The organism is Mesorhizobium sp. M1252, assembly GCF_040318265.1.
Taxonomy (GTDB): Bacteria; Pseudomonadota; Alphaproteobacteria; order Rhizobiales; family Rhizobiaceae; genus Mesorhizobium.
The window spans coordinates 1-113104 of sequence record NZ_JAMYLX010000005.1; the positions used below are offsets into that span (position 1 = coordinate 1).

Consider the following 113104-nt stretch of genomic DNA (forward strand, 5'->3'; position numbering starts at 1 on the left):
GGGCCACCGCGATCCCCCCCCCCACGTGTACCCCCCCCCGCTCCAAACCCCCCCCCCCCCCCGCGGGGGGGGCGCCCCCCCCCCCCCCCTTCGTTTTCGCAGGCTTCGAAATCAGTCCTTTTCGAAGATGCGTGCCTTGGCGACGACGCCAGCGATTGCGCCGCCGATCAGCGGCGCAACGATGAACAGCCAGAGCTGGCTGAGGGCTGCGGCACCGGTAAACAGCGCCGGGCCGATCGAACGCGCCGGATTGAGCGAGGTGCCGGTCACCGGGATCATTGCGAAGTGCAGTCCGGCCAGCGTCAGGCCGATGACCAGGCCGGCGAACGCCGTCGAGTGCTTCTCGGCGGTGACGCCGAGGATGACGGTGACGAAGGTGAAGGTGCCGATCAGCTCCAACAGGAAGGCCGAACTCGTCCCCCATTTCGCCACGTCCCAGCCATTGGCGCCGAAACCGGTGGTGTGCCCGCCGGTCTGGCCGGAGACGATGATCCACAGCGCCAGCGAGGCCAGAATGGCGCCGATGATCTGCGCGATCCAGTAAGGAATCACACCCTTGGCCGGCAGCCGGCCGGCAAGGAAGACGCCGAGCGTGACGGCCGGGTTGAGATGTGCGCCTGAGATGGGACCCACCGCGTAAGCCGCCGCAATCAGGCCGATGCCGAACGCCAGGCCGATGGCTTCCTGGCCCAGCGGCAAGTCGGCGAGAAAGCCACCCGTCGCCACCGACGCCGTGCCGATAAACACCAATAGAAATGTCCCTAGAACTTCCGCAAGATACGTTTTCATTGCCCTCTCCTCGTATCGATCCGTCGGTCCGCTTTTCCGCGCCGCGAATCATGGCGCAAAGAGTATTCCCAACGCAAAAGCTTGGAAAGCAGAGCAATTGCGCCACAGATCGTGCTTACGGCGGCCAGTTACCAACATTAGAGACCTTGCATATATTTGAGATTTGTTATCGCCGGCGGGCGGACATTTGCCGGCGGGGAAAATCGTCGGCCGCGAGCGGAAGGCCTCGTCGCCGCGAAATTCAAGCGGGGTTCAATCTCGACGCGAAACGCTCTAAGAGCAGGCCGAAAGATACTGTGCTCGATAGATGGAATGACGAATGCGACTGGGCGGACGGCTGGCGGCAGCCATTGAAGTGCTGGACGACATTGGCCGGCGCCACCGGCCGGTGGCCGATGCGCTGAAAGATTGGGGCCTGTCGCATCGCTTTGCGGGCGGCGGCGACCGCGCGGCGATCGGCAACATCGTCTACGACGCGCTGCGCCACAAACGTTCCGCCGGCTGGCTTTTAGGTGAAGACACGCCCCGCACCATCGGCTTCGGCGCGCTGCTCATCGAATGGGGCCAGACGCCGCAATCGCTCAACGATGCGCTCCAGGGTGACAAGTTCGCGCCGCCGCTGCTCAGCGCCGCCGAGTTGCAGGCGCTGGCCGAGCGCCGGCCTGAAGACGCGCCGGAGGCGGTGCGGGCGGACATACCCGACTGGTGCGCGCCGCTCTTCGAACGATCCTTTGGCGCAGACTGGGTTGCGGAAGGGGCGGCTTTGGCGACCCGCCCGCCGCTCGACATCAGGGTCAATACGCTGCAATCCGACCGCGCCAAAGTGCTGGCCGAACTCGCCGACACTGGCGCCAAACCGGCTGCTATCGCGCCGCAAGGCATTCGCATCCCGCCCATCGACGGCGACGGCAGGCACCCGAACGTACAGGCCGAGCCGGCCTTCCAGAAAGGCTGGTTCGAGGTCCAGGACGAGGGTTCGCAGATCGTTGCCGCCCTTGCCGGCGCGCAGGCCGGCATGCAGGTGCTCGACTTCTGCGCCGGCGCCGGCGGCAAGACGCTGGCGCTGTCTGCGGCGATGGCCAACAAAGGCCAGGTCTTCGCCCATGATGCCGAAAAGGCGCGACTGGCGCCGATCTTCGACCGCCTCCGCCGTTCGGAAAACCGCAACGTGCAGGTCGTCACCAAGCCGGCTGAACTCAGCCCCCTCGTGGGCCATATGGACATTGTGCTGGTCGATGCGCCCTGCACCGGCAGCGGCACCTGGCGGCGCCGTCCCGACGCCAAATGGCGGCTGACGCAAAGACAGCTCGATGCCCGCAAGGGCGAGCAGTCGGCGATCCTCGACGCGGCCAAGGCCTATGTCAAACCGGGCGGCCTGCTGGTCTACATCACCTGTTCGGTGTTCGACGAGGAGAATGGCGAGCAGATCGCTGCCTTCCGCGAGCGGCACAAGGGCTTTGTCCCGGTCGATCATCGCGCGCTCTGGGATGCCAGCTTCCCCGGCCACGCAGCGGCCGCCCGGATCGGCAAGACAAGCGATATCTCGCTGTCGCCGGCGCTCAGCGGCACCGACGGGTTCCATTTCTGTGCGCTGCGTCGGGCGAATTGACGCTGCGATTGACAGGCTGACATAGCGCCAGTTGCAGATGCGCGGCGTCGGCCGCCAGACGGGGTAGAATTCTTGCAAAGATATGTGTCGCCTCTGCTTTTCCTCATTCTGGTGCTCGGCGGCGGCCTGTTGATCGGCTATGCGACGTTGCCGGGTGAATGGTATGCCTCGCTCGCCAAGCCGCCCTTCAACCCGCCCAACTGGGTCTTCGCGCCGGCCTGGACGCTCCTTTATGTCCTGATCGCCGTAGCCGGCTGGCGGACATGGGAGCGGGAACGAGCAGGCGCCGCGATGAAGATCTGGGCCCTCCAGCTTGTTCTGAACTTCGCCTGGTCGCCGACTTTCTTCGGCGCCAAACTGGTGGGGCCGGCACTGGTCGTGATCCTGGCTCTTCTCGCCAGCATTGCGCTGTTCATAGCCACGGTGTGGAACCGCGATCGGGTTTCCGGCTGGCTGTTTGCGCCCTATTCCCTATGGGTGGCCTTCGCCACCTTGCTCAATGCGTCGCTGCTCCTGTTGAACTGAGTGCTTTGCTGCAGTGCAGCAAAAGCATTTGCGTGGCGTTCAGGCGTCTGCGATAAGCTTTGCAGATAAATCAGGGCGATGGCCATGGCAGCAAAGATCGTACCCGCACCCGATTATGAGGACCGCGTCAGGGCGTCGTTCGCCCGCCAGCAGGCGATGGCGACCATTGGCGCCGAGCTGACCCTTGTGACGCCGGGCATCATCGAGATCGAAATGCCCTATTCGGCCGCACTCACGCAGCAGCATGGTTTCCTGCATGCCGGCGTGATTTCGACCGCACTGGACTCGGCTTGCGGCTACGCCGCGTTCTCGCTGATGCCGGAAAATTCCGGCGTGCTGACCATCGAGTTCAAGGTCAATCTCCTGGCGCCCGGCCGGGGCGAACGCTTCCTGTTCCGCGGCTCGGTGACCAAGCCCGGCCGCACCATCATCGTCGCCGACGGCCAGGCCTACGCCTTTGCCGCCGATGGCGAGGCCAAGCTGATCGCGACCATGACCGGCACGATGATGACGGTGGTTGGCCGTGACGGGATAGCAGGCTGATGGCCAAAATTACGCGAATTGGTGGCAAGGACGTCCTCTTCGTCATGGCGGCGCAGGCCGAGTACGGTCCGCATCTGCAAAAACTGTTCACGCCGCTGATGACGGGCGTCGGCCCGGTAGAGGCAGGTGTGCGGCTCGGCGCCGAACTGTCATGGCTGAAATCCGAGAAGGCGTTGCCCGATCTCGTCGTCTCGCTCGGCTCCGCCGGCAGCCGCACACTGGAGCAGACGGAAATCTACCAGGCGGTCTCGGTCAGCTATCGCGACATCGACGCTTCGCCGCTAGGCTTCGAAAAAGGCGCGACGCCGTTCCTCGACCTGCCGGTGACCGTCCCGCTATCATTCAGGATACCGGGCATTAAAGAAGCCAGCCTGTCGACCGGCGGCGCCATCATCACCGGCGCCGCCTACGACGCCATCGCCGCCGATATGGTCGACATGGAAACCTTCGCCTGCCTGCGCGCCTGCCAGTTGTTCGATGTCCCGCTTATCGGCCTGCGCGGCATTTCAGACGGTGCAGCCGATCTGCGCCACGTTGGCGACTGGACCGAATATCTGCATGTCATCGACGAGAAGCTGGCGGATGCGGTCGCTCGGCTCGAACAGGCCATCGGCTCCGGCACGCTACACAAGGAGCAGCCTGGGCAAGAGTCGGCGCCGCTCTGAAAGTCGGGTTGCGCACCCCATTGCGCCGACTCGTTTCTTTCTCTAAAGGCTCGCCATGACGACAGCCAATCATCCCGATACAGTCCTGATTGTCGATTTCGGCAGCCAGTTTACGCAACTCATCGCCCGCCGCATCCGCGAGGCTGGCGTGTTTTCCGAGATCGTGCCGTTCCAATCGGCCGAAGCTGCCTTCAAGCGCATCAATCCGAAAGCCGTGATCCTGTCGGGCGGTCCCGCCTCGACATCGGACATCGGCAGCCCGCGCGCGCCGCAGATCGTCTTCGATGCCGGCGTACCTGTGCTCGGTATCTGCTACGGCCAGATGGCCATTTGCGTGCAGATGGGCGGCGTCGCCGAAAGCTCGAACCATCGCGAATTCGGCCGCGCCTTCGTCGAGATCGAAAAGGACAGCCCGCTGTTCGAGGGCCTGTGGGCGCCAGGCCAGCGCCACCAGGTGTGGATGAGCCATGGCGACCGCGTCATCTCGCTGCCCAAGGGGTTCGAAGTCTTCGGCAAGTCGGAAGGCTCGCCTTTCGCCATCTTCGGCAACGTCGCGCGCAAGATGTACGGCATCATGTTCCACCCGGAAGTTGTGCATACGCCGGATGGCGCCAGGCTGCTGAGAAACTTCGTGCACAACATCGCCGGCATCGAAGGCGACTGGACGATGCGCGCCTATCGCGAGCATGCGGTCGAGACAATTCGCAAACAGGTCGGCAAGGGCAAGGTGATCTGCGCGCTGTCGGGCGGCGTGGATTCATCGGTCGCCGCACTTTTGATCCACGAAGCGGTCGGCGACCAGCTGACCTGCATTCTTGTCGACCATGGCCTGATGCGCAAGGACGAGGCCGCCGGCGTGGTGGCGATGTTCCGCCAGCACTACAATCTGCCGCTGATCCTGGTCGACGCGTCGGAAAAATTCATCTCGGCGCTGGAAGGCGAGTCCGACCCCGAGAAGAAGCGCAAGACCATCGGCCGGCTGTTCATCGAAGTGTTCGAGGAAGAGGCCAAGAAACTCGGCGGCGCCGATTTCCTGGCGCAAGGCACGCTCTATCCCGACGTCATCGAGAGCGTCTCCTTCACCGGCGGCCCGTCGGTGACCATCAAGTCGCACCACAATGTCGGCGGCCTGCCGGCGCGCATGAACATGCAGCTGGTCGAGCCGCTGCGCGAACTGTTCAAGGACGAGGTGAGGGCACTGGGCAAGGAACTCGGCCTGCCCGAAAGTTTTATTGGCCGCCATCCGTTCCCTGGACCAGGCCTTGCCATCCGCTGCCCCGGCGGTATCACCCGCGAAAAGCTCGAAATCCTGCGCGAGGCCGACGCCATCTATCTCGACGAGATCCGCAAGGCCGGCCTCTACGACGCCATCTGGCAGGCTTTCGCCGTGCTGCTTCCGGTGCAGACCGTCGGTGTGATGGGCGACGGCCGCACCTACGAATTCGTCTGCGCCCTGCGCGCCGTGACGTCCGTCGACGGCATGACCGCCGACTTCTACCACTACGACATGGCTTTCCTCGGCGCGGCGGCCACCCGCATCATCAACGAAGTCCGCGGCATCAACCGCGTCGTCTACGACGTGACGTCAAAGCCGCCAGGCACCATCGAGTGGGAATGATTTAGACCCACTCAAACGCCGCCGAGAACACGCCAATTTGCGACGTAACGCACTGAAAACAAAGATAAATCCTTTCAGGAACAATCAGCGACAATCGGCATGCAGCGATTGCCTTTGACGGACCGCCTGACGGACCTTCCGCATATTGCCCACCCGAATTTTTCTAAGTACCGTCAGAGTCGATGAGGCTCGTGACGGTACTTTTTTGTGCCTTAAGGCATTGAAGAAAAAAGGGATTTCCTGCCACGGAGCCTCGAAATTGTACTGACGGTACTTTTCAGGAGGCAAATGGGTATGTTGACGGACGCCGCCCTTAAAGCGCTGAAACCAAAAGGAAAAATCTACAAGATTGCTGACCGTGATGGCATGTACGTCCGCGTCATGCCCAGTGGCGCGATCTCGTTTCGGCTGGATTACAGGCTGAATGGACGCCGTGAGACGGTCTATCTAGGCAGATACGGCAGAGACGGAATCTCGCTCGCGTTGGCCCGAGAAAAGTGCCTCGACGCGAAGCGCGCTATCGGCGAGGGGCGATCGCCGGCGATAGAGAAGCAGCGCGACAAGCGCCGCCTGAAAGAGGCAAAGAGTTTTGGCGAATTCGGCGAGAAATGGCTCACAGCCGCGCCCATGGCCGACAGCACGCGCGCCATGCGGCGCGCCATTTTCGAACGGGAGCTTCTTCCGGTCTGGCGCAATCGTCTCCTGCCGGAAATCACGCCGGACGATCTCAGAGCACTATGCGGCGGCATCGTTGAACGCGGTGCTCCGGCGACAGCTATTCACGTGCGAGATATCGTGAAGCAGATTTACGGCTTTGCGATCCTGCATGGAGAGAAGGTCGCCAACCCAGCTGATGAAGTCGGACCCGCATCAATCGCGACTTTCGTCCCAAAGGACCGTTCGCTCTCGCCGTCCGAAATTCGCGTGATGCTGAAGCAGCTCGAGCACATCTCCACACTTCCCACGATCCGCTTGGGAATGCGGCTGTATCTGCTCACCATGGTGCGGAAGAGCGAGCTGCAGGATGCGGTGTGGGACGAGGTCGATTTCGAAAATGCGGTCTGGACCATTCCAAAGGAACGCATGAAGCGGTCGAAAGCGCACAACGTCTATCTGTCGCGCCAAGCGCTCGACATCATGATTGCCCTGAAGACCTGTGCGGGAAATTCCAGATACCTTCTTCCATCGCGGTACGATGCGGACGCCCCGATGTCGCGCGCTACGTTTAATCGGATCACTTACGCAGTCGTCGAACGGGCGAAGGCGAACGGACTGCCTCTGGAGCCGTTTACGGTTCATGACCTGCGGCGAACGGGCTCGACCCTGTTGAACGAACTTGGTTTCAACAGCGATTGGATCGAGAAATGCTTGGCGCACGAGGACGGGCGCTCGTCGCGCGGGGTCTATAACAAGGCCGAATACGAGGTGCAGCGCCGCCACATGATGCAGGAGTGGTCGGACATCTTGGATGCCTGGGTGAGTGGCAAGAAGCACGTCCCGACGCTCATCCCGCCGTCGATGCCGATCTTGGAGCCTGATCCCGCCCTCTGACCGGCCGGGCTCGGCGTTGCTTCAGATCCGGTTTGCGGGCGCGGAGAATTGGCTTTGAGCGGCGGGCCGCGAGCCATGCTTGAACCTCGCTCAGGTCCCAGACCACGCATCTCGGGGTTAAGGCGAAGCGTCGTGGAAATTCGCCCCGCTGCTCCATCTCGTATATCGTACTGTCTGCAAGCGGCACCATTTCGCGCAACTGATGCCTGCGGATTGTACGCTTCAGTGCTTCTTCATTCGACCTTGTCATCTCGTACTCCTTAGCTATGAGCCGAAATTGAAGGCGATTGTGTTCGATGGGAAAAGAGCCTCAGCTCGGACGCCGTATAATCGGCGGTTTCGACCTGTGAAAAGGACAGGTCCACCTACGCCGATGGCTCAACCGAAATGGAAAAATGACTGCCTCGTTCGTGATGTATTGAAGGGGATCCCTTCGCCGGTCGGGGGTTGGTAGCGGTAGAGCGCTACCGCCTTTCCCCCCACTCGGAGACCATGCGATATTTTCTACAGTGTCGGGCGTAGTGGGCCCTTCTCGGTGCTGCAAAGACCGGTAGGCAAAGGGAGAGTCTGACCCGGAAGCTATCCACGATGCGAACGGCAGCTTTGCGCCCCATATCAGACATTCCTGCCGTCCCGTCCTGCACCCAAAAGCCGACATCGCTAAATCCAGGGCACAGCCAGCTTTGCGCCAATCATCGTCGGACCGATGCAAGGCGGCAGTTCGCAGAGCATTGCGAAATGAGGCGAACTGGTGCGTGCTTGATACGAAGGTTGGGGCAGGCGATTTGAATCTAAGATGGTCGAGCAGTTCCTCGGGAGTTGGCATGCGACCGAGTCTATCCCCGCATAATACGATAGACAGTTGCATCACCCTCCACACCCCGAAGAGGCGCTTCAAACGCCTCGACGCGATGGCCGGCAAGCATTTCGCTAACCCCGGGCGCGGAATAGAGCGCTTCGGAAATGCAGATCTGTCCGGCTTCTGCTAGGGACTGCACGCGCGCGGCGACATTCACGGTCTGACCGAAGTAGTCGAGGTTGTCGTTGAGCGTCACGGCGATCGATGGGCCACAATGGGCTCCGATCTTCAGAATGATCCCCGGCCCGTCATGGTCGCCGTTGAAGCGATCGATTTCTTCAAAGATGTGGAGTGCAGCCGAAATCGCATCCGACGGCTGCGAGAATACAGCCATCACCGCATCGCCAATCGTCTTGACCACCGCGCCGCAATGTTGCTGAACCGCCGCGTTGACCAGAGCGAAATGCTCGCGGACCAAAGCATAGGCGTTGAGGTCACCAAGGCGCTCATACATGGCGGTCGAACCCTTGAGGTCCGTGAACAGGAAGGTGATCTGCCGGATACCGAGCCCCTCATTCTCGTCGACGCGTTCGGACCGGAAGAGCTGGCGGAAGGTTTGCCGTGCAAGCAGCGCTCCACCGGAAACATAAGGATCGAAATCGAGGGCCGGCTTGGTCGTCAACGCGACAAGCTCGGGCGGCCAGTTGATGACAAGCAGCGAACCACGCGCTGGCCCCCTATTTGCTACCTCTATAACGATCGGACCGGGTGGCACGGCGGGCAATGCCGGCAGGAAGCGTTTGCCGTCATAATCGATCTTCAGAACTGTGGGTGCCGACACCGGATCGCCTGATATTGGCACGGCGAATGCAGCCTGCGTCCGGACGTTGACTCCCGAAAGGGCGCCTAGTCCCAAGTCAGTGCGGAGCACTGTGATGGTGCCGGGCTGCAGAAACGTCATGCCCCGAACCAAGCCACGCAGAACGTCAAGAAAGCGAACGTCTTGCCCCGGTAGCCGCCCGTCATGTCCGAAGTGGAGCTTCCAGTGAAAATCCTCGACGGAAAGCGTCTGGGGATCGTGGTGCGGCAGGCGCCGTAACTTCGACGATACCGAGAAGGTGACCTCGATGAAGTCGTCTAGGTCGGTGTCGCCCGATACATCGCACAAGCCACAGACATAGTGGGTCTTCAGCGTGCGCAAGGCGCCGAAACTATCGAGCACCATCCCAGACTGGGGGCACAGCACATCCCAGCTCATGTCGAATAAGCCACAGCGGGCGGCATGAAGGAAGAGGTCGATCGCTTCAGGTTCGGCGATTGCGCGGTCGCGGGCGAAGGCCAGCGGATTGACACGATAGAGCGCCTGATCGTCGGCGCTCCTGATCAGCGTCTCGAATTTCGAGATGACGCGTGGGCTCCAGACTCGCGCCTGCTCTACTTTGGTCATCCTGCTTTCGAGAAGACGATCGTCGACTACCGTCACATCGGACCCTCAACCTTGCCGCCTTGCCGTGCGACAGCCTACTAAAAAACCAGCGCGATGCGAATGGATTGCCATCGAAAGCGTCTGCCGGCACAGCTGAGATGCTTATGCTCCTACTCGTCTAACCGACCATCCAAGGCATATCGATCGCCCCGAGCGATACAACGATCCCGAGGACCACCAAAGCAATGCCCAAACTACCTTCGAAGCGGCGGCCACGGGGCAGCAGCTTCTCGACGAAGACGAGCAGCGTCAAAAGCAACATCCAGGCGACGCTCATGACGCCGGTCGCGACCAGCACGGCAAACAGCGCCCAGCAGCAGCCAAAGCAATAGAGACCGTGGCGCAGCCCCATCTTGAGCGCGCCAACACGCCCGTCGCGCCAGTGCTGCGCAACGAAAGCGAGCGGCGAACGGCAATGGCTGAGGCAAATGTGCTTGAGGGTCGTGAATTGATAGAGCCCGGCGACGCCAAGCGTGGCACCGAGCGCGAGCGGTGCCCATTTCGCACGCTGGGGCGGATCGAGGCTCGTTGCAACGTCGCTACCGAACTGGACCAGGACATATACGACAAGGCCCGCCCCCGCCCAGACGAGCAGATAGCCCGCGACGAAGGTCCACGTCGGGATGGCCACATGTTGTTCGCGCCTAGCCTGCGCCGCCGCGAACATAAATATCATGGGCGCCGCGGCTGGCAGCATCATAGCCGCCATCATCACGGTCCACACAGCGAGAAAAGCGGCGGCGCCGGCAAATGACCAGTCGTCGGCGGCAATTCCGGCCATCGCCATGCCAGCCATGCCTTCCATACCCTCCATACCGCCGCGCGCGGCAATGCCCATGGGCATATCCATGCTGAATGTCTGGTAGAGGGTGAGCGTCCACGCCGCTGCCGTCAGCACGACGAGCGATGCGAGAAGGCCGAGCGGGATGCCGCGCAGATTCCGGGTGAACCGCCGCGATTTCCTGGGGAACGCGTCAGCCATTGTCACGCCCTAGTTCGGGCCGGTCCAGTCGAACGGAATGTGCTTGCTCGAGCGGGCCGTGCCAGTCCAGTCGAGCCCGAAGCCCTTGGTGCTCACCTCGACAGAACGCCCCCAGGTGGCAACCTGGCCCGGGCCGACCTCCGAACCCGGCGGGTTGATCGTCTGCACTCGCTTGCCGGGCGGGGTGGTGGGACCGGAAAGCGCCTCTGCGCGTCCAACGACGAGACCAGGAATTTCGACCCGCCAGGTGGCCAGGTCGCCCGCCACCTCGAAAGTGATCGGCACGAACTCCATGCCACGCATCTCCCCGATATTGGCGGCAAAACCCGCTGGCCAGCCGCCGGCGTGGCCGCCGAAGATCACCTGCAGGGCTTCGCGCTGCTGCTCATCAGCCTTCTCGTCCAGATACATGCCCATCACGGCCTTTGCCTCGCCGGCCCACAGATTGCCTTCAAACTCGCCGAGCGCCACCAGCGTCAGGCCGTCGAGCTTCACGCCGCCATACTGACCCTCGCGCACATGCCAGGCGAGCACGCCCTGGCAGTGATTGCCGGTTGGCCGCTGGGCGAACTCGCAAGGGCAAGGGATGTCGCAGCTGCAGATGTCGAACCAGTCGCCTGCGAGCCGCCATTGAGGCACTGCATTCATGGCTCATCCTCCGGAGATTGGGCCTAGTTATACGCCGAAGATTGGTCGCGCTCCAGCAGTTCGTGCGTCGCCACTGACTTTGATGGATTGGCCCCACCCCGGTGGTCGAGCTGTGCATGCCAAAACCTGCAGTTGGGGCGCTTCAGGTCCGGATCTCGACGACGGACGTGCCGGAGACGGCATCCGTCACGCCGAGCTCGGCGCCGAGATCCTCCAGCATATCGCGCATCGTATCGATAAGGCCGATCATATGCGGCCGGGCCGCGGCGAGGCTGTTCATGTCGTCCCATTCACCGACGACGCAGAAGGTCCGGTCGCCGGTCCTGACGAGCGCGGCTTTGCGGAAGCCCTTGACGTCGAGCGTTGCCTTCTTGTGCGCGTCGATGAAGGCCTGTTCCTTGCCGGGCTTGGTGCGAAACCGAACGACATTGTAAGCGGTCATGCCTTCCTCCAATCCATAGCCAAATTAATAAATCGACCAGGCTTACGGGCGAGCCTCCAGAACCATGTTGAACGGCGTCTCGGTGGCGCGACGGAAACGGCGGAAGCCGCCGCCGGTAACCACCTTGCGCAGCCTTGCCTCGCCCGCCTGGGCGCCGAGGCCGAGCCCAACCTCCTGCGATAGCGAGGCAGGCGTGCAGATGAAGGTCGAGGCGGCGTAATAGATGCGCCCGACCGGATTGAGGTTCGCTGAAAGCTTGTCATGAGCGAAGGGTTCGACGATCATCCATGTGCCGTCCGGCTTCAGTGCCTTGTGCACATGCCTGGCCGCACCCTCCGGATCGCCCATGTCGTGCAGGCAGTCGAAGAAGGCGACAAGACCGTAGGTGCCAGGAAAATCCTTGGCCGCCGCCACTTCGAAGCGGGTGTTGCCGGCGACGCCGGCCTCTCTGGCTGCGGCGCGCGCCCGTTCGACGACGGGGCATGATAGTCGAAGCCGGTGAAGCGCGAATTCGGGAATGCCTTGGCCATGAGCACGGTCGATGCGCCGTGGCCGCAGCCGACGTCGGCGACGTCTATGCCACGCTCCAGCTTCTCGACCGCGCCATCGAGCGCCGGCAGCCAGGAGCCGATCAGATTGGCGTTTTAGCCCGGGCGGAAGAACCGTTCCGTGCCGCGAAATAGGCAGGCGCTGTGATCGTGCCAGCCCAGGCCCTTGCCCGAACGAAACGCCTGCCGCACCTTTTCTTCGTCAAGCCATAGCGTCGAGACGACCTCGAAGGCGCCGGCCATGAAGGTGGGGCTGTCCTCGTTGACGAAGACCTGTTCCTGCTCGGGGCTGAGGTAGAAGCTGTCGCTGGCCTCGTCGTATTCGACATAGCCGGCGGCCGCCTGCGCCGAAAGCCATTCACGCACAAGCCGCTCCTGCGTGCCGGTGTTTGCGGCAAGCTGCCCGGCGGTCATCTTGCCGCCCTCGCTCATCGCCGAGAACAGGCCGAGCCTGTCTCCCAGCAGCACGGCCGCCCCGGTGGTGATGGCGCCGAGATCGCCGACCATCTTTCCCAGCAGGGCCTCCAGCTTTTCCTGGTCGGGCTGTTTGTCCTTGTTGCGCTCCAGCATCGGCTTTTCCTCCGGCTCGATCCCAAACATCGGCCCAAGGCTGGACGCCTGATCCCGCCGCCGGGATGGGCTGGCCATGGACAGCGGAGAAAGTTTACCTAAGGATAGCACCTGCCGATAATGCCGAGTTCTGATTGCGGCGATGCATGCCGGGCATCAGCGGGGATGTGTCATGGAAATGCACGAAATTCGTTATTTTCTGGCCGCCTGCCAAACGCTCAACTTTCGCCAGGCGGCGGACCTTGTGAATATCACTCAGCCTGCGCTCACCCGCGCCATACAGAAGCTGGAAGCGGAACTCGGCGGACTGCTCTTCCATCGCGACAAGGGCCATGTCCAGCTCAACGATTTCGGTCGCCTGATGCGGAGTCATCTCGACGAAATCGCGCAGCGCTCGGAGCATGCCAAGCGCACCGCCAGAAGCTTTCTGTCGCTCGAGACGGCGCCGGTGACGCTCGGCGTGATGTGCACTATCGGGCCGCTGCGCTTTATCGGCTTCCTCAATGCATTTCGCGAACGGTTTCCCGGAATCGAGGTGACCGTAATCGAAGGCGCCGCTGACCACCTCACCGACCTTTTGCTGCAAGGCAAGCTGGACATCGCGCTCTTGGCGCGCCCGGAGCCATTCGATCATCGGCTGAGGGCGGAGCAGGTCTATACGGAACGCTTCGGGCTCGCTTTCTCAACCGGGCATCCGTTCGAGACGCGGAATACGCTGCAACTGACGGATGTGCGCAACGAGCCCTATCTCGAGCGTATCAACTGCGAATATGGGAATCGCATCGACGAGCTCTGCCAAAACCTCGGCTTCGAGATCAAGAGCGCCTATCGCAGCGAGCGCGAGGACTGGATCCTGGCTATGGTAGCCGCGGGAATGGGCGTCTGCTTCATCGCGGAATTCTCCGCCAGCCAGCCGGGCGTCTGCCACAGGCTGGTCGTCGACCCAGAGATCGTGCGCGAGGTGTCACTGGTCTCCGTCGCGGATCGACTGCCTTCGCCCGCCATCTCTGCATTTGCCAAGGCGGTGATGGAGTATGACTGGCACATACCGATGACGGCGGGATCGACTGGTCTCTAAGTCCACAGTCCGCCTTCCGCGTCAGCAAACATGCGCCATACGATCACATCTTCGTGTCGATGTAACTGACCGCAATGTCGGGCGAACCCACGAATGGGGCAACTGTGCCCCGCAAAAATGGGAGTATTCCGAATGCATTCGTTGAAAATCTTCGTCGCCGCCAGCATTGCCGCTCTTTGCGCCTCGCAAGCATTCGCCGAGGACACGATGGGCACGATGTCCATGATGAAGGGCGGGCAAGTGACAGCCGTCATGCCCGACGGGCATATGGGCACCATGATGCCGGACGCCAAGATGAGCGCCGAAATGATGAAAATGGCCAAGCCGATCAAGCATTGCATGATGATGATGACCGACGCCAAGGGCAAAACCTACATGGTCGATACATCGACCAAGAAGGCCCAGGCCGAGTGTGAAAAAATGGCGATGTGAGGAGCCATCGCGCCCGTCAATGCTTCCATCCCGCCGGCACGCGCGCCGGCGGGATGTCCCATCGATCCTCCGCCATCGAGACCATGTCACTGCCGTGGTTGCTGTCCTCGCCAGCCAAAGCTGTTGCTTCGCAAGGTTGATCGGCTCGGTGGGTGTGTTAGGCCGGGTCTATTACGAAGGGACCCAACATGGCACGCATATCGCGACGACATCCGATGCTGCGACGCTCGCAGGCGATGTGGGTTTCGCGTCGCGTCTGGCAGCCGCGCATTGTCTTCTGGGCAGGCGCCATTTCGATCGGACTGATCAGCGTGCTGTTCGCGGTGCTTGCCGATCAAGCGCAGGCGCTATTCCATTCCGTCATCGACACCGATAGCGGCTGGCGCTTTTACCTGCCACTCGTGCTGACGCCGCTCGGCTTCGTTCTCTGCGCCTGGCTTGCGCATTCCTTCTTTCCAGGCTCGCAGGGCAGCGGCATTCCGCAGGCGATCGCCGCGCGCCATCTGCGTGATGACGACGACCGCGGCCATATCCTGTCGTTGCGGCTGGTAGTGGGCAAGATCGCGCTCACCGTCGTCGGTCTAGGTTGCGGGGCCTCGATTGGCCGCGAGGGACCGACAGTGCAGGTCGGCGCCTCTCTGATGCTGCAGGTCGCGCGCTGGGGTGGCATGGCGCAGGCGCGCGGGCTGATCCTGGCCGGGTCGGCGGCAGGCATAGCGGCAGCCTTCAACACACCGCTTGCCGGCATTGTCTTCGCTATCGAAGAGATGGGTCGCGCCTATGAATCTCGGACCAATGGGCTGGTGTTAACGGCGGTGATCCTCGCTGGACTTGCCTCGTTGGGCCTGGTCGGAAACTACACTTACTTCGGAGTCGCCAAAGAAACAGTGGCCTTTGCCAGCGACTGGCCGCTGGTGCTTGCCTGTGGCATCATCGGCGGCGGTGTCGGCGCGCTATTTTCTCTGCTGGCGCTGAACGCGATGCGCCGCATCCGGCGCTGGAACGCGTTCCAGCCGCTCTGGCGCACAATGGTTGTGGCAGGCATTTGCGGGCTGGCGGTGGCCGCGATCGGGATCGCCTCGAATGGCCTCACCTTCGGCACCGGCTATGCGCAGGCGCGGGGAGCCATCGAAGGCACGCCGCTGCCGGCGTTCTTCTTTGCTGGGAAATTCGCAGCTGGCCTGCTCTCGATGGTTTCGGGCATTCCGGGCGGCATCTTCGCGCCATCGCTGGCCGTAGGAGCCGGCCTTGGCAGCACGCTTGGCCTACTCCTCGGCGGCGCCACCGGCACCGCTGCGCTGCTTGGCATGGCCGGCTATTTCGCCGGCGTTGTGCAGGCTCCGATGACAGCCTTCGTCATCATCCTCGAAATGACCGGCAACCACGACAATGTCATTGCGCTGATGTGCGCATCGATGCTGGGCTATGGGACAGCGCGATTGATTTCGAACGAGCCGCTCTACCACGCCCTATCTCGCCTTTTCATCGCCGAGGCGATCCGGCGGAGAAGATCCAGAAATCTCGAAACATCCGGCTCTGCCGCTTGGAGCCCAGCTTGAGTTTGTCGATTGAAAGACATGCTGGCGAACTTTCTTGTGGATCCGGTGTGCGAGAATCAACATCGTCTGAAGAGGCGAGACGACTTGCATAAATCCGTATTCGCCCCGCGGCGAGTGCCCGTTACGGCCTCACAGCAACGCGACCGTTGCCGGAGTTAGTGGCGACGGCAAGACCGAAGATCGATACGTCAACCTTTGAGGTGCACCTAGCTCAGGTGAGAGGTGTTAGCTTAGGAACGGCGGACTGCGACGCGGTGTCCAGTGGGTTGGACAAGGCTCCTTCATCCAGCTTTCAGTGCACGGGTGAAGATGCACATCAGGTCAGCCTCCTCGACTGAAATATTCAGGTTTTGGAGGCCGAAGAGATTCGATCGGCTATATAGTCGAGTGAGAAAACCCCAGCACCACGCGTAAGCACCAGCAGCAACAGCGATGCCCACAGCAGATGCTCGGCCCAGTTCTCAGGGAACACGAAGATCTGGATAACCGAAACGACGCCGAGCAGCATCAGCGCGCCGAGACGCGAGAACAGCCCCAGGAAAAGCAGCACCGCCCCGGTGATCTCTGCCGTTGTCGCCAGCGGCGCCGCGATCGACGGATCGATGAGGGGTAGATTGTATTCGCTGGCGAACAGCTGCAGCGTCACCGGCCAAGACGCCAGCTTCGATTGTGCAGACTGCCAGAAGACATGCGCAATCGCCACTCGAGCCGCGAGCTGGACCAGCGAAAATGGTATACGCTCCGGCAAGCTGATCACTCGTCGGTAAACACCAACAAGGCCGGCAGGGCGAGGCGTGGAATATTCTGGTATCGCAGTCATGATCGTCTCCTTCAGTTTGAGAGAGGGGGCACCGGGACGCGCACGTCGGTGACGAGCCTGTCGCGGAACAGACGCACAAGCGCTGAAACCAGGTCGAAGGCCGGGTCGAGCGCCAAGGCGCGGCCAGTGGCATGCTCAAGGCCGAAGCCGTGCTTCAGCGAATGCCAGAAGCCGAAGCTCGCGCGGTCGAGCAGAAAAAGCCGCACGTAGTTCCCCGATCGCCACAGCGCCACCCGTTCAGGGCGTCTTGTCCAGGTGATTTTTTCATCGACCGCAGTCTCCTTTTGATGCTCCATCCATACCGATAGGATCGACCAGTGGGAGACCATCAGTCGCAGTGAGGGCTGGAGCAGGATATCCGGCGACAGCCCAAGGTCGGTGCTGTCGTATTCTGCGAGACTGCGGGCCGGCAGCGAAGCTGTATCGAGCGCTTCGGCAATGGCCCATTCGAGCCGAGCCGTCTCGGCGACGATCGGCATGTCGGACAGGGTGTCGATGGTCTTCAGGAAGCGAGGGAAGCCCGCGCCATAACGCGCCAGGCGTGACTCCGCCGGCGGATGCCGTCGAATGAACTCGCTCGCCATGAAGCGGAAGAAACGTTCGTCCACGAGGCGGGCCGTAACGGGGAAGACGGCCATCAGCACGGCGGTCAAGGAACTGCGCGTGTTGTTCTGGTAGATGCGCAGGCGAGCCATTGGGTCGGCCTTGCCAGCGGTCAGCATTTTCGCGTCGATCAGTGGCTCCATGGCCAGCACCGAGCGCGCCACCATGGTCTGCAGATGTTCAAGCGGCAGCATGATATCCTCCCTCGATTGTCGGCAAGGCCATGTGCATGGCCGGTCTGGCTCTGGCAGCGGCAAATGCCGCAAGCACAGGCATGCTGGTTCGCGTGCTTTCGAAAGCTGGCAGGCTGGACACCGGCAGGACCGTGGTTGGGGCGGTCTGCCTCGCGGCCTGCTTGCGGCCGAACATGATCGAAGCGGAGAGCATGTCGGCCCACATAGCCTCGCCGAGCAGCACGTCGAGAACCGGAACATCGGTATCCCATTCGATCAGCGTAGGGCGCGGCCCGAGATGGCTGATGGCATGGTGATAGAGCCCCCAGACAACCGGCGGCACGCGAGAGCCGTGGTCGTCGATAAGCACGGTGTCGCCGCCGACCTGATTGGTCGCATGGCCGGCAAGGTGGATCTCACCGATGGCATCGGCAGGCAAAGCGTCGATGAAGGTCTTTGCGTCGTATTGGAGATTGTGCGCCGAAACCTGGACATTGTTGACGTCCAGAAGCAGGCCGCAGCCAGTTTGCGCCACCAGCTCGGCCAGAAATTCAGCTTCATTCATGGAGGAGTCGGCAAACGCGACATAGGCGGACAGGTTCTCGATCAGCACACGTCGCTTCAACGTATCCTGGACGGTCGCTATGTTTCGCGCCACGATCGCCAGCGCCTCTTCGTCATAGCGAAGCGGCAGCAGGTCGTTGAGATAGGCTCCGTCGGCAACGCTCCAGGCAAGATGCTCCGAAACGAGATCGGGCTGGAACCGCTCGCAGACCTTTCGCAGCCTTTCCAGATGATCGCGGTCCACGCCTTGCGCGCTGCCCAGAGACAGGCCAACACCGTGAACTGACAGCGGATATATCTGGCGCAGCCGTTCAAGCGCCTCGACGGCGGTGCCGTCGCCCATATAATTCTCGGCATGCACCTCGAGCCAGCCGGCGGAGGGCCTGCGGCTCAACATTTCGCTGATATGAGGAGAGCGAAGACCGATGCCCGCGGTTGCGGGGATGGCGACACCTTGAAATGCACGGGGCATCGGTCTGCTCCCTTCCAAAGGGGGTTGGCTTGAAGTCTGGGTCGGTCAGGCTTTCGGCTTGTCGCTGCCGCCGGTGATCTTGGCGCAGCTGCCGGCCGGCACGTAGAGCCACGAGTCCGGCTGGTTGTCGGCGGTCGAGGTGCCGGCACATGAATGCGTCGCGGTCTGGCAGTCGTTCTGGCCGGCCTTGACGACGCCATAGCACTTCTCGAACGAGAAGCTGGGCTGAGCAGCCGGGCCGCTATAGGCTGCAGATGCAGCAAGCGAGGTGGCGGCTGCGAGGGCCGATCCGATGAGGGTCTTGGTGTTGATCACGGTCGTTCTCCTGGTTGCGTTTAGAGGGAAGACTGACCTGGCGGCCTGTCTGCAAGCAGTGTTGTCCAATGCGCGATGAAGCTGAAATGCTGTCTCGGCATGGATTTGATACGCGGTCACTATGTTGAGGAGGGTAACGACCAAAGCCCTCCGGCGGGGAACCGGAGGGCTTTGGCGCCTACACTTCGTGAGCGCGGAGAGGCAGGCGCGGCCAAGCGGAGGGAGGCGCCTAGACGTATCGATTTTTGCTGTCGACGACTGAGCTTTCGCTCAAGCTTGGATGGTCAGCGAGAAGCCATTCCTCGGCCCGCTGCCGTCCACGGTCACGCATGTCGGTCAATTCGCCCCAGTCGGTCCAGGGCCTGGTAAACAGCGCAGCACTTGTTCTGTGATGACTGTCGAAGAGGACAGATGCAGAGTTCAAGGCATTTGCGGCGAGGCGGTGAGCACAAGGCGTCATGCCCTCGGAGGGTTTGCCGCTGACAATCAGCCAATGCCCAGCCTCGATTTGCTGCACTGCTGGCAAGGCCGAAAAATCGCCTTCACCCCAATATGGATCGCCATCGATTTCCACGGCGGGAAAGAGGAATGGGACTGTCGCTCCCGCCAGGATCGCGTCGATCGACAACTGGTCGCCGGAGAAAATCGTGACGGTGTCGGTGAGGGCGTTCGAAGCCAGGATGTTGAGCTTCAACGGGCAGCTTTCCTTGCGGATCTCGGCAATGTCGATGGACTGTTCCAGGATCGATCTCAGCGGCTTGGCTGTATCGGCCGCGAACATCGTTGCATGGCTGACACGCCGCCAGAAATTGGTAAGCGCCGTCCTTGCCCCACGCCTGCCGCCCAGAGCCAGTCCGTAGGCAAGAACCGCTGCCTCCATGCCTCCGAAACCGGATGCAGTGATGCTGCGGAAGGAAAGGCGAGGCTCATCCAGCAAGCGATCGAGCACGCCCCAGACAAATGCGCCGTGTGCGTCGTTTGTCAGCGTAATGTCGATCAGCTGGCTGTCTTCCGTCGCCGGTCTTGCACCGGCAACAAAGCCATGGTCGGTTGCGGCCTGGATTTGCATCTTTTGGATCTCCTCCCGAAGAACGCCAGGGAAGGCGTTTGATGGAGACACTGCCGCATGATCCTTCATTGGCGAAATGCCAAGCTGGCATGAACTCCATAGTCAGATTGCATTGGCGGCAATCTCTTCCGCGCCGCAAGATTTGCGAGGCTGGCGAGTATCCGACGATCTCGCTTTGGAGCTGGCGCCACGACCTTCGCCGGCAGGCCTTCAGCACCAAAAGGAGCGTGTCATGAGAATACGAAATGTCTGTTTGGGGGCGTTCGCCCTCGCTCTTTTAGCCGGGCCTGCATCCGCCGATGCCTTCAGCGATCTGGCGTCGCTGCCGTCATTCTATAGCGATGCCGGCATGAAAACGATGAAGCCGATGGCCGGTTTCAAAAAGGCTTGGCTGACTGCGCCCCGGGGTGATCGGGACAAGATGATGAAGATGTGCAATGACGCAGCCATGAGCAAGCCGCACGCAGCGTTCTGCGCCAATGTATTGGCGCTTGGCGGCGCCAACTGAGCTGCACCGACTGTGCCGGGCAACACAGGAATGATGTCACAATGGCGAGCGGTCTGCTCGCCACCGTCTTTTGGTGATGGCCAGCTGCTGCGCAACGCAAGTAGTCCGCAGCGCGCGCTGTCGCGGCGCCATGACGGACCGCTATCGACTTTATAGCCGCAGTGCATTGGCGCCAAAGCGAGCCTTGCGGCAGTCTCCGAAGCGCGAACAACCTCGTGCAATTGGGGATAAATCGGCATGGACGTTCACCACATCCGCTACTTCCTGGCAGTGTGCGAGACACGAAACTTCACGCGCGCGGGCGAAAAGTGCAACGTCACTCAGCCGGCTCTGTCCCGCGCGATTCAACAACTCGAGGAAGAGGTCGGAGGGCTGCTGTTTCGCCGTGAACGAAGCTTGACCCACCTGACCGACCTGGGTGTGCTGCTTCGCCCCCGTTTTCAGCAGATTCTCGACGAACTGACTGGAGTGCGGCAGGAGGCATCGAGATTCCTGTGCCTGGAAAACGCCAACCTGAAGGTCGGAGTCATGTGCACAATCGGCCCCCGTCGCTTCACCGGTCTTCTGGCCGAATTCAACCGGCGTCAGCAGGGCATCCAGCTGCAATTGGTTGAGGGTGTCCCGGCATCGCTCTCCCAGCTTCTGGAGTCCGGCGAGATCGACGTCGCCATCATGGCCTCGAGCGACAGCTTCCCGGACCGCTTTGACGTCACACCGCTTTATCGCGAGCGCTTTGTCCTCGCCTTTCCAAATGGCCATCGGCTGGCCCGCAATGACAACGTTGCCATCTCCGAACTCGATGGCGAAAATTATCTCAGGCGCCTGAATTGTGAGTATCGCGATCATCTTGCTGGTCTCTGCAATGATCGTGGCGTCAAGCTCAGGATCTCCTACGCCAGCGAGCGCGAGGACTGGATCCAGAACATGGTGTCCGGAGGGCTAGGTATCTGCTTCATCCCTGAATTCAGTGCGGTGATTCCGGGCCTGCAGGTCCGTCCCGTCATCGATCCTGAGGTCTGGCGGGAAGTATCCCTGGTCGTCGTTGCGGGACGCAGGTTCTCGCCTGCGGCGTCGGCTTTCGTGAACAGCGTCAAGGCGCATGGCTGGCCTGAGAGCCCAATAGCCCAGGCGATCCACAAAAACGCAGCCTGAAGCAAAACGACCAAATTCTGGGAGCGTGCGACAAGTCTTGTCGTGCGCTTTTTTATGCGCTCGCGTCGTTCGACGATAGTTTTCAGGTATCGAATTGAAAGCCAGTCAGCATTTCTCTTTTCTGATCGCTCCCGTCACTCTCCTCGTCATGCCCCGCCTCCCGCGTTTGGGCACCGACAAAGGAGATACAAGATGGCTACCAAGAAACTCACTCTGGCGTTTGCGGCAGGTCTGCTTTCGGCAACCGCTGCATTTTCCTCTGCCCCGGCCTTCGCCGGCGACTGCCCAGCCGGCCAGGCCGCAACGACTGATATCCAGGAACATCCCAGCAAACCGGTTGGCGTTGTCGACACGGTTCTCTCTGCGATCGATCTGAGCAGCAAGGGCGAGGCCTGGAAGGGCAATATGCTGCGCCTTCGCAAGCTCGTCGTTCAGCCCGGCGGCGTCGTGCCATGGCATGAACACAACGTCCGCCCGGCCAACATCCTCATCATCGAAGGCTCGATCACCGAATACCGCAGCACCTGTAAAGTGGGCATCGAGCACCCGGCTGGCGATGTGACTGCCGAGTTCGGCCAGCTCGCCCATTGGTGGAAGAACAACGGCAAGGTGCCCGCCGTGCTCTATTCCGCCGACGTCCTGCCGCCCGCGATGCCCGACGACCACATGATGTGATCCGCGTCTTTCGACGACGTCTTCCCGTAACCCCCCATTGAAGCGCGTCCTCGGGCAGCCGCCTGGGGACGTGTGGCCACGGAGCCCTGTCATGACGACCAGTGGATTGAGTGAACCAACGCGGCTCCGAATGGTTGCTGCGGATGGCCGGCGCTTCGGCCTGATCGCCCTGATTGCGTTCCTGACGCTTGTCGATCTCTTCGCCACTCAGGCCATACTGCCGTCGCTGGTCATCAAGTTCGGCGTCAGCCGCGCCACGATGGGTCTCGCGGTCAATGCCAGCACGTTCGGCATGGCTGTGGCCGGCATCGCGGTCGCGCTTTTCGGGCGCGGCATCGATCGCCGCAACGGCATCTGGATCAGCCTGGCCGTCCTGTCGATACCGACGACGCTGCTTTCGCAGACCGACAACATAATCGTGTTCGCCTTGCTGCGGGTCGCACAGGGCCTATGCATGTCAACCGCTTTCACGCTGACGATGGCCTATCTGGCCGAACATTTTTCATCGCGCCAAACGACCGGCGCGCTTGCGGCCTACGTGACCGGCAACGTCGCCAGCAATTTCTTCGGCAGGCTTATGTCGGCCGCCGTCGCCGATACGTTCGGCATCTCCACCAACTTCCTGACGTTCGCCGCCCTCAATCTGATTGGCGCGGCTCTTGTATGGTTTACGCTGCAAAAGACATCCGCAACTATGGGCGCCGACGCCATGGGCCAACCCGCGCGCGCGGCCTGGAAAGGCGCACTGAAGGACGCCGAGCTACGCGCCTGTTTCGCGATCGGCTTCATGATCCTCTTCGTGTTCATCGGCACTTTCACCTATGTGAACTTCCAGCTTGTCGCCACTCCGCTATCGCTGTCGCCGATGGCACTGGGTCTTGTCTATTTCGTCTTCCTGCCCTCCATGCTGACCACGCCGCTGGCAGGGCGCGTTGCTGCCGGCCTAGGCCCCAGGGTGGGGATCGGTGCAACACTTGCGCTGGCGATCCTCGGTTTGCTTCTGCTGCTTGCGACCAGTCTGCCGATCGTTCTTGCCGGGATGGCGCTTGTCGCCGTAGGCACCTTCCTGGCGCAGGCGATAGCCACCGGCCACGTCAGCCGGACCGTATCGCGTGATCGCACCGCGGCAAGCGGCATTTACCTCGCATCCTATTATGCGGGCGGGCTCGCGGGCAGTTTCGTCCTCGGCCAGATCTATGACCGGATTGGCTGGACCGCATGTGTGACCGTGCTTGTCGCTGTGCTTGCCTGTGCGGTTGCTGTCGCGGGGGTGCTGAAGACGCCAACAGTCTGACCGGCACGAACGGTGAGCCGAAGAAAGTCGCGCCGACGAGCAAGGCGCTGTGAATTCCATCGCTCAACTTAACGTCACGACAAACCCAAGGAGACTGACATGACCACTTATATGAAAACCCTGATTGCCGGCGCTGCCATACTGGTGGCGATCGTCGTCCCTGCCGCCGCCTCGGATGGCGTCGTGACGGTGAAGAGCGACTACTCCGTCGCTGAAACCGTTGCCCGCATCAAGAAGGACGTCCTCAAGAAAGGCATTATGTTCTTCGGCGTCATCGACCAAGCGAAGCTTGGCAACAAAGCAGGCAACGATGTCAAACCGTCGCGTCTTGTGATGTTCGGCAATCCGGCCCTGGGCACGACCTTCATCACGGCCAACCCCGAAGCCGGCCTCGACTGGCCGGTGCGCGTGCTGGTCTATCAGACGGCCGATGGCGGGGTCTACGCCGCCTATTCCGATTTCGACTGGATCGCCAAGCGTCATGGCATCACCGACCGGGCGCCGCAGTTCAAAATGGCCACGGAAGTCATCCAGTCGGTTACCTCGACGATCAAGAAGAACTAGCGCCCGGGATCCAGCGAGATTATTCGGCGACAGCGGCGGGCAGAGTGCTCGCCGGTTCCCCGAACCATTTCTCTTGCAGGAGCGCGCCGACCGCCGGCGGTGTCTGCGGCCGCGCCGTGACGAGATTGACCTCATGTCCTTCACGCGAACGAAAGGTGGTTCGCCGGCCGGTGAAAAAGCCAGCCGGCTGGGGTCTCAGCCCGCCGGAGGAATGAGACCGGATCTGACCGTCGGCTATCGAATCCATGTCTCAACGGCATTTCCGATGTCCGGGGCCAGGGGTCATACTTTTCATCAACAGACAGAACTCGGAAACCACCCGGCGGCAGGCGGTCATGACCAGCTCGCGCTCAGATCGAAGGAGATCACCATGCTCACAGGAAAAACCGCGCTGATAACAGGCTCTACCAGTGGCATTGGCCAGGGGATCGCCGAAGCATTTGCCGCCAAAGGCTGCAATATCGTCCTCAACGGTTTTGGCGATGCCAAGGAGATCGAGAAGCTGCGGGCGGGTATTGCCGCGGAGCACGGTGTGACCGTCCGCTATGACGGCGCGGACATGAGCAAGGGCGACGCCATCACCGCGATGATGGACAAGGCGATCGCCGAGTTCGGCGCGATCGACATCCTGGTCAACAATGCCGGCATCCAGCATGTCGCGCCGATCGATGACTTTCCGATCGAAAAATTTGAAGCAGTCGTGGCGATCGACCTGATGTCGTCGTTCTATACGATCCGGCGCGCGTTGCAGGCCATGAAAGAACGCAAATGGGGCCGCATTATCAATGTCGCCTCGGCACACGCTCTCGTCGCTTCGCCATACAAGTCAGCCTATGTCGCCGCCAAGCACGGCGTTGCCGGGTTGACCAAGACGGTCGCGCTGGAAGTCGCCGAGCAGGGCATCACCGTTAACGCTGTCTGCCCGGGCTATGTGCTGACCCCGCTGGTCGAGAAGCAGATACCGGACACGGCCAAGGCACGCGGGATCACCGAGGAGCAGGTGATCAAGGACGTCCTTCTCGCTGCCCAACCGACCAAAAAATTCGTGACAGTTGCTCAGGTTGCGGCGCTCTGCCTGTTCATGGCCTCGGACGATGCAGCTTCGATCACCGGCGCCATCATCCCGATCGAAGGCGGTTGGACGGCTCACTGAACCCGAACGAGGAATAAAGACCATGAACAAGATCACCCGCAATCCGCCCGTGTCCGAGGCCGAGCCAAAGATCGACCGTCTGGCAGACAGCGCCGCCAAGCGGCAGACGGTGTTGGTTCTTCAGGGCGGCGGCGCGCTCGGCGCCTATCAGGCCGGCGTCTACCAGGCGCTGGTCGAGGGTGGCATCGAACCGGATTGGGTTATCGGCACGTCGATCGGGGCTATCAACGCCGCGTTGATCGCCGGAAACGAACCAACGGTTCGGCTCGCGAGGCTTCAAGAGTTCTGGGAAGGCGTCAGCCGGATCAGCCCGCTCGATGAGTTTTTCGCAATGATGGTTCCGAGCAACGTCTTTGCCAATATGGGCACCGTGATGCGCGGCATACCGGGGTTCTTCGAACCGAATCCAAGTGCCATGTTCGGAGTGAACCGCGAAGTGGGTGTCGAGAACGCCTCCTACTACACGACCGATCCACTCAAGCGGACGCTGAATGACCTGATCGACTTCGACTATCTCAACCGGCGCCATACCCGGCTGACGGTCGGGGCGGTCAACGTCAACACCAGTGAACTCAAATACTTCGACACCCGCGAGATGACCCTGTCGGCGGCGCACATCATGGCGTCGGGTGCCTTGCCGCCGGCGTTTCCGGCGGTCTGTATCGACGGCGAGCCTTACTGGGATGGCGGCATCTATTCGAACACGCCGATCGAGGTCGTGCTCGACGCGCGTCCGCGCCGCGACGCGCTGATCTTTGCCGTCAACATGTGGCAGCCCCGCGCCACCGAGCCGAAATCGATCTGGCAAGTCATGGGCCGGCAAAAGGACCTTCAATTCGCAAGTCGCGGCAAGAGCCACGTGGCCCGGCAGGAGCAATTGCATCGTCTGCGCCACGTCGTGCGTGAAATGGGAAAGCTCGTCCCGGACGAGCGGCGCGAGGATCCGATGTTCAAGGAATTGGCCTCCTATGGCTGCCCGTCGGTCATGCACCTTGTGCGGTTGCTTTCACCGCGCCTCGACGGCGAGGACCACACCAAGGATATCGACTTCACCCGCGCCGGCATCCGTACCCGCTGGCAGGCCGGCTACGAGCATGGCCAGCGCGTTCTCGCGGAGAAGCCATGGGAGTGCGAAGTCGACATGCTGCAGGGCATCGTCATCCACGAATCGCAAGAGTGACATCTTCGAGCGCGGCGGGAAGAAAGACGGAGAATACCGATGCAGATCATCACTCCCGGGATGCGGCTGGTTCCAGAAGCCGTGCTCGCCAACAACGCCGCGCTTTTTCGCGCGATACCGGAGACACCATCTCATGCGGACAGGTCTCGGCATCGCGTGGTCATCGTCGGCGGCGGTGCCGGCGGGTTGGAACTGGCAACGCGCCTCGGCCGTAAATTCGGCAAGCGGCGTCTTTCCGTTACGCTTGTCGACCGCAATCGCACGCACATCTGGAAGCCGCTTCTGCACGAGGTCGCCTCGGGCGCACTGAGCGCGTCGAATGATGCGGTGGAATACATTGGCCATGCCAGTCGCCATCACTATCGATACCGGATTGGCGACGTCGTCGGCATCGACCGCGCCAAGCGGCAGATCTTTGTTGCGCCAAGCTTCGACGACGAAGGCAGGCAGATCATACCGCCGCGCGTGCTGGGCTACGACACGCTGGTGCTGGCCGTCGGCAGCGTCAGCAACGATTTCGACACGCCAGGGGCGGCCCGCCACGCAATCGCACTCGATACGGCTACCCAGGCCGTTCGATTCAACAAGCGCATGATAGACGCCTGCCTGAGGGCCAACGCTCAATACGAGCAGCTGTCGCCGAGCCAACTCCATTGCGTCATCGTTGGCGCTGGAGCCACCGGCGTCGAACTGGCGGCCGAGTTGCACAGGTCGATGCGGGAGATAGCGTCGCACAACCTCGACAACATTGATTTCAAAAGACTTATCCGCATCACCCTCGTCGAGGCCGGGCCACGAATCCTTCCGGCCTTGCCCGAGCACCTGGCGCGCGCCTCGGCGCATCTGCTTCGTGATCTCGGCGTTCAGATACGGTGCGGGATCAAGGTCACCGAAGTGACGGAGGGCGGTGTCAGTCTCGGCGAGAAGCTATTCGTGCCGGCCGAACTCGTCGTCTGGTCTGCGGGGATCAAGGCGCCGGATTTCCTTAAGAAACTCGATGGCCTCGAGACAGACCGCATCAACCGCCTGGTCGTGGATGAGACCCTGCAAGCGCTAGGGGATGAAAACGTGTTTGCGATCGGCGACTGCGCGAGTTGTGTCCTCCCCGGCAGCGAAGCTCCCTTGCCGCCGCGCGCCCAGACGGCCCATCAGCAGGCCGATCATATGGTCAAGGTGATCGCGGCGCGCCTCGAAGGGCAGGTGGCGCCGGCGTTCCGTTACCGCGACTACGGTTCCCTGGTTTCACTGGCCGATTACGGCACCTTCGGCAACCTGATCGGCGGATTGAAGGTTGAGGGTCTGCTTGCCCGGTTGATGTATCGCTCGCTCTACAAGATGCATCTCAAGGCAGTGCACGGGACCTTCAAGACCGTGCTGGACACGGTCACCGGAATCCTGTCGCACCGCACCAAACCGCGGGTCAAATTGCATTGAATCTCGATAGGCCGGGACGGTGGAGAATTTGATGTCGCGATCCTTGGTGGCGGTATGGCTGTGAAGGTCGCTAGACCTGCTGCCGGCCTGTCGGAGGCAAAAGTCGAGGCGCGCGATCTCGGCAGCAGCTGTCCCAACCAGACCGGACGTAACAACTCGAGCGGAAATAACGAACAGAAGGTGAATCCGTGCAGTTTCGATGCACGCAAGGCATCGACTCCATGCAAGAAAAGCATGGCCGTGCCCGTGGGGCTTCAATGATAGGCTGTATGCAATTGCGAAAGTGCAGAAATGGACGCCGACGACCAGGCAATGACGTTTGAACAGTCCGTGCAGGCTGCCATCGAACTCGACGCACCTCTCAACGACCGGCTGGCGGTGATTGCCGGTGCCGTGCGCCGACTAAACTCGGATTTTGCGGATGCGGTGGACCGCCTGGTGACGCGCCTAGGGCAGCAAGGGGCTGGATCCATGGCGCCGACTCCCGGCGATATCATGCCGGGATTCCTGCTGCCCGATGACGAGGGGAGACTGATTGGCCTGGGCGACATCCTCTCCCAAGGTCCGGCCGTGATCACCTTTCAGCGCGGGCACTGGTGTCCATATTGCCGGTTGAATGCGATTGGCATCGTTGAAGCTCAGGAGGAGATTACCACTTTGGGCGGCCAGATTGTGGCGATTATGCCGGAGCGGCGCAGGTTCGCGAAGGCGATGAAGGCAGCTGTGGGCGCCAAGTTTCCATTCCTCACCGACATGGATAATGGCTATGCCCTCTCGCTCAACCTTGCGATTTGGATCGGGGCCGAGATGGAGCGGTTGATGGGCGTTGCCTATGACATCCCAAACTTTCAAGGCAACTCCAGCTGGTTCCTGCCGATCCCCGCGACCTTCGTCGTCGGCACGGACGGCATCATCACCGACCGCTTCGTTGATCCGGACTACCGCCGGCGGATGGACATTGAAGACTTGATCGGGGCGCTTAGGCGGGCTCACTGACGCCAAAGGTCGACCAGTCGGTCGATCGCAACAGGTTTAGCAGCGTCGTTGCCACTGGGGAACGGTGGCGGCCGGCGACTGCATAGACGGCAACGACCCGCGAGATGTCCAAGTCGCGGAGCTTTAGCCTACGGACGTTTGGCGAGCGTGGCGCAGTCACCGAGACAAAACCAACGCCGGCGTTTGCTTCCAGTAGCGCCAAGAGATCATGATCGGTCTCGACCTCATGCGCGGACCGTGGCGTCAGTCCATTTGCCGACAGGCAGCGTGACAGCTCCTCGCTCGTTTCCCAGTCGATCCTGCTCAACACTGGCTCCGCGACAAGCTGGATCAGCGCGACATCGGCCTCGTTGCGGCGTGCAAGCGGATGATCGGAATTCACCACGAGCTCTATGCCTTCTTGGAACAGCGGCCAGGTGTCGAGCCGGTCCCATGCCGCCCCCAGCGGACCGGCAACGGCGAGTTCGACATCGCCGTTCTTCAGCGCATCAATCACAGCGTTCGGCGAGCCGCGGTTGATCTTGAGATGCACGCCGGGATAGGCCCGGAAAAGCTCCGTAAACGGCGAGACCAGAAGTGCGATGTTGACGCTGTTGGAAATGGTGACATTAAGCGGGGCCACGTCGCTGCTTTGCACCGCCTTGGCGAGCGATTTAGCGGAAGTGGCAGCATCGTAACACTGCTGCAGCAAGGGCAGCATGCGTCGGCCAAGCTCGGTCAGATGGGAATGTTGGCGCTCGCGCCGAAGCAGCTCACCGCCCAATTCGTCTTCGAGGGTCTTGATTGCGCGCGTCAGAGCCGGCTGCGTGACATTGCACTCTTCCGCTGCTCTGGTGAAATTAAGCGTGTTGGACAGGGCCAGAAAATAGCGAACCTGCTGCATCTCCATGAATTTCCGCCCCCTCAGCGAAATCCGATTCGTCAGGCGTAGCTAGCTTCTATCTATGCTAGCGCAACAGGACGCTAAGGCAAAGGCGGAGGGCTTGCGGAGGCGAAACGGTGCAATCGGGCTCTGAAGTGCCGCCGGCTTTGGCCGGCGGGTTGTCGGGCACTTGGCACATCCTCGCCTGGATTCCAGCTTTGAAGTTCCGAAGGTCGTGCTCAGCTGTGCAGAGGTCTCGTAACAACGAGACCTCCCTTCCAGGCAAGCTGAGGTCGCAAAGAGTCACTTGAGATTGCACGTCTAAGCCGTGTGGTGACAACCCAAGGAGTGGGAGCCGGAGTCGATTTCTGGACGCCCCGGGTTCGGAACTGCGCTGCGGATGGCCAACGCATGGAAAAGGAGTGCCTGTCAGTTCAGGGTTCTACCGTTCCCTGCCGCGCTGCCCAGTCGAACGGGTAAAGGCAATAGAAATAGCCGGTACGCTCGGTGGCGATGTATTTCAGGTGGGTGCCGTTTGGCAGCCAGACGATATCGCCGGGATTGCACTCATGGCGACCGTCGTCCAGTTCGATCGTCAAGGTGCCCTCGTGGATGAACAGCACCTCGTCGTAGGTCACGGTCCAGTCGATCGAGGCGTTCTCGAGATACTCGATGCCGCCGCCCATGGTCCGACTGATATCGGCATTGATGACGCGGGCAATCGAGGATGTGCCGGTCGGTGTGATGGACGGCTTCAGGGTCAATTCGCTGTGCTTGAAGATCTTGGCCTTGGACACCGTTTATCCTTTCCTTGCGCGGAGGTTGGCTTTCGAAGGGGTGACGCCGGACGGGGCCAGTCCCGCGAGCCATCTGGTCAAGAGGTCGGGTTTTCGGCCGGCATGTTCGAGATCGTCGCGCCGCCGCACCGCGCCACGAACGAAATGCGCGCCGACGAAACGGAATGGTTCGGGTGGGAAGCCTCGCGTCACCGGACGCACGAGCGCCGAATGGGTTAGTTCGGATTCGCCTGCGGTCAACAGGGTGGTCAGGATCTTGCCGCCGAGATAGGCCATCGTCGTACCGTTGCCTGAAAAGCCGTAGCCGTAAATGATGTCGCGGTTAGAGGGCAGGGCGCCGAACAGCGGCACGCCGCTGACGGTCCGGTCGATGGGTCCGTTCCACGATGTATCGAGCGGAAAGCCGGCGAGCGCCGGGTGACCGTCCCGCAACACGCGGCGCATGTCGGCAACCCGTGGCGATTGGCCATGAAATCGCTGGTCGACGATGCCGCCGAGGCCGATGACGCCGCCACTGACGCCAACAGACAGCCGGCCATCGCGGGTCGGCGACCAACCGCCAACGAAGACGCGGGAATCGATCATCAGCGGCGCGCGGCGGTAGCCGACCTTGTCGAGAAGGTCTGGAATGCGCTTCGACATGGCGTCGTCGCTGGAGATGTTGAAGATTGCCGGCGCAAGTTCGGGAATGGCGCCGGACCATGCATTCATGGCAAGCACGATCTTGCCACAGGACACAGTTCCTCTCGCCGTTTCCACCTTGAGCTTGCCGCCGCGTGAAAAACGCGTCATCGGCGATTTCTCGTAGATGCGCACGCCGCGCTTCAGTGCTGCCCGGCGCAGGCCGCGCACCAGGTAGCCGGGGTGCACGGTTGCCGACGACGCATCGAACGCGCCGCCGAAGTGGCTCGTCGTGCCGGCCATCGCTGCGATCTCCTCGCGCGAAACTCGTCGCGCCGGCACGTAGCCATGCGCCGCCAGCTTGTTCAACGCGTCGTCCCAGGCGCCAAGCTGGGCTTCGCACGTCGCACCCCAGATCCAGCCGATGCGATCAAACCAGCTGTCTATTCCCTCGGCCTTGCAGAAAGCCTCGATGCCGCCGATTGCGGCTTCGGATGCCTTGATGATCGAAAGTGCATCGTTTCCGTCGCGCAGCGCGGCGAGCGCGCTGTATTTCGTCCATGCCGAGAGCACCATGCCGGAGTTGCGGCCGCTCGGGCCACCGCCGCAAATGTCGCGCTCGACGATGACAACATCGAAGGCGGGATTGTGCTCCTTGAGGCGTATGGCGGTCCACAGGCCCAGATAGCCGCCGCCGACGATGCAGATGTCAGCCTGGGTCGCCTCTTCGAGCGGAGGCGCAAGGTCTGGGTCCTCGGGCAGGGCCTGCCGCAGCCAATGGCTTCGCCAGACGATGTCCTTTTCCGTCAGTTGCATCACGATGCGCCTCTGGCTGATAGGCGGCGCTCCACGAGCCTGACCCAAAGGCTCGCGCCAATCGGCAGGATTGCGTCGTTGAAATCGTAGTTGGTGTCGTGAGCCGCAGCCTGGTGCGCATCGTCGGCCTGGCCGAGCAGGAAATAGCAGCCGGGCCGCTGTTCCAGCATGTAGCAGAAATCTTCAGAACCCATCTCGGGAGGCGGATCGATGACGAGACTTGCCGGTCCCATCACCTCGTTCACAATTGCGATCATCGCGTCGGCTTGCGCCGCAGTGTTTATCGTCGGTGCGAAGGGCGTTTCGTAGCGGATGTCGACGTCGGCGCCAAAAGCTTCAGCTTCGTTTTTCGCGATGCGGCGGATTGCCGTCTCCAGCGTCTTTTGAACCTGATGGTCAAAGGTGCGCACGGTGCCGGTCAGAAACGCCGTATCGGGGATGGTGTTGAAGGCTTCGCCGGCGCGCAGGCTGCCAACGGTGACGATTGCGGAAGAATGCACATCGGTGACGCGGCCGGGCAGGGCTTCGATTGCCAGCAGGATGCGCGCGGCGATGGGGAGTGGATTGATCGCCAGATGCGGCATCGCCGCATGGCCGCCCCTTCCGTGGACGACGATCTCGAAGCGATCGGCCGCCGCGGCCACCGTTCCGCGGTGGACGGCGATCTCGCCGAGCGGCCGTTCGCAATTGTGCAGCGCGTAGACTTCATCGCAGGGGAAACGCTCGAAAAGGCCCTCGTTCAGCATGGCAAGCGCCCCACCTCGACCCTCCTCGGCCGGCTGGAAGATGAAATGCACCGTGCCGGCGAAGTCGGGCGAGCGAACAAGCGCCGAGGCTGCGCCGAGCAGCATAGTGGTATGGCCGTCATGGCCGCAGCCATGCATCCGCCCGGGGGTGCGGGACGCATGCGCCAGCGGCCGTGCCTCTGTCATCGGCAGGGCATCCATGTCGGCGCGGATGCCAAGGCTCCGACCAGCGCCGAGCCTGCCCCTGAGCGTCCCGACTACACCTGTGCGTCCGACGCCTTCGGTCGTCTCGATGCCCCACGCGCGCAGTTTGTCCGCCACGAAATGGGCCGTCTCGAACTCTTCGAAACCGAGTTCGGGATTGGCATGGAGATGCCGCCGCCATGCCGTCATCTCGGTCTCGAGTTGCTGCACCGACGGAACCAGTTTCATGCCGATGCCTTTGCGCGGAGAGCTTGCGAGCGGCTCTGCAGGATGGCGATGACCCCAAGCAGGATCGCCGAGAAAGCGATCAGCAGCACGGCGACGGCCGCGATGGCAGGGCTGATGGACTCGCGCAACCCGGAGAATATCATGCGGGGCAAGGTTCGCTCCGCGCCCGTCGAGAGGAAGCTTGCGACGACGACTTCGTCGAAAGAAATGATGAAGGCGATGATGGCCCCTGTAACGACGCCCGGCGCTATCAGCGGCAGCACCACCTTGAAGAAGGTGCGCATGGCGCCGGCGCCCAGCGATGCCGCCGCACGAACCAGCGTCCGGTCGAAGGTCGAAAGGCTGGCGACGACGGTGGTCAGCATCACAGGCACGGCCATCGCCGTGTGCACCAGAATGATCGATAGCTTGCTGCCAACGAGTCCCAGCGTGGCGAAGAATGAAAAGGCCGCGACGCCGACGATGACGACCGGCGTCACCAAAGGCGCGGCGATGATCGCGTAGAGGATACGTTTCCCGGCAAAATCACCCCAGGCGAGCCCGATCGCCGCAGGTATGCCGAGCAGCAAAGCCAGAACCGTGGTGGATAGCCCGATGACGACCGAGTTCCACAGCGCGTTCGGCCAGCGCTCGTCGACCCACAGCTCGGCATACCAGCGCAACGACCAGCCCGGCGTTGGAAATGCCAGCGAATTGCTCGAGGTCAGTGACATGGGGACCACGATCAGCAGGGGCAGGATGATGAAAGCCAGCAACGTCGCCGCATAGGCATACATCAGCCATTTCCGGAAGCGGTCGGCGCTCATGCGACATGCGCCTTGCTGCGGAAGAGGACGGATGCCGTCCAGAACAGGAACGCAAACAACACGAGGATCATGAGCAGTTGCAGGGAAAGCGCTGCGCCCATGCCCCAGTTCAGCGTGCTGTTGGTGTAGAAGGCTATGTAGCTGGAGATCATCTGGTCCGTCGGCCCGCCGACAAGCGTCGGGGTGATGTAATAGCCGAGCGCGAAGACAAAAACGATCGCCCCGCCGGACAGGATCCCGGGCAGGATCAACGGCAACTGCACGCGGCGCCACGCCGTGAGCCACGGGGCACCCAACGACAGCGCCGCGCGCATGTAGGTGGTCGGAACCCGCCGCATGACGGCGACGACGGAGAGGACCATCATGGGCAGCAGAACCTGAACCATCGCCAGGTACAGCGAAAAGCGGGTGTAGATGAGGTCGAGGGGTTCGCTGACGATACCCAATCCGAGCAGTGTGGAATTCACGGGACCGTTCTTCTGCAGCACGATGATCCAGATGACGGTGCGCACCAGCAGCGATGTCCAGAGCGGAAACAGGATCAGCGCGAACATCAGCTTCGACCAGGCAGGCGGCGCGCTGACGATCGCCTGCGCCAGCGGCACGGCGAGCACCGCGCAGATGACCGTCACCACGATGCTGATCCAGATCGTACGCAGCAGCGCGTCGACGAAGATGGCGCGGTCGGCCGAAACGGCTTCGATCGAATTGTCCGCGCCGCGCTTCAGGTCGAGGCTCGCAAGCAGATAATAGTCCGTTCGCGCGCTTTGCTGACGCGCTATGACCTGCCAGAGATCGATGTTTTTCCAGCCGGCCTGTTTGGCGAGCACCTCGTCGCGCACGGGGCGCATGCCGAGCTTGCCGTCGGCCGCATCCTTTGCCGTCTTGATGACGAGGAAACGGCTACCGACAACGCGCTGGTTCACGAGTTGCGCCAGGACGCCTTCCTTCCCGGCGCGCCGCGCGTCGGCCAGGTCCTCGACGAGTGCTGCAAAGACGGGTTCGCCAGGCAGGCCGCTCTCTGCTTTCCAGCCGGCCAGAGCGGCAATGGTGCGCGGCAGGTTGTTCGAGAAATCCGAGTTGTCGACGGCCAGAGCGAGGAAGCGCGCCACCGGCCACAGAAACAGAATGACGACGAATAATATAAGCGGAGCCGTCAACAGGGCGAGCATGCCGCCCCGTTGGCGTCGCTTCATAGCCGGTTTTGTCCCGACCAACATGCCCAAGTTACTTCGCGAGCCAGGCCTTGAAGCGTTCTTCCAACGCTTCCTTGTGCTCGGTCCAGAAGTCGTTGTCATAGGCGGCGCCGTACTGGAGGTGCTCCGGCGACGTCGGCAGGTTGGCCTTCCAGTCCGCGGGAATGAGGTCGGCGGCTTCCTTGCGGCCGGTGCCATAGGCATAGAGCTTGGAGAAGCCGGCCTGGTTTTCAGGGATGGAAAACCACTTGAGGAGATCCAGCCCGCCCTGCTGGTGTGGTGCGCCCTTCACCACGGCCCAGTAGTCGGTGCCGTAGAAGAAGCCGGCGTCCCACGCGATGGCGTAGGGCTTCTTCTCGTTGATGGCTTCGTTGGTGATGCGTGCATTGAACGCGTCGCTGAGCGTCACTTCGCCGCTGTCGAGGTTCTGGATGCCCTGCGTCGTGGTGGACCACCAGACGACGTTCGGCTTGATCTTGTCGAGCATGGCGAAAGCCCGGTCGACACCTTCCGGCGTGGCCAGCACCTTGTACATGTCCTCGCGTTTCACGCCGTCGGCCATGAGCGCATTTTCCAGCGTGAACTGCGCTTGCTGGTAGAGGCCGCGCTTTCCTGGAAATTTCTCGACGTTCCAGAAGTCCGCCCAGCTCTTTGGCGCGGCGTCGCCCTTATAGACATCCGTGTTGTAGGCAAGAACCGTTGCCCATGTGTCGGACGCGACACCGCATTCGTGCAGGGTTCCTGGGAGATAGTTCGCTGCGTCGCCTGTGATCTCGGGTGTCAGCGGGACGAACAGGCCTTCGGCGCAGCCGACTTCCATGGCGGGCGCTTCCACCGAGACGACGTCGTAAGTAATGTTGCCCGCTTGCACCTGGGCACGCACCTTGGCGACCTCGCCGCCCCACTCTTCCATGACGATCGGGACGCCCGTCTTTTCGGTGTACTTGTCCCAGACTCCATCCTTGTAGGCCTTGTCCCATGTACCACCCCAGCCGACCACCGTGACGGGATCGGCCGCGGACGCGGCAAAAGTCGAGGTCGCGAGGCAGATCGCGGCGGCAGATACGGCTTGCAGATAAGTCCTCATTGCAGTTCCCCTTTCTTATCGTTGTAGATTTGATCAAATTTCAAACGCAAAATGGATTGATTAGCAACAGGAATTTGCGATAGGGTGCAAAAAAGTTAAAAAGATAAGGGGATTTGATCGAATGCTGCAAGGCACTAGAGACGTGCGCGCCAATGTCAGTCTCGCTGCTGTTCTGGACGAGGCGCGACAGTGTTTCGCTGACGCCAACCCGAACAGCCTGGCGCGTCAGAACGAGGCCGCGGCATCCTTGCCGGGCGGCAATACGAGGGCTGTACTTTGGTACCCGCCATTCCCTGTTTCGTTCGTCTCCGGCGAGGGCTGCAGGGTCACCGATCTCGACGGCCATACCTATGTCGACTTGGTCTCGGAATACAGCGCCGGCTTCTACGGCCACTCCGACAAGGCGATTTCGGCGGCCCTTGTGGACGTCATACAGGGCGGCATCATGCTGGGTGCACCCAACCGCTACGAGGCGCGCCTGGCAGCGGCGGTGGTCGAGCGTTTTCCAGCCATCGAGCGCGTGCGCTTCTGCAACTCGGGCACCGAGGCGAACATCATGGCGATTTCCGCCGCTCGCGCCATCACGAAGCGTTCGAAGATACTCGCCTTCCGGGAAGGCTATCACGGCGGCGTACTGACTTTTGCGCATGGCGGCTCACCGCTCAATTTGCCTTTCCCCTTTGTCTTCGCCGACTACAACGATAGTGCAGGCGCCGTGGCGCTCATCAAGGAACAGGGCGACGACCTTGCCGCCGTCATCGTCGAACCGATGATGGGCGGTGGCGGCTGCATCCCGGCGACCTGCGAGTTCCTGCAAGCGCTGCGCACAGCGACGAAGGAGACCGGCGCGCTGCTGATCTTCGACGAGGTCATGACCTCGCGCCTCGACTATCGAGCGCTCCATGGCGCGCATGAAATTTTTCCCGATTTCGTGACGCTCGGAAAGTACATCGGCGGCGGTGCGAGTTTTGGCGCATTCGGTGGACGCGCCGACCTCGTCGACCGCTTCGATCCGGCTTTGCCTGATGCGTTCTCGCATGGCGGGACGTTCAACAACAATATTCTCAGCATGGCTGCTGGTTTCACCGGTCTGACGCAGGTGCTGACGCGAGAGGCGAGCCGCGCCATCAATGCGCGCGGCGATCGCTTGCGTGAAGCGATGAACGTCTCACTTGAACGACATGCCGTCGAGGGCATCGTCACAGGGCGCGGGTCGTTGATGAACCTGCATTTCGTCAGGGGGCCGGTGGACACGCCGGCGCGGCTCGACGATGCCGATCCATCGGTGATTGCGCTTTGGCATATCGAGATGCTGTTGCGAGGGTACTACGTGACGCCGCGCGGCATGCTGGCGTTGTCACTGCCATTTGGCGACGCCGAACTCGACGGCTTCGCCGCCGCATTCGACGATTTCCTGTCGAGCAACCTCAAAATACTGCCCCGCCGGACAAACTGATGCTTGATCGCAAGGATGCCACCGCCGGCTCGGCCGCGCAAAAGACAGCTCATGTTCGTGTCCATACGGGCTTGAAGGAAGCACTGATGAACGGTGACTTCCTGCCCGGCCAAAGACTGGTCGTGCGACAGCTTGCCGAACAGTACCGGACCAGCGCCATGCCGGTGCGCGAGGCCTTGCGGCAACTCGTCAGCGACGAGGCGATGTTCGACCACCCAAACCGGGGCGTCATCGTCCCCGAGGCCACGGTGGCGCGTATTTCGGATCTCGTGCGTGTGCGCTGCAGCGTCGAAGGGACGGCGGCCGAATGGGCTGCGACGACCATCACGCCCGAAGAACTCGATGAATTGGCGAAGCTGAACAGCCTGATGCGCGAGTGCGTCGAGAGCAACGTCATGGCTAACTATCTCGGCCTGAACAGGCGGTTCCATTTCACGATGTACCATGCCGCGCGGTCACCTCTCATCCAGCAGATCATCGAGAAATTGTGGCTGCAGGCAGGACCGTTCTTGAACATCGTCCGCTCGGACGTGACCTACGGCCTGGGCCTGGACCATCACGACGAAATGCTCGCGGCGCTGCGTCGCGCCGATGGCGCGGCTGCGCGCAAGGCCCTGGTGGCCGATCTGCGCGAGGCCGCCGACATCATTCTTCGCGCCGCGGCGGCGGCTGAGGTGCAGCCTGCTCGAAAGCGCCCGACTTCGGTGCGCCGTGATCCGAAGGCGCAGGCGCGGTGATGGGCGGATCTCCGCGTGGGCCGGTTCACGTCGAGTTTCGCGGCGTCAGCAAGCGCTACGGGCATGCGGTCCAGGCGGTGCGCCAGCTCGACCTGGAAATCATGCGCGGCGAATTCCTGACGCTGCTAGGCCCTTCCGGGTCCGGCAAGACGACGGCGTTGATGATGCTGGCAGGATTCGAAGATACGACCGAGGGCGAAATTCTCATTGACGGTCAGCGCATCGACAACGTTCCCGCCAATTGTCGCGGCATCGGCATGGTGTTCCAGAACTACGCGCTTTTCCCGCACATGACGGTCGCCGAAAATCTGGCTTTCCCGCTCGAGGTCCGCAAACTTGGCCGCGAGGAGGTCAGGCGACGTGTCGGGAACGTTCTCGACATGGTCCAGTTGCCCGAATTCGGCAATCGGCGGCCAGCGCAGCTTTCGGGCGGGCAGCAACAACGTGTGGCGGTTGCCCGCGCCCTAATTTTCGAACCAAATCTTGTCTTGATGGACGAACCGCTTGGCGCCCTCGACAAGCAGCTGCGCGAGCAGATGCAGTTCGAGATCAAGGATATTCACGCCCGGCTGGGCGTGACCTTCGTCTACGTCACGCACGACCAGACCGAAGCGCTAACCATGTCGGACCGGATCGCGGTGTTCAGCGCCGGCCGCATCGAGCAACTGTCGACGCCGCGCGAACTGTACGAGCGTCCCGCGGCGAGCTTTGTCGCAAGCTTCATCGGTGAGAACAACCGCATGTTCGGCGCCGTGCTGGCCGGGAGCGAGGATGGCGGCGTATCCGTCCGTCTCGACGACGGCGACGTTGTGTTGAACGCCATGTCCTGCGGCGCTGCGCTTGCCGCGGGCACCAAGATAACGCTGTCGATAAGGCCCGAGCGCCTGTCCGTTCTGCAGGACGGCGTCACGGCACTCAACGAGATCCCGTCGACGGTCGTTCAGTCAATCTATGTCGGCGATCATGTCCGGCTCATCGCCGCGACCGCGAGCGGCCAGAAACTCATCGTCAAGCTAGCCACTTCATCGTCTCAACCGAAGCTCGATCCGGGTACGGCGATCCGGCTGGGTTGTGGCCGCGAGGATTGCCTCGCGCTCGATCGATAACAACAAAAGGCAGACAAGGGAGGCTCCAGCTATGAAGAAATCGCCGAAAGTCGTCATCACCTGTGCGGTCACCGGATCGATCCACACGCCGACCATGAGTCCCTATTTGCCGATAACGCCGAGCGAGATCGTCGATGCCGCTGTCGGCGCAGCCGAAGCTGGCGCCTCGGTAATCCATCTACATGCCCGCGACCCCGAGACGGGCAAACCCACCCCCGATCCCAGGCTTTTCATGGACTTCCTGCCCCGCATCAAGCAGCAAACCAACGCAGTGATGAACATCTCCACCGGCGGCGGCCTCAAGATGACGCTCGACGAACGTCTCGAAGCCGCCCATGCCGCCAAGCCCGAACTCTGCTCGCTCAACATGGGATCGATGAATTTCGCCCTGCACCACATCGCGCCGAAATACACCGACTGGAAGTACGACTGGGAGAAGGGCTACCTGGAAGACACGAAGAAGGGCATCGTCTCCAACACGTTCGAGCAGATCGAGCGCATCATCCTCGAGGTTGGCCAGGCCTACGGCACCAAGTTCGAGTTCGAGTGCTATGACGTCAGTCACCTCTACACGCTGGCGCACTTTCTCGACCGCAAGCTGCTGAAGCCGCCGCTTTTCGTCCAGACGATCTTCGGGCTTCTGGGCGGAATCGGCGCCGACGCCGAAGACATGATGCACATGCGCAGGACGGCGGACAGGCTGTTCGGAGACGACTATCTCTGGTCGATCCTTGCCGCCGGCAAGCACCAGATGAACCTCTGCACGATGGGTGCGATCATGGGTGGCAATGTGCGTGTCGGGCTGGAAGACAGTCTCTATATCGGCAAGGGCGCGCTTGCCAAGAGCAATGCCGAGCAGGTCGCCAAGATCAAGCGCATCCTTGGCGAACTGTCGCTTGAAATCGCAACCCCCGACGAAGCCCGCCAGTTGCTGGATCTCAAGGGCGGAAACGAGGTCGGGTTTTGACGCCCCCGATTGAAACTTATGTCGGCGTCGTCCATCCTTGGATGTGTGACGCGATGGGCCATCTCAACGTCCGTCACTACGTCGCTATGTTCGACGACGCCAGTTTCCAGCTGCTCGGCAGGATCGCCGATCCCCGTTTGACGCCGACGCTCGGCTGGGCGGATGTGAGGATGGAGATCGACTACGTGCACGAAACCGAGGTGGGAACTCTGGTCACCGTTCGCACCGTTATAGAAAAGCTTGGGAAGTCGTCGCTGACCTATCTGCATGAAATGCGCGGCACGCTGGACGATGTGCTGCATGCACGCATGCGCACCGTAACGGTGCGCTTCGATCTTCAAGCGCGGAGCAAGATCGAGATCGAAGGCAAGGCCCGACAAGCGAGCGCAAATCTCCCGAGGGGTGAAGCCGATGCGCATGGGTGACGGCGAGAATGTCTTGAGCGAGATGCGGTAGGTCGCGGAAGGCTTCTACTCGCCATAGGAAGGGCAAAATATAGCCGCAATTGCACAGACACCGCATTGGGCGGCCGACACAATCGGGCCGTTGCGTACGATAGCGGGGTTGAATTGGTAGCGGGACATTCGCAAGGGCGCTCTTTTGCTATCGTCAGCCAGCGTGACGGCAATTCGGTATCGAGTGTCACGACGTTGAAAAACAAGACTCGTCGCAATGATGGACGGGGCAGATACGTCTATCAGATGGTTGTCGGAAGGCGTGTGCAAAAATCGCACACGAAAGTTCTGCTTCTCTACTTTTTTCGTTCCCACGACGGAGCTGCCGATAGCCCTTTCGGACGTTCTTCTGCCGACGATTTGGCCGCTCCCTATCGTCCCCAGGATACCCTATGCCGGTACTTTCGAGAAATCGCAGGGTTCCCACAACCCAATCCATATCGCGTCGCCAAGCAGTCGGCCTCGAAACAATATTGATACGCCGGGCACGATCCAGGTCAACACGCAGCCCTTGTCTGGCCGAAACACCGCAGGCCGCCGTGCGTCTGTAGGGGGCGGAAACGGTCAAATGGGCATGCCCTCCCGCCGCAGAGACGCTGCCGCCTGAGGGGGAAAGCAGCCGGGCCAGGCTGGAAAGAGTTCCGCTCCAGCCCAGCCATACCCAGCATTATCCGCATCGCACCGGTGCGCAAGCGGCTGCCGATGGTTATTCCGAAGCCTGACCCCAAGCCCTGCCGAAACAGCACATCGCGAGGCCAGGGGGCAGGGGCAAACCCGACCGAAAAGCCCACCACTTTGCGCTAGAATCCATTAGCGCACGGAACCGATCCTTGGCACCCTTGTTATCGAACGGAAGGGACATTGCTTTGTCATTTGGAGATGAACGATGAAACGGCTTCTTTTTGCTACTACCATGATGGCTCTTTCCACCGGGCTTGCTTTAGCCGGGACGACAGGGACAACAGGGACGACGTCGAGTGGTTCCTCCACTACAACCACAACGATGCCGACGACAGATAGCAACACGGATTCGACCACAACGAAGTCGACAAACTCGAACTCTGCGAAGGACTGTGCGCCTGGCCAGCAGAGTGGCAGTGCGAAGCAGGCGGCTCCTGGTCAGCAGGATGACACAAGCGCCAAGTCCGCCGCCCCTGGGCAGATGAAAACGACTGCCGAAGGTTGCTAATTGTGCCGACCGGCCGGCAGCGATTGGTGTGGATGCCTCCCGCTGCCGACCGACGGCAACGATCGGGTCAGCGCCGCCTTTCGAAAGCTGCGGTTTTTTACTTATGAACCTCTCACGGCGTCTATCCTGCGATCCGCAGTTGGATTTCTTCAAAGATCCTAACCCAGCTGCGAACGCCCTTTCGTAGACGTCGCGTATCGTAGTGTTCGTCTGGCGCATGGATGAAGTCACCGGGCAAGATGAAGCCGATGACGACGCACTCAACGCCAAGAACCTCGCTTAGTTGGTGGACTAAGGGTATCGCACCACCTATCCCTCTCAGAATGGCAGGTGTTTCCCACTCGCGTTCCAGTCCGTGCGCAGCGGCAGCTACGAAAGGGCTGTCGTGCGAAAGGACTACCGCCGGACTGCCGTCATCACCCTCAAATTCCACAGTGCAACCCTTCGGAAGCTTCGATTCAACGTAGGCCCTGAACCCGGCACGGATCTTCCCCGGTTCCTGTGCATCGACGAGCCGGAAGCTGAGACGTGCTGTTGCACTTCCAGGCAAGACTGACCGTCCGCCCGGTCCTTGATTGCCTCCCGTGATGCCGTTCATGTCGACGGTGGGGCGTGCCCACATTGCTTCCAGCGTGGTATATCCTTCTTCCGTTATGCCGCCGCTCAGGTTGACCTCTTCAAACCGGCCTGCGTCTTGTTCGAGCCCCCGCCATCGCCGACGCAGATTATCCGGAATCTCGCGAACTCCGTCGTAAAACCCCTCAATGCGCACTCGCCCAGCTTTGTCATGAATGTCTGTCAGAATGTTGCTCAGTATGCGGATGGGGTTCGCGGCCACGGCACCGTAGTGGCCTGAATGAAGATCGGGATTGGGCGCCAAGATGGTCACTCGCTCGTGGACCAGCCCCTTGAGTCGTGTCGTGATGGCTGGCTGGGTGGGCGACCACATCTCTGCATCGCAGATGAACGCGACGTCGCATTGAAGATCATGCCGATGCGCTTCGATGAAGGCAGGCAAACTTGCCGAACCCGACTCCTCTTCCCCTTCCAGCATCACGATGATGTCGGCTGGAAAACTGCACTCGATACTTTTCCATGCACGGAGAGCCTCGATGAACGTCCAGAGCTGGCTTTTGCTGTCCGATGCACCTCGGCCGTAAAAGCGATGAGCGCCATCTTCTTCCTCGATCACGCGCGGCTCAAACGGCGAATGCGTCCATTGTTTCAAGTCGCCGACCGGCTGCACATCGTAGTGTCCGTAAAACAGCAAACGTGGGCGCTCGATCATGGAGCCTGCGGGAGAACTGGCGAGGACAACCGGGTGACCGTTGGTCTGGATGATCTCCGCGGAAAGCCCGATCGCTGACAACTCCGACTTGAGCCAGTGAGCCGCGCGACGAATTTCTGGTTCGCCCGAAATCTCGTTCGAAACCGACGGGATAGAGATTAACTCCAGAAGTTTGCGGACTGAAACCTCAAAATTGTCGTCAATGTCACGGAGCACATTTTCCACATCCGGCATGTTGATCACCTTAAGTGCGCAAAAATTTTTATCGCGGACGCCGTCAGACGCAGCGGACGACCTTGAGAGATCCTTCGCTCGCGCTTTTCGTTCCCGTTGATCCCATGCTTGTTGTCAGGAGGCGCTCGATATCGCCCCAGAGCTCGCCTTCGTCCTCCAGGCCGATACTCAGGCGCAATGTTGCGTCGGGCCCCTGGCCATGACGTCGCGCTTCGGAAGCCGTCGATGGACAGGCGCTGGATGCACTCCAACACCAAGAGATGCAAAGTCCTCGGTTGGCCCTTGGGGTGTAACAACGAATTGGATGAGAGCGCCTTTCCAAACCACTGTGAACGCTGTACGGATTTCGATCGAAAAGGACGCGAATTTTCCGCACATCTATTCGCGTGAGTTATTGAATTGAAGTGGCGGCATCGATGAATTTTCGGCAGGTTGAGGTCTTCCGGGTAGTGATGACCAACGGTACCACGGCCCGCGCGGCTGACGTTTTGCATGTGTCCCAGCCAGCGGTCAGCAAGATGATCCAAGAGCTGGAACGCTCGCTTGGTTTCGATCTCTTCCAGCGGATCAAGGGTAGACTCCACCCTACTCCCGAGGGACAGCTTTTCTTCCGCGAGGTCGAACAGGCTTTTGTTGGCCTCAGCCATCTCAGGGGGGCGGCCGCCCGCATTCGAGACTACGGCTCCGGCGAACTCAGGATCGCTTGTCTTTCGGCGCTCTCGACCAATGTTCTTCCGCGCGCCCTTCGCGCCTTTATGGATCGAAATCCGAACATCGCCGTCACCTTCCAGACGCGCATGTCCTCTAATGTGCGCGACCTCGTCGCTTCCGGCCAGTTCGACCTCGGGATTGTCGCTGACGAGATCGATCGCACGGGTGTTGAGGTGAGCGAGTTTGCGCAGTTTCCAGTAGCCGTGGCGGTGCCCAAGGGACATCCACTCGAGTCCTTGGACATCATCCGCCCAATCGATCTTGCCGGCTGTCCATTTATCGCTCTCGCCCCGGAAGACACGACCCGACGCGACGCCGAGCACGTTCTCAAGGAAGCCGGCGTCGCGGTGCGAACTGTGATGGAAACGCCCTATTCGACAACGATCTGTGCGATGGTGGCTGCTGGTGTCGGCGTCGGCCTTGTCGATCCTTTGACCGCACAGCCGTATGAGGGCCGCGGGCTGACCTTGCGGCCGTTCGAGCCCGCACTTTACTTTCGAACCCTCTTGATCAGGCCGCCCAATCGTCTCCCCTCTCGTATTATTGCGGAGTTCCTCGAGGATTTGCGAGCCGCGATCTGAAATGGTCGAACACACTCGTGCGTCAGGTTGCTTCCGGATGAGTGGATCTGCATCGGCTCTTGCCTGCTCCGATGACCAGTCCTTTACGTGAAGAGTTCCCTCCATCACACTTCCACGGCTCACATCCCGCTCCACGAAACCCTGCAACCCACCTTTCACCAACACGCTTCCCGGCTGAGATGCATCCAACTAGTTGATGAAGAGAAGCGGCGTGCCGTTGCGAGTATCGGCTGCTCAAGCTTGAAAGTATTCCCACCACTCGTCCATCGACTGCATCATGGGAAGGACGCACAGGTTCGTCCAATGGTAAGATTTAGGCCTCCTATTCCGTCAGGTTATTGGGTGGCCGGCGGCTGAGAAAGCGTCGCCTCACCGGGATGCGCGATCACGACCTCCTACACGGGCTCGGCGCTCGACAATGGAAGGCACACCAACGGTGCCCCATCGTAGCTCACAATTGGCTCGGGCCGCACGCAAGGTCTTCTGGATGACCTCGAATTGCGTCTCTCAAGCTGTTGCGAACAGGTCTCGAAATGATGCCTTCTGCTAAGTGCAGCACTCGCATGCATCGCATGCTCTTGTTGCGACGGCAAAGCGCCGAATGGCGGACTTGAAGCCGACCCGCGCTCCAGAGAACTCCGTAGGCCCATAACCTAAGAGAATAGCAGCGCCATTTGTTGCTATTGGACGGGATACATCCCCGCATGTCAACAATGGCGTCATTAACGGAGACGGGATCGAATGCATGATGACACAAGATCGGTGGCGAGGTTCGCGGTGAGCCTGGAAGGCTATGACAGCCTGACCGTTCCGATACATCGCGCCTCGACAATCCGGTATCCGGATGCCGCGTCCTTCGCCGCCCGGTTCGAGCGCAGTGCTGATGGATATGTTTACGGGCTCTATGGAACGCCCACTCATCGGTACTTGGAGAAGAAGATCACCGAACTGGAAGAGGGCGCCCGCACACTGCTGGTGCCTTCCGGTCAAGCTGCTGTCGCTTGTTCCATGCTGGCCCTTGTTGCCGCACACGAGAAAGTACTCATACCCGACACCGTGTATGGCCCCGTGCGCGATTTTGCCACCCATGAGTTGGCGTCGCTTGGCATTGAGGCCGTCTTCTACGATCCCGTCGACTTGCGCGCACTGGATTCCCTGATTGATGCGCGCACGCGCCTCGTCTGGACAGAGTCTCCAGGGTCAATAACGCTGGAGATGCAAGACATTCCGGCGATTGTCCTGATAGCTCACGCCAAAGGCGCACTCGTCGGGTGCGATAACACATGGGCTTCTCCCCTCAATTTCAGGCCGATCCGCCATGGCGTGGATATTGTTGCGGAAGCTCTCAGCAAACATTTCTCCGGTCACTCCGACCTGGTCTTGGGCTCGATCACCACAAGGGACGACGCCTTGGGCCTGAAAATCAAAGCCTCTCTTGGAAGACTGGGCATCGGCACGTCGCCTGACGACTGTGTGCTTCTGGCTCGCGGACTGGAGACCTTGGCAATACGCCTCGCAAGATCCGACACATCCGGCCTTCGCATCGCGGCTTGGCTAGCCGAACATCCATGCGTGGAAACGGTGATCCACCCTGCGCTGCCTGGCAGCCCTGGCCACGAAATCTGGAAGCGAGATTTCAGCGGCTCCTGCGGTGTCTTCACGTTCATACTGAAGGAACAGTATGCGGGCCAAGCATTCGCTGCATTGGACGCCTTACAGATAATTTCCATTGGCGCTTCTTGGGGAGGAACCAAGAGCCTGATCGCGCCATCAACCGTGAAGGCACTGCGAACGGTTCGGCCTTGGACGGGTCCGGACTATCTCTTTCGCTTGAATGTCGGGCTTGAACACCCTGACGATCTTGAGGAAGATTTGCAGCGCTTCTTCGCGGTGTTGATCGACGGCGAGAGAAATGAACCGCGCAGCGCCGTCCACGGCTAGTTGTTTCCGGTCGTCGACGTGACTCATGGAGAGAGGGGAGAAAGCTGGTGCGCCCGGACTTTCTCCGCAGGCATGACAACGCGATCGAGGCGAGACCGGAGCCAGCAGGCCGCTCCCCATTTGCGATCCATTCTGGAAGCGCACAGTTCCTGTCGGTCACGCCGCCTTCAAATCGGTGCCGAAATGACACGCGAACTGACGTCCGCGGCCACCACTCTTCATCTCAGGAGGGGTCTGCGAACAAATGCTCTGCGCAATCGGACATCGCGAGTGGAACCGGCAACCGGAGGGAGGATTGATCGGGCTGGGGATTTCGCCCGCCAGCGTGACAAGTCCCCGTTCAGCGGCAACACGAGGATCCGATTGCAGAACCGAAGCTAACAGAGCCCGGGTGTAAGGGTGCTGAGGTGTCCGATAGACCTCCTCGCTCGTACCCTCCTCGACGATTTTCCCGAGATACATCACATAGAGCCGCGTCACGGCCTGTCGAACCAGCGCTAGGTCGTGAGCAATGAAAAGCATCGCCACCCCCAGATCACGCTGCAGCTCCAAGAAAAGATTCATGACTTGAGCCCGGATTGACAGGTCAAGAGCGGACACAGGCTCATCGCATATCAACACCTTCGGTTCGACCGCCAAGGCCCTGGCGATTGCGACCCGCTGCCTTTGTCCACCCGACAGTTCGCGAGGAAACCGGCTATTCATTTGGGAGGGTAACCCAACCTGATCGAGCAACTTGCCGACCTTGGTGTCGATTTGCTTGGCCGAAACCTTGCCGGCAATGACAAGTGCCTCGGCCAGGGTCTCACCGACGGTCTGACGTTCGGAGAGGCTGGCATAGGGATCTTGAAAGATGTACTGGATTGTACGTCGCCGATCTCGTAGCGCGCGCCCCCGGAGGGTTGAAAGATCGGTGCCGTCCAGCACTACGCTGCCATGCTGATGATTCTCGAGACCAACTATGGTTCGTCCGAGAGAGGATTTGCCGCACCCGGATTCGCCGACAAGTCCAACGATCTCGCCGGCATTTAGGTGAACTGAAACGTTATCGACAGCGGTGATCCATTTGTCCCGTTCCCCGCTTTTATAGCGGGTGGTCAGGTCCTTTACCTCGAGGATGCTTTTCACTGTCCCTACCTCAGTTGCTCGTATTTTACAGTGCACGCCATCGAAACAGATGATTGCGGAATGGAGTGCAGTTGGGGCCGGCCGTTGAGACAAACCGGCTGGGTAAATGCGCACCGCTCGGCGAATGCGCATGCCTCCAGAGGCGCTCCCATGCTCGGCGGAAGCCCGGCAATTCCCCTGAAGGGTGACCCGGAAGGATCTTCCTCTCTTGGAATCGCGTCGACCAAACCACAGGTATAAGGATGGGAGGGTGACACTAGTACGTCCGCTACGGGGCCGTACTCCACAATACGTCCCGCATACATCACGGCGACCTGATGCGCGATGGCGGCAACGACGCCCATATCGTGCGTGATCAGCACGATACCCATGTTCAATCTTTTCTGAAGGCTTTGCAGGAGCTTGAGTATTTGCGCCTGGATCGTCACGTCCAGCGCCGTTGTCGGCTCGTCCGCGATTAGCAGAGGCGGCTCGCTCGCAACCGCAATCGCAATCATGACGCGCTGTCGTAGACCCCCCGACAGTTCATGAGGATATTGTCTCATGCGCTGGACTGGGTCCGACATTCCTACCAGGGAGAGCAATTCCTCAGCGCGCTTCTCAGCTTGCCGGGTGGTCAAGCCTAGCTGCTTTTGCGCCACCTCCGCGATCTGTCGGCCCACCCGCCTGACCGGATTCAGGGCGCTCATCGGATCTTGGAAAATCACTCCAACCGATTTCCCACGAACATGGCGCAGGCTGGAAGGCGGCAAGGCTGCAATATTAGTACCGGCGATGTTGAATGAACCGCTGATCTGGACCGCCAGCCCAACTGGCATAAGGTCGAGTGGCGCGAAGTTCATCACAGTCTTGCCGGAGCCGCTCTCGCCGACAATGGCTAGCGTCTCTCCCCTGCGCACGCTGTAGCTGACCCGGTCAACAGGCCTAAGTGCACCATTCTTGGTGAAGAGATCGACACTGAGGTCTCTTACCTCCAGAACTTTATCTGTGCTCATGTCGCAATCCGCTTTTTCGGATCTTCGATTGGTGCTCGTTCCCATGAGGCAGCGACAAGCCGGCCGCGCCGCAAAACCGAACGTCGCAAGTCGCGCGGCACACGGTTCAGTGCAATCGCTTCGCCAAGCAAGTTGAAGCTGACGACGACTCCTGTGATCGCAAAGCCGGGAAGCAATACCATCCACGGATTGAGATCGAGGTACGGCAACGCATCAACGAGCATCTGCCCCCACTCCGGAGTGGGCGGTTGTATGCCCAGTCCGAGAAACGAAAGAGTCGCAATTGATAGTGCAATCCCTCCTGCATCCGCTGAAACATAGACCAGCACCATTCCTAGCGTTGATGGAAGCAGATGACGGAAATAGATTCGCAGCGGGCTGGCCCCAAGAACCCGGAGTGCTTCGATATGCGGCCGGTTCAATATCCCGATCGCCACGCCGCGGGCGACGCGAGTGGAACCTGCCCAGAACGCCAGGATCAGCGCCAGCACCATGTTCCAGTAGCCCGTTCCGAGCATGCCGATGATTGCGAGAGCTATGATGAGCGACGGAAGCGCCATGAAGAGTTCCACGAAGCGCATCAGGATCTCTTCGGTCCGCCCTTTGACGAAGCCGGCGAAAGTACCCAGCGTGACTCCGATAAGGAGCTTGAAAGTCACGACAATGGTCATTGCGACGACTGTTGTTCGAGCCGATACAATCAAGCGCGAGAAGACATCGCGGCCGATATGGTCCGTCCCGAGCCAATGATCGGCTGAGGGACCGGCGAAGCGAGCAGTAAGATCCTGTAGGTTGGGGTCGTGGGGGACCAGCCACGGACCGAATGCTCCTAGAAAGAGAAACAGACCTACCCCAATCAGCGCGGACTTTGGAAAGTTGCTGAACGCCTCTCCAACGGAATGCCAAAAGCGCTTCATGCCACCTGCCTCCGCAGCTTAGGGTCCGCCGCAATCATCAGCAAGTCGGCTATCAGGTTCACCAGCGAGACATACAGTACAAACGCCAGGAGACAGGCCTGCATGACCATGAAATCTCTGGTGCGAACGCCTGATACAAAGAGCTCGCCTATGCCGTGAAGGGCGAAAAGCGGTTCGACGATGATCGCTCCGATAGTCATCGAGCCGATCATGTTGCCCAGCGCGCTGACATATGCGGGAACTGCATTGGGTAAGGCATCGCGGAGCATGATATGCAGGACCGAGAACCCCTTCGCGCGCGCCGTCAGGGCATAAGGCCGTGTCATCGCTTCGGAAATGCCGATCCGGAGCACACGAGAAAGCACAGCAGCGGAAGGCGCCGCCATCGCGATTGATGGGAGTACCCAACTCAAAATGGAGCTGTCGCCAAACGAAGGCAACCATCGCAAATTGACGGCGAAAATCAGGATCAGAACTGCGCCTCCGAAAAACACTGGTGTCGACGCGCCTAGCAGAGCCATGAGCCGCACTATGTGGTCGGGGAAACGTCCTGGCCAAGCCGCACCGATCAGTCCCATCGCTGCCGACAAGACTATCGTCACGATGCTCCCCCCGAGAATGAGTTTCATCGTGGTCGGAACCCTGTCTCTGATGGCGTTGCCGACATCTTCGCCTGTTATATAGGCAATGCCGAAGTCACCTTGAGCGACGCCTTGCAACCAGTGCCAATAGCGAACAGGAACAGGATCGTTCAGCCCGAGCTCCTGCGCGACCTGGTCTACCATAGCCTTGGATGCGCCCGGAAAGCGCAGCTCGGCGATGAGCTGCGCGACATTTCCCGGGGCAGCCACGACGAGCCCGAAACACAATACTGACGCCATCAGCAGCAGCAGTGCTGAGTTTCGCAATCGGCGCCTCAGATAAATAAACATGAACAAGCCACCTCCCCGAAACTAAGACTTCAACACCATACCTCGATAGGGGAATTCTGTATCGGTGGGAGGGACGTTGAAGCCTTCGACCCGACTCGAAGCTGCCCAATATGTCGGCGGGTAGAGGACTGGTGAATATAGGACATCTTCACGAAGCTTGTCGTAGAAGACCTGCAATGCGGCCAACTGAGCTTCAACTCCCACCGCTTCAGTGGCAGCTGCGATGAGTGGATCCAGACTTGGATCGAGCGCGACCTTGCCGTCGGACCCGCTTTCTATCGTGGATAGGAACAGAAGTGTCACCGAGCCGAATGGATCATAGGGAGCGCCATAGGTCTGAAAGATTGCGATGTCATATTCGCGCTTAGGAATCTCGGAATGGCGGGAGGCATGGTCGACGGAATGCACCGTGACGTTTATGCCTATTTCACCAAGCTGCTGCTGAAGAATTTCGCCAAACACCTTGGAGCCGGCGATAAAATCGTCTGAAACTAGAAGCTCCAGGGACAAGTTCTTGCCACTCTTCGAGCGGTACGGCGCGCCCGTCCAACCGGCGTTCTCGAGCAGTTGCTTCGCTTGCTCGACGTCGCGAACGGGTGCGTCATGCCTCGTGCCAGACAAGGGCACGGTGGGCCCGAGAAGATCACCAGCCGGAGCGGCGTCGCCATTGAAGAGCACAGCCGATACGGCAGTCCGGTCGTAGCCAACATCAATCGCCTGTCGTACGGCCTTCTCCGCAAGGGCGGGGTTCCTTTGAGTATTGAAGGAAAGCACCATCGTCATCGAGCCCTGCGCGGTGATGACGTTGATTCCCGCCCGCCGCAAGGTGTCCGCCTCCTGCGATGTCAGCGCAGCGGCTCCGCCGACAATGTCCAGTTCATCAGAACGCATGGCATCAACACGGGAACGAGAATCCGGCATAACGGTAATCTCGATCCCGGAAAAAGATGGCTTATCTCCCCAATATTTATCATTGCGGATGAAAGAACTGCCGGAGGTCGAATTTGCTTGAACAATCCACGGCCCAGTTCCAACCGGTGCCTTGAGGGTTCCGTCCTCGTTGACGGAAATGGGAGACAGGAAACGTACGGGCCGAACATAGCTGAGTTCATACATGAGCCCCGATACGGGCTGCGTAAACTTGATCTCGATCGTGTGCTCGTCGATCTTCTGGACACCCGAGAAAAACTTGGAGGCGTTGATCCAGGAATTGTCCGCAACACCCATCCAGAGTTTCAGGTTCCAGATAGCCGAATCCGCGTCGAAGGGATGCCCGTCGGTAAAGCTTACATTCTTCCGCAAATTCAGCGTCAATCGAGTGTCGTTGTCGGAAAGGCTCCAGGATTCTGCGAGGCAGGGTACCGGAGCACCCCTTTCCCCATATCTGATCAATGGCTCGTAAATGAGATCTTGCAGTTGGAACTGGGCGACATAGTCACGCGCGTCCAGATTGGTGGACGCTTTGGCCACCGCGACACGCAAGGTTCCCGTGTGGTTGTCGGCCATGGCAGACCTGATCAGGCCGTCCAACCCCAACAGGAGTGGTGCAGTGGCGAAAGACGTTAGAATGTTGCGACGCGTAAGTGTCATTGAGCTTTCTCCATCGCCCTTTTCCCCATTTTACCTCGCGAGCCGGACGGGCTGCCTCCGCGCGGTTCCGATCTTTCCTCTTGCCGGATTATTTTGGTGAGTCGCCGAAGTGGTGTTGCCGCGATCGTTTCCGCAAACGCCGTCCGAACCAAGGGCAGAACCTCTTTCCAATTCGGCACGGCCGGTATCCACTCCAGCTGTCACATGTAATTTTAAGGAAGGTGACATGGCGCAGATCATGCCGTCTAATATTTTTATCAGCACGAGCTATTCTCGAGGGTTATAGGATGGGATCATCGACGTTCATAAAGTCGGGGCAATGAGATTGCGTTGACCCTGGCAGAATCTCCCATACCGCAGGGATGATTGGCCTCCCTCCGCCCGCTCTCCGAGGTAACGGGCAGGCGAAATGGCGAGGCATCGCCCCAAGCGCCCGTGAGGTTTTCTCCGATTTTGTGTGATCGCCGATCAGGATCGCAAGGCTTGCGGGCGCATCCTTGAGGCAGCGCGGCCACAACGCACCCTCATGTTCGCCTGCAAAAAGGGCCAAAGATACGAACGGCTGGCAATGATCTCATTATCTATGAACTGCTTGCATGAGATTATTCCCCAAAGTTATTAGTAGAGACACTCGCCTGGCCATAGCGTCAAGTATCTGGTTTTTGATAACAAGGGTGGTTCTGGATGGGCAATCGAAGTGCCACTGATCCAGGGAAACACGAGGAATTCACTCCCCGCGAAATCGAGGTGTTCGCCTCGGTTATGCTGCACGGAACAACGACGAAGGCAGCGGACGCTCTGGACATCACGCAACCGGCCGTTAGCAAGATGCTGCAGCACCTTGCGGAGAAGGCCGGCTTCCAGCTTTTCAGGAAGACCCGGCAACGTCTCATTCCGACGCCGGAGGCGCATATGCTGCACGCTGAAGTGCAACGGGTTTTTGAGTCGGCACGAGGTATTTCGCGTGCGGCTAGAGATATCCGTGAACTACGCAGCGGCCGGCTGAACGTATGTGCATTACCAGCTTTTGGACTCACGTTACTTCCGTCGCTGATCACCAGCTTTTCCCAACTTCATCCATCAGTCTCGATCTCGCTGGAGATCCGGAGCTCGATAACCGTTATCCAGCGGGCGAGCCGTAACCAGTTGGACATCGGAATCGGCGTTACCTCATCGGAAGAAAACCCATCAATCGTTCGCCGCGCCTTGACGGCAACTCCGCCGGTTTGCGTGATGCCTGCCGGCCACAAGCTCTCACAATTGCAGGTCATTCAGGCGGACGATCTCGACGGCATCAACTTCATTTCGATGGGATCATCAGATCCAATGCGGCGGCAACTCGACGCCTTGTGCGTGGAGCGTGGGGTGAACCGTTCACTCAAAGTGGAGTCGAGCCTTTCAAGTACCTGCATCAGTCTTGTGGCGTGCGGCATGGGCGTAACCGTCGTTGATCGCTTGTCCGCCTGGACGGCGCGCGACCTACCGATCGAGATCAGGGATTTCCGGCCTCATCTCGATCTCAATCTCAGTGTCTATCGACCATGGGGCGTGATCGCATCCACGGCAGCCGATGCGTTCACCGAACATCTCATCCAGGGCACGCGCAGCTATATGAACGGGGTAGAGGAAGGCATCCTGAACCTCGTGCGCTGAGTTCATAACTTTTCGCCCGATGCGTGCGGCCCCAACTCAATTGACCGATTTTGATCCCGAAGCGACTGTCGCCGCATCTGGCGGCAGCAAAAAGCTAGTTCAGCAAGCTCTGGCCGCCGATGCAACAGCAATGGAAACCAAATTGATGTCAGACATCCAAAGGCTAGAAACAAACGAAAAATTGAGCCGTGTGGTTATCCATCAGGGGGTGGCATATCTCTCGGGCCTGACAGCCGATGACAGAAGTGCCGATGCTTTCGGGCAGACTCTACAGGTGCTGCGGAAGGCTGACGCGCTTCTTGGCAAGGCTCAGTCGGACAAATCGAAAATTCTGTCAGCGCAAATTTGGATGCGCGACATCAACGAGTTTGATGAGATGAACAGGGCATGGATCACATGGCTCGAAGGCACGGTTCCTCCCGCACGCGCTACCGTGGGCGCGACCTTCGCGCTCCCGGACATCCATGTGGAAATCCAATTCACTGCCGCCGTCTGACCGTGTCAGCGAAGGGGAGGGGTCTTGCGGCCCCGCAATTCATGCAATAGCTGCGAAGAGGCGCTTCACATCCTCTTCGTCGTTATAGACGTGAGGAGAGATCCGTAGTTTCTTTCCACGCACGGTCGCAAAAATTCCCTGGCTCTTGAGGTGTTCGGAAAGTCCCTCTATCGGCCTGTCGCCAAGATCGACGATTGCAATATGCGGGGCTCGAAAGCGGTTGTCAGACACCGTTAGATCGAGCTTCGCAGCTTCGTCCCAGATCAATTGGTTGAGGTAATCAAGCCGGGAAAACACGGTTGGGACGCTCCACTCACTCAAGAGGCGAAGAGAAGCGGTCGCAACTGGCAGTACCGCGAAATCGGAGCGTTCGCCCATGTCAAATCGCCGGGCGCCTGGTAGAAACTCAGCCACATCTACCGCATAGAAGTCCGATTTATCGCCGCCTACACGGTTCCACGAATGGTGTTCGAGAGGCTTGCCTGTCGAATGCCATCGGCGGTCCGCGTAAAGAAACGCGAGCCGATATGGCCCGAGAAGGAATTTGTAGGTCGCGAAAACGAGAAAATCCGGACGCACCGTCTTGACATCGAAAGGCAGCGCTCCCACCCACTGGGTTCCATCGACGACGACACAGGCGCCAACCTCCCGTGCGGCGGATGCGATTGCCTCCAGGTCAACCGACATTCCCTCGAACCAGTGCACCATCGTACCTGCGACGACAGCGACCGGCACGCTGGACGACCCGATCGTCGAGATGATCGCAGACGTCCAGTCATTGTCGGCGGGCCGTTTCGCGATTGTGATCGACGCACCTTTTTTCTCCGCAAGTTCGTACCAGACATACCGATGCGACGGATGTTCGTTCTCCATGAGGATGATCGTCGAGCCGGGCTCCACAGGCACGTTGGCCGCGGCAACTGCTGTACCGTAGCTTGTGGCAGCAACGATTGCGATATCGTCCGCATCCGCGTTGATCATCGAAGCGGCCAGTGTCCGTGCATCCTCGACCTCGTCGTAGTACGACCCGATGGACATCTTCCAGGGCGACGCTTTCACCGCCGTCCCGGCTATGCCAGCCTGCAGCGATATTTTCGGGATTGGAGACATGTATGCGGCGTCGAGATAGGAGATCGACCTTGGGAGATCGAAAAGATCACGTTGGCAGTCCAGCATACGATCACACCTCGAAATCAATGGGCGTGCCAAGCGACTTTTCGCGGGCAACGCAGTAAACGAAATTCGCAAGTTCGATATCCTGCGCCGGGACGCCGAGAGAACGGTATAGAGTGATCTCCGCATCGGTAGTGCGGCCGGGGATGGCGCCTTCCAACATCGCGCCGACTTCTCCGCGGATGTCGTCTCGGCTAGCAACCCCGAGCTTGAAAGCTTCGACCATCTCTCCGGCCGCGATGAGCGCCATTGGCATGTAGTCGACCCAAATGCTCGATCTGCGCACGCATTCCAGGTCGAGTTCGCGGCATTGAGACACGCTTGCGCCGACGGCGTTGATGTGAATCCCCGGAGGCAGCCATTCGCCGAACAGTACCGGCTCCTGCGCCGAGGTTGTGGTGCAGACAATGTCCGCTTCTACCAGGGCGTCTCTTGCGGATGGGAAGACCAATGTCTGAAAGCCTGCGCTCGCCTGTTCTTCGGCGAAACGCGACGCCTTCCCAGGATTTCGCCCCCAGATGTGAAGCCGCTTGATAGGCCGCACCTTCGAGATCGTTTCTATGTGGCGTCGCGCCTGTTCGCCATATCCAAAGATCGCAAGGATTGAGGAGTCGGCGCGAGATAGTGCTCTGGTAGCGACGGCACTCGCTGCCGCTGTGCGCCAGGCGGTCAATTCCCCGCCATCGACCAGTGCAACCGGACTGCCATTTTCCTTATCAAAGAGGATGATAGCTCCTCGATGAGAAGGCAGCCCCAGGGCGAAGTTGTCAGGAAAGATAGAGAGGACTTTCGCACCGAACAGGTCACGGTCGGAGAGCGCCGCGTACATTACGGATAGGCAAGTTCCTTCCGACCCAGGCAGCGTCAGCGTTCGTCGGACATCTTGGCTCGCAACGCCGTTCGACGTCTTGCGTAGGGCTGCTTCTGCGATCTCGAGCGACAGTTCGATCGAGAGCGCAGCTCGAATGGCATTTTTGTCGAGCACCATAAAAGCTGGTGCTTGATGATCGGCACTCATGATGCATGCGTCCCTGGGCAATTTTCGTGCAGCCTATCACCGGCACTACCGGACTCATCCGCGAAGTTCATAACTTTAAAGCATAAACCACACGTTGCTGGATCGTTGACGATGCATGTCGCTCTCAGCAGAATACGCCAGCAGAGACAGCCGCTTCCAAGACGAACTCGGCTGCATGCTGAGATGCCGAAAGCATTCCTGGGATAAAGCGCTCGGAGCAATAATATATGCGTGCTATCGTTATAGGATCAGGAGTTATTGGTACCTCCGTTGCATACGAGTTGGCGAAAGCGGGAGCGAAAGTTTCTGTCCTTGAGCAGGGTAGAGTTGCTTCTGGCGCTTCCGCGGTAAGTTTTGCTTGGACCAATGCCAACGGCAAAAGACCTCGCGAATACCATGCGCTCAATGTCGCTGGTATGCGCGCCTATATCGATCTCGCCCGTGAGTTCGAGGGCGCGGGCTGGTTCAACCAAACAGGCAGTTTCGAATGGTGGACCACGGAGGCTGCACAGGCAAAGCAGCTGGCGGGAGTAAAGCTTGAACAGGAATGGGGGTATGGCGTCGATTTCATCTCCCGGGATCGCGTTGCCGCGATGGAGCCCGACCTCGATGTTCGGGCGATAGGTGAGGCGCCTATCGTCTATTACCCCGAAGAGGGCTGGATCGATCCAGTTCTGTACGCAGCTTGCCTGTTGCGCAGTGCGTGCGAACGCTGGGGCGCGCAGGTGTACACCGGCACGCAAGTCAAGTCGTTGGAGACGCGGTCTGGACGCGTTTCAGGCGTGCGCACGGCGGCCGGCGAACGATTTGAAGCTGACATTGTGGTGAATTGCGCAGGGGGGGCATCCAAAGACAGCTTGGGCGAGATTCCCGGCATCCCAATGAAGTCGTCAATCGGCGTTCTGGCGTTCACTCAGCCAGTGGCGATGACCTTGAGACGGCAGTTCCACGCTGACGATCTCGATGTCCGTCCCGACGGCGCAGGCCGCCTGATGCTTCATAAAATATCAGTCGACGATCAGCTCTCCGAACCGAAACTGCTTCGGCCCGATGGCATCGAAGCGACCACCATCCTCAATGCTGCACGTGAGCTGCTTCCAGCGCTCGAGGCAGTCAGCATCGAGGCCGTCAGGACGACGGTTCGCCCGATTCCCGGCGACGGATTGAGCTGCGCCGGCCCGATGCCGCAAGTCGATGGGTATTATGTTGGCGTGACACATAGCGGTGTCACGATCGCCCCGCAGATGGCGCGGTTGCTGGCTGATGAGATTGTTCACGGGAACATCCGCGAAGAACTCGCCATGTTCAGACCAGCGCGCTTCTTCGGCGGAGCCCCTGGCAGCGTCGTACCCAAATCCGCGGTTGCCGGCCCCAGCCACGACTGAGCATTCAGGCAAGTCAAGCACCGAGGTGTGGCGCTGCCGTAGGAGATCAACCAGTCCGGAATTCGAATCGAACAAATGAGCGCAGCCTCGGAAAGGGGCGACAATCAAAAGGAAGCGCAAGGGTCGAAGGCTACGCAGAAGACAGGTCATAACCATAACAGGGGAACTCAGATGACACTTCTTTCACGCAGAACTCTATTGCTGGGATCGGCGGCCATTGGCGGCCTCTTGGTCACCGGTGTTGGTACGAATCAAGCTTCGGCAGAAGAAGGCAACACGTTGCGACTGCCGATCGGTCGCGCAGCGGGAAATCTCGATCCGCAGCGTTATGTCGGCATCTTCGCCGTGCAGGATATGATCTTCGACCCGCTCGTGCACTACTCTTCGGGCGGCAAGATCGAACCGGCTCTGGCTGCCTCGTGGGACAAGTCACCCGATGACAAAGTATACACGTTCAAGCTTCGCCCCGAGGTGACGTTCACGGATGGCGAGCCTTGGAACGCCGAAGCGGCAAAGTGGAATCTGGATCGCTGGCTTCCGAAGGAAGACTACAACTGGATGCGTATCAGCGCGAATCTCGACAAGATCGAGATCGTCGACCCGATGACGATCGCAATCCATTTCAAGCAGCCGACTCCCACGGCTCTCGTAGAGTTTTCCTATGTCAGGCCCGTAAGGTTCCTGAGCCCTAAAGCAGTTGATGGAGAGGGTAAGTACGCATCTCCTGTGGGAACCGGTCCGTGGAAGATCGAGAAGGACGCGCCTGAGGGCACCGACCTCATTCCCAACGAAAAGTACTGGGGGGCAAAGCCTTCTGTTGACAAGGTTTCGCTGATTGTCATGCCGGACGCACGCAGTCGGATGTCGGCGCTACGAGCAGGCGACATCGACGCGATGGGCGGACAGTTCATCGCTCCCGTCAGTCCTCAGGATGCGAAGACCCTTGAGTCTTCCGGCATGACCGTGGTGACCGACACGGGCACGGATACGATTGTGCTCGGCTTCAACCCGCGCATCGATACTTTTAAGGATGTGCGTGTTCGCGAGGCGTTCAACCTGCTTATCGACCGCGAGGGCATCTGCAAGGCAGTGATGAAGGGTTTTGCCACGCCTACGATGAACCTTTATCCCGAGGTGATCGCCTATTCGGGAACCCGATTTGAAGTTCCGAAGCGTGACCTGGAAAAAGCTAAGAGCCTGCTCGACGAGGCCGGTTGGGTTGGAGAGCCTGTCCGATCCAAGGACGGCAAGCAGCTGAACATCGATCTTGTCATATCCGAAGACGCGGTCCCGAGCTCCCGGGCCCTAGGCGAGGTTATACAGGCGTTGCTTTCGGAAGCCGGTATCGGCGTGAAGTTGCGCAACGTCGACCACGCTACGCGTCACGGTGATATTCCGGAGTTCAAGTATGATCTCTCGCTGTTTATAACCAACGGCGCGCCGTATGACCCCTTCAATTCAATTGGTTTGATGGTCCTCTCGACGATCGAACCGGGAACGGACGGAAAGATCTACGAGGACAAGGCGGTTGACCCACTGATCCTCAAGGCACTCTCGGCTCCGGAGCCCGAGCGGGCTGAGGCATTCCAGGCCGTTTTCACCTGGCTGCATGACAACTGGGCGATGATGCCGCTGTTCCACGCCCAGCGAATCTGGGCGCACAATGATCGCGTCAAGGCTTTTGCCATACCCGCGACAGAATACGAGATGCCGCTGAAAGGCATATCTCTTTAAGCTGTACCTGTGCCTCGGCTTCGCGCCGAGGCACCCGCAGTCTCAGGAAAGCCAAAGGTTCGCCATGCTGAGAATAGCCATGAAGCGCGGTGTTTCCGCCGCCATCCTCATCGCCATCGCCTCTGTGTTCTCTTTCATCTTGATCGCAGCGTTTCCCGGAAACGTGGCCGCGCTCATAGCTGAGTTGAGAGGCGGCTTTGTGTCGCACAAGGTCGTTGAGCAGGTGGCGATCGAATACGGCCTGAACGATCCGCTGCCATTGCGATATGTGCACTGGCTCGGCGATGTGTTGCAGGGCGATTTCGGAAGGTCGCTGCGAACCGGTCAGCCGGTCTCAGAAGCCATAATGGAACGCCTTGAGCCCACTCTGGTTCTTATTGCTGGCGGCGGCATTGTCATGCTGATCGTTGGTGTCGGGCTCAGCTTCATGGGTGCCATGTGGCCTAACGGAACGACAGACCGGATGATCCGCGCCTTCGCCGTTTTGAACGTGTCGATCCCAAAATTTTTCCTAGCATCAATGCTCATTTATGCGTTCGGCGTGACGTGGAACGTGTTTCCCACTTTCGGCTTCAGGGGACTTTCCAGTTGGATTTTGCCGAGCATCGCCATTGGGGTTGTTCCAGGTGCGCTCCTCAGCCGCGTCGCACGGGTCGCGCTGGAGGAAACTATGAGCAAGCCTTATGTCATCACCGCGATCAGCAAAGGCTTCAGCAGACGAAGAATTCTGTTTCGCGACGCCTTGCCGAATATCGTCCCGGTCGTTTTGACAGCGTTTGGAATGGCGCTGGCCCAGATGGTGCCCAACGCGTTCATCATCGAACCGATTTTTTCGTGGCAAGGTCTTGGCGCCTATTTTGTTGAGGCAGCTCGCTTCCGGGATCTCCCAGTACTGCAGGCGTGCCTGCTGATCTTCTCCGTGCTGTTCATTGTGGTGAATCTCGTCGTCGACCTGATCGTCATTGTCGTCGATCCGCTTCAACGTCGAGCTGCGAGGGCCTGATCATGAGTTCGATAAAATCATTCTTTCGCAGCGTCGGCTGGCCGATCTCGCTGATGATCGGGTTCTTTGTCTTCATCGCGACCTTCGGCTCACTGGTCAGCCCTTATGACCCGAATACGCAAAACCTCCTTGCTCCAACTGAATCGTTTTCAGGAGTCTACTGGCTGGGCACCGACAACCTCGGGCGCGACGTGCTCAGCCGACTTATTGCGGGTGCCCAGACCACGCTCGTGGGTGTGACCATTGTCCTGTTTCTTGCCGGCATATTTGGAATGTTGGTTGGGACCATATCCGGCTATTTCGGTGGCTGGATCGACGAAATCCTCATGCGTATGGTCGACTTCGGCCTCAGTGTGCCTAGTCTCGTGGTGGCGCTGGCGATCGTTGGTGTATTCGGTCCTAGCTATTGGAATATGATCATTGCGCTGGCGATCGCCTGGACGCCAATCTATGCCCGGCTGACGCGAGGTGTGGTGGCGGCGGCAGTAAACCAGCCGCATATCGAAAGCCTTCGCGTTTTGGGCGCCAGCCGACTCAGGATCATATTCAAACATCTGGTGCCGGTCGCATTGGGATCCGTGCTGATCTACGCGAGCGCGGACGTCGGTATTTTGGCCCTCGCGATCGCTAACTTGAGCTTTCTGGGGCTCGGTGTGCAGCCGCCGCAAGCGGAGTGGGGACAGATGCTGGTTTCGAGCCTGCCCTATCTTGAAGAAGCACCGCGCCTGGTGATCCTTCCGGGGCTCGCGCTTACCATCATGGTCGTAGGTTTCAACCTGTTCGGCGAGAAGATCGCGCTGTCCAAGAACCCGCGCCGGATGACCAAGCGGAGCTTGGCCGCCCGCAAGAAACTGTTCATGAAGGAGATCGCGACATGAGCACTGGGAGTTCCCCAACACCTGCATTGCTCGAAGTCTCCAATCTGTCGGTGACGCTCCATACGGCGAGAACCAGCGTCAAGCCGGTCGATGGCGTGAGCTACCGTGTGAACGAAGGCGAGGTCCTGGCGATTGTCGGCGAAAGCGGCAGCGGCAAGACCATCCTCAACATGGCGCCGCTATCTCTGCTTCCGACGGGACTCGACGCTGAAATAGAGGGGACGGTGAAATTCAACGGCCTCGACATCCTGCGAGCGCCTGAGCAACAAATGCGCAAACTGCGTGGCGGCGAGATCGGCGTCATATTTCAGGATCCGTTGAGTTCTCTCAACCCGGTCCGACGCATTGGAAGGCAGATCGCCGAGGTCTCGGAATTGCACCTTGGCATGACTGCGGCGCAGGCCGACAAACGAGCCGCCGAACTGCTGGCGTTGGTCGGGCTACCCGATCCACTAAGCCGACTGCAGCAGTATCCGCACGAGCTTTCCGGGGGTATGCGCCAGCGCGTTGGCATAGCGATGAGCATTGCCGGCGAGCCCAAGCTCCTCATAGCGGATGAGCCTACCACCGCGCTCGATGTCACGGTTCAGGCTCAGATCGTGGAGCTGCTGAAACACCTACAGAGGCGCCTGCAGATGGCCATCGTCATCATCACTCACGATTTTGGTGTGGTCTCCGGCATGGCGACCAAGGTGGCGGTGATGTACGCCGGCCGGCTGTCAGAACTGGGTCCGGTGGACGACGTGCTGATGACGCCGGTCCACCCCTACACCAAAGGTCTGCTCGGTTCAGTTCCATCGCTAAATGCAGACATTGGTTCGAAATTTATTGGTCTTCCTGGCCAGCCGCCAGATCTGTCTCGGTTGATACGCGGTTGTGCGTTCACGCCACGCTGCGCTTCGGCGCTGCAGAGCTGCAGCGCCACTCAACCGCACTTGCTTTCAGTACCAGGAGAGTCGTCGACGCACGTCGCCGCATGCCCGGTCATCATCAACAAGCTTGCGCGAGTGATGGAAGATGCCTGAGAACCTCATTGAGATCGTCGATCTCAAAACTCACTTTCGCGACCGCCACACAGGGGCTGAGATTAAGGCCTGTGATGGCGTGAGCCTGAAGATTGGCGCGGGCGAGATTGTAGGATTGGTCGGGGAGTCGGGATGCGGAAAATCGACACTGGGTCGCACGATCGTCGGTCTCGAGAGCGCCAAATCCGGAGAGATCCGATTCAAGGGCGAAAATTTCCTGGCTATGAGCGGCAAGCATTTGTTCGAACGAAGGCGCAAGATCCAATACATCTTTCAGGATCCGCTTTCCTCGCTGAGTTCCCGACAGACGATTGGTCAGGCGATCGATGAAGCGCTGCTCATCAATGGGGAGAACAACCATTCCGCGCGGGCGGCACATGTCAAAGAACTCTTGGACCAAGTGGGGCTGCCCGAACAGATAATGGAGCGCTATCCGCGCGAGATGTCGGGTGGCCAACGTCAACGCGTGTGTATCGCGCGATCGCTTGCTGCCAACCCAACCGTACTCATATGCGATGAGCCTGTCAGTTCGCTCGATGTCTCCATCAGAGCGCAAATCATGAACCTGTTTCTGAAGCTGCGCGATGATTTCGGAATGTCATGTCTTCTCATTGCGCACGATCTGGCCATCGTTCGCCAGGCCGCACAGCGCGTCTACGTGATGTATCTCGGCCGCGTCATGGAAGAAGGTGAGAGCGGCGCGCTCTATAGCCAGCCCGCACATCCGTATACACAGGCGCTGCTCAGCGCGGTCCCGTCGACAAATCCAGTTGAGGAGCGCGAACGTCAGCGGATCATTCTAAAGGGAGATGTGCCAAGCCCTGTGAATCCGCCGACCGGATGCCGTTTTCGTACGCGCTGCCCTGCCGTGCAAAGTGTTTGTGAGACATCGCCTCCGGTCAACAGCTTGTCGGAATCGCATCTCGCAAGTTGTCATTTCGCTGGTCGGATCAAAGCGGGTATCCTGCAGGAATACGACGTGAGACAAGTCGGATAAACCGGCGTGGGAGACGGAGAGGCCCAGGTTCTCCAATATTGATGCGTACTCGCGGCGCCGAATACGGCTTGGGGATCTCCATGCCAGTAGCCGGAGACCGGATTCCTCTGGTCGGCACAGTCGCAACGTTGCGTCGGCGCGATCGGTGCTTCAGTCGGCATTCAGCGGTACATACATCGGCTACTTGGGTTTCTCCTCAAGCTTTTCATCCCCGAAAGAATTGCCTCCCAGGTGCGGCTCGATATCCGAAGCTTGACGATTCTATCCCACATCCGCCTCACGTCCGCACCCTCAGCGCCTGCTCCAGCCTGTCGGCAATCTGTGTGACGATATAGGCAATCACCATGTAGATCACGACGGCAATCACGAAGGCTTCGAGGTAGTAGTAGTTCAGGGCGGCGGTCAGCTGGGACTGGGCGAAGATATCGACGACCTCGATGGCGAATCCGAGAGAAAGCGCCTTCATGATGACCATCATCGAAGTCGTCAGGTCGGGAATTGCGGTGAGGGCCACCTGGGGAAACAGGATACGTCGAAACAGTTGGCCGCCCGTATAGCCGAGCGAATGGGCCGCGTCCGACTGACCGGTGTCGAATGCATTCAGGGCTCCCTTGATAATCTCGGATTGGAACGCGGCGACACAGCCGGTAATCGCGACGACAAGAATGACCCAATTGGGGGTTTCGTGAGCGTTGAAGTTGATCCCGAGCAACGAGAACAGGAACTGAAATGCGGGCGGCAGACCGAAATAGGCGAGGAAAATAACGATGACCATTGGAACGCCCTTGAAGACGATCTTGTAAGTCATGATGAGCTCTCGCAGAACCGGCACCCGTCTGTATTCGATCAGCGCGAATATGCTGCCGACTATCGTCGACAGGACGAAAATCAAGAGTGCCATTCCAACGGTCACGGGTACGGCACTCAGAATTTCCTGCGTGTCCTGGAGCAAAATATCGGTATCAAACATGGTTGAATACCCTTACGTCAGACGCTCGCGAGGAGCTCGTTCTTGATCGGAGTTGTTGTCGTTGACTCTGGCGCTTGCATCGGTGATCGAAGCTCGAAGAAGCGCACGATGAGCCATGCGACCAGGCACATCAGCGAATAGATGACCGCCAGGACGAGGTAGGTTTCGAACTGGAACTGGTTGTAGTCGCGCTCCATGATCAAATGCGCAGTCGCCATGACGTCGGCGGCGCCGATGTACATGACCAGCGCAACGTTATGGATCAGGTAGATGACGGAGTTCCCGTAGCCCGGTAGTGCGAAGTGCACCGCTTGCGGGCCGACGACGCGAGTAATTTTCTGCCGGAACGTATATCCAAGGCTATCGGCCGCATCGTGCTGGCCGCGATCGACGGCAAGATATGCAGGCCGCATGACTTCCGACAGATATCCTCCATGGTAGAGGCTCAACCCCACCATGGCAGCCATCGTCGGCGAAATAAAATCTTTGGCGCCGAACAGGATCACCAACAGCGGAAGCCCATAAAACGCGACGAACAGCTGCAGGACGACAGGAACGCTCCGGGCATAGGACACGTAGAGGTCCACCAGGTGACTGATCAGTGGCACCCTGCGAACCCGGAGTGTTGTCGCGATGAGAGCCAGACAGAACCCGGAAATGAGGGCCGTAAACGTGATGGCGAGCGTCAGCGGCAGTGCCGAGAGCAACTCGGGAATCATAGCAGATACATCCACTTTGAAACGCTCCTTTTTGCAATTCAGCCTTGCCGCTGACTAGCGAATATGGCCCTCGACGGCCGTGCTATTTCATGTACTGGACGATGCCCTCGCCGAACCACTTCTGCGAGAGCTTCTCGATCGTGCCGTCGTCTTTCAATTCCTTGAGAACCTTGTTCACATCGTCAGCCAGAACCTTGTTCTCGTCTGATCTGTGGATCAGCATGTAGGTGTTGTTGCTGAACACTGGTTCGGACGCCACGATATCGAGTTTCTTTTGCTCGATGACGGTCTGCTCACCGAGATTGGACGGCAAGACGAGAGCGTCGAACTTACCGTTCTGAACTTCGTCCAGCCGGTTCGGGTAGGGAATGCCTGCACTCGATGCCGTGACATCGAGCTTGTATTGCGGGTTTTCTTTCTGCCAGTTCATGATGAACTTGTAGGTTCCACCGCCGGCCGTGGTCGGAACGATCCTCTTGCCGACCAGGTCTTTCATTTCCTTGATGCCGCTGTCTTTCTTGCTGTAGATCTTCATCAGGCTGGCGCCCATGGGATTTTCCGGAATGAAGAACTGCTTGGAGCGCTCGGGCGACTTGTAGTAGCCACCCACCGCGATGTCGTACTTGCCCGTAGCGAGACCGGTTTCCTGGGCAATGTCGGAGACGCCTTCCATTTCGAACTTGTATTGCGGCAGCTTTGCGTTGATCGCCCTCAGGAGATCGGGCTCATAGCCTTGCGGCTCGACGCCGATCGCGCCCCATGCCAGCGGCTTGGATTCGGCAGACGTCGCGATCTTGATTGTCCGAACGGTCTGGCCATAGCTGACCCCCGCCGTTGCAAGGGCTATTGCGATGCCGCCGACGACAGCCAGGGCATGACGACGGGAAAAGCGGGATGTGATTACAGACATTTCTTAGGTTCCCTTGTTGTTGGATTATTGAAAAGCGAGTTCTGACTGCAGGAATTGAGCAAGTCGTGGGCTGGAAGGCGCGTCGAAGATATCAGCCGGGCTGCCATCGGCGGCGACCACGCCACGGTCCATGAAGACGATCCGGTTGGAGATGTTCCTTGCGAATTGCATCTCATGGGTCACAAGCAGCGAAGTGATCCCTGACGAGGTGACGTCCTTGATCACCTTCAGGACTTCACCGACGAGTTCTGGATCCAGCGATGACGTAGGCTCATCGAAGAGTATCACGTCGGGACGAACCGCCAGGGCGCGCGCAATGCCGGTGCGCTGGAGCTGGCCGCCCGACAGTTGGGAGGGATAGCTGTCTCGCTTCGGGGTGAGGCCGACCCGCTCGAGCTCCCGCAAGGCGATCTCCCGCGCCTCGTCCGCGGACTTGCGCTGCACGACGACCAGTGGATCCATCACGTTCTGCAGGACCGTCATGTTCTTGAAGACGTTGAATTGTTGAAAGACCATCGCCGTTCGCAACCGGATCGCCTGGACAGCGACCTTGTCGGCACGCTGGTAATCCATCCGGATCTGATCGAACGCGATGGTTCCTGACGACGGCTTGGCCAGGTAGTTGATGCATTTCAGCAACGTGGTCTTGCCGGTGCCGCTGGGGCCGATGATCGAAACCACGTCACCCCGCTTTACCGAGAGATTGACGCCGTTCAGAACCTGCGTGCTTCCGTAAGACAGCTTTACATCTTTGAGTTCAAGCATTGCTGGTTGTCCCTTCGGAAAGTGTGAGACGGACTGCTTCGACCGCATGCGACATCATCACCCGCTCTCCGCATGGCCGAGAACGTGCATCAGCCGGTTTGCCCAGCCGAAGATCGATATGGCGTGGATCAGGTCGATAATCTCGCGGTCGTCCATGCCGACTGATCGAAGCGCGGCGATATCGTCTGCCGTTGCTTCCGACGGGGCCGCCGACAGGCGGCGGGCAAAACTGTAGATTGCCGCATCGCGTGGGCCGAGCGCTTCAGGTTTATCGAGATAGAGCGCGGTGACCACTTCGTCGTTCTTGGTCAGCTCTGCATGCCTGCGGGCGTGAACAACGGCGCAGAATTTGCAGCCATTGACGATGGACGCACCTAATGCACCAAGCTCGCGGTCAGGGCGGGCAAGCCCGCCTTCGACATACATGATGGCGTTGAACAAGATGGTGCGGGCAAGGTAGCTCTCAGGGTCATGCGCAAGGGTGCGCACATATTCCGAAACTTTCTTGGCTGATGGCGTGACCTTCATCGCTTCAAGCTGTTCCGGCGTGGCCTCGGATAGCTCGACCGGCGCTATGTACGGATGCCAATTCAATGGCTTCAGGCGCACCGCGGAAATCATGCCGTCCTCAACAATCGCAGGCCGGTTGCCACCCGCGTCTGGAAATTGACGAAGGCGATGAGCTCGGAAAGGGCGACGATCTGAGGATTGTTCAATCCAGCTTGGGCGAGCAGGGCGATGTGGCCCGCTTCCGCCTTTTTCGGTGTCAGCGTAATCAGGTCCACATGACGTGCGATGGTCGCCAATGGCTCTTCCAAATCCGTTTCCCCCTGGGCTAAGGCCAGAAGCTGCTCAGTCGGATCGAGCTGAGCCAGCTGCACATCAAATTCGGCCATCAGGACCGGATCGGCATTCAGAGCGGCCATGCGACGGGCCAGAGCAACCCGCAAATTAGGCGCAAGCCCTTGGTCGTTTGCTGGCTGCAGGACGGAGAGGCGACATTCCTCGGCCCCCAGCACGAATTCAGGCCGAAACCGACGCGCGCTGAAAAGCGCATCGTGCGGTGATAGACCGGCGGCCTTGTCCATTGCGTCGATCACAGCGCGGCCTCCTTCTCCAACAAGGGTGTTGAATCGACCCATTCGTCGCCCAGAAGTTCGGGCGTGTCGTAAGCGATCAGGTTGGCGAAGTGGGTTTCGACATCTTCGGCAAACAGCGATGCGGCAATGCCGCGGACCAAACGGTCGGCACCCGCGCTGACGGCTGGGATATCACCGGAGACCTTGCCGTGCGTCAGCATGGCGGCGTCGTTGAAGCAGTGGATATGCGACAGCATCGGGCAGGAGCCGGGGACGCGCTCACGAAACTCGAAGGCGGGACCTAGGTCCGGTGCGTCGGACATGCCTGCACGCGCCGGCCCCATGTCCGGTGTATATCGGCCATCCGACCAGGTGCGGATATGTGGCGCGATGGCTGCAAATTCCGGGCGGCCGTTGAAGTCGTTTGAAAAGCCGGTTGCCGCGATCAGGAAGTCGTAGCGCATCAGCCCCTGGGTGGTTTCGATAAGCAGGCCTCCCGCATCTTCCGTGACCGCGACGATGCCGCAGTCGAGAAAGAACCGGGCATTGGGGTGGCGAGAAACGCGAAGCGTCGATGAACGCGGCGGCGGCGTCTGGGTTGAGGCGGTGTAGTCGAAGAACTTCCACTTCCAGGCATCGGGCAATTGATGCATGCCGAGTACAACACCCGGACTGCCGATTCCGGTCAGCTTGTTGACGCGCGGCATTTCCTTGCGCCGGATCAACATGTCCACAGATCCGGCGCCCGCCTCGAGTGCGGTTGCGGCATTGTCCATGGACGAGGCACCGGCGCCGATGACCGCCACACGCTTACCTTGCAGCGCGTCGAAATCGATCTCGTCCGCAGAATGGGCCCAATAAGCGCGATCGATGCCCCTGAGGAAATCGGGCACGGCAAAACCGCCCAGACCAGAGCGGCCGGTGGCCAGAACGAGATGACGGGTGAGAACCCGGCCGGATTCCGCGCCTTCGATATCGATCGCAATCAGATCACCAACCGGTGCGACGCCGGTCATGCGCACGCCGTTGCGCACAGGCAGAGCAAGAACCTTGCGGTACCAGACCAGGTAATCCATCCACTGGCCCTTGGGGATTTTGTCCAGCGACCGCCAGGCGTCGACGCCCCATTGCGCCGTGAACCAGGCGCGGAACGTCAATTGCGGCAAGCCGAGCGACGGACCGTGCAGGGTCTTCGGCGACCGGAGTGTTTGCATGCGGGCAAACGTTATCCACGGTCCTTCGAGCCCAGCCGGCGCCGCATCATAGGCGACGACATTGGTGATCCCTGCCAGCACCAGCTTTGCCGTGGCAGCAAGTCCGCACATGCCAGCGCCAATGACCACGACATCACGGACCGGGGCGCCCTCATGCATGCGTGTGGGGACCCAGGGCTTGGCGGGCAGCTCGACAAAGTCGAGATCCTGCGCGAGCTGGGCTTCCAACGCGGCAAGGCCCGTCGATGCTGCCGGGGTGGGAGTATGCTTCATATTCCAGTTCCGTTATTTGTGCCCGACGCGGGATCGTTCACCAATTGGCTGGCCAAAGCTGGATCGAGCTTCTTGAAACCGACGATCGACCGTTCAGCCACCGCTTCGACCGCATCCATCAGCGCCTGCGCGACTGGGCGAAGGGGACGTTTTGAGGCAGCCACAACGCCCCAATAAAAGAGAACGGTTACATCGATCGGGCGAATGACGACCCCAGGCAGGGCGACGCCATAGGCCGTGAGGGGATCGATGACGGCCGCGACACCAGTATGGCGCACGATCTGCAACGCGCCGTAGGCAGTATTGGTCCGGATCACCGGGCCGGTGTCGATGCCCCGGGCAGCGAGTGCCTTGGCGACATGCAACTGAAACCGCAGCGGATTGAGCAACGTAGCCACGCGACGACCCGCAAAAGCCGAAAGCGGTATGACATCAAGTTCAGCCAGCGCATCGTCCTCCCGCACGGCAGCAACATCAGGCGCCGAATAGAGCCGTAGGACATCCAGACCGGGCGTATCGAGCGGCAGGCTTGAAAACCCGATCTCGGCACGTCCGCTGCGCACTTCCTGGGCGACGATCGAGGGAAGAAACTGCCCGAGATGCGTCTCGTGCGGAAGCTCGACACCCTTGAGCTCGGCCAGGGCCGCCGGGATCAAGCCGGTGCCGATCGCGGAGGTTGTGACAATCTGCAGGATCCGCCCACGGCCGGCGGCGATCATCTTGGCCCGCGCTGCAAGTTCGGTGAAAGACATCAACAATCGCCGCGCTTCCTCCTCGAATGCGACACCCTCTTCAGACAGCTGCACCCGTCGACCGATCCGATGCAGCAATTCGAAGCCAAGTTCGGCCTCGAGCTCCTGAATGGTGCGTGTCACTGAAGGTTGGGAACGCCCGAGCATGTCAGCCGCCTTGGTAATGCTGCCGCTGGCAGCAACCGCAAGGAAGGTCTGAAGGTCCCGGGTTTCCATGTTCTCCCTACATGCGTAATTCGTATGATTGACATCGTCTCATTCATTTTTGATATATGTCAAGCGGAAACTAATAGTCGTTGCGGCGTTTGCCGGCTCAGAGCCGGAGTCCTGATCGAAACGGCTGATGGCAACCGACGTGACTTCAATTCGGATCCTCCCGATGAAAAAACTTGTAGGCGGGGACGGCAAGGATTCTCGAACCATAAAGCCGGCGACAGGAGGAATGTTATGCGCGTGAGTATTCTGGGCGCTGGAGCAATTGCCTATGGCCTTGCGGCCTATTTGGCACAATCGGGACATACGCCAACACTTTGGTCACCGTCGGGAGACCGCACCAGAACGTTGGCGACTGGCGAATTATTGAAGGCGACGGGGGATATCGAGGCGACGGTGCCGGTGCGTATTGCCAATGATTGTAAAGATGCCATCGATCACGCGGATGTGGTGGTGATCGCGCTTCCCGCTTACGGCCACAAGATAGTGATGGATGCCGCCGTCCCTCACCTGGCAGATGGTATTCCTGTCATCGTCAGTTCGCACAGTTCGTTCGGCGCGCTGTATCTCTCCAAGCGGTTAGCCGAGCGCAAGGTCAGGTTGCCGATCGTCGTTTGGGGCACAACGCTCTTGACCGGCCGCCAGCTCGGACCAGCAGAAGTCCAGGTCACTTCCATTCGCCAGAAGCTTGATGTTGCGACGCTGCCTTTCGATGCGCTCGATCAAGGGTACAAGCTTTGCACGGCCTTGTTCGGCGATCGTTTCGTCAAGCGCGATGGTCTGCTGGCAATTGCGCTCAGCAACCTCAATCCGCAGAACCATCTGGGAATTGCCCTTCTCAATCTCACACGAATGGAGAAGGCCGAGCGATGGAGCCAGGGGGGAAATGTCACTCCTGCCGTTGGTCGCTTCATCGAGGCTCTGGATGCCGAACGATTGGCCATAGCTGGCAATTTCGGTATCGCGGTTCGTACCGTCCAGGAACATTTTTCATTGTCGTTCCACGTCCCCATGAGCACCGTTTCGGAAATGAACCTGGAGATGGATCGCCAAGGTCGTGGCGGCTTTGGCCCGACGACTATCGAGAGCCGCTATATTCTCGAGGACGTTCCGTTCGGCCTGTTACCAACCGCAGTCCTGGGGAAGATCAGCGGAAATCCGGCGGTTCTCCATGAATCCGGAATTTCCATATTGTCGGCGGCTTATGGCCGGGATCTCAAGGGAGATAATGATATTCTTCCTGGGCTCGGCATCGAGAAAATGACAAAGACGGATCTTGAAGCCCTTTGCCGCAAGGGGTTTTGAGCGCGCTCGCGGCCAATGCGGCGTGATTACGCTTTGGGGAAGCTAGCGCGACGCTCCTGTTACATCATTGCGAGCTGATTCTAACCAACGACATCCGAAGGGGACCAACACAGGTTGGATATTATCAAACTGTGTTGGTCCGAGTTGGCTATTTCACCTGCTTGATCTCCCCCGGCGCCAAACGGCGCCGGATAAGACGTGCCGTATCGATCACATCATGCGTTTGATGTCGGTGTACGCGCCATTCGTCTTCAGCGTCACGGTGACGTCGGCACCGGTGCGGTTGCGCCAGAACCAACCGTGATTGCCGTCAAAGGCTGCCTCAAGTACGCCCTCGTCCTCTGCAGCACCGCGTCCCTTCTCGTATGAGATGCTTTCGCCGCCGCCGTCACCATGGGTGTCGAAGTTCACCGCCGCGCCATTGGCTGTCCAAGAGTAGTTTGCCTTTGCGCCCTTGGCCATGACGAGCTTGATCTCAGCTCCTTCGCCGGGCTTGAGGGTGACCGACATTTCGTCCGTCCGCAGTTCCTGGGCAGAGGCGGAACCAATCACCAGTTCAGCGAAGACGCGCTCCAGAAGACTCGACTGCTGATCTTGGCCTGGCACTGCGGTCGGCGTGCCGTTTTGCAATTCGCGAAGGCGGTCTTGCTCGGCCTCTTCGGCGAGTTGTGTCTTGATCTCGCCCATCTCGGTGAGCTCGAGCGCTCGCCCAACGCCGGTGGGATCGATGGCGTATTCGGCCGGCAGCACGATGGTCACAAGGATGGCCGCTGCCGCGACAATGGCGATGAGGGTAGATCGGAGGAGCTGCATGGATGTCGGCAGTTCAGCGCGGGTCGGGATGTCTGTGTTGTACATGGGAGAATTCCTTTTTTGATCTTTACTTGGAGGTTCAGGAGACGACCCAGCCGGTGAGCTGATAGCCGATCAGCACAAACCCGGCGGTCATCATGATGGTGTTGGCGGTGTATGCGTGGCGCCAGAAACTGTCGGTCCGGCGCCAGTAGCCCATAACGATAAGGATAGCAGCGAGCGCGAGAAGCTGACCGACCTCAACGCCGACGTTGAAGGCAAGTAGGTTGGGCACGAGCCCGTCGGGCGAGATGTTGTATTCGATGATCTTCGTCGACAGGCCGAAGCCGTGGAAAAAGCCGAAGATCAGCGTCGCGATCTTGGTGTTCGGCTGGAAGCCGAGCCACCTCTGGAAGGCACCCATATTGTCGAGCGCCTTGTAGACGACCGACAGGCCGATGATCGCGTCGATGATGTAGCTGTTGATGCCAACGTTGAAATAGACGCCAAGCAGCATGGTCGTGGAATGGCCGAGCGCGAACAGGCTCACATAGATGCCAATGTGCTTCATCCGGTAGAGGAAGAAGATCACGCCGAACAGGAACAGGACGTGGTCGTATCCCGTCACCATGTGCTTGGCGCCGAGATAGATGAAGGGCAGCAGATTGATGCCCGTGATCTCCTGGATATAGCCCTTGTCGCCTTCGGCAACGGCATGGGCGAGGGCAGTCCCCCCAAGCAATGGGAGGGTCAGGAGAGCAATGAGCACAGGAAGGGCCAACCGCCAGCGCGCGCAAGGCGTGCGTGGCGGACCCTTGTAGAAGGATCCTTGCATGAGAATTCCAATCGTCGTCGTTGAGGATGGCCGCGCGTGCGGCCGCGATCATGCGATGACGATCTGCCTGGGAGGGCGCTCAAGCCGGAAACGGATTTCGAGGTCGGCAAACGAAGGCGGGTAAACCAGCCAGCTCCGGCCTATCGGCGGTGCTGGCTGCGCGAAGCCCGGAAGCGTGCTCGCCGTTTCATGGGTGTGGTCGGCCGGATTGTGGCCGTGGGTATGACCAAAGCTCTGCTCATCGGCTTCGCCATCGTCATGGCTGTGGCCGTGTTTTTCGATCTGTGCTGTCAGCTCTGCGTGACGCGCTGCCTCGGCGGCAGCGAGCGCAATCGGGCTATGCGAGGCCGAACTACCCACTGGGGAGAGCAGCACGCCGAGAGTCATCGCGAACGCGACGATGAGACGAAAGGCTGTGCTAGGGATCCAATTCGGCATGCTTAACGATTATTCTCTAAAATCCTAACGAATGGTGGCATGCACCAGAATCGAGGCCACTTTGAGGCTTGGAATATCCTCTCTGGGGGGATAGCATCAAGGGCATGAATGAGCGTCCCCACGTCCACGAAACCCATCCTGCCATCATCAAGCGGCTGAAGCGCGCCGACGGCCATCTGCGCGGGATCGTCGAGATGATCGAGGCCGGGCGACCGTGCCTCGACATCGCCCAGCAACTTCATGCCGTGGAGAAGGCCATCGCCCAGGCCAAGAAGACGCTGATCCAGGACCACCTCAACCACTGCCTTGAGGACGTCGTCGGACCGCTGGCGCTCGAGCAGCGCCGCTCGATCGACGAGTTCAAGGATATCACCAAGTACCTGTGAGAAGCGCCATGATGGACAAAGTTCGCGATTGGTTCGGGTTCGGCCCGATGACGCAAGGCATGGGCGGCCACGGACATGATCACGGCGAGGGCGGCCATGGCCACACGCATGGCGTCATCGACCCGACGATCGCCACGACGACGCGCGGCATCTGGGCGATCAAATGGTCATTCGTCGTTCTGGCCATCACGGCGGCGCTGCAGTTGGTGGTCGTGTTCCTCTCCGGCAGCGTGGCGCTGCTGGCCGACACGATCCACAATGTCGGCGACGCGGTCACCGCCATCCCATTGTGGGTCGCCTTCATGCTGGCCCGTCGCAAACCGAGCAAGACGTTCACCTACGGGCTGGGCCGCGTCGAAGATCTGGCCGGCATTCTGATTGTCCTCATCATCTTGTTCAGCGCCATCGTTGCCGGCTACGAGGCGATCGACCGGTTGATCAATCCGCAGCCGATCGCATTTCTTGGCTGGGTCGCCATAGCCGGCATTATAGGTTTCTTAGGCAACGAGGCCGTTGCAGTGTTCCGTATCCGGGTCGGCCGCGAGATCAACAGCGCGGCGCTGATCGCCGACGGCTACCATGCGCGCACCGACGGCTTTACCAGTCTGGCGGTTGTGCTGGGTGCTATCGGCGTATGGCTGGGGTTTCCGCTGGCCGATCCGATCATCGGGCTCTTGATCACGGTGGCCATCTTCGCGATCGTCTGGCAGTCTTCGAAGGCAGTCCTCACGCGCATGCTCGACGGTGTCGAGCCCGGCATCGTCGATGAAATCCATCATGCCGCCGAGCATGTGTCCGGTATCGAACGTGTCCAAAGCGTGCAGGCGCGCTGGATCGGCCATCGCCTGCATGCCGACGTCGCCATCAGTGTCGCCGACGCGGCGACGGCCAAGGACGTGATGGGCGTCACCGAAGCCCTCAAGGAGGAACTGTTCGCCCACTTGCCGGCGTTGGCTGAAGCGAATGTTCGTCTGGAGAGTTCGGCCGGGTCTGCCGCGACGGGCACGGAACCCTCTCACTCACATGGTCATCATGCGCCGGAGCCCTTCAAGGTCGACTGCGATCTGGCTGCCGGGACATTGGAAATCGTCGACACGCCGGCTGGCGAGCGGATGCGGCTGACCATCGACCGGCATGCCGACGATCTGATGGCAACGGTGATCATCGATAGGCCTGGCGGGCCGGAGACGCTTCGCCTCGAACCCGTCGCCGACAACCATCATCGCCTTGAGAGCACCGTGGCTCCTGCTGAGCCGCATGAGTTCCAGGCGAGGCTGGTCTTGGCCGCGAAGGGTCGCGAGCAGGTGCTGCCGTTCAAAATGGTCGAGCCGGAAGGCCACCATCACTGAGATCAGGCCCGCCATTCAATCGCCACGGATCAACGACCCATCGCTCCTCCAAGAAGACAGACATATGCTGCAAGTCCTTGCCAATCGCACTTATCGCCATCTTTTCCTGGCCCAGGTCATCGCCCTGATTGGCACTGGCCTTGCCACCGTGGCGCTCGGGCTGCTGGCCTATGACCTTGCCGGCGCCGATGCCGGCGCGGTGCTCGGCACGGCGCTTGCCATCAAGATGATCGCCTATGTCGGCGTGGCGCCCGTTTCCGCCGCGTTCGCCGAGCGCCTACCACGCCGTACCATGCTGGTTTCGCTCGACCTCATCAGGGCAGGGGTTGCCGTATTCCTGCCCTTCGTCACCGAAGTCTGGCAGATATATCTTCTCATCTTCATCCTGCAGTCGGCGTCAGCCGGCTTCACCCCGACCTTCCAGGCTTCGATCCCTGACGTGCTGCCCGAAGAGAAGGACTACACGCGGGCGCTGTCGCTGTCGCGGCTTGCCTACGATCTGGAGAGCGTGGTCAGTCCGATACTGGCGGCGGCACTGCTTTCCGTCATCAGCTTCCATAGCCTGTTCGCAGGCACGGTCATCGGCTTCCTGGCGTCGGCCGCGCTGGTGGTGTCGGTGGTTCTGCCGAGCCCGAAACCCTCTGAGCCGCGCGGCATTTACGAGCGCACCACACGCGGCATCCGTATCTATCTGGCGACGCCGAGATTGCGCGGCCTGCTGGCGCTCAACCTCGCTGTCGCCGCCGCCAGTGCCATGGTGATCGTCAACACGGTCGTGCTGGTTCAGGCAAAATTCGGCCTTTCCCAGAGCGACACGGCACTTGCCCTTGCCACCTTCGGTGGCGGCTCGATGATCGCGGCGCTGGTCCTGCCGCGGCTGCTGGACAGCATCCCGGATCGGGTTGCGATGTTGTCAGGCGCCGGCCTGCTGGTTGCCGGCGTGTTCGCAGGGCCGTTCGCCATCAGCTATCAGCTGCTCTTGCCGCTCTGGTTCGTGCTCGGGCTGGGCTATTCGCTGGCGCAGACCCCGTCTGGGCGGCTGATCAAGCGCTCGGCCGATCCCGTCGACCGGCCGGCATTGTTTGCCGCGCAATTCGCGCTTTCGCACGCCTGCTGGCTCATCACCTATCCGATCGCCGGACTCGTCGGCGCGGCGATGGGCCTGCCCTTCACCTTTATCCTGCTTGGCGTCATTGGCGCCGCGGCACTCTTTGCCGCGATGTGGTTGTGGCCGCGTCACGATCCCGACGTTCTCAGCCACGCCCATGACGATCTGTCTGACGGGCATTCGCACCTCGAGGACGCCGTCTGGACCGAAGCAGGCTTCGAGCATGCGCATGGTTATGTCGTTAACGATAGGCACCCAAAATGGCCGAAAGCGAGCTGAGCGGCCCCAATGCTGGGAGATGTTGGTGCCTTCGGCGCGCTGTTCCTCACCGCGTTCGCCGCAGCGACAATTCTGCCGCTGCAGTCAGAGGCGGTGCTGGCCGGCCTGCTGCTGACCGGAAGCCAGTCACCGGCGGCGCTGATCCTGGTCGCGACGATCGGCAACGTGCTTGGTTCGGTTGTCAACTGGCTGCTCGGCCGCTGCATCGACCGCTTTCGCGACCGCAAATGGTTTCCGGTCAAGCCCACTGCGCTCGATCGCGCCGCGGCGCGCTACCGCCGTTACGGACGATGGAGCCTGTTGCTGAGCTGGGTTCCCGTCATCGGCGATCCGCTGACGATGATGGCCGGTGTTCTGCGCGAGCCGCTCTGGAGCTTCGTTGCGATCGTCACGATGGCGAAAGCCGGCCGCTATCTCGCGCTCTCGGCGGCGGTGCTGAACTGGCTGTAGGCCGCAACCGCGACCAAGTGGGTCGCTGGGGTAAAACTCTCAAACGGTTTTCCGACTTTATGTCTTATGTCTATACAAATTAGCAAGCGTGCACATGATCGTTGCCAATCAAACAAAAAGGGGAACTAACATGATGACTCTCGACCGCCGCAATTTCCTGGCCTCCACAGCCGGCCTGGCCTTCATTGCCGCGTTTCCGCGCGCCGCGTACTCGGAGGGGCATGAAACGTTGAAGGTCGCCATTGCCGCCGAAACCGGCGATCTCGACCTGCTGCAAAACGTCTCCACGCTGAGTTCCTACACGGTCGTGTTCGACGCCCTCATACACTATGGCCAGGACGGCGCGCTCGAGCCCGGGCTCGCCACCAAGTGGGCTGTCGCCGACGACCAGCTTTCGATCGCCTTCGACCTGCGCGAAGGTGTTGCCTTCAGTGACGGCACACCCTTCGATTCGACCGCCGCCGAATGGAATCTCAAACGCTGGCTGGGCGTCGCGGATTTCTCATGGATCGGTGTGTCCGACGGATTCGACAGCATCGTCACCGATGGACCCAGCAAGTTGACGATCAAGCTGAAGCGTCCGGTGCCCGCCGCCTTGCTGGAGCTCACCATCGTGCGTCCGGTGCGCTTCCTGTCGCCGAAGGCTGTCGACGCCGGCGGCAAGCAGACCGCTCCGGTCGGCACCGGACCGTGGATCGTCGAAAGCTACGATTCCTCCGGCACCGTGCTGGTGCGCAACGACAAATACTGGGGCGAGAAGCCACTGTTTGCTCGCATGGAGCTGAAGGTGGTTCCCGACGAACTCGCCCGCGCCAACGCCCTGCGTTCCGGCGATCTCGACGTGATCGGCGGCGACTGGGTGGCGACGCTGTCGCCACGCCGCGCCCGCGCGCTTGAAAAGGACGGTATGAAAGTGGTGGCCGAGGCCGGCACCGCAACCATGCTGCTCGGTTATTCGCCGAAGGCCAAGATGATGGCCGACAAGGCCGTGCGCGAGGCCATCTATGTCTCGGTCGACCGCGCCGCGATCGCCAAGGTGTTGTTCGAAGGCTACGCAGATCCGGCGGCGGATCTCTTCCCGGCCAACGTGCCTTCGTCGGGCAAGCGGCATGACGTGCCGGTACGCGACGTCGCCGCGGCCAGGAAAATCCTTGCCGATGGCGGTTGGAGCGAAAGCGGAGGCGCCTGGAGCAAGGAGAGCGCGCCGCTGGCGATCGATTTCCTCGTATCGGAGGAATCGCTGCCGGGTTCGCGCCGCATCGCCGAGATGATCCAGGGTCAGCTGTCCGAGGTCGGCTTCCAGGTTCAGGTCTCGTCAGTCGACAACGCCACCATGCACGACCGTCGCCCGGCGTTCGAATATGATCTTGCCTTCTTCACCACCTATGGCGCGCCCTATGATCCGCACGGCACGCTCGGCAACGCGTTCGTATCCACCGCCGACAGCGGGCCGGACGGCAAGATCTATGTTTCCCCGGAGCTTGATGGCGTGGTCAAGGCCGCGCTCGAAGCGAGCGGCGACGAACGCGAAGCCAAGATGCAGGCGCTCTACGACTGGCTGCACGACAACCGGGCGATCTGCCCGCTCGTTGTCAGCCAGCGGCTGTGGGCGCACAATCCTCGCGTCGAGAACTTCGCGCTTCCCGCGACGGACTACGACCTGCCGTTCAAGGCGATCACGCTGAAGGCCTGAACGCCTCGAACCTCCTGGGGGAGTTCCGATGAGACGCACGATTCTGCGAAGGATGTTGCTTGCCTGTCTGCTTGTCGTGGCGGCATCGGCATTGACCTTTACCCTGGTTGCCGCGGCGCCGGGCAACGTCGCCGCGCTCATGGCCGAGCGTGCGGCAGGCCCGGGCGCGGATGCCGAAATGATCAAGAAGATCGGCGAGGACCTCGGGCTCTATGATCCGCTGCCGGTCCGCTACGGCCGATGGCTTTTCAGCGCCATCACAGGCGATCTCGGCGTCTCGCTGCGCACCGGCAAGCCGATCGCGCAGGAATTCGCCGCCAGAATCCCGATGACGGCGGCGCTGCTTGCGGGCGGCGGCATTCTCGCCTTTTTCCTGTCGCTGGCGCTCGGCGTTGCCGGTGCGGTCAGCAATGGTGGCGCGTTGGACTGGTTCCTCCACGCCTTCTCGCTGGTCGGCGCCTCGACGCCGAACTTCTTCGTGGCGGCGCTGCTGGTCATCGTCTTTTCGGTGATGCTGGGCTGGCTGCCCAGCTTCGGCGTCAGCGGCTTCACCTCGTGGCTCTTGCCGTGGGTGACAATCGCCCTGTTTCCGGCATCGGTGCTGAGCCGCGTCGTCCGCGTCAACCTCCAGGAGGCCATGTCGCGACCCTTCGCCACGACGGGCTTCGCGAAGGGCTACACGAGGACACAGGTGCTGATGCGCGAGGCTCTGCCCAACATCGCCATCCCGTTCCTGACCACCTTCGGCGCCCAGTTCACGCTGATGATCATCGGTTCGATCGTGGTTGAAACCGTGTTTGCGCTGCGCGGCGTCGGCGCCTTCTTTATCGATGCAATCCGCTTCCGCGACTTCGTCGGCATGCAGTCGGTTCTGTTGCTGTTCGTGGTGTTCTTCGTTGTCGTCAACCTGATGGTTGACGTGATCTGCATGTTTGTCGACCCGCGCATGCGTAGGGCGAGAGGAGCTTGATCCGATGAACACGTCCTTGTTCAGGAGCATGAAGGACTGGCCCTGGCTGGTGCTGCTGCCAGTCGTCTTCTTTGTCGCGGTCGGTGTGCTCGGTCCCTCGATCATGCCTTACGATCCCGGCGCGCAAGACTACGACGTCACGCTTGCGGGACCGAGCTGGGCTCACTGGCTGGGCACCGACTATCTCGGCCGCGATATTCTGAGCCGCATCATCGGCGGCGCCCGCATATCGCTGGTGGCGATGGTGATCGTGCTGGTGGCCGCACTTGCCATCGGCGTCAGCATCGGTTCGTTCGCCGGTTATGTCGGCGGGCGCGTCGAGCTGGTGTTGATCAGCCTCATCGACATCGCGCTGGCGCTGCCAAGCCTGGTGATCGCGCTGGCGCTGATCGGCATTCTCGGCACCGGCTACTGGTCGATGATCACGGCGCTGACGCTGGCGTGGTGGGCGAACTATGCCCGCATGAGCCGCGCCGTGGTCACCGCCGAATTGCAACAGCCCTATATCGAAGCGGCAAGGGTGATGGGCGCCAGCCATCTGTGGATCTTTGTGCGCCATATCCTGCCGCATGTCCTGGCCCTCGTCGTGGTCTATGCCAGCGCCGATGCTGGCGCCCTTGTCCTGGCCATCGCGACGCTGAGCTTCCTCGGCCTGGGCGTCGCGCCGCCGGCGCCGGAATGGGGCCAGATGCTGGTCGACGGCATGAGCTACATTGAGGAATACCCGAGGCTTGTCGTCCTTCCGGGCCTTGCGCTCACTTTGGTGGTGGTCAGCTTCAATCTGCTGGGCGAGACCTTCGCGTTGCAAAAGGTGCCGAGGCCGGTGCGCGGCGGTTTGCTGCGCAAGCGTCGCAAGGCGCGCGCCGTTGAGGAAGCGGAGCGGAACGCCGTCGAAACGGGAACAGCCGCGCCATGAGCGACGAGCCGATCTACTCCATAGAAAACATGGTCATTGATCTCTACGCCACGACCGTTTCCGTGCGCGCGGTCGATGGGGTGTCGTTCAACGTCCGTCCCGGCGAGACAGTCGCCGTCGTCGGCGAGAGCGGTTCGGGCAAGACCGTCATGACGCTTGGGCCGCTCGGCCTGCTGCCCGAGGGCGTCACCGTCGACATCAAGGGATCGGCCCGAGCCGAAGCGAGCGAACTGGTCGGAATGGAGTCCAGGCGCTTGTCTGACCTTCGCGGCCGCTATTTCGGCGTCATTTTCCAGGACCCGATGAGCGCGCTGAACCCGATGCTGAAGATCGGACCGCAACTGGCGCGCCAGGCGCGCCGCTTTGCCAATCTCTCGTATGCGGATGCCCGCAAGGAAGCGGTCTCGCTGCTCGCCCGCACCCGCATCCCTGACCCGGAAGACCGCTACGATCGCTATCCGCATGAAATGTCTGGCGGCATGCTGCAGCGCGCCATGATCGCACTGGCCCTGGCAAGCCGGCCGCGCGTGCTGATCGCCGACGAGCCGACCACTGCGCTCGACGCCACGGTGCAGGCGCAGATCCTGGAGCTCATCCGCCAGATCCAGCGCGAGGAAGGCATCGCGGTCGTGCTGATCACGCACGACATCGGCGTCGTCGCCTCGGTCGCGGACCGGGTCATGGTGCTCTATGCCGGGCAGGTGGCGGAGGAGGGGATCGCGATGGATGTGCTGACGCGGCCGACGCATCCCTATACACGCGGGCTGCTTGCCTCTGTACCGGATTTCCGCGCCGACGAACGCGCCGCGACCAAGGAAATACCAGGTTTGCCGCCGAACCAGATCAGGCTGGAGCCGGGCTGCCGTTTCGCTGCCCGCTGCGAACTGGTTGAGCCCGAATGCCGCGTGCATCGGCCGCCGCTCCAGACGATCTCGACGGGCGGGACGCCGCACAAGGTGGGATGCCCGGTGGTGCTGAGGCGGGAAGGGATAGCAATCCATGGCTGACATTGCGGCGATTGAGGTTAAGGGCCTGAAGGTCCATTTCGCCAACCGCTCCGGCACAGGCGCCGTGCGGGCGGTCGACGGCATCGACCTGACCATTCCGCGTGGTGCCTTCCATGGCATCGTTGGCGAATCCGGTTGTGGCAAGACCACGCTGGCTCGCAGCGTCGTCGGCCTGCAGAAGGAGACTGAGGGTACGGTGCTGATCTCGGGGCGGGATCGCGCCCAGTGGCTGAAGTCGGACCGCAAATCGTTCAGCCGCGAGGTCCAGTTCGTCTTCCAGGATCCGCTGGGCTCGATGAGCCGTCGCCAGACCGTCTACCAGACGCTGGAAGAGCCGCTGCAGATCCATCGCCTCGGATCTCCGGCCGAGCGCCGGCGCCGTATCGGCGAGCTGCTGGATCTGGTGGCGCTGCCAGCGACCGTGCTCGACCGCCTGCCGCGTTCGCTTTCCGGCGGCCAGCGCCAGCGCGTTTCGATCGCTCGCGCGCTTGCGCTGAAGCCATCGATCCTGGTTTGCGACGAACCGCTCAGCGCGCTTGACGTTTCGATCCGGGCGCAGATCGTCAACCTGTTCACATCATTGCAGAAACAGCTTGGCCTTACCATCGTCATCGTTGCGCATGACCTGGCGATCGTGCGCGAGGTCTGCTCAAACGTGACGGTGATGTATCTTGGCCGCATCGCGGAAGCCGGCGTGACGCGGCCGCTGTTTCGCGAGCCGGCCCATCCCTACAGCCAGGCACTGCTTTCGGCGGTTCCTTCGCCGGATCCTCGTATCGAGGCCGGCCGTCGCCGAATCATCCTCGCGGGCGACCCTCCAAGCCCCAGCGCGCCGCCACCGGGATGCCGCTTCAACACCCGCTGTCCTGTGGCGATCGATGTCTGCCGGACCGAGGAGCCGATGTTGCGCTCGGTGCCGCATGGCGGGGTCGCGGCCTGCCACCTTGCCGACGGCGAGCGGCGGCCGGTGATTTGAGTGCCGACTTGATCTGCCCTCGTTGCCCGCTACTTCAGGCCGCCGCCGGCTTCGTGACGGGTGGCCAGCTATGGGTCTCCGCCTTGCGTCGTGAGGCCCAGGCATAAAGCGCATCGTAAATGACGAAGCCGTGCTTCAGGATCTCGTGGTCGTCGGGCGTCACGTCCCGCAGCCCCATGGAGATCGCGAGCAGTCCTGCAGACTGTGGCGTGAGATCGTGCCGATCCGTGTCGGCGCCGCGCACGATCGCGGCAATGGTCACGATCGCCGGGTCGCGATCGAGGCCGAATTTCGAGACGAAGGTGTCGAAGCTGCAACCGTCGCCGACATGGGTGAATTCGACGCCGGGCACGTCGTAGGGTGTCGCGCCCGCTTCCTGGGCAACACGGATCACCTGATCAGGTGCCGCGAACAGGAAATCAGGTTCCTTGTCGATGAAGCGTGCAATCAGCCAGGGGCAGGCGATGCGGTCGATGACCGGGCGTTCACGGGTAACCCATTTCATGACGGAATCCTTTCTTCGCTCATCACCAGAGGGACGGTTGGCGCGCCGATGGCGTGCCAGGCGGCGATGCCGCCTGAGAGCGCCGTTGCATCGACGCCGCGGCGACGCAGTTCGGCGACTGCGTCGCCGCTGACCTGGAAGCCGTACACGCAATAGACGATGACAGGCCTGTCCCTCGGCAGTTCATCGGCCCAATCGGCAATGGTCTCGGGAGCGCGGAGCTTGGCGCCCGGCAGCATATCGCTGCGTTTTGCCAGATCGTCGGCCAGGCAGACGTCGAGCACGACCAGATCTTCGCCCTGGTCGAGTCGGGCCCGCAGTTCCTCTGGCGCAACAGTTGGAACCTTATTGTCCGATGCAGGTCCTGTTGAAGGATCGCGCTGCGCGACAGCCCGCCGGTGGCGGGCGGCAACCCGCTCCCAATGGATGTTCTTCATGAACGCGTCGACATAGGCGCCAGCCTTGGCGCCAAAATCGAGGTGGTAGGCATGTTCGTACATGTCGAGCGCGAGGATCGGCATGCCGCCGGCGAGACAATTGGTGTGATCCGCCGCCCATTGAATCGTCAGCCGATCGCGGCGCTCCGACCAGGTCAGCAGCGTCCATCCCGAGCCTCCGGCCTGCGCCTTAGCACAAGCCATGAACTTGGCGCGCCATGCCGCCACGCTGCCGAAGTCGCGCTCCAGTGCTGCGGCAAGATCGCCTCCGGCATCGCCGGAACCACCGAGCCCATCGAAATAGATCTCGTGCAGGATCGCCGAATTTGCCGCGACCAGCTCTTCGCGCTTCAACCCGTTGATGTCGAAGACGGGTGCTGCGCCCCAGTCGAGTTCATCGAGCCGCTGTTCGATAGCGTTGAGGCGGCGAACCGCACCGCCGTAATTGTTTTCATAATGGCTGGCCAGCAGGCGTTCGGACAGTCCGACGAGCCTGGGCGGCTTGAACGGCAGCGGCATGATCTGGTGCGGCATTGGATTTCCTCGCTCGGCGGCACGGCCCATCCGTGAGCAGGCGCACGTTATGCCCAAACGAGAAATGATACAAGTGTTGCATCTTGCTCAGGCGTTTGATACGGGTCACTTATGGGCGAGAGGGAATCGATCCCAGCTGCGCCGGGTATTCCACCAAGGACGAGGAGCGAACCATCTGCGGCTGAACCGCAGTCCTCAGGGGCGGCACGCCTTGGGTGGTTGCCACCACCGATGTCGCTTCCGAAAGGCCCGCCGTCACCTCGACGCGACCGTTCTCGGTGACACCAGCCTTGATGGCGAGGCGTGTGATGCGATTGTCCGTGACTGTGTACACGAAGGTGCCGTCGCCATTACTTCCGGGGCCTCCATTCCTGCCGGACGACGTTCGAGGGGCGCCACATGAGCTTTCTTTCTTCGCCCGGAAGTGCGCTGGGGCGCTTCGACAACCGACGATGAGCTTCGCCCGCATTGAAGTATGGTGTCTCTGCGGATCTTGGCCATTTAGTATGGTTTGCGCATGAGCCATGATACAAGTGTTGCATCTAATTCAGTCCATGATACGGTTCACTTATGAGTGAGGGGCAATCGCAGGAGCAGCGCTGGCTGCTCCTGATTTATCAGCTGCCAAGCAAGCCCGCCTATTTCCGGGTGAAGATCTGGCGACGGTTGCAAGGCATCGGCGCGGTCGCAGTCAAAAGCACCGTTTACGCCCTGCCGGCCAATGCCGAGATGCAGGAGGATTTCGAATGGCTTCTGAAGGAGATCGTCGCCGGCGGCGGCGAGGCCATGATTTGCGAGGCGCGCCTTGTCGACGGTCTGTCGGACGCGCAGGTGCGGGCGATGTTCGACGCGGCCCGTGATGCCGACTATGCGGAGATCGCTGGGGAAGCGCGCGAGCTGGCTGCAGCGATTGGGGCCGACGCGACATCGGAAAAACACGCAGAAGCGCGTCCGCAACTTGGTCGCTTGCGCAAGCGGCTCACTGAAGTGGTGATGATCGACTTTTTTGGTGCCAGCGGTCGCCTCACGATCGAGGGACTGATCGCCGAACTTGAAACACAGCTTACAGAGGACAAGGCCATGACCAAGGAACCGAAGAAGGCCGCCGAGCCGAGCGAGCTCAAGGGCCGAATCTGGGTCACGCGCCGGGACGTGCATGTCGACCGCATCGCCTGCAGTTGGCTGATCCGCCGGTTCATCGATGCTGACGCGATCATCCGCTTCGTAGCGGGCAAGGGATACGTGCCAAAGGAGGGGGAATTGCGCTTCGACATGTTCGAAGGCGAAATCACCCATGAGGGCGATCGCTGCAGCTTCGAAGTTCTGCTTACCCGCGCCGGCATCAATGATCCGGCACTCCAGGCCATCGCCGAGATCGTCCATGACATCGACCTCAAGGACAACAAGTTCGGTCGCGAGGAGGCGACTGGGATTGCCAGTCTGATTGCAGGCATCGCCATGGCGAACGAGAGCGACGAACAGCGGATCGCGCAGGGCGCTCCTGTCTTCGACAACCTCTATCAGTATTTCCGCAAGAAACGCGGATGACCGCAGGGACTCAAACTATGGCCAATCTGGAGCAGTCCGTCACGACGCCGCCATCTCTGGCCGAAACCCACGACCATGACATTTCGTTTGCGGACGCCATGCGAGTATGGGCCCGCGTTGCAATGCTCAGCTTCGGCGGCCCGGCCGGCCAGATCGCCATGATGCATCGGATCGTCGTTGAGGAAAAGCGCTGGATCGGCGAGACGAGATTCCTGCATGCGCTCAACTACTGCACGCTGCTGCCAGGTCCGGAGGCGCAGCAATTGGCCATCTATATTGGCTGGCTCATGCACAAGACCAAAGGCGGCCTCGTCGCGGGAATCCTGTTCGTGCTGCCAGGCGCGGTCGCCATCATGGTCCTGAGCTGGATCTACGCCATCTTCGGCAACGTTGGCGCTATCCAGGCGCTCTTCTTCGGCCTGAAGGCGGCGGTTCTGGCCATCGTGCTCGAAGCGGTCCTGCGGATCGGCAGGAGGGCGCTCAGGAACAATGTGATGGTCGGCCTCGCTGCGGCAGCCTTCATCGCCCTGTTCTTCTTCCATGCACCGTTCCCGCTGGTCATCCTGGTTGCGGCCGTGATCGGCTACGTCGGGGGCAAGATGGGTTGGGCCGCATTCCAGCCAGGCAATGGACATGGCAAGCTTGGTGGCAAGCAGGTCGATGATGTCGACTCGGCGCTTGGCGAAGGGATGCCGGCGCATGCCCGGCCATCCATCGAATGGTCGCTGAAGATTGCGGCGGTGTTTCTGCTGCTATGGTTCGTTCCGGTCCTTTTCTTGTTGCTGTTTCTTGGGCAAGGCAATGTCTTCACCGACATCGCCATCTTCTTTTCCAAGATGGCGGTGGTGACGTTCGGCGGGGCCTATGCGGTGCTTGCCTATGTCGCCCAGCAAGGAGTCGAGCACTATGGCTGGCTGAAGCCTGGAGAAATGCTGGATGGCCTCGGCATGGCCGAAACGACGCCGGGTCCGCTGATCATGGTCACTCAATTCGTTGGTTTCATGGGAGCATTCCGGGAGCCGGGGGTTCTTAACGCGTTGGTCGCTGGAACGCTCGGCGGCCTTCTGACGACGTGGGTGACCTTCGTCCCGTGCTTCCTGTGGATATTTCTCGGCGCGCCGTACATAGAGACGATGCGCAGCAACAAGGCCCTGTCAGCCGCACTGTCGACCATCACGGCAGCGGTGGTTGGAGTGATCCTGAACCTCGCGGTGTGGTTCGCGCTTCATGTCCTGTTTCGCGATTTGCATGAGATCGGCTTGCTGGGCATGAGGCTCGACGTGCCAGTCCTCGGTTCCCTCAACATTCCGTCTCTCGTACTGACCCTCGGTGCGATGCTGGCGGTATTCCGCTTCAAGGTCGGCGTGATCCCGGTGCTAGCGGCATGTTCGATCCTGGGCGTGCTTTTCGGCGTCGCGGCGGGCTCGGTCTAGGGCGATCTTTCTGCTCGGATGCGAGCATCGCAGTCTATTTCATATCGGGGCTGCCTGATGGGCGAGCAAGTAGGAGGCGAGGTATAATGGGCACGAGGCGAGTGGCTGTGGTCTGGCGCGGTGACCGGGAGGCGCGTCGCACGGCGACACCGCAGAACAACCGGTTTCATCGCGTGTTCGAGGAACTCGCTGCGATCGGTGTTCACGCCGAACCCGCCGTTTATGACGAAGAGTTTGCCGAGGAGGTTCGGACCCAGCTCCTGGCGACGGACGGCGTGCTGGTCTGGGTCGATCCCTTGCACGAGGGAAAAACCCGTGCGGTGCTCGACCCGCTGCTGCGCGACGTGGCGGCACGCGGCCCCTGGGTGAGTGCACATCCAGACGTGATCCTGAAAATGGGCGTGAAGGAAGTTCTGCACCGTACGAAGCATCTCGGATGGGGAACCGATACTTACCTCTACGGCTCCGCCGAGGCTTTTCGCGAGGCGTTTCCGGAGCGGCTTCGGACGGCCGGTCCACGGGTGCTGAAGCAGAACCGCGGCAATGGCGGCCAGGGAGTATGGAAGGTCGAGCTGATCGGTTCGCTTCCTGGCGGAGAGCCGGCGGTTCGGGTGCTGCACGCGCGACGCGGCAGTATGCCGGAAGAACTCGCACTGCCGGATTTCATGGCGCGCTGCCAGGTGTATTTGACACCCGATGGCTGCATCGTGGATCAGCCATTCCAACCGCGTTTACCCGACGGGATGATCCGCTGTTACATGGGCGCCGACAAGGTGGTCGGCTTTGGCCACCAGTTCATCAAGGCCCTAATCCCACCACCTCCTGAAGGGCCAGATTCCGAGGCTGCGCAACCAGGGCCGCGGATAATGCATCCCGCCACGGCCGAACCGTTTCAGTCGCTGCGGACCAATATGGAAACCGGGTGGACGCCGCAAATGATGGCTGTGCTAGGCGTCGATGCCAGGTCGCTGCCGATCATTTGGGATGCCGATTTTCTCTACGGACCACGGACTGTGTCAGGTGAAGACACGTATGCGCTTTGTGAGATCAACGTCAGCTCGGTCTTTGCCATCCCCGATCAAGCGCCGGCCGAAATAGCTCGACTCGTTGCCATGCGATTTTGAATCGACGAAGATTGGCGGTCCGAGTGGGGCTCTGGCCGAACGCGGTTCGGCGGTCAGTCCGATGGTCGCCGGACCCCTGCTTGCCGTTTCCGGTTTCGGCTGACCAATTCTCGTCGCCGGTGGCTTGAACACCATCTACGAAATCCTTTGCTCATGACGTTTCGCAAGATTCGGCCGCCCGAGGAACGTTAGCCTCAACCGGCGCGAGATCTGGATTTGGAAGGTCTTGCTAGGGTGACCGCCCCGGAAGAGCTGAACCCGCCATCCGCTGGAACAGGTCGTCGACCTGGGCCGGCGATAGGCTGGAGTCCTCGGCGATCCACCAGGCAAGCACCGAGAGAAAGGCTCCCGATATGAACTGGACGACGAATTCCAGCGGCACGCCCGCGTCGCCGATCCGCTTGCCAGACAGTTCGGTTCGCACTGCGCGCCGTATGCGTTCACGCAATTGATCGTGGATCGTGTCGCCGCTGCTCGCAAGTAGCGCTTTGTGAAGCGACCGGAACGCCCGCGCGTGCTCGAACATCGGCAGGCTGAATTCGAACAGGCGATTGCCTGTCTTTTCGTCTGCCGACACGCGCCTGCTCAGCGACAGCAGATGCGCCTCAAGGGCCGCGCTGCGCAATTCGTCCTTGCCGGCATAGTGCGTATAGAAGGTCGACCTGCCGACATCAGCTTTCTGGCAGATGTCTTCCACGGTGAGAGCCGCATAGCCGCACTCTGGGATCAGAGCAATCAGCGCGTCCTGCAGCATGGCGCGCGTGCGCGCGACACGACGGTCGATCGTACCCCTGTCGTCGGGCCGCTCGATTTTAATGGTCATTGCTCTTTCCACCGTGCGGTTTGGGACGTTCAGCGGTCCGTTGTCCAGCAACAGCGCTAATGGACAATCTGTCCAGTATGATACGCCGAGTCCAGAAGCTCAAGAATGCCTTGAGCACTCCGGAAACGGACGAGGAGGCAAAAGGAAATGCACCAATTTGGTCATCGGGCTGGAAACGGACAGCATTCGCGAAAGGGTGTTATTATGCTTGCTGTGCTCGTCAAACTGTCGCTGGTCGCCGGTTTTCTGCTAATGCTTCATTTCGGGGACGGCTATCTCAATGCCGGTGCTTGGACGGCTGCAGTCCACGGCCTCATCCTCGCTGCGGTCGCGGCATTCGCACTCTGGGGCGGCTTCCATCACATGCGGACTGCCGGCGCGCATGGCGCCGGCGAAAGGGGCATCGGCATCGTCCTGCATAGGGCGGTCGGCTATGACCTGCTTGCGCGCGTCCTGACTTGGGGCCGCGAGGACCGGTTCCGTGAATTCATGCTGCGTCTGGCAAGGCTCCAGCCCGGCGAGGCGATGCTCGATGTCGCCTGCGGTACGGGCACGCTTGCCATAGCCGCGAGACGGTTGGTCGGAGCGGTCGGACGCGTCACGGGCGTCGACGCATCGGTCGAAATGGTCGAGAGGGCGCGCGTCAAGGCTACGCGAGCCGGCGTTGATCTTACCTTCGTCCAGGCGACGGCCCAGGAACTTCCCTTCGAGGATGGCCAATTCGACATCGTGATCGGTACGCTCATGCTGCATCACCTGCCGAAACCCGACCGATCGACCTTCTTCCGTGAAGCGGAGCGGGTTCTGAAGCCGGGAGGCCGACTGCTGCTGATCGACTTCGGAAGGCCGCTGCACGAATCCAGATTGCCGAGGCTCCATCGGCACGGGCATATCGACATGAATGCGGTCGGAACTCTACTGGTCGAGACAGGCTTCAGGGTCGACGATACCGGCGCCGTCGGGACCATGAACCTCGATTATGTGCGCGCGACCACGGACAAGATCCTGCCTGCCTGAGCGCCGCATGCCGCGGCGACCGGACCGGGCGCGCCGCCGCCAGGAAGACGCGCGGGCCGGTAGTCGCGGGCCGCGCTGCATTGCGTGCGTAGCCGCCGCGGCGCTATCTTGCCGATTGGCTATCCCGGCCTGCTTCGATACGCGAGTCTACCGAATGCCCAAGACCTACTTGTCCTTGACGCTTGCGGCCGCATGGTTGGCATCACCGCTTGCGCATGCCGATGGCGTCGACCGGGCGCTGGATGCCTTCCACGCGACATGCCTGGCGCACGGCCCCGACTTCGAGCGAACCGCGACATTGGCAAAGACGCGCGGATGGACGCCGCTCGTCGACGGCGCGGCACTTGCTCCTGTGGATGCCATGAAGGCGTTCCGCGGATGGCAGGTCACCGGCGACGACCTTCCGGCCGGAACGATGGTCGCGGTGACCAGGGCGACCATGGACGGCAGGTCCGTCCAGACCTGCTCGCTCAAGCTTTTCGATGTCGACCGCGCCGAGTTTGAAAAACGGTTCTTCCACCGCACCGACGCCGAAAAAATCGGCGAGGAGAGGAAGGGCAGGCAGGTTTCCCGGCTGTTCATACTGATCGCGGGCAATCGCAAGCAGCTCGTGCATTTGACGTCGCCAGCCGTTCGGGGCACAGCGAACGCCATCATAGCAAGTTCGATAGTCGATGATTGAAAAGGCTTCGCGGGCCGCGTCCCAATTTAGCCTGCTTGCGCTGCCAGATCACTCGGTTGGCGCGCAATGACGAGAAAGCGAGCGCAAATGCGACTGACCAGCACGATTTTCGGCATGGCGCTCCTGCTCGCCTCCACCGTCGCGGTCGGCGCTCATCCTCATGTCTTCGCGGAAGCCCGTTTGGACCTAACGGTTGGCGCTGACAAGTCGGTCAAGTCGCTCAAGCATCTCTGGCGGTTCGACGAGCTCTTCTCCTCGACGGTGCTGATGGAGTTCGACAAGAATTCCGACTTTACTCTCGACGCCGAAGAACTCGACGCCGCCGCCCTCACCATCCATGCCTCACTGGAAGAATACAATTATTTCCAAATGGTCACTGTGGAAGGCAAGGACGTGGCGATGACGCCGCCGGCGAGGCTGGTCACTAGCTACGAGAACAATCAACTCATCATCCAATTCGAGACGCAGCCGAAAGACACGTTGGCGCTCGCCGGCAAGGTGAGCATCGGCGTCTACGATCCGACCTTCTACACCGCGATCGATTTCACCGATGACGATAAGATCGCCGTGGCTGGCCTACCGAAAGATTGCACGAGGGCCGTCGTCCGCCCCGATCCGAATACCGCAATCGCACAGAATCAGACGAAATTGACGGATGCCTTCTTCAGCGATCCGACCGGAACCGATCTCGGCAAGATATTCGCGACACGCCTTGAATTGACGTGCAGTTGAAGCGGCGGAACGGATAGAACGTGTTTTTCCAAACCCTGGTCGAGTTTCAACGCACGATATACTTGGCGCTCGCCGAACAGATCAAATTGCTGTCAGCCGGGGGCGACTGGCTGGCGTTCACTGCCTTCCTGCCGATGGGTGTCCTGTTCGGAGCTGCGCATGCTTTGACACCCGGACACAGCAAAGCCGTGCTGGCTACCTATTTGGCCGGATCGGATGCCAGCATCCGTCGCGGCCTACTGGTGTCGCTGACACTCTCCTTCACCCATGTCACGATTGCCGTTGTGATTGCAGCCCTCTCGTTGCCATTGGTCTCGATTGCGCTGGGCAGCGTCGGCCGGGCGCCGCTTTTGGAGGATGTCAGTCGTGGCCTGCTCGGGTTAATTGGTCTGTGGATGCTTTGGCGGGCGCTCAGCCACGGTCATCACCATCAGCATGAAGGCGAGGTTGTGGGCGTCATGGCCGGCCTGATCCCATGTCCATTGACGCTCTTCGCGATGACCTTCGCGATCTCAAGAGGTGTTCCGGTCGCGGGCATACTCTTTGCAATCACCATGATGGCCGGCGTGGCACTGACGTTGTCTTGCGTGGCAGTTCTGTCGATCCTGTTTCGGGAACGGCTGGTGCATTTCTTCGACCGTCGGCCGCGCCTGTTCGATGTGATATCGCGAACTATCGAAGGTACCGCCGGCCTTATTCTTACTGGCGTGGCTGTCTGGCAAATCTCGTCGAAATGAGAAAGTTTGACCGACCGCCAAGGCCACAGCGATTCTCATAGGGATCACATTGCAATTAACGACGTCGTGCCATTAAGTGCCGGCACGCGCGGTTCGGGTTTGGGTTTAGAACATTGAGCGACCGTCAGAAGATCATTTGGATGATAGCGCTGGCGATCCTCGCCGGCATCGGGGTGATATTGCTAAATCACTGGATCAAAGGCGATCTCTACGCGGCGGGTCCATTGACTTCGACTACCCAGACGCCACATTTAGTTCGGCCGGCATGACCGGTTCTTTTTCTATCCGATTTCTGGCCCGCCGGTTCGCGCCGGCGGATTTTTTGCGGGGGTAGGATACTCAGCGCGGATTTGGCTATCTTGCCCCTGATTGTCAGAGGCGGAGCTGCGGTGATCGCTCCGCAATGATGGCCAACGGCGGTTCCACGACGGCGGCATACGCGCTTGAGAGATGAGAGTGGCTGTTTCATAAAGAGGATATCATGCCTGCGGACGATGGTAGTCTACGCGACATTCTTGGAATTCTGTTGGTTCTCCTACTCGTAGGCGCCAACGGTTTCTTTGTCGCCGCCGAATTTGCGCTGGTCGCGGTTAGACGAAGCCGCGTCGACGAATTGGCTACAGCTGGACGCTCGAACGCCAGCCTCCTTCAACGGGCTTTGGTGAATCTCGATGCGAACCTTGCAGCAACTCAGCTCGGCATCACCATCTCATCGCTGGCGCTCGGTTGGGTCGGCGAGCCTGCACTCGCTCATTTGATCGAGCCACTCCTCTTGGGAGTGATGGGGTCGCTGGCCACGGCAGCTTCGCACACCATTGCCGTCGCAATCGCCTTCATCATCATAACCGCGCTACACATTGTCCTGGGTGAACTAGCGCCGAAAAGTCTGGCGCTCCAGCGCAGCGAGAGCACGGCACTTCGGGTCGTCCGCCCTCTCGGTCTGTTCCTGCTCCTGCTCAGGCCGGCGATTCTTGTTCTCAACGGTCTCGGCAATCTGGTGCTGCGTCTGTGCGGTCTGCGTCCGGGCACAGGCGAGGAGTCCTTGCATTCGCCCGAAGAGCTGAAGCTGCTCGTGGCGGCAAGCCAGGAGGCAGGGCTCCTTCATCAGACGCAACAGGAACTGGTCGAGCGTGTCTTCAACATCGGCGATCGGCGCATTGCCGACATCATGACACCGCGACGCGATATCGACTGGATCGATACCGACGACATCCCTGACGAGATTCTGCGCACCATCCGGCAATGTCGCCATGAGCAGCTTCTGGTCGGCCGTGGGGGGATAGACGAACCGCTTGGCATGATTCTGAAGAAGGACCTTCTCGACCAGGTGCTCGACGGCAAAACGCTTGACCCGATGGCGGTCATCCGAGAACCTTTGATCGTTCACGAGGCAACGCCGATTTTCCGTGTACTCGATCAGTTCAAGCGGACGCCGGTGCGTCTGGCGATCGTCATCGACGAATATGGCGCTCTGGAGGGGATCGTCACCCAGACCGATCTGCTCGAAGCCATCGCAGGGGACCTTCCTGACCTGGACAATGAGGACCCTGATGTCATCGAGCGCGATGACGGGTCCTTGCTCATCGACGGAATGATGCTGGCGCACGATGCGTTCGCTCGCCTAGGATTCCGATCGGGGTCTGCCGAAGGGGATTTTCACACGATCGCTGGGTTCGCCTTGTCCAGCCTTGGGCACTTGCCGGAAGCCGGTGAGCACTTTGACCACGAGGGCTGGCGCTTCGAGATCCTCGATATGGATGGAAGGCGGATCGACAAGCTGCTCGCTCGCCGTGAGCCGCCTACATCCAAGCCGGCAACCAGTTGAGACTGACCGCGCGACAGGCCGGTAAGCCGGCCGGCCTTTTGCGCGCGAATATTCCCACTTTTCGAACCCACGCTCCCACAGTAGTCCCTATCCACAAACGCCCGTCAGTTCGCCCAGGACGCGTATCCGCTGGAGTCACAGTGACTGGTGAGCGTCTTCGCGTCGCGCTATGTGATCAATGGAACCGACAGTTGAGGGTCTAAATGGACGCCAAGAGCGCCGTCTGGCTGATTATTGGGGTCCTGGTGGTGCTAGTGGTGGCCTTTCTCACCGCAATGGCATTCGGGCTGCTATGAGTCAGCCAGGCTGATCGACACTCGCCACAGGCCGTTGTGGCGCCGTGGCGGTGGCACCCCCATTACCACAGCGACTGCGCGACGGAGGGACATGTCGGTTGCGTGTCGACGAGCGACCACAGATGCGGCATGCGGCAATTTTTTGCGGCGAAGAATGATTTTTGAATCGTGTACAGAAGTCATGGCCAAGACCAATCCGAAATCCCCTGATTTTCCGCCGCCGCGCCGTTGACCCGCTTTGAGAAAGCCGAGTTCGCGAAGCTTTGCGATCCGAAAGGCCGTCGCAAATCAACTTGCGCCGACAGATGCCTCGCTGGTCTGTGATCTGGTAGCGGCGAGGTCGCGCTGATTCGCCATGCGAGCCCTGTTCAAGCGCGCTGTGGCCGATTGCAGCGACTCCGAATTTCTTTCGACGAAACGACATCTGCTGTCGATCACCAGCGGCATTGACCGGACGACGGCGGCCACGCAAATGATGGCCGCGCAATTGGGCGTCTAAGCCCGTCGCTCGCCATTTCATCGGCCGATCTTGATGCGGGGGGCAATATTGGATATTGAAGATCGCCACTTAACAAGTAGGTAATTTGCATTCAGCCAGTTGTGCTACTCCACGATAGTGCTCTTCTGTCCAAATTATCTTGGGAGGGCTTCCTTGCCGCCATGGCGGCTTTGACCATGTTCGCATTTTCGATGGATACCTTCGCACACGGCGGCGGCACCGATGCCAATGGATGCCATACCAACCACAAGACTGGCGAGTATCACTGCCACTGATATCAGGACCAAATTGCGTGATTTGGGTTCGTGCGAGTAGGCATATTCGCGGCGCCTAGATAGCAGCGTTGCTCACCATGGGGGGGCGCAGATGAGAATTCGAAGGCTGTTCCACTTGGGCACATTGATGCTTGCGGCGGCATCAGCCACGCCATGTCATGCGCAGGGGACTTTCGGAGGAAATGACTGCACCGAAGATTGTTCCGGGCATAAAGCTGGCTACGACTGGGCTGAGCAAAATCAGATTTCCAACAACAGCGACTGCAGCTCAAACAGCCAACCATTTAATGAGGGCTGCCAAACCTTCGTCGAAGACTCGTCTCGCGGTTCGAACGAAGACGATGAAGGCGAAGAGATAGACGACTGAGATACAGCGCTGATTCGGATAAGGATCCAGCCGGCGGCTTCCCGTCGTGTAGGCGCAGTCGCTTTTGGTGTGGCATCTTTCATCGGCTGCGCTCATGCCGAAGACGCGTGCGCCCCAAACTACGCGGGAGCCTGCGTTCCAATCGCCAGCGACGTCGATTGCTCCTCCGGAAAGGGCAATGGTCCGCCTATGTACGCGGCCCGGTCACTGTTGTCGGCAGGGATATCTATGATCTGGACCGCCACGGCGATGGGATCGGCTGCGAAAACGGCTAGAGCCACGCTACGGCTTGCACGGCCCTGTCCCGTTCCACTGGATGAACGCCACTTCCTTCCCGGTGACTTCCCGCACGGCTTTCAACAGCACCTCATGCAGGACGCGCGTCTGCCGGTAAGTGGTCGCTATCGGGCGATATAAACGGCTTGATGATACTTAAGTGCAGTGCCTCCGCTGCCGTCACAAAGCGCTCAATTTCAGCCTGTGATAATTGCTGCGAACCTTTCGACCTGGCCATGTCCTACCCTCGAAATCTCTGTGTGCCAGACGACCTTGCCGTCGATCTTCATCGGCTTGTGGATCATCAAGCGCTTCGGCAGATGCTCGGGGTGCACCTCCAAACCAATGGTCGAACCGGGAATTTCCACCACTCTTATCGGGAAAGTCACGCAGCGCATCACCTCGGCGTCAGACGCCCGGCGTGAATCCGACCTTCCAGCAATGCCTCACCGCGCGTCGGCGTGACCGCAGCGGGAACATTCGGCCATGCGGTGGAGGATCAGGTGTGACGCATCTATAGGAAATCGTCGGCATCTGTCGGCTTAGAAGTGCTGCCCTCAGCAATCAATTGGTCGCCTTCGGAGCCGCCCCGAACGCGATGACGATTCAGCCCAAAGATTAGGGAAATCGGACGTCCCTTCTTCACCGGTTAGGAGTAGGACCAACACCGCCCTGGCGCGTGAGGAAGGTCTGTGACCGAAATTCAGAAGCGCAGGGCGCAAGCTACAATGGCCCTGACTGGATCTTAGCCAATGTGGCGTTCCTTCCGGGTATTCTTTCCAGGCCACGCCCAAGGCGTCCTCGAATGGATTGGGTCTGACCGAAGACCGTCTTCGTTTCACTCCGTCTCGATCGTCTTCTCGCAACGTCGGCGCTGCGTTTTCTTCCCCTGTCCGCTGCGCGTCCATTCCTCACGGTCCAAGAAAGCCTCGCGTCGCCGTCTTCCACTTCGTTTCAGCCCCTTCGGGATGCAGACCGATCGTTTCCGGTCTCACGTCCACCATCGAGGCCGCGATGGGCGCGGCCCGAGAAAACACAAAGGAACATCACCATGGCTACGATCGGCACTTTCTCCCGCACCGCGAACGGCTTCTCCGGCTCGGTCAAGACCCTCAATCTCAACGTCAAGACGGTAACGTTCGCTCCGACGGATGGCGAAAATGAAAAGGGTCCCGACTTCCGCATCTTCGCTGGCGCCACCGAGTTCGGGGCGGCATGGAAGAAGACCTCGCGCGAGGGACGCGACTACCACTCGGTCAAGCTCGACGATCCCAGCTTCCCCGCTCCGATCTATGCGAGCCTGGTCGAGACCGACACCGAGGGTGAGTTCTCGCTCATCTGGTCACGCCGCGCCGCAGAGTGACCCGACAAAACACAAAGCCCCGCCGCAAGGCGGGGCTTTGCCATGTTCAGGTCCTATACAACTTGGCACGTCCGCTAGGTGCAGCGCGTTACGCTTTGGCCGGCGCCTTGCGGACCTTCTTCAGCGGCGACTTCATGGCCGCCGCAGTCGTCGCCGCTGCCGCCGCACGAGTAGCCCGTTTTGTTTTTTCCGCCGCGGCAGACGTGGGCGTCGCCGCCTTGCGCCCGAGCCCTATTGATTTCGCCAGAGCCGACCGGGTAGCCGCGTAGTTCGGCGCCACCATCGGATAGTCGGACGGCAGGTTCCATTTCTGCCGGTATTCGTCGGGGGTCAGGTTGAAGTGCTGAAGGTGCCGCTTGAGCGATTTGAATTTCCTTCCGTCTTCCAGACAGATGATGAAGTCAGGTGTCACCGATTTCTTGATCGAAACTGCCGGGTCCTGTTTTACCACAGGTTCTACCGCCGGCGTGCCGATGCCATTCAGGGCGGCATGGATGTCGCCGATGAGTTTTGGCAACTCGCCAACCGGTACTGGATTGTTCGATACATAGGCGGCGACAATGTCAGCCGTTATCGACACGGTATCCAGTTTGTTGCCTTGCTCGAGAGCAGTGGTCATATGATTTCCCTTTTTTGTATCGGATGAATTGAGCGACGTTTGATTTTTCTAGCCTGCCCACGGCGCAAATAGTACGTTTCTTCGTAAAATCCACCTCTCTTGCGCAACATGACAAGAGTAAGTTTCGCTTCTGTTGTCCCATCGGCTGGGATGCTTTTGCCTATCTCATCTAAAGCGAGGAGCTTCCTTCACTTTTCCGCCCGTTCCAGCTGTGCAGAGCAATGCCGCTGGCTCTCACCCTGGCTATAGAGTTTGTATCAATGCGCAGTGTGCATGATCGAATCTGGAGGGCGTGGGAGGTTTCGAGGGCACGATCTGGATTTTGAAGTTCGCTCATAGGGCAGCGCCCGCTTTGACGAGCGTCGCCAACGCGAGCCTTGCGCTCTATATGATCAGGATCAAGGCTCGCGAGAGAAGATTGTCGGCGGTCGCGAGGAGATCGCGAAAGCTTCCTGCGCAAGCGCTTGACTGCGGCGCTGGCACACCGGCGGAAGTTTGCTGTTCCGACTTTGGATTGGCCGCTGCTCGCGCCAACTGTGGCTATGTTCGCCAGTCCATCTGCTCTTCACGCCGTTCACCATCGAATGCCTGCTTTCCCTTCGCGGCCAAAAGCTCCCGGGCATGCTTACCGTCATGGCCCTGCAGCTTCGCGGCGATCCAGAGCATCGCGCCGTAGATGATTGCGCGATCGTCATTGGTGAGCTCGACAATGCCTGCCTTGAGGACGAGACCGCCAAGCTCGATCAGCTGTCGGGTGCGTTTGCGACGCTCCACCTGCCATGTTCTCATGTCATTGCGAGCCTGTGCCGCCTGCCGGCGATTGCGCGCTGCCCGATTGCGCTGGAGCGCCGCGAGGGTTGCGCTGAGATGCCGAAGCAGTTCGCCGGCACCTGCTCTCGAAAAACATCACCCCACGCTTAGCCCATGCCTCACGCTTTGCCGTGTCTTTCGTCTCAGTGATTGCGACCAGTGCGCCCGCCAGTTCGTCGGCGCTGAGCTGATCGGCGCCGGTGGCGATCACCAGCTCGCCAAGCTGCTGCACCTTTCTGGTTTTGAGCTCTCGCGCTTTTTCTTCCAGGGCTTGAAGTTCTGCGTCGAAGTCCCGCGGTTTGCGCATGGCTGTCTCCATCGGTTATCGGTCGGAGGATGATAGGGGAGCGGCTGCCGGAAGGCTTCAGGGTCGCCGAGACAGCCCGGGACGGGCTGGTCCATCCCGAGATTTTTTCGAGGGAGGGCGCGCTTATACGTCGTGCCGACGTGGGCTTTGACGTGCAAATGATCTGGTCGCGATGGCGATCTATCATCTTCACGTCAAGGTCATTGGCCGCAAGGCAGGCTCAAGCGCTGTGGCGTCCGCCGCCTACCGCTCGGCCTCGCGGCTGAGTGACGAGCGGATAGAACGCAGCCACGACTTCTCCGCCAAGCGCGGTGTCGTTCATTCCGAGGTGATGCTGCCGGAGGATGCACCGGAGGCCTGGCGCGACCGCGAACGGCTTTGGAACGATGTCGAGGCGTTCGAGGTGAGGAAGGATGCGCAACTTGCCCGCGAGGTCGAGTTTGCGCTCCCGCGTGAACTCAGCCAGGCGCAAGGCATCGAGTTGGCGCGCGACTTCGTTCAGGCTGAGTTCGTAAGCCGGGGCATGGTCGCCGATCTCAATGTGCACTGGGACCGCGCAGAGGATGGAAGCCCCAAGCCGCATGCTCATGTCATGCTGACCATGCGGGCCGTGGACGAGAATGGTTTTGGCGCCAAGGTTCGAGACTGGAATGCTACCCAGCTGGTTGAGCGCTGGCGCGAGCGATGGGCGGAGCTGGCCAATGAACGCCTGGCCGAACTCGACATCGACGCGCACATCGATCATCGCAGTCTGGAAGCGCAGGGCATTTCACTGGAGCCGCAAACCCAGATTGGTGCGCCAGCACAGCGCATTGAGGGCAGTGGCCTTGCTGCTAGCGACATTGAAGCAGATCGCGCCGAACTGCATCGCGACATCGCGCGCAACAATGGTGCGCGCATCATTGCCGATCCATCCGTGGCGCTCGATGCCATCACGCATCAGCAATCGACTTTCACCCGAAAGGACATTGCGAAGTTCTCGCATCGGCACAGCGACGGAGTGGAGCAGTTCAACGCGGTCGTGGCAGCCATCAGCAACGCACCCGATCTGATTGAACTCGGCAAGGACGGACGTGGCGAAGATCGCTTCACCACTCGGCAGATGATCGACACCGAACAGCGCCTTCACCGCGCTGCGGAGCGTATCGATTTGGACGAGAGACACGCGGTGAGTAAGGCACATCGCGAGGCGGCACTGGCGCGCGCAGCGCAACGCGGGCTTGTCCTTTCGAGCGAGCAGACCGATGCGCTGGCGCATATCACCGATAGAAACGGTCTTGGTGTCGTCGTCGGCTTTGCCGGAACGGGCAAGAGCGCCATGCTGGGCGTTGCGCGCCAGGCATGGGCAGCGGCGGGCTACGAGGTTCGAGGCGCCGCACTCTCCGGCATTGCCGCCGAGAATCTGGAAGGCGGATCAGGCATCTCATCACGCACCATCGCCAGTATGGAGCATAGCTGGGGACAGGGCCGCGATCTGCTCACAGCTCGCGATGTCCTGGTGATTGATGAGGCCGGCATGGTCGGCACGCGCCAGTTGGAGCGCGTGCTTTCCCATGCCGCCGACGTTGGCGCAAAAGTCGTACTCGTCGGCGATCCGCAGCAGTTGCAGGCGATCGAGGCCGGCGCCGCGTTCCGTTCCATCCACGAGCGTCATGGCGGCGTCGAAATCGGTCAGGTCCGCCGGCAGCGTGAGGACTGGCAGCGCGATGCCACGCGCGATCTGGCAACCGGCAGGATCGGCGCCGCGATCGGCGCCTACGATGCGCAAGGCATGGTGCATCAGGCTGCAACGCGCGACGAGGCGCGAGCTGAACTCGTCGAGCGCTGGGATCGCGACAGGCAGGCGCATCCAGAGGCAAGCCGGATCATCCTCACCCACACAAACAACGAGTTGAGCGCGCTCAACCAGGCAGCGCGCGAGCGCATGCGCGCTGCCGGCGATCTCGGCGACGAGGTTCAGGTGGATGTGGAACGCGGTGCAAGGGCCTTCGCCGGCGGCGACCGTGTCATGTTCCTGCGCAACGAGCGCGCGCTTGGCGTCAAGAACGGCACGCTCGGCGTGATCGAAGAGGTCAGCATCAGAGGATGACGGTTCAAATCGACGACGGCCGATCCGTGCGCTTCGATCTGAAAGACTATGCCCACATCGACCACGGCTATGCCGCGACCATTCACAAGGCCCAGGGCATGACCGTCGACCGGACGCATGTGCTCGCCACACCGGGCATGGATGCGCATGGCAGCTACGTCGCACTGTCGCGGCATCGAGACGGAATGGACCTGCACTACGGCAGCGATGACTTCACGACCCGCGAACGCCTCGTCCGGACGCTGTCACGGGACCGCGCCAAAGACATGGCGTCGGATTACGAGCAGGTCGACTCGGCGCAACACTATGCCGAACGGCGCGGTATCACGTTCCGCGAGCGCGCGGTCGAGATCGTGCGCCGGATCGTTCCGGAGAAGCTGCGCGACAGGATAGGCGGACTGCTCGACGGGTTGCGCTCGCCCGCAGACGCCGTGCCCATGCAGGAACGTGGACCTGGGCCGGGAAGGGAGAGTGTAGAGGTACGGATCGGAGATGCGGACCCGACGCCCGGCAGAGAAAATCTCGCCACCGGAGTGCCACGCGGCGCGAATGTGCCGGTGGACGCGGAAGCGGCGTTGCGCAGCGCTCGTACGAAGGCGCTTATTCGTCACGCGCGCGCTATCGACGCGATATCGCACAACGGAGATGCGGATGGGCTGGGCAGTCCCGAGCAGATGCGCGAGTTGAGGGATGCCCGTAGGGCCTTCGAGAAGGTGCGGCCCTTTGGCTGGCGCGATGCCGAAGCGGCTTATGTGAAAAATCCCGAACTTGTCCACGAGGCGGGGGCTGGCCGTGTCCGCCGCATCGTGCTTGCTCTCCAGCTTGAGACGGAAATCCGCACCGGGATGGACATCGATCCAGGCCGCCGCGCCGACCGTTTCGTCGAACGCTGGCAAAAGCTCGATCGGACGGGACGGGAGCAATATCAGGCCGGCGACATGTCCGGCTACAAGTCAACGCGCTCGGCCATGTCCGATATGGCCAAGAGCCTTGAACGCGATCCGCAGCTTGAATCCATGCTTGCCAATCATAAGAAGGCGCTTGGCATCGAGGTCGAATCCGGCCGGCGTCTGGGTGTGGAACTGGCATTCAGCCATGGCATCGGAAAGGGGCGGGGCCTTGGGCTCTGACACCCCTCCGATTTGCCACCGTTTTCACGCTACAGGCGGATGAAGCGAAAAATCGGATTGCCTCCGGCATGGGTTCGTCCTGTCTGTCCCAACAGAAATCAGCTACAACCATTCAGGTGGACGCAAGCTATGTCCGAGCCGGATCGTATCGTTCGTCTCAAAACAGTCCTCGCCAGGACCGGCCTGTCCCGCTCGACAATCTATCGCAAGATCGCCGACGGCACGTTCCCGGCTCAACTGAGGATCAGCACCAATGGCGCCGGGTGGCATGAATCCGAGATCAACCGCTGGGTTGAGGATCCCATTCGATGGGGGTCGAAGGCTGAGGTGAAGAGGTCCGATTGAACGGGTAGGTGCAACAACCTGGGGGCTTCCTTGCCGGTTCTGCAAATTGTCAATTTGCACTAGCGCGGTCACACGCTCCCATCGCTCAACCTGTTACTTCCGATAGCTTCTTGATGGCTGACGGAGCGCTAAAACCGAGAATCTCGGCGAGGTTTATAAACTCCACGACATCAACACGTCTCTGTCCGCTTTCTAGTCGAGCTACGAACGATTGGTATTGGCCGAGCCTGGTTGCCAACTCAACTTGCGTAAGGCCTGCCGCTTCACGGTTTTTGATCAGCAGCGCGATCAAAGCTTTGTGCCGATTCGTACCGAGTGTATCGACCACTTATCACCTCATCTGAACTCAGATGGGGGCTTCCTTTATATCTGATTTTCAGTTATCTTAAATTCAGATATTTAACTGAGGCCGCCAAAGCGTTTGGCTGTATCACTCCATGCAAAGCTGTTTGGAGCTCGGATCATGGATGATTCCGACGATAGCATAAATTTGTTTTTCATCACCCGGCGGCGCTTGCTGACGGGAACGGCCACGGGCGCGGCGGCATGGCCCTTCCAGGCAAAATCGCTGGCTGGCGAACTGACGGACGGCAGCGCGGCCGATCCTGCTCTTCGTCTGTGTGGGAGCTGGCAAAGAATCCATGATGAGACACTGGCGCTGTGCCGCGAACAGCAGCGGTTGGAGACACACCTCGCCAGGATAGTTGGCTTTCCCTGCGCCAAGGTGCGGCTTGCCGATGGTACGGACGTGACGCTCCATTCCATCGAGAGCCTGAACGATGCCCACTCTCCTGAAAATGAAGTCGAATGGGGCAGGGCGCTTGCGGATTTCGTGGCACACCAGGCGCGCTGGGACGCTGCTGATGCTGAGATCGGCTATTCGAGAACAGACGAACTGATCCGAAAATCGGAAACAGTCGAAGGGGCACTTCTGGATGATCTACCGCAGACAGCGGCCACGTCCATCGATGGCATTTTGGCCAAGCTCAAGGTCATCCTGCGTGACGGTGAGCACTGGGAACATCCAGACGATTTTCCCTGGCCGCACATCCGATCGGTACTGAATGACCTCGTCCGTCTTCACCGTTTAGACGTTGCGACGAACCCAAGCTCAGAAAAGCAGCAAAACTCACAGAGCAGGTGAAGCCTTGATGAAAATCTTGGATCGTTTTCAAAGCGGTGTGGCACCTAACGGTGAGGTCGGTCCCCATCCGGCCGACCGTCACGTCGGCAGGCAGATCGCGACTCTGCGAGTCCAGTCGGACGTCTCGCAGGCGCAACTGGCCCGTGCGATCCGCATCAGCTTTCAACAGCTCCAGAAATACGAAAGCGCGCGCAACCGCGTCAGCGCTTCCACGCTCTACGAAATCGCCCGCTCGCTGGATGTTCCTGTCAGCCGCTTCTTCGATGGTCTGCCGGGCAATGGCGAGGCAACCGCTCCGCTCCTGACCGTAGACGAACGCCTGGGATTCATCGCCAGCGCGGAAGGCAGACGCTTGATCGAAAGGCTGATGCGACTCCCCCCGCGTGTGCGCAACCGCGTGTCGTCTCTGCTCTTTGAATTGGGAAAGGAAATCGATCCTGTGCAATGCCCAGACGAGTATTAGAAACGAGGTTGAGGAGGTCGTGAGGGCCCGCGCCACTTGTTGCCTACAACCTCGGAAAGACGGCGGTGGGTGTAGTCAGGCGATCCCGCCAGACATGCCTGAGAGCTTCTCCAGAGCCGCCCGGAATAGCTTGCGGCTTGAGGTTGGGACTTACGGATTTCCGAAAAGCACGCCTTGCTATCCAATTCTGCGACTAATCAATTTGATGGCTTTTCTCATCTCCTGCATGCGCGCATCTGGGAGACATGGACCAAGATCATGATCTCGGCAGGATCGAACCAAGCCGCGCATTCTTATTTTCAGCAGAAGCCCAGCCGATCCGTAGCGAGCGCTACTCGCAATGGTTGTGAGGCACCAAAAAAGGGCCTTGTTCCGAGCGCCTGATAGAGCGATTCTGCGCCTTGCAAAAGCACTTGCGCGCCAAGCGGCTCGCGAAGACCACGAGCGTGAACAGGCCGAGAAAACTTATCATGACTCGAACCGCGATCTACGCACGCTTCTCAACCGACCTTCAAAATGAGCGATCAATCGACGATCAACTCGCTTTGTGCCGAGCATATGCAGAACGTGAGGGGTTGAACGTTGTCGCAACGTTTGACGACCGAGCACGCTCCGGTGGCTCCGTCCTGGGCCGTGACGGATTACTTCAGCTCATGGACAAAGCGCGTGAGCACGAATTCGACGTGCTCGTCGTAGAGGCACTTGATCGGCTCTCGCGCGACATGGAAGACCTTGCGGGCATTCACAAACGCCTTTCATTTCTCGGCATCGAAATTCGTGCCGTTCACGAAGGCGTGGTGAACACGGTCTTGGTCGGCCTGCGCGGTCTCGTTGGCCAGCTATACCGAGAGGACATCGCTCACAAAGTCCGCAGGGGTCAAGCCGGCCGAGTCAACAAAGGGCTTCACGCCGGCGGTCTGACCTATGGCTATTCGTACGTACTAGGCGATCCCGGGAAGCGGATGATCGCAGAGGATGAAGCGGAAATCGTGCGTCGTGTCTTTCGAGAGTATGTCGCAGGGCAAACCCCGCGCGATATCGCTCACGATCTAAACACAGACCGCATACCGCCGCCTCGCGGTCGTGCCTGGAATGCCTCCACCATCAATGGAAATGTGCAGAGAGGGACGGGGCTGCTTCACAATGAGCTTTATGCTGGCCGCCTGATCTGGAACAGGGTCAGAATGATCAAGGATCCTGACACGGGGAAACGTGTCTCGCGCCCAAATCCCAAGGGTGACTGGCGAGTAGTCGCAGTGCCCGACCTCGCTATTGTTCCGTCCGACCTGTTCGACGCAGCACAAGCACGCAAGAAGGCGCGTGCAACCACTCATCCAAGCCACCAGCGCCGACCACGGCACATGTTGACGGGGCTCCTGAGGTGTGGTGCCTGTGGTGCGGGAATGTCGTCGAAAGGCGTGGACAAGTCCAAGCGCATTCGCATCCGCTGTTCCGCCGCGACTGAAAGCGGAACATGCGCCGATCCCAAGACCTTCTATTTGGATACGGTCGAAGCTGCAGTTCTGAACGGCCTTTCCGCCGAGTTGCGCCATCCCGAAGTGATTGCCCAGTACGTCCAGACCTACCACGAAGAACGGAAGCGCTTGGCAGCCGACACCGATGCCAGGCGCAGCCGTTTGGAGCGACGGCTTGAAGAACTAACTCGGGAGATCGAGCGCCTGGTCAACGCCATTGCCAAGGGCTATGGCGACCCAGCCGTGCTGGGACCGCAATCAACAACGCTGAATGAAGAGCGTAAGGGCATTCTAGCCGAGTTGGATCGGGTGCCCGCCGCTACGGGAGTGATCGCGCTGCACCCTGCGGTGCTCGCTCGCTACGAGGAACAACTAAACCAACTTCGGACCGGGCTTGCTAAGGGCATTGCTTTTGGCGATTCCGAATGTGCAGAGGCAATGCGCGACTTGGTCGAAACCGTCACGGTGTTTCGAGATCCATCGAGGATCGGCGGAGTCGAAGTCGAAATCGCTGGGCGGTTAACGGCACTCTTGGGCGAGGGTGCCTTCCCCCACGGCGTCAAACGAGCGGGGGGAATGGTGGTAGCGGGAGGGCGCTACCAAACCCTGTCCATTCGAGATTTAGCCTACGCGGCTTCACCCCAACTTCGCGCGCCACTATCCCGGCGAGGGGCCACCCCGTGGCGTCGAAGGTCTCCTGGCTACTGCGTCGCAACATCTCCATTTTATCCCGGCTTTTCGGCCAACGCACCGGCATCTTGCGCGTGACGAATGGTTAGCTCGCTTGCAACGATACTTAGCCCATCGAACTCAACGCCGGAATGCCTGCGACGCACGCGTGCGGCGAAGGCGTGCAGCGGCGTGCCAAAAGGACAGTTTGCTCAGGGATCAGGTGGGTGCCGACGATTGCCGGATAGGGCTGAATAAGCAGCGGCAGGGTAGCGGAGATTCGTGCGAATGCCTTAGAGATCTGCCGCGTCCTTTTTCGATTTCATATTGCCTTTGTACGAGGCTGCTTTTATCCCAAACGCAGTCGGTGGGCCCACTTTGGCGCGAGCGAAAAAAGCAACCCAAGTTCGATTCTTTACGGCCGATGGGGTCGAGGTGGAAACCATCCTCGATCTGGCCGGCCCTCACAAGGATGAGCTGGTGAAGCGAATCGTTGAGGCGCTGGCGCGAGACGCGGCGAGACGGGATTTTCTCGCCGAGCGTGGTCTAGCCTCGCGTTAGCTTAACGGCCTCGCCGGAGTCGTTCAGAATGAGCGGGTTGCCGTAGCAACGAGCACGAGCTGTATTTCCTCCGGGAGGAGGGTTCATCCCTTCTCTTGGTTTGTGGGGCCGCCGGACCATAGGAGAACATACGACGGATAGGGGCCGGCGAACCAGCCGCTAAATCCTCTGAGTTTCCGCTGAAAATCCTGTCCCTTAGCGCCCACCATTATCGTTATTCGCCAATAGTTTACGAGGCGGTCGTACGGGCCACGGGTCGGCTTTCGGTGCGGCAGGCAAGAAAAAACCAGCTAAATCAAAGGCCTAGCTGCGTTGAAAACAATTGAGTGCGAATCAGTTCTGGAATCACCGACCGACAGAGCTTCCAGGGCGGCGCAGTCGTCGAACTCGGCATCGAAGGATTGGCTCGCAGAAGCAGACGTTCGAACGTATACCCGCACCGCGCAAAGCTCATAATGTTAAGGCGTAATTCCCGTATCATCGATGATTGTCGTCACGCTTTCCGCTGGAACGTCGAGTCTGCTGGCGACCGCCGCCGCAAGTGCGGTTCGGATGCCCTGCCCATTTCGTGGCCTCCGACACCGATATAGATGGCGCCATCGGCCGTGACCTTCAGACGGGCGACCGCCGGCGTTATCGCGCCCGCATAGGTCCCAATTGCGACGCCCCACCCCACGGATGAACCGTCGTCTTCGTGCATCGACTGCGGGGCCATCTGACGTTTGCTCCAACCGAATAGCTCGGAGAAACCATTTCACCGTTCATCACGATCAAAGACGCGCTACCTGTTGAACAGACAAACAGACTCGACTCCCAATACTGACCTGTGTAGCATTAGCTGGGAATAATGCTAGAGGGGGTTTGCGAAGCTGAAGGATCGCAGACGATCAATCCTTGGGGGGTAACCTCTGAGTACAAATCGGCTTGGTTTGGAGAAAAATTGCGGCACTGGTGAACCGATTCAATGCTTGATTGCGCAGAGATCGCAAGTATTTACCCGTCATAGGCGGTAAGAACCGGCCGACCGTCGCGTAGATATTGGTGTTCGGCGAGATCTACGATTGCGTTGATTTCGCCAAGCGCGGGCATTTTCCCAGACTGCGATCGTCAGCAAGGAAAGCAGAAGGCGCGCGACATACCATTGCGCCGAAATCGCTTACTCCGTTCGAGCTTCGATGCGTGTTCAGGCGAGCCTTTACGGGGGATCGAAGACATGGCCGAAGACAGTTGTCGAGCAAAGTCGTCGCGCAAGGGCGCACCCCGGTGCCATGAAGAAAGTCCTTCCCCACCCTGGCCTGGTTCCGCTGGATTGCGGACAGACCCCCTGGAACGCCGAAGCGCCGGGCCTGGTAGGGCCCCTCTTCCGTCCGGAGCGTCCTTTTTCGCAGCATTGAATCGCCCCCAGATCCCTTCTGCGGAGCGCACCGATGGCTGAAGGCGGAGATATCCTGCGGCTGACACGGCGTGGCTTTCTTTGCTCAGCCGGTGCCGTCCTGGGCGCGGCGGCTCTCGCGCAGTCACAGACCGCCGCATATCCCTTTCTCTTCATAGAGACCTTGTACGTTCAAAGACAAAATGGCCCCGAATACTTGGCTGGGATCCGCTTGCGGCTGCGCCGGGCCATTGACGATGAGAAGGGCGAGAAGAGCCTGACTATCCGTGGTTCGGACTTTGTGGCTTCCGGCGCGGAACCTCCAAAGGTAAGATTGTCTGGCCTCACAATTCTGTCGCGCGATCCGTCCGAACCGGTTCCGAGCGATACACGGTTGACCCTCACCGTTTCCGGCGTTGATCTGTTCAATCATCGGAATGGTGATGTCGGTGGTCCGTGCACCTACGCATTTTCAATCAGCGCGAATGTGCAAGGCACGGGCGACCACAAGACAGTGGTTTGGCAGATTGGCCTTCGCACCAACGCTTGGGTACATCGCGACTTGGTTCATTGGCTTGAGTTCCCACCCGCCCGCTTTGGCAACGAGGGCAGCGTGGAACTCGGACAGGTGATGGATGGACAAGCCGGTTTCAAGCTTGACCTTGGGGCGGGCTGGGTCGCCGAGACGCTGAGCCGCATCACAGGTGCTAGAATACAGGCGACCGGCAATCATATTGCCGTCCTGAGCGTCGTTCCGCGCGACCCGCAAGATAGGTCGAACCAGGCCCGCGAATGGCGCTGGAGTGTGCGCCCGATCTATGCGAGTTCCCGGCTTACCGCCTATGATGCGATGATCGTGTTCCGCAGCCTTCGCTTTGGCTGGGGGCGGGCGGTGGCTGAGGAAAGCAAGATCCCGGCAAAGAGCGCCGATGAACCTACAAAGTCTCAGTTTTTCATAGAGGTCGGATCTGATGAGCCGTCCCCGAAAGGTACGTTTCCAGAGTCCTCCTTGCTTGCCATGCCGAACGGCCGGGTCGGATTGCCGCAGGCCCGCTTTTCGATCCGGGGCGAGAAGAATTCTTACCTATCAATCACAGGGGACGACGCCCGAGCTACTTGGGACACCTTGGGTAAACGCAGCGGTGGATTTGGGGATGACCCAGGACCGGCCGATTTGGTTTTGTCGGGCACATTTGCAGTTAGCGTCACAAGCGCCGGCAGGCTCCTTTGCGGTATGGACTATACGTTCGATCCAGGCGAGGGCGCGCTTAGGCTGCGCTCCGCTAAGGATGGGCACTGGCTTCTTGATGCCGACATCCCGCCGACGCCGGCCAGCCGAATGCTGGATCTCGACGAACTTCGTGTCACCACCGAATCCGAGGAGCGTGTCGCCGCTGACGATCAGTCAAGACAGGTGTTTAGTTTAGCCTTCGGCTGGTTGGCGCTTGAGGTCCAAACTGCTGACAAGCCGATCGAGACGAGGCGGCTTCCGGGCATCTCTCTGAACGCAACTTTGTCTCGCGCAAAGGTCGAGAGTTTGGCGTTGCGAGCGTCGCTGGCCGACCTACCCGTCTCCTTGGCGCCTGAGCCAGGATTGGACATGTTCAGCCGTGTCACCGTCGTGGATCCAGGTTTGTCCCCCGTTCTGCGCCTTCGCAACATCGGGTTGCCGAGCGGGTTGGATGAGGCCGAGGCGGGCCGCGCTGGCCATATCTTCCTGGACGCTCCCGCCGCGGGAGCAGACGGGCTGCCGGGCCTCGATGTTCCGCTCGATTCGGCACTGGTCCAGGTTCGCCGCGCAAGCGACATGCTGATGCTGGACTTCCGGCTGGCCAATCTTAGGTTGCGCTCGGATACCGTCGGCGGCGGTTTTGTCGTCTACCCTGACCCGGTGGCGAAGCCATCGGACCTCATGCCCATAGAGTATCCGAAGGAAGCCGTGTTGCGAGCCGATTTCGGTCCGCAACATATGGCCGAACAGGCCTTCGCGCGCCGCGATGCGATTGCCGGCGGGCTGCCGTCGATCGACTTCCAGAAACTCGCGGGTTTTCTGGCAGGCGAGTGGCCCGCAAAGGTGCACGATGCCTTTGCCACTCTTCGAACTGGTTCGCGTTCCGAAAAGCGCGAGGTGCGTTCGGGTGCTCTCCGCAAGTTGGCGGCAGAGGTCGCTCGCATACTCGGCTCAAAGGTCGACGAGGACCTGAAAGCAAAACTAGAGCATTACGATCCTCGGCTGGTAGACCGCGTCAAGGATTTCCAGACTTTTGCCGAAACCTACGACAAACATGCCAAATCGAGCTGGCCGCCTGTTGTCGGCCGTCTTCCCGAGGACCAGAAAATCTATGTGGGACCCGACGACTTGGATCCCGATGCGGCAAGCCTTGCCTGGGATCTCCGCAAGTCGGACCTTCAGGTCATCCTGAGAGCCAAGCTGGTCGAGCGACTGATCTCGGTCGACGGCAGCTATGGCAATGCCATTTCCCCCGGCCTGTTGCCGACGATTGATGGAACGATAGTGGACGTCGTGGGGGGCAGGGGCAGCAACATTGCCGGGACGATCTGGTTCGCCCCGGCGCCTCCCGATAGGGCGATTACAGCGCTGCTTGAAGGCAAATGGGCCGACGTAAAGGCGCAACGCGATGCAAGTCTAGCCAAGGAGAAGATCGCACCTGATTACGCCGAGTTCCGCACGCGCTGGAGGCGGCAGGCCGAACGGTTTCGCAGCCGCCTTTCGGAGGCGGGCTTCGCGGAAATTTCCGATTTCGCCTCGATTCGCTGGGCTCTCGGCCGCAGTCCCAATGACCCGGTGTCGGATTTGTTGAGCCGCGTGATCAACAGCATGGTCGACCTCACGGGAGAGGTCGATGAGCCCTACACGCAGCGCAGCCGCGCCCGCCTTTCGGGTCCGAGCAGGCTCGTTTTCCAGTGGTCGAGGCGCCACGATGCAAGCGGAGACGAGGCACCAGAAGCCCAATTTGCCCTGGCCGAGCTGCTGGATTGGTATCGCCGCGACCAAGTGGTGCCCCTGCGTGCCCAGACGGTTCGCGAAGCCGACAGCCGCGGCAATATAGTTCGTAGCGTCGATCGCGGCCAGCAATTGCGTTTGCAGGGCTTTCAGCCGGGGCTTGATCTGTCGGCACTGAGCTGGATGGACAAGGTTTATGCTGCCTCCGCCCGCTCACCGCTAGACTACGAGACAGCGATCGAGTTGCCATTCCGCTTGCAGTTGTCACCGGCCCAGGATGCGGTCTGGATTCTTCCACATCAGATTGACCTGGACCTATCCCTTCCCCCAGACCCAAGTGATCCTTCCAAGGGCCTTCCGCTTTGGTCGGTCGCGCTTGAACCTGCGAACCCGGATCCCTTGCTCAGGGCCGTTTGGTCAGAGGATTTTTGGCCCGAGCGCTTCCTCAATGGCCGAGACAGGGTGGATTCGGCCAAGCCGATCGATATCCGGGACAAACGCGCGGCTGAACTGCTCAATGCCCAGAATGGACCGCCGACGCGAGGAGCGGCCGCGCCATGGTATGCGCCTCGTCTGCGTCGCCGTGCGGGAGAGATCATCGACGCGGTTCCGGTGACAGTGTCGGAGGAGGAGCGTCAGTTCCGTGCCTCGATGGATTCCTATGATCGGGACCAGATCGTAGCTGAATCCTCCGTCCCCGGCATTCTGGTAAAGCGTGGCATCGACCCGAAGACCAACCAGGTAATCGAAGGCGGCGATTCCTATTCGCCGCCTGACGGATATGGGTTCAACGACGTTGCGCTTGAGGCCGTTCTGGGGGATGACGGTCAGCAGGTTGCACGGCTGGATAGCAGTGCGATCTACGCTCCAAGATCCCTCAGCTTCCGTGAACTCCGTTTGACCGGCCTAGGGGGAACGCTTGATCTTCACACGAAGTTCAAGCCACCGGTGTCGGCCGATCTGTTGGACGGCGGCAATCTCTATCCCGCATTTACGCTTGAAAGCTGGCGCCACCTCGCCGTGCTTGGGCGCGACCGCGTCGTCGAACTGGTTTACAAGGGGTATCTGTTCCCGTTTGGTCACCATGCATCGCTCGTGAAATTGACAGAGCGGCGTTACCTACAGCCGGCCGGCAACAAACGCGGACCGACCGCCTATCTTGTGCAGAGACTGTTCATCAGATGCTCTGAGCCTTCAAAGACAGATTGGTATGATCAGCCAGATGCCGGCCGCGCCTGGCCCGTCGACGAAATGCGCATCCTTACTGGCCAGACGCCCGACCTCGTCGACCCGTTGCCAGGATCGCCATCGGTGCCTTCGAACGAAGCCGCGAAAGTCCTTCCCAATGGACGCGTCTCACTTGATGGAGGCCGCGGATTAGTCTTCTGGCCGCGCACGGCCCCGTTCCAAGGCGCCGAGGTTCCTTTTGAATTTCAGATTGACGGGCTGGCGCAGGCCCATCGGCTGCCAATGATCTTTGTCGACAACGAGGCCGCAAACGACGAGCAGACCCTA

General features: G+C 60.4%; 106 protein-coding genes and 4 pseudogenes (1 of these 110 cut by a window edge). 61 read left to right on the top strand and 49 right to left on the bottom strand.

Going from position 1 to position 113104, the window contains the following annotated elements; translation table 11 throughout:
* Positions 1–111 precede the first annotated feature (111 nt).
* Positions 112–789 (bottom strand): MIP family channel protein, encoded by a 678-nt coding sequence (locus NKH22_RS11755; protein WP_352909598.1) that lies wholly within the window; start codon positions 787–789, stop codon positions 112–114.
* A 319-nt stretch (positions 790–1108) separates the two neighbouring features.
* Between NKH22_RS11755 and NKH22_RS11760 the strand changes: the two genes are divergently transcribed.
* The 6 genes from NKH22_RS11760 (at position 1109) to NKH22_RS11785 (ending at position 7300) form a co-directional block, all read left to right on the top strand.
* Positions 1109–2398, top strand: a complete 1290-nt coding sequence (locus tag NKH22_RS11760) for an RsmB/NOP family class I SAM-dependent RNA methyltransferase (protein WP_023701301.1) — start codon at positions 1109–1111, stop codon at positions 2396–2398.
* Positions 2399–2482: 84 nt separating this feature from the next.
* Positions 2483–2923: a TspO/MBR family protein gene (locus tag NKH22_RS11765; RefSeq protein WP_245261809.1), complete on the top strand. Its 441-nt coding sequence runs from the start codon at positions 2483–2485 to the stop codon at positions 2921–2923.
* Between the two features lie 84 nt (positions 2924–3007).
* Entirely contained in the window at positions 3008–3466 is a 459-nt protein-coding gene (locus NKH22_RS11770; RefSeq protein ID WP_023686843.1) for a PaaI family thioesterase, read from the top strand.
* Complete coding sequence (locus NKH22_RS11775; protein ID WP_023745697.1) at positions 3466–4131, top strand: 5'-methylthioadenosine/S-adenosylhomocysteine nucleosidase; 666 nt, start codon at positions 3466–3468, stop codon at positions 4129–4131. Before NKH22_RS11770 ends, NKH22_RS11775 begins: the two co-directional genes overlap by 1 nt.
* A gap of 55 nt (positions 4132–4186) precedes the next feature.
* Positions 4187–5749, top strand: a complete 1563-nt coding sequence (guaA, locus tag NKH22_RS11780) for a glutamine-hydrolyzing GMP synthase (protein ID WP_023707954.1) — start codon at positions 4187–4189, stop codon at positions 5747–5749.
* Positions 5750–6043: 294 nt separating this feature from the next.
* Positions 6044–7300 carry a tyrosine-type recombinase/integrase gene (locus NKH22_RS11785; RefSeq protein ID WP_352909600.1) on the top strand — a complete coding sequence of 419 codons (1257 nt, stop codon included), beginning with the start codon at positions 6044–6046 and terminating at the stop codon, positions 7298–7300.
* Here NKH22_RS11785 and NKH22_RS11790 read toward each other — a convergent pair.
* The 6 genes and pseudogenes from NKH22_RS11790 to NKH22_RS11815 form a co-directional block, all read right to left on the bottom strand.
* A complete protein-coding gene (locus tag NKH22_RS11790; protein WP_352712615.1) occupies positions 7254–7550 on the bottom strand; it encodes a helix-turn-helix transcriptional regulator in 297 nt (98 codons plus the stop codon). The genes NKH22_RS11785 and NKH22_RS11790 overlap by 47 nt on opposite strands.
* A gap of 586 nt (positions 7551–8136) precedes the next feature.
* On the bottom strand, positions 8137–9582 hold the full coding sequence (locus NKH22_RS11795) for an adenylate/guanylate cyclase domain-containing protein (RefSeq protein ID WP_023686294.1): 1446 nt from the start codon (positions 9580–9582) through the stop codon (positions 8137–8139).
* Positions 9583–9703: 121 nt separating this feature from the next.
* Entirely contained in the window at positions 9704–10567 is an 864-nt protein-coding gene (locus NKH22_RS11800) for a DUF2182 domain-containing protein (protein WP_245261700.1), read from the bottom strand.
* 9 nt (positions 10568–10576) lie between these two features.
* Positions 10577–11215, bottom strand: a complete 639-nt coding sequence (locus tag NKH22_RS11805) for a DUF1326 domain-containing protein (RefSeq protein WP_023683386.1) — start codon at positions 11213–11215, stop codon at positions 10577–10579.
* A 142-nt stretch (positions 11216–11357) separates the two neighbouring features.
* Positions 11358–11657, bottom strand: a complete 300-nt coding sequence (locus tag NKH22_RS11810) for a putative quinol monooxygenase (RefSeq protein WP_352909603.1) — start codon at positions 11655–11657, stop codon at positions 11358–11360.
* A 42-nt stretch (positions 11658–11699) separates the two neighbouring features.
* Positions 11700–12775 (bottom strand): annotated as a pseudogene (locus tag NKH22_RS11815) (class I SAM-dependent methyltransferase).
* 172 nt (positions 12776–12947) lie between these two features.
* Here NKH22_RS11815 and NKH22_RS11820 point away from each other — a divergent pair.
* The 3 genes from NKH22_RS11820 (at position 12948) to NKH22_RS11830 (ending at position 15844) form a co-directional block, all read left to right on the top strand.
* Entirely contained in the window at positions 12948–13853 is a 906-nt protein-coding gene (locus NKH22_RS11820; RefSeq protein ID WP_023683382.1) for a LysR family transcriptional regulator, read from the top strand.
* Positions 13854–13985: 132 nt separating this feature from the next.
* Positions 13986–14285, top strand: a complete 300-nt coding sequence (locus NKH22_RS11825) for a hypothetical protein (RefSeq protein WP_023683381.1) — start codon at positions 13986–13988, stop codon at positions 14283–14285.
* Between the two features lie 188 nt (positions 14286–14473).
* Positions 14474–15844 carry a chloride channel protein gene (locus NKH22_RS11830; protein WP_023691684.1) on the top strand — a complete coding sequence of 457 codons (1371 nt, stop codon included), beginning with the start codon at positions 14474–14476 and terminating at the stop codon, positions 15842–15844.
* Positions 15845–16187: 343 nt separating this feature from the next.
* Here NKH22_RS11830 and NKH22_RS11835 read toward each other — a convergent pair whose 3' ends face one another.
* The 5 genes from NKH22_RS11835 to NKH22_RS11855 form a co-directional block, all read right to left on the bottom strand.
* Entirely contained in the window at positions 16188–16664 is a 477-nt protein-coding gene (locus tag NKH22_RS11835; protein WP_023686290.1) for a DoxX family protein, read from the bottom strand.
* Positions 16665–16675: 11 nt separating this feature from the next.
* A complete protein-coding gene (locus NKH22_RS11840) occupies positions 16676–17461 on the bottom strand; it encodes an HvfC/BufC N-terminal domain-containing protein (protein WP_023683378.1) in 786 nt (261 codons plus the stop codon).
* Positions 17448–18476 carry an MNIO family bufferin maturase gene (gene bufB / locus NKH22_RS11845; protein WP_023686289.1) on the bottom strand — a complete coding sequence of 343 codons (1029 nt, stop codon included), beginning with the start codon at positions 18474–18476 and terminating at the stop codon, positions 17448–17450. Before bufB ends, NKH22_RS11840 begins: the two co-directional genes overlap by 14 nt.
* 45 nt (positions 18477–18521) lie before the next feature.
* Positions 18522–18791 carry a BufA1 family periplasmic bufferin-type metallophore gene (locus NKH22_RS11850; protein WP_023683376.1) on the bottom strand — a complete coding sequence of 90 codons (270 nt, stop codon included), beginning with the start codon at positions 18789–18791 and terminating at the stop codon, positions 18522–18524.
* Between the two features lie 229 nt (positions 18792–19020).
* Positions 19021–19860: a patatin-like phospholipase family protein gene (locus NKH22_RS11855; protein WP_023814571.1), complete on the bottom strand. Its 840-nt coding sequence runs from the start codon at positions 19858–19860 to the stop codon at positions 19021–19023.
* Positions 19861–19936: 76 nt separating this feature from the next.
* Here NKH22_RS11855 and NKH22_RS11860 point away from each other — a divergent pair, with 76 nt between their 5' ends.
* The 9 genes from NKH22_RS11860 (at position 19937) to NKH22_RS11900 (ending at position 28816) form a co-directional block, all read left to right on the top strand.
* Complete coding sequence (locus NKH22_RS11860; protein WP_245261696.1) at positions 19937–20368, top strand: hypothetical protein; 432 nt, start codon at positions 19937–19939, stop codon at positions 20366–20368.
* A gap of 237 nt (positions 20369–20605) precedes the next feature.
* Positions 20606–21520: a LysR family transcriptional regulator gene (locus NKH22_RS11865; RefSeq protein WP_352909607.1), complete on the top strand. Its 915-nt coding sequence runs from the start codon at positions 20606–20608 to the stop codon at positions 21518–21520.
* Between the two features lie 192 nt (positions 21521–21712).
* On the top strand, positions 21713–22195 hold the full coding sequence (locus tag NKH22_RS11870; RefSeq protein WP_023683372.1) for a cupin domain-containing protein: 483 nt from the start codon (positions 21713–21715) through the stop codon (positions 22193–22195).
* A 91-nt stretch (positions 22196–22286) separates the two neighbouring features.
* Positions 22287–23489 (top strand): MFS transporter, encoded by a 1203-nt coding sequence (locus NKH22_RS11875; RefSeq protein WP_023686286.1) that lies wholly within the window; start codon positions 22287–22289, stop codon positions 23487–23489.
* A 99-nt stretch (positions 23490–23588) separates the two neighbouring features.
* Entirely contained in the window at positions 23589–24053 is a 465-nt protein-coding gene (locus NKH22_RS11880) for a DUF302 domain-containing protein (protein ID WP_502908568.1), read from the top strand.
* A gap of 370 nt (positions 24054–24423) precedes the next feature.
* Complete coding sequence (locus NKH22_RS11885) at positions 24424–25206, top strand: 3-hydroxybutyrate dehydrogenase (protein ID WP_023686285.1); 783 nt, start codon at positions 24424–24426, stop codon at positions 25204–25206.
* 22 nt (positions 25207–25228) lie between these two features.
* Complete coding sequence (locus NKH22_RS11890; RefSeq protein ID WP_023683367.1) at positions 25229–26386, top strand: patatin-like phospholipase family protein; 1158 nt, start codon at positions 25229–25231, stop codon at positions 26384–26386.
* Positions 26387–26425: 39 nt separating this feature from the next.
* A complete protein-coding gene (locus NKH22_RS11895; protein WP_023686284.1) occupies positions 26426–27820 on the top strand; it encodes an NAD(P)/FAD-dependent oxidoreductase in 1395 nt (464 codons plus the stop codon).
* A gap of 291 nt (positions 27821–28111) precedes the next feature.
* Entirely contained in the window at positions 28112–28816 is a 705-nt protein-coding gene (locus NKH22_RS11900) for a peroxiredoxin-like family protein (RefSeq protein WP_023686283.1), read from the top strand.
* Here the strand turns inward: NKH22_RS11900 and NKH22_RS11905 are convergent.
* The 7 genes from NKH22_RS11905 to NKH22_RS11935 form a co-directional block, all read right to left on the bottom strand.
* A complete protein-coding gene (locus NKH22_RS11905; RefSeq protein ID WP_023686282.1) occupies positions 28800–29705 on the bottom strand; it encodes a LysR family transcriptional regulator in 906 nt (301 codons plus the stop codon). The two genes, NKH22_RS11900 and NKH22_RS11905, sit on opposite strands and share 17 nt — an antisense overlap.
* A gap of 407 nt (positions 29706–30112) precedes the next feature.
* Positions 30113–30475 (bottom strand): EutQ-related cupin domain-containing protein, encoded by a 363-nt coding sequence (locus NKH22_RS11910; protein ID WP_023683363.1) that lies wholly within the window; start codon positions 30473–30475, stop codon positions 30113–30115.
* Positions 30476–30478: 3 nt separating this feature from the next.
* Complete coding sequence (locus NKH22_RS11915) at positions 30479–31912, bottom strand: NAD(P)/FAD-dependent oxidoreductase (RefSeq protein WP_023683362.1); 1434 nt, start codon at positions 31910–31912, stop codon at positions 30479–30481.
* Positions 31912–33090 (bottom strand): M20 aminoacylase family protein, encoded by a 1179-nt coding sequence (locus NKH22_RS11920; RefSeq protein WP_023686281.1) that lies wholly within the window; start codon positions 33088–33090, stop codon positions 31912–31914. The genes NKH22_RS11915 and NKH22_RS11920 overlap by 1 nt, the downstream gene beginning before the upstream one ends.
* Positions 33087–33896 carry an ABC transporter permease gene (locus tag NKH22_RS11925; RefSeq protein WP_023683360.1) on the bottom strand — a complete coding sequence of 270 codons (810 nt, stop codon included), beginning with the start codon at positions 33894–33896 and terminating at the stop codon, positions 33087–33089. The genes NKH22_RS11920 and NKH22_RS11925 overlap by 4 nt, the downstream gene beginning before the upstream one ends.
* Positions 33893–35092, bottom strand: coding sequence for an ABC transporter permease (locus NKH22_RS11930; RefSeq protein WP_023686279.1), 1200 nt, complete (start codon positions 35090–35092; stop codon positions 33893–33895). The genes NKH22_RS11925 and NKH22_RS11930 overlap by 4 nt, the downstream gene beginning before the upstream one ends.
* Before the next feature lie 31 nt (positions 35093–35123).
* Complete coding sequence (locus tag NKH22_RS11935) at positions 35124–36179, bottom strand: ABC transporter substrate-binding protein (RefSeq protein WP_023683358.1); 1056 nt, start codon at positions 36177–36179, stop codon at positions 35124–35126.
* Positions 36180–36300: 121 nt separating this feature from the next.
* Here NKH22_RS11935 and NKH22_RS11940 point away from each other — a divergent pair, with 121 nt between their 5' ends.
* From NKH22_RS11940 to NKH22_RS11960, 5 genes are read left to right on the top strand one after another with little or no spacing between them, the layout of a single operon-like run.
* On the top strand, positions 36301–37635 hold the full coding sequence (locus NKH22_RS11940; RefSeq protein WP_352909610.1) for an aspartate aminotransferase family protein: 1335 nt from the start codon (positions 36301–36303) through the stop codon (positions 37633–37635).
* Positions 37635–38372, top strand: coding sequence for a GntR family transcriptional regulator (locus NKH22_RS11945; protein WP_023683356.1), 738 nt, complete (start codon positions 37635–37637; stop codon positions 38370–38372). The genes NKH22_RS11940 and NKH22_RS11945 overlap by 1 nt, the downstream gene beginning before the upstream one ends.
* Positions 38372–39478, top strand: coding sequence for an ABC transporter ATP-binding protein (locus NKH22_RS11950; RefSeq protein ID WP_023683355.1), 1107 nt, complete (start codon positions 38372–38374; stop codon positions 39476–39478). The genes NKH22_RS11945 and NKH22_RS11950 overlap by 1 nt, the downstream gene beginning before the upstream one ends.
* Positions 39479–39509: 31 nt before the next feature.
* Positions 39510–40445 carry a 3,5-dioxohexanoate:acetyl-CoA acetone transferase gene (gene kce, locus NKH22_RS11955; RefSeq protein ID WP_023683354.1) on the top strand — a complete coding sequence of 312 codons (936 nt, stop codon included), beginning with the start codon at positions 39510–39512 and terminating at the stop codon, positions 40443–40445.
* 41 nt (positions 40446–40486) lie between these two features.
* Positions 40487–40870, top strand: coding sequence for an acyl-CoA thioesterase (locus NKH22_RS11960; protein WP_081731284.1), 384 nt, complete (start codon positions 40487–40489; stop codon positions 40868–40870).
* 1340 nt (positions 40871–42210) lie between these two features.
* Here NKH22_RS11960 and NKH22_RS11965 read toward each other — a convergent pair.
* Positions 42211–43611 carry a M20/M25/M40 family metallo-hydrolase gene (locus tag NKH22_RS11965; protein ID WP_352909612.1) on the bottom strand — a complete coding sequence of 467 codons (1401 nt, stop codon included), beginning with the start codon at positions 43609–43611 and terminating at the stop codon, positions 42211–42213.
* A 416-nt stretch (positions 43612–44027) separates the two neighbouring features.
* On the opposite strand from NKH22_RS11965, the gene NKH22_RS11970 reads away from it, so the two are divergent.
* Positions 44028–44903 carry a LysR substrate-binding domain-containing protein gene (locus NKH22_RS11970; RefSeq protein WP_023686274.1) on the top strand — a complete coding sequence of 292 codons (876 nt, stop codon included), beginning with the start codon at positions 44028–44030 and terminating at the stop codon, positions 44901–44903.
* A gap of 741 nt (positions 44904–45644) precedes the next feature.
* Positions 45645–46844, top strand: coding sequence for a trans-sulfuration enzyme family protein (locus NKH22_RS11975; protein WP_023683349.1), 1200 nt, complete (start codon positions 45645–45647; stop codon positions 46842–46844).
* Between the two features lie 156 nt (positions 46845–47000).
* Here the strand turns inward: NKH22_RS11975 and NKH22_RS11980 are convergent, their stop codons facing one another.
* From NKH22_RS11980 to NKH22_RS12000, 5 genes are read right to left on the bottom strand one after another with little or no spacing between them, the layout of a single operon-like run.
* The gene (locus NKH22_RS11980; RefSeq protein ID WP_031198302.1) at positions 47001–47972 is read right to left on the bottom strand and encodes an ABC transporter ATP-binding protein; all 972 of its coding nucleotides are present in this window, start codon (positions 47970–47972) and stop codon (positions 47001–47003) included.
* Between the two features lie 5 nt (positions 47973–47977).
* The gene (locus tag NKH22_RS11985) at positions 47978–48967 is read right to left on the bottom strand and encodes an ABC transporter ATP-binding protein (protein ID WP_023683346.1); all 990 of its coding nucleotides are present in this window, start codon (positions 48965–48967) and stop codon (positions 47978–47980) included.
* On the bottom strand, positions 48964–49884 hold the full coding sequence (locus NKH22_RS11990; RefSeq protein ID WP_023683345.1) for an ABC transporter permease: 921 nt from the start codon (positions 49882–49884) through the stop codon (positions 48964–48966). The genes NKH22_RS11985 and NKH22_RS11990 overlap by 4 nt, the downstream gene beginning before the upstream one ends.
* On the bottom strand, positions 49881–50816 hold the full coding sequence (locus tag NKH22_RS11995; RefSeq protein WP_023683344.1) for an ABC transporter permease: 936 nt from the start codon (positions 50814–50816) through the stop codon (positions 49881–49883). The genes NKH22_RS11990 and NKH22_RS11995 overlap by 4 nt, the downstream gene beginning before the upstream one ends.
* 21 nt (positions 50817–50837) lie before the next feature.
* Complete coding sequence (locus NKH22_RS12000; protein WP_352909615.1) at positions 50838–52406, bottom strand: ABC transporter substrate-binding protein; 1569 nt, start codon at positions 52404–52406, stop codon at positions 50838–50840.
* 684 nt (positions 52407–53090) lie between these two features.
* On the opposite strand from NKH22_RS12000, the gene NKH22_RS12005 reads away from it, so the two are divergent.
* Positions 53091–54059, top strand: a complete 969-nt coding sequence (locus tag NKH22_RS12005) for a LysR family transcriptional regulator (RefSeq protein WP_023683342.1) — start codon at positions 53091–53093, stop codon at positions 54057–54059.
* A gap of 40 nt (positions 54060–54099) precedes the next feature.
* The gene (locus NKH22_RS12010; protein WP_245261772.1) at positions 54100–54555 is read left to right on the top strand and encodes a RidA family protein; all 456 of its coding nucleotides are present in this window, start codon (positions 54100–54102) and stop codon (positions 54553–54555) included.
* A gap of 39 nt (positions 54556–54594) precedes the next feature.
* Here the strand turns inward: NKH22_RS12010 and NKH22_RS12015 are convergent, their stop codons facing one another.
* Together NKH22_RS12015 and NKH22_RS12020 are read right to left on the bottom strand one after the other, a co-directional pair.
* Positions 54595–55731 carry an aminotransferase class V-fold PLP-dependent enzyme gene (locus NKH22_RS12015; protein ID WP_023683340.1) on the bottom strand — a complete coding sequence of 379 codons (1137 nt, stop codon included), beginning with the start codon at positions 55729–55731 and terminating at the stop codon, positions 54595–54597.
* A gap of 4 nt (positions 55732–55735) precedes the next feature.
* The gene (locus tag NKH22_RS12020; protein ID WP_023683339.1) at positions 55736–56746 is read right to left on the bottom strand and encodes an ornithine cyclodeaminase family protein; all 1011 of its coding nucleotides are present in this window, start codon (positions 56744–56746) and stop codon (positions 55736–55738) included.
* 227 nt (positions 56747–56973) lie between these two features.
* Here NKH22_RS12020 and NKH22_RS12025 point away from each other — a divergent pair, with 227 nt between their 5' ends.
* The 6 genes from NKH22_RS12025 (at position 56974) to NKH22_RS12050 (ending at position 63768) form a co-directional block, all read left to right on the top strand.
* Positions 56974–58131 (top strand): NAD(P)/FAD-dependent oxidoreductase, encoded by a 1158-nt coding sequence (locus NKH22_RS12025; protein WP_081727304.1) that lies wholly within the window; start codon positions 56974–56976, stop codon positions 58129–58131.
* Positions 58132–58302: 171 nt separating this feature from the next.
* The gene (locus NKH22_RS12030; RefSeq protein ID WP_031202376.1) at positions 58303–59865 is read left to right on the top strand and encodes an ABC transporter substrate-binding protein; all 1563 of its coding nucleotides are present in this window, start codon (positions 58303–58305) and stop codon (positions 59863–59865) included.
* 64 nt (positions 59866–59929) lie between these two features.
* Positions 59930–60868: an ABC transporter permease gene (locus NKH22_RS12035; RefSeq protein ID WP_023686269.1), complete on the top strand. Its 939-nt coding sequence runs from the start codon at positions 59930–59932 to the stop codon at positions 60866–60868.
* A gap of 2 nt (positions 60869–60870) precedes the next feature.
* Positions 60871–61746 (top strand): ABC transporter permease, encoded by an 876-nt coding sequence (locus NKH22_RS12040; RefSeq protein ID WP_023683335.1) that lies wholly within the window; start codon positions 60871–60873, stop codon positions 61744–61746.
* Complete coding sequence (locus NKH22_RS12045) at positions 61743–62771, top strand: ABC transporter ATP-binding protein (RefSeq protein ID WP_352909618.1); 1029 nt, start codon at positions 61743–61745, stop codon at positions 62769–62771. The genes NKH22_RS12040 and NKH22_RS12045 overlap by 4 nt, the downstream gene beginning before the upstream one ends.
* The gene (locus NKH22_RS12050; RefSeq protein WP_023686268.1) at positions 62764–63768 is read left to right on the top strand and encodes an ABC transporter ATP-binding protein; all 1005 of its coding nucleotides are present in this window, start codon (positions 62764–62766) and stop codon (positions 63766–63768) included. Before NKH22_RS12045 ends, NKH22_RS12050 begins: the two co-directional genes overlap by 8 nt.
* Before the next feature lie 277 nt (positions 63769–64045).
* On the opposite strand, the gene NKH22_RS12055 is transcribed toward NKH22_RS12050, so the two are convergent.
* The 8 genes from NKH22_RS12055 to NKH22_RS12090 all read right to left on the bottom strand — a co-directional run bounded on the left by NKH22_RS12055 (position 64046) and on the right by NKH22_RS12090 (position 70666).
* On the bottom strand, positions 64046–64738 hold the full coding sequence (locus NKH22_RS12055; protein ID WP_023669865.1) for an amino acid ABC transporter permease: 693 nt from the start codon (positions 64736–64738) through the stop codon (positions 64046–64048).
* Between the two features lie 17 nt (positions 64739–64755).
* The gene (locus NKH22_RS12060) at positions 64756–65472 is read right to left on the bottom strand and encodes an amino acid ABC transporter permease (RefSeq protein WP_023686267.1); all 717 of its coding nucleotides are present in this window, start codon (positions 65470–65472) and stop codon (positions 64756–64758) included.
* A 67-nt stretch (positions 65473–65539) separates the two neighbouring features.
* Complete coding sequence (locus NKH22_RS12065; RefSeq protein WP_023669867.1) at positions 65540–66367, bottom strand: transporter substrate-binding domain-containing protein; 828 nt, start codon at positions 66365–66367, stop codon at positions 65540–65542.
* 24 nt (positions 66368–66391) lie between these two features.
* Complete coding sequence (locus NKH22_RS12070) at positions 66392–67132, bottom strand: amino acid ABC transporter ATP-binding protein (RefSeq protein WP_023669868.1); 741 nt, start codon at positions 67130–67132, stop codon at positions 66392–66394.
* A 57-nt stretch (positions 67133–67189) separates the two neighbouring features.
* Positions 67190–67753, bottom strand: coding sequence for a peroxidase-related enzyme (locus NKH22_RS12075; RefSeq protein ID WP_023669869.1), 564 nt, complete (start codon positions 67751–67753; stop codon positions 67190–67192).
* Positions 67750–68232, bottom strand: coding sequence for a CMD domain-containing protein (locus tag NKH22_RS12080; RefSeq protein ID WP_023669870.1), 483 nt, complete (start codon positions 68230–68232; stop codon positions 67750–67752). The genes NKH22_RS12075 and NKH22_RS12080 overlap by 4 nt, the downstream gene beginning before the upstream one ends.
* Complete coding sequence (locus NKH22_RS12085; RefSeq protein ID WP_023686266.1) at positions 68229–69698, bottom strand: NAD(P)-binding domain-containing protein; 1470 nt, start codon at positions 69696–69698, stop codon at positions 68229–68231. The genes NKH22_RS12080 and NKH22_RS12085 overlap by 4 nt, the downstream gene beginning before the upstream one ends.
* Positions 69695–70666, bottom strand: a complete 972-nt coding sequence (locus NKH22_RS12090) for a LysR family transcriptional regulator (RefSeq protein ID WP_023669872.1) — start codon at positions 70664–70666, stop codon at positions 69695–69697. Before NKH22_RS12090 ends, NKH22_RS12085 begins: the two co-directional genes overlap by 4 nt.
* A gap of 231 nt (positions 70667–70897) precedes the next feature.
* Between NKH22_RS12090 and NKH22_RS12095 the strand changes: the two genes are divergently transcribed.
* Positions 70898–71968 (top strand): NAD/NADP octopine/nopaline dehydrogenase family protein, encoded by a 1071-nt coding sequence (locus tag NKH22_RS12095; RefSeq protein ID WP_031202372.1) that lies wholly within the window; start codon positions 70898–70900, stop codon positions 71966–71968.
* Between the two features lie 210 nt (positions 71969–72178).
* Here NKH22_RS12095 and NKH22_RS12100 read toward each other — a convergent pair whose 3' ends face one another.
* Genes NKH22_RS12100 through NKH22_RS12110 form a run of 3 tightly spaced genes read right to left on the bottom strand, consistent with a single transcriptional unit; the run spans position 72179 to position 74033 of the window.
* A complete protein-coding gene (locus NKH22_RS12100) occupies positions 72179–72826 on the bottom strand; it encodes a hypothetical protein (RefSeq protein WP_023683328.1) in 648 nt (215 codons plus the stop codon).
* A 34-nt stretch (positions 72827–72860) separates the two neighbouring features.
* Positions 72861–73595: a HupE/UreJ family protein gene (locus NKH22_RS12105; RefSeq protein WP_031202371.1), complete on the bottom strand. Its 735-nt coding sequence runs from the start codon at positions 73593–73595 to the stop codon at positions 72861–72863.
* 48 nt (positions 73596–73643) lie between these two features.
* Positions 73644–74033, bottom strand: coding sequence for a hypothetical protein (locus NKH22_RS12110; RefSeq protein WP_023683326.1), 390 nt, complete (start codon positions 74031–74033; stop codon positions 73644–73646).
* 104 nt (positions 74034–74137) lie between these two features.
* Here NKH22_RS12110 and NKH22_RS12115 point away from each other — a divergent pair, with 104 nt between their 5' ends.
* The 9 genes from NKH22_RS12115 to NKH22_RS12155 all read left to right on the top strand — a co-directional run bounded on the left by NKH22_RS12115 (position 74138) and on the right by NKH22_RS12155 (position 83167).
* Positions 74138–74419 (top strand): metal-sensing transcriptional repressor, encoded by a 282-nt coding sequence (locus NKH22_RS12115; protein WP_023669876.1) that lies wholly within the window; start codon positions 74138–74140, stop codon positions 74417–74419.
* 8 nt (positions 74420–74427) lie between these two features.
* The gene (locus tag NKH22_RS12120; protein WP_023686263.1) at positions 74428–75768 is read left to right on the top strand and encodes a cation diffusion facilitator family transporter; all 1341 of its coding nucleotides are present in this window, start codon (positions 74428–74430) and stop codon (positions 75766–75768) included.
* 64 nt (positions 75769–75832) lie between these two features.
* Positions 75833–77155, top strand: a complete 1323-nt coding sequence (locus NKH22_RS12125; RefSeq protein WP_023691678.1) for an MFS transporter — start codon at positions 75833–75835, stop codon at positions 77153–77155.
* A gap of 9 nt (positions 77156–77164) precedes the next feature.
* Positions 77165–77605: a YqaA family protein gene (locus tag NKH22_RS12130; RefSeq protein WP_023683323.1), complete on the top strand. Its 441-nt coding sequence runs from the start codon at positions 77165–77167 to the stop codon at positions 77603–77605.
* 130 nt (positions 77606–77735) lie between these two features.
* A complete protein-coding gene (locus tag NKH22_RS12135) occupies positions 77736–79298 on the top strand; it encodes an ABC transporter substrate-binding protein (protein WP_023686260.1) in 1563 nt (520 codons plus the stop codon).
* A gap of 28 nt (positions 79299–79326) precedes the next feature.
* The gene (locus tag NKH22_RS12140; RefSeq protein WP_352909620.1) at positions 79327–80268 is read left to right on the top strand and encodes an ABC transporter permease; all 942 of its coding nucleotides are present in this window, start codon (positions 79327–79329) and stop codon (positions 80266–80268) included.
* A gap of 4 nt (positions 80269–80272) precedes the next feature.
* Positions 80273–81184, top strand: a complete 912-nt coding sequence (locus NKH22_RS12145) for an ABC transporter permease (RefSeq protein WP_023669882.1) — start codon at positions 80273–80275, stop codon at positions 81182–81184.
* A complete protein-coding gene (locus tag NKH22_RS12150; RefSeq protein ID WP_352909621.1) occupies positions 81181–82191 on the top strand; it encodes an ABC transporter ATP-binding protein in 1011 nt (336 codons plus the stop codon). The genes NKH22_RS12145 and NKH22_RS12150 overlap by 4 nt, the downstream gene beginning before the upstream one ends.
* Positions 82184–83167 carry an ABC transporter ATP-binding protein gene (locus NKH22_RS12155; protein WP_023686257.1) on the top strand — a complete coding sequence of 328 codons (984 nt, stop codon included), beginning with the start codon at positions 82184–82186 and terminating at the stop codon, positions 83165–83167. The genes NKH22_RS12150 and NKH22_RS12155 overlap by 8 nt, the downstream gene beginning before the upstream one ends.
* 34 nt (positions 83168–83201) lie before the next feature.
* Here NKH22_RS12155 and NKH22_RS12160 read toward each other — a convergent pair whose 3' ends face one another.
* From NKH22_RS12160 to NKH22_RS12170, 3 genes are all read right to left on the bottom strand, one after another.
* Entirely contained in the window at positions 83202–83672 is a 471-nt protein-coding gene (locus NKH22_RS12160; RefSeq protein ID WP_023669885.1) for a chromate resistance protein ChrB domain-containing protein, read from the bottom strand.
* Entirely contained in the window at positions 83669–84643 is a 975-nt protein-coding gene (locus NKH22_RS12165; protein ID WP_352909623.1) for a Fe-Mn family superoxide dismutase, read from the bottom strand. Before NKH22_RS12165 ends, NKH22_RS12160 begins: the two co-directional genes overlap by 4 nt.
* Before the next feature lie 109 nt (positions 84644–84752).
* A complete protein-coding gene (locus NKH22_RS12170; protein ID WP_023814962.1) occupies positions 84753–84977 on the bottom strand; it encodes a hypothetical protein in 225 nt (74 codons plus the stop codon).
* Between the two features lie 236 nt (positions 84978–85213).
* Between NKH22_RS12170 and NKH22_RS12175 the strand changes: the two genes are divergently transcribed.
* The 3 genes from NKH22_RS12175 (at position 85214) to NKH22_RS12185 (ending at position 88748) form a co-directional block, all read left to right on the top strand.
* Positions 85214–86191 (top strand): chromate resistance protein ChrB domain-containing protein, encoded by a 978-nt coding sequence (locus NKH22_RS12175; protein WP_023669887.1) that lies wholly within the window; start codon positions 85214–85216, stop codon positions 86189–86191.
* 17 nt (positions 86192–86208) lie between these two features.
* On the top strand, positions 86209–87624 hold the full coding sequence (gene chrA / locus NKH22_RS12180) for a chromate efflux transporter (RefSeq protein ID WP_031192963.1): 1416 nt from the start codon (positions 86209–86211) through the stop codon (positions 87622–87624).
* A gap of 86 nt (positions 87625–87710) precedes the next feature.
* Positions 87711–88748 (top strand): Cj0069 family protein, encoded by a 1038-nt coding sequence (locus NKH22_RS12185; protein ID WP_031202368.1) that lies wholly within the window; start codon positions 87711–87713, stop codon positions 88746–88748.
* Positions 88749–88977: 229 nt separating this feature from the next.
* Here NKH22_RS12185 and NKH22_RS12190 read toward each other — a convergent pair whose 3' ends face one another.
* On the bottom strand, positions 88978–89622 hold the full coding sequence (locus NKH22_RS12190; RefSeq protein WP_023669890.1) for a TetR/AcrR family transcriptional regulator: 645 nt from the start codon (positions 89620–89622) through the stop codon (positions 88978–88980).
* Positions 89623–89775: 153 nt separating this feature from the next.
* Here NKH22_RS12190 and NKH22_RS12195 point away from each other — a divergent pair, with 153 nt between their 5' ends.
* From NKH22_RS12195 to NKH22_RS12230, 8 genes are all read left to right on the top strand, one after another.
* Complete coding sequence (locus tag NKH22_RS12195) at positions 89776–90588, top strand: class I SAM-dependent methyltransferase (protein ID WP_050587014.1); 813 nt, start codon at positions 89776–89778, stop codon at positions 90586–90588.
* 154 nt (positions 90589–90742) lie between these two features.
* The gene (locus NKH22_RS12200) at positions 90743–91270 is read left to right on the top strand and encodes a hypothetical protein (protein ID WP_023685957.1); all 528 of its coding nucleotides are present in this window, start codon (positions 90743–90745) and stop codon (positions 91268–91270) included.
* Between the two features lie 87 nt (positions 91271–91357).
* Positions 91358–92002, top strand: coding sequence for a DUF1007 family protein (locus tag NKH22_RS12205; protein WP_155929560.1), 645 nt, complete (start codon positions 91358–91360; stop codon positions 92000–92002).
* A gap of 20 nt (positions 92003–92022) precedes the next feature.
* Positions 92023–92739, top strand: a complete 717-nt coding sequence (locus tag NKH22_RS12210; RefSeq protein WP_023669894.1) for a HoxN/HupN/NixA family nickel/cobalt transporter — start codon at positions 92023–92025, stop codon at positions 92737–92739.
* Between the two features lie 481 nt (positions 92740–93220).
* Positions 93221–94564 (top strand): hemolysin family protein, encoded by a 1344-nt coding sequence (locus NKH22_RS12215; protein ID WP_023686253.1) that lies wholly within the window; start codon positions 93221–93223, stop codon positions 94562–94564.
* Positions 94565–95215: 651 nt separating this feature from the next.
* Complete coding sequence (locus NKH22_RS12220) at positions 95216–95359, top strand: hypothetical protein (RefSeq protein ID WP_023686252.1); 144 nt, start codon at positions 95216–95218, stop codon at positions 95357–95359.
* A 191-nt stretch (positions 95360–95550) separates the two neighbouring features.
* Complete coding sequence (locus NKH22_RS12225; protein ID WP_348529716.1) at positions 95551–95634, top strand: YHYH domain-containing protein; 84 nt, start codon at positions 95551–95553, stop codon at positions 95632–95634.
* A 115-nt stretch (positions 95635–95749) separates the two neighbouring features.
* Positions 95750–96001, top strand: a complete 252-nt coding sequence (locus NKH22_RS12230) for a hypothetical protein (RefSeq protein ID WP_245261776.1) — start codon at positions 95750–95752, stop codon at positions 95999–96001.
* A gap of 282 nt (positions 96002–96283) precedes the next feature.
* Here the strand turns inward: NKH22_RS12230 and NKH22_RS12235 are convergent.
* A pseudogene (locus NKH22_RS12235) lies at positions 96284–96515 on the bottom strand (hypothetical protein).
* Entirely contained in the window at positions 96475–96666 is a 192-nt protein-coding gene (locus NKH22_RS12240; protein WP_155929562.1) for a hypothetical protein, read from the bottom strand. Before NKH22_RS12240 ends, NKH22_RS12235 begins: the two are co-directional and overlap by 41 nt.
* 662 nt (positions 96667–97328) lie before the next feature.
* On the opposite strand from NKH22_RS12240, the gene NKH22_RS12245 reads away from it, so the two are divergent.
* On the top strand, positions 97329–97640 hold the full coding sequence (locus NKH22_RS12245; protein ID WP_023669902.1) for a DUF736 domain-containing protein: 312 nt from the start codon (positions 97329–97331) through the stop codon (positions 97638–97640).
* Between the two features lie 88 nt (positions 97641–97728).
* Here the strand turns inward: NKH22_RS12245 and NKH22_RS12250 are convergent, their stop codons facing one another.
* The 3 genes from NKH22_RS12250 to NKH22_RS12260 all read right to left on the bottom strand — a co-directional run bounded on the left by NKH22_RS12250 (position 97729) and on the right by NKH22_RS12260 (position 99376).
* Positions 97729–98259: a Ros/MucR family transcriptional regulator gene (locus NKH22_RS12250; RefSeq protein ID WP_352909626.1), complete on the bottom strand. Its 531-nt coding sequence runs from the start codon at positions 98257–98259 to the stop codon at positions 97729–97731.
* 540 nt (positions 98260–98799) lie between these two features.
* Positions 98800–99048 (bottom strand): conjugal transfer protein TraD, encoded by a 249-nt coding sequence (locus NKH22_RS12255; RefSeq protein ID WP_023669904.1) that lies wholly within the window; start codon positions 99046–99048, stop codon positions 98800–98802.
* 1 nt (position 99049) lies between these two features.
* Positions 99050–99376 (bottom strand): conjugal transfer protein TraD, encoded by a 327-nt coding sequence (locus tag NKH22_RS12260; RefSeq protein WP_023686249.1) that lies wholly within the window; start codon positions 99374–99376, stop codon positions 99050–99052.
* A gap of 172 nt (positions 99377–99548) precedes the next feature.
* On the opposite strand from NKH22_RS12260, the pseudogene traA reads away from it, so the two are divergent.
* Positions 99549–102595, top strand: a pseudogene (gene traA, locus NKH22_RS12265) (Ti-type conjugative transfer relaxase TraA).
* 129 nt (positions 102596–102724) lie between these two features.
* On the top strand, positions 102725–102940 hold the full coding sequence (locus tag NKH22_RS12270) for a helix-turn-helix transcriptional regulator (protein WP_023669907.1): 216 nt from the start codon (positions 102725–102727) through the stop codon (positions 102938–102940).
* A gap of 85 nt (positions 102941–103025) precedes the next feature.
* Here the strand turns inward: NKH22_RS12270 and NKH22_RS12275 are convergent, their stop codons facing one another.
* Entirely contained in the window at positions 103026–103268 is a 243-nt protein-coding gene (locus tag NKH22_RS12275; RefSeq protein ID WP_023699715.1) for a helix-turn-helix domain-containing protein, read from the bottom strand.
* A gap of 135 nt (positions 103269–103403) precedes the next feature.
* Here NKH22_RS12275 and NKH22_RS12280 point away from each other — a divergent pair, with 135 nt between their 5' ends.
* The 3 genes from NKH22_RS12280 (at position 103404) to NKH22_RS12290 (ending at position 106790) form a co-directional block, all read left to right on the top strand.
* Positions 103404–104084 carry a hypothetical protein gene (locus tag NKH22_RS12280; protein ID WP_352909627.1) on the top strand — a complete coding sequence of 227 codons (681 nt, stop codon included), beginning with the start codon at positions 103404–103406 and terminating at the stop codon, positions 104082–104084.
* Between the two features lie 7 nt (positions 104085–104091).
* Positions 104092–104547, top strand: a complete 456-nt coding sequence (locus NKH22_RS12285; protein WP_023686247.1) for a helix-turn-helix domain-containing protein — start codon at positions 104092–104094, stop codon at positions 104545–104547.
* A gap of 470 nt (positions 104548–105017) precedes the next feature.
* Positions 105018–106790 carry a recombinase family protein gene (locus tag NKH22_RS12290; protein WP_352909629.1) on the top strand — a complete coding sequence of 591 codons (1773 nt, stop codon included), beginning with the start codon at positions 105018–105020 and terminating at the stop codon, positions 106788–106790.
* 955 nt (positions 106791–107745) lie between these two features.
* On the opposite strand, the pseudogene NKH22_RS12295 reads toward NKH22_RS12290, so the two are convergent.
* Positions 107746–107982: pseudogene (locus tag NKH22_RS12295) on the bottom strand (hypothetical protein); the annotation flags it as partial.
* A gap of 697 nt (positions 107983–108679) precedes the next feature.
* On the opposite strand from NKH22_RS12295, the gene NKH22_RS12300 reads away from it, so the two are divergent.
* Positions 108680–113104, top strand: the 5' portion of a protein-coding gene (locus tag NKH22_RS12300; RefSeq protein WP_352909631.1) for a hypothetical protein. 5160 nt of this gene lie beyond the right edge of the window; the window shows 4425 of its 9585 coding nt (coding positions 1–4425); the start codon lies at positions 108680–108682; its stop codon lies beyond the right edge, outside the window.

Excerpts from the sequence above, each read along its gene's own strand:
- NKH22_RS11800 (WP_245261700.1), bottom strand. The coding sequence starts at position 10,567 with ATGGCTGACGCGTTCCCCAGGAAATCGCGGCGGTTCACCCGGAATCTG.
- NKH22_RS12130 (WP_023683323.1), top strand. The coding sequence starts at position 77,165 with ATGCTGGGAGATGTTGGTGCCTTCGGCGCGCTGTTCCTCACCGCGTTC.
- NKH22_RS11890 (WP_023683367.1), top strand. The coding sequence starts at position 25,229 with ATGAACAAGATCACCCGCAATCCGCCCGTGTCCGAGGCCGAGCCAAAG.
- NKH22_RS12270 (WP_023669907.1), top strand. The coding sequence starts at position 102,725 with ATGTCCGAGCCGGATCGTATCGTTCGTCTCAAAACAGTCCTCGCCAGG.
- chrA (WP_031192963.1), top strand. The coding sequence starts at position 86,209 with ATGGCCAATCTGGAGCAGTCCGTCACGACGCCGCCATCTCTGGCCGAA.
- NKH22_RS12025 (WP_081727304.1), top strand. The coding sequence starts at position 56,974 with ATGCGTGCTATCGTTATAGGATCAGGAGTTATTGGTACCTCCGTTGCA.
- NKH22_RS12225 (WP_348529716.1), top strand. The coding sequence starts at position 95,551 with ATGGATACCTTCGCACACGGCGGCGGCACCGATGCCAATGGATGCCAT.
- NKH22_RS11790 (WP_352712615.1), bottom strand. The coding sequence starts at position 7,550 with ATGACAAGGTCGAATGAAGAAGCACTGAAGCGTACAATCCGCAGGCAT.
- NKH22_RS12035 (WP_023686269.1), top strand. The coding sequence starts at position 59,930 with ATGCTGAGAATAGCCATGAAGCGCGGTGTTTCCGCCGCCATCCTCATC.
- NKH22_RS12115 (WP_023669876.1), top strand. The coding sequence starts at position 74,138 with ATGAATGAGCGTCCCCACGTCCACGAAACCCATCCTGCCATCATCAAG.
- NKH22_RS12045 (WP_352909618.1), top strand. The coding sequence starts at position 61,743 with ATGAGCACTGGGAGTTCCCCAACACCTGCATTGCTCGAAGTCTCCAAT.
- NKH22_RS12100 (WP_023683328.1), bottom strand. The coding sequence starts at position 72,826 with ATGTACAACACAGACATCCCGACCCGCGCTGAACTGCCGACATCCATG.
- NKH22_RS11935 (WP_023683358.1), bottom strand. The coding sequence starts at position 36,179 with ATGAGGACTTATCTGCAAGCCGTATCTGCCGCCGCGATCTGCCTCGCG.
- NKH22_RS11870 (WP_023683372.1), top strand. The coding sequence starts at position 21,713 with ATGGCTACCAAGAAACTCACTCTGGCGTTTGCGGCAGGTCTGCTTTCG.
- NKH22_RS12005 (WP_023683342.1), top strand. The coding sequence starts at position 53,091 with ATGGGCAATCGAAGTGCCACTGATCCAGGGAAACACGAGGAATTCACT.
- NKH22_RS11830 (WP_023691684.1), top strand. The coding sequence starts at position 14,474 with ATGGCACGCATATCGCGACGACATCCGATGCTGCGACGCTCGCAGGCG.
- NKH22_RS12280 (WP_352909627.1), top strand. The coding sequence starts at position 103,404 with ATGGATGATTCCGACGATAGCATAAATTTGTTTTTCATCACCCGGCGG.
- NKH22_RS11900 (WP_023686283.1), top strand. The coding sequence starts at position 28,112 with ATGGACGCCGACGACCAGGCAATGACGTTTGAACAGTCCGTGCAGGCT.
- NKH22_RS12140 (WP_352909620.1), top strand. The coding sequence starts at position 79,327 with ATGAGACGCACGATTCTGCGAAGGATGTTGCTTGCCTGTCTGCTTGTC.
- NKH22_RS11995 (WP_023683344.1), bottom strand. The coding sequence starts at position 50,816 with ATGTTTATTTATCTGAGGCGCCGATTGCGAAACTCAGCACTGCTGCTG.
- NKH22_RS12120 (WP_023686263.1), top strand. The coding sequence starts at position 74,428 with ATGATGGACAAAGTTCGCGATTGGTTCGGGTTCGGCCCGATGACGCAA.
- NKH22_RS12125 (WP_023691678.1), top strand. The coding sequence starts at position 75,833 with ATGCTGCAAGTCCTTGCCAATCGCACTTATCGCCATCTTTTCCTGGCC.
- NKH22_RS12085 (WP_023686266.1), bottom strand. The coding sequence starts at position 69,698 with ATGAAGCATACTCCCACCCCGGCAGCATCGACGGGCCTTGCCGCGTTG.
- NKH22_RS11835 (WP_023686290.1), bottom strand. The coding sequence starts at position 16,664 with ATGACTGCGATACCAGAATATTCCACGCCTCGCCCTGCCGGCCTTGTT.
- NKH22_RS11865 (WP_352909607.1), top strand. The coding sequence starts at position 20,606 with ATGGACGTTCACCACATCCGCTACTTCCTGGCAGTGTGCGAGACACGA.
- NKH22_RS11985 (WP_023683346.1), bottom strand. The coding sequence starts at position 48,967 with ATGAGCACAGATAAAGTTCTGGAGGTAAGAGACCTCAGTGTCGATCTC.
- NKH22_RS12135 (WP_023686260.1), top strand. The coding sequence starts at position 77,736 with ATGATGACTCTCGACCGCCGCAATTTCCTGGCCTCCACAGCCGGCCTG.
- NKH22_RS11840 (WP_023683378.1), bottom strand. The coding sequence starts at position 17,461 with ATGCTGCCGCTTGAACATCTGCAGACCATGGTGGCGCGCTCGGTGCTG.
- NKH22_RS11930 (WP_023686279.1), bottom strand. The coding sequence starts at position 35,092 with ATGAAGCGACGCCAACGGGGCGGCATGCTCGCCCTGTTGACGGCTCCG.
- NKH22_RS11855 (WP_023814571.1), bottom strand. The coding sequence starts at position 19,860 with ATGCAAATCCAGGCCGCAACCGACCATGGCTTTGTTGCCGGTGCAAGA.
- NKH22_RS12200 (WP_023685957.1), top strand. The coding sequence starts at position 90,743 with ATGCCCAAGACCTACTTGTCCTTGACGCTTGCGGCCGCATGGTTGGCA.
- NKH22_RS11785 (WP_352909600.1), top strand. The coding sequence starts at position 6,044 with ATGTTGACGGACGCCGCCCTTAAAGCGCTGAAACCAAAAGGAAAAATC.
- NKH22_RS11880 (WP_502908568.1), top strand. The coding sequence starts at position 23,589 with ATGACCACTTATATGAAAACCCTGATTGCCGGCGCTGCCATACTGGTG.
- NKH22_RS12250 (WP_352909626.1), bottom strand. The coding sequence starts at position 98,259 with ATGACCACTGCTCTCGAGCAAGGCAACAAACTGGATACCGTGTCGATA.
- NKH22_RS12165 (WP_352909623.1), bottom strand. The coding sequence starts at position 84,643 with ATGCCGCACCAGATCATGCCGCTGCCGTTCAAGCCGCCCAGGCTCGTC.
- NKH22_RS11905 (WP_023686282.1), bottom strand. The coding sequence starts at position 29,705 with ATGGAGATGCAGCAGGTTCGCTATTTTCTGGCCCTGTCCAACACGCTT.
- NKH22_RS12260 (WP_023686249.1), bottom strand. The coding sequence starts at position 99,376 with ATGCGCAAACCGCGGGACTTCGACGCAGAACTTCAAGCCCTGGAAGAA.
- NKH22_RS12050 (WP_023686268.1), top strand. The coding sequence starts at position 62,764 with ATGCCTGAGAACCTCATTGAGATCGTCGATCTCAAAACTCACTTTCGC.
- NKH22_RS12245 (WP_023669902.1), top strand. The coding sequence starts at position 97,329 with ATGGCTACGATCGGCACTTTCTCCCGCACCGCGAACGGCTTCTCCGGC.
- NKH22_RS12000 (WP_352909615.1), bottom strand. The coding sequence starts at position 52,406 with ATGACACTTACGCGTCGCAACATTCTAACGTCTTTCGCCACTGCACCA.
- NKH22_RS11970 (WP_023686274.1), top strand. The coding sequence starts at position 44,028 with ATGAATTTTCGGCAGGTTGAGGTCTTCCGGGTAGTGATGACCAACGGT.
- NKH22_RS12020 (WP_023683339.1), bottom strand. The coding sequence starts at position 56,746 with ATGAGTGCCGATCATCAAGCACCAGCTTTTATGGTGCTCGACAAAAAT.
- NKH22_RS11940 (WP_352909610.1), top strand. The coding sequence starts at position 36,301 with ATGCTGCAAGGCACTAGAGACGTGCGCGCCAATGTCAGTCTCGCTGCT.
- NKH22_RS12155 (WP_023686257.1), top strand. The coding sequence starts at position 82,184 with ATGGCTGACATTGCGGCGATTGAGGTTAAGGGCCTGAAGGTCCATTTC.
- NKH22_RS11770 (WP_023686843.1), top strand. The coding sequence starts at position 3,008 with ATGGCAGCAAAGATCGTACCCGCACCCGATTATGAGGACCGCGTCAGG.
- NKH22_RS12075 (WP_023669869.1), bottom strand. The coding sequence starts at position 67,753 with ATGATTTCCGCGGTGCGCCTGAAGCCATTGAATTGGCATCCGTACATA.
- NKH22_RS12150 (WP_352909621.1), top strand. The coding sequence starts at position 81,181 with ATGAGCGACGAGCCGATCTACTCCATAGAAAACATGGTCATTGATCTC.
- NKH22_RS12015 (WP_023683340.1), bottom strand. The coding sequence starts at position 55,731 with ATGCTGGACTGCCAACGTGATCTTTTCGATCTCCCAAGGTCGATCTCC.
- NKH22_RS12030 (WP_031202376.1), top strand. The coding sequence starts at position 58,303 with ATGACACTTCTTTCACGCAGAACTCTATTGCTGGGATCGGCGGCCATT.
- NKH22_RS11805 (WP_023683386.1), bottom strand. The coding sequence starts at position 11,215 with ATGAATGCAGTGCCTCAATGGCGGCTCGCAGGCGACTGGTTCGACATC.
- NKH22_RS12255 (WP_023669904.1), bottom strand. The coding sequence starts at position 99,048 with ATGAGAACATGGCAGGTGGAGCGTCGCAAACGCACCCGACAGCTGATC.
- NKH22_RS11965 (WP_352909612.1), bottom strand. The coding sequence starts at position 43,611 with ATGCCGGATGTGGAAAATGTGCTCCGTGACATTGACGACAATTTTGAG.
- NKH22_RS11950 (WP_023683355.1), top strand. The coding sequence starts at position 38,372 with ATGGGCGGATCTCCGCGTGGGCCGGTTCACGTCGAGTTTCGCGGCGTC.
- NKH22_RS11925 (WP_023683360.1), bottom strand. The coding sequence starts at position 33,896 with ATGAGCGCCGACCGCTTCCGGAAATGGCTGATGTATGCCTATGCGGCG.
- NKH22_RS11755 (WP_352909598.1), bottom strand. The coding sequence starts at position 789 with ATGAAAACGTATCTTGCGGAAGTTCTAGGGACATTTCTATTGGTGTTT.
- NKH22_RS12285 (WP_023686247.1), top strand. The coding sequence starts at position 104,092 with ATGAAAATCTTGGATCGTTTTCAAAGCGGTGTGGCACCTAACGGTGAG.
- NKH22_RS11810 (WP_352909603.1), bottom strand. The coding sequence starts at position 11,657 with ATGACCGCTTACAATGTCGTTCGGTTTCGCACCAAGCCCGGCAAGGAA.
- NKH22_RS12290 (WP_352909629.1), top strand. The coding sequence starts at position 105,018 with ATGACTCGAACCGCGATCTACGCACGCTTCTCAACCGACCTTCAAAAT.
- NKH22_RS12095 (WP_031202372.1), top strand. The coding sequence starts at position 70,898 with ATGCGCGTGAGTATTCTGGGCGCTGGAGCAATTGCCTATGGCCTTGCG.
- guaA (WP_023707954.1), top strand. The coding sequence starts at position 4,187 with ATGACGACAGCCAATCATCCCGATACAGTCCTGATTGTCGATTTCGGC.
- NKH22_RS12055 (WP_023669865.1), bottom strand. The coding sequence starts at position 64,738 with ATGTTTGATACCGATATTTTGCTCCAGGACACGCAGGAAATTCTGAGT.
- NKH22_RS12090 (WP_023669872.1), bottom strand. The coding sequence starts at position 70,666 with ATGGAAACCCGGGACCTTCAGACCTTCCTTGCGGTTGCTGCCAGCGGC.
- NKH22_RS11945 (WP_023683356.1), top strand. The coding sequence starts at position 37,635 with ATGCTTGATCGCAAGGATGCCACCGCCGGCTCGGCCGCGCAAAAGACA.
- NKH22_RS12105 (WP_031202371.1), bottom strand. The coding sequence starts at position 73,595 with ATGCAAGGATCCTTCTACAAGGGTCCGCCACGCACGCCTTGCGCGCGC.
- NKH22_RS12185 (WP_031202368.1), top strand. The coding sequence starts at position 87,711 with ATGGGCACGAGGCGAGTGGCTGTGGTCTGGCGCGGTGACCGGGAGGCG.
- NKH22_RS12145 (WP_023669882.1), top strand. The coding sequence starts at position 80,273 with ATGAACACGTCCTTGTTCAGGAGCATGAAGGACTGGCCCTGGCTGGTG.
- NKH22_RS12195 (WP_050587014.1), top strand. The coding sequence starts at position 89,776 with ATGCTTGCTGTGCTCGTCAAACTGTCGCTGGTCGCCGGTTTTCTGCTA.
- NKH22_RS12040 (WP_023683335.1), top strand. The coding sequence starts at position 60,871 with ATGAGTTCGATAAAATCATTCTTTCGCAGCGTCGGCTGGCCGATCTCG.
- NKH22_RS11895 (WP_023686284.1), top strand. The coding sequence starts at position 26,426 with ATGCAGATCATCACTCCCGGGATGCGGCTGGTTCCAGAAGCCGTGCTC.
- NKH22_RS12205 (WP_155929560.1), top strand. The coding sequence starts at position 91,358 with ATGCGACTGACCAGCACGATTTTCGGCATGGCGCTCCTGCTCGCCTCC.
- NKH22_RS11975 (WP_023683349.1), top strand. The coding sequence starts at position 45,645 with ATGCATGATGACACAAGATCGGTGGCGAGGTTCGCGGTGAGCCTGGAA.
- bufB (WP_023686289.1), bottom strand. The coding sequence starts at position 18,476 with ATGCCCCGTGCATTTCAAGGTGTCGCCATCCCCGCAACCGCGGGCATC.
- NKH22_RS12220 (WP_023686252.1), top strand. The coding sequence starts at position 95,216 with ATGCGAGCCCTGTTCAAGCGCGCTGTGGCCGATTGCAGCGACTCCGAA.
- NKH22_RS12160 (WP_023669885.1), bottom strand. The coding sequence starts at position 83,672 with ATGAAATGGGTTACCCGTGAACGCCCGGTCATCGACCGCATCGCCTGC.
- NKH22_RS11760 (WP_023701301.1), top strand. The coding sequence starts at position 1,109 with ATGCGACTGGGCGGACGGCTGGCGGCAGCCATTGAAGTGCTGGACGAC.
- kce (WP_023683354.1), top strand. The coding sequence starts at position 39,510 with ATGAAGAAATCGCCGAAAGTCGTCATCACCTGTGCGGTCACCGGATCG.
- NKH22_RS12215 (WP_023686253.1), top strand. The coding sequence starts at position 93,221 with ATGCCTGCGGACGATGGTAGTCTACGCGACATTCTTGGAATTCTGTTG.
- NKH22_RS11885 (WP_023686285.1), top strand. The coding sequence starts at position 24,424 with ATGCTCACAGGAAAAACCGCGCTGATAACAGGCTCTACCAGTGGCATT.
- NKH22_RS11960 (WP_081731284.1), top strand. The coding sequence starts at position 40,487 with ATGTGTGACGCGATGGGCCATCTCAACGTCCGTCACTACGTCGCTATG.
- NKH22_RS11820 (WP_023683382.1), top strand. The coding sequence starts at position 12,948 with ATGGAAATGCACGAAATTCGTTATTTTCTGGCCGCCTGCCAAACGCTC.
- NKH22_RS12175 (WP_023669887.1), top strand. The coding sequence starts at position 85,214 with ATGAGTGAGGGGCAATCGCAGGAGCAGCGCTGGCTGCTCCTGATTTAT.
- NKH22_RS12110 (WP_023683326.1), bottom strand. The coding sequence starts at position 74,033 with ATGCCGAATTGGATCCCTAGCACAGCCTTTCGTCTCATCGTCGCGTTC.
- NKH22_RS11920 (WP_023686281.1), bottom strand. The coding sequence starts at position 33,090 with ATGAAACTGGTTCCGTCGGTGCAGCAACTCGAGACCGAGATGACGGCA.
- NKH22_RS11990 (WP_023683345.1), bottom strand. The coding sequence starts at position 49,884 with ATGAAGCGCTTTTGGCATTCCGTTGGAGAGGCGTTCAGCAACTTTCCA.
- NKH22_RS11860 (WP_245261696.1), top strand. The coding sequence starts at position 19,937 with ATGCCAAGCTGGCATGAACTCCATAGTCAGATTGCATTGGCGGCAATC.
- NKH22_RS11825 (WP_023683381.1), top strand. The coding sequence starts at position 13,986 with ATGCATTCGTTGAAAATCTTCGTCGCCGCCAGCATTGCCGCTCTTTGC.
- NKH22_RS12070 (WP_023669868.1), bottom strand. The coding sequence starts at position 67,132 with ATGCTTGAACTCAAAGATGTAAAGCTGTCTTACGGAAGCACGCAGGTT.
- NKH22_RS11875 (WP_023686286.1), top strand. The coding sequence starts at position 22,287 with ATGACGACCAGTGGATTGAGTGAACCAACGCGGCTCCGAATGGTTGCT.
- NKH22_RS11775 (WP_023745697.1), top strand. The coding sequence starts at position 3,466 with ATGGCCAAAATTACGCGAATTGGTGGCAAGGACGTCCTCTTCGTCATG.
- NKH22_RS11915 (WP_023683362.1), bottom strand. The coding sequence starts at position 31,912 with ATGCAACTGACGGAAAAGGACATCGTCTGGCGAAGCCATTGGCTGCGG.
- NKH22_RS12065 (WP_023669867.1), bottom strand. The coding sequence starts at position 66,367 with ATGTCTGTAATCACATCCCGCTTTTCCCGTCGTCATGCCCTGGCTGTC.